This window comes from Dysgonomonas sp. ZJ709 (genome assembly GCF_011039195.1).
GTDB lineage: Bacteria > Bacteroidota > Bacteroidia > Bacteroidales > Dysgonomonadaceae > Dysgonomonas.
Genome location: NZ_JAAKEM010000004.1, coordinates 1 through 115,343 on the forward strand (window position 1 = coordinate 1; position 115,343 = coordinate 115,343).

Here is a 115,343-nt window from a genome sequence, read left to right on the forward strand (position 1 = left end):
AGGAATTTATAATGTTAATATTTGTTAGTAAAATGCAGGGCTTTATTAGAAGCTCTAGCGGATTTTACTTAACCGGTGGTATACTTTTCAATTATTTTAGTGGACTACTTTTCAATTATATTATACATGTAAGTCCAATCATATAACGATTCTGTTACCGATTTTTCTACAATTAGTTTAACTATTTGATCTGATTCATCATTTATTTGATCACCAGAGGAGCTTGATTTTAATGAATATGGAGACATCATCATGGGGAAATGGTCTGAAATAAATTCTCTAATATAATGCTTATCAAAATAAGAAATCTTTAAATCTTGTCTTAGTCTCAATTTAATATACTTTGTATCACAAGGCAAAATATATCTTTCTAATGACGGAGAGAACCAATCACAGAATTTTCCAGTTATATATTTTATTACTGCATCTTGATTAAATAATTGTGATTCTGTTTTTGATCTGATAAATCTTCTTATATAGCTTCTATTATTTTCATCTAATTCTTCCTTAATATACGGATAATTCTTTTTTATAATGTGAAGAATAAAAGCCATTATATCATCGGTACTCTCGAATGTCAATTCTAAGTTAGAACCTTCCATTTCAAAAGTTGGTAATTTGTAAAAAATATCATTTGCTTCATTTGCTTCATCTTCATCTATTAGATTTATAATTATATTTTCAGTTTTATCGAATATTTCCTTAAGAGAGATTTTACCTTTTCCATTTATTAGAATTTGATAATTTTGCCACTCTTGGTATTCTTCTTTTTTAAAATACTTAGCAAAATCTTCTTCCCAGTAAAAATGAATAAACATGCTAACTTTTTGTTTCTGCAAGTCATTCAACTTATTACTTTTTACATATTCTGGTATTATTTTGAATATGCATTCTAACCTTTCTTTATCGAAATCTTTGACATACGAAGGCAATATGTAATTTCTGTTAATGGAAATAATATTCGACGTATCATTCTTCAATATATTTACTTGGCTACCTAAAAATCTAAGATCGTTAGAACTATTGTTAATTAGCTGATTCTTATAATAAACTTCATTGGGGTTGTTTGGTTTTCCACTATTTACAATATTGAAATGAAGATTATGTTCCTTATTGAAATATTCAAAGCCGAAAGAAATATCTTTCTTATTTTCTTCACTGACTGTTTTCCCATCAATAATCAATCTGATATGAAAATAATTTTGTTTTGCAAAATCTTGTATTTCTTTTATTATTACTTTCATCTCTATTGACCCTTTACTTATATTAAATGGATCAACATCTTCAATCATGTATCTGCGTCCTAGCCTGTAGTAATATTTACCTGAAGATTCATTTGTATCCAATTTACTGTATTCTGTATTGAATGATAAAAAGGTTCCAGGCTTAGTTTTGTAAGATGGGGGAAGCTTTTTAATTAATATTTCGCCCTTTCTTTTCGATTCGGGATTTGTCAGTTCGATCATTAATTCCGTTTGTTCTATAAGGCTTTTTGTCTTTATAGAAACGACATCTGCTAGCATAAAAATACTTTGAAAGCCTATGCCAAATGCACCAGAAGGTCTTAACCATTCTGGCATTTCTTCAATTATCTGTTTCTTTTTTTTGTTTTTAGAACTACTCCCTGTTGTTGATATAAATTTTAAATCATCTAAAGAAATACCAATACCCAGATCTTCAATAGTAATTTTCCATTTAGGATTGTCTTCCTCTGTTGTAATATCACTAATTGTATCTAACTTGATTGTAATAGGGTATTCCTTACACCACTCCTGAAATATCGGGTTGTTTGGAGTAAGATCTTTAGCCTGTTCATCTGTATGATGCTCTAACCAAAGTCTTATCAATGAAGCATCCACTGAATTTTGCAATAGTTCACGAATACTTTGTCCAGAATGGCTATATAGTCCTGTTCCTTTTAGTAACTCCAAGGCTTTTTCGGTATCAACATTAAATACAGGTTTTTCTTTATCATTAATATATTCCCATTCTTCAAGTTCTACTTTCAGATTTTTTATTGTAGGCAGATATCCATAATTAAGATTGGGTACAATATTATTCCAGTTGAGCATCTGATTAACAACCTCTTTTCGTATATAAGAAAACCAGTGTTGAGTTATTGTAGCAACATCATAACTTATACATTTAGCTGTTATATCAATTTCTTTTTGATCTACACTAAAGTGAATAATTGAAAAATGTTTATCTCTATGTAATAAAGAATCATACGGTATGGTTTTTACAGTACGCAAAAAAACATCAGAGAATCTATTATTGTCTAAATCAAGCAAATCTCCTAATCTTAAGAGACATGCAATATATCGTGGATGTGCATCATAGGTGTCAATTCCCACTTCCTTGATTGGTAGCTTCATTACCTTTTCAAAGTCTTCTGTATGAACAGAACATATTTCTCCCAATATTTTAATAATTCGTTGAGGAATAATACCTCTCGGAGAATTCAATGAAATCTCTTTCATCGGATCAATAATTATTTCCTCCGAACGCTTTGCGTGATATTTTCTAAAGTAATCAGCTAAAAGGAATTTAACACTGTCATATACCTCTATTGAAAAATCTCTATTTTCTAAAACTAACTGTTTACCTTCTTTATGGAAATGGCTTGCATATATATTTAGGTAGTGAGTATTATCATTTTTTATATCAATAATATGGTTTATGAAAGCTTCACTTTTTAAGGCTTTTTCTAATTTTTCCGCATCAATAGCCATACCAATATCATGATAGTAGGCTGAGGTTAAAAGAAACCAAATGTCAATAGCCGTAAATTGTTCAATTGTATCAACTCCAACTAGCCTTACAATATTGTTAATAATCGTCTCCGAATGAGATTGATCATGCATACTATAATGAGGGAATATGCTTGATATTAAACTTAAAGCTTTAGGTACTAATCTTTTATCATAAATCCATTGAGTATATAATATATCACTTTGAGAACCTTCAGTCTTTTCAAATAATAATCTTTCTAATTTTTTAATCATGATTGATTTTAAGATTTATGTATTTTGTTTTGTGTTTACTATATAATTATTATTTCCTATACTCCATCTCCCCATACTCCCCAATCTTCTCCTCACAAATCCTCTTCGTAATATCCCTCAACAATTCCACTTTCGGCACAAGGGCATCAATATCTTCTTTTGTAACAACAAAATCAGGATCATAGCGTCCATTTACATAAGCAGCTTTAATAAGCTCGAATAATCGTTTTTCTTCTGCTGTATCCTGTGGAAAGACTTTGATAAACTCGTTAGAATATTTCTTTACGGAGTTTAATAATTTTGTGAGATTATGTTGTTTTGGGTTTTCGAGTGTATTCACTAGGCGAATAGCATAAATAAGATTTTCACAAGTTTGATGTAAGTTGAATGATGCTAATTTATATTTCTCTTTTTCATAATAGAATTTAGCTCCTTCTAAGAAATCGTTTGCGTAATTAAACTTATCAATAAAATATTCCTGAGCCTGTTGTTTTATTTCATCAAAGCTGAGTTTGCGTCTTCGTGCTAATTTGTGTTTTCCGCTATCATATAATACAACACCCTCTTGCTTTATCTGTGTATAGAAATATCGCCCATCATTCAGGTACTTGTTCAGTTTCTTCATGTCTTCACTGATAAACTGAACAGGAGGCTGTCTGTCAGGGTCTTTTGCCCTGTCATAATACAAATCTTCTACATTACTGAGTGACCTGATTGCTCCTCCATCCGATACTCCGCTTGTGACAACTAATATATCATAATCGCTTACATAAAACTGTAGTTTGCCAAACTCATATTTTTCATCATATACCACATAGTCATTTCTGGCATAGCTACCGAAGAGGATTATCATTTCGGTTTGTTTCAGCCGTTGTAAAACAGCCTCGACAATAAAATGTAAGTCTCTCTGGTTGGTTGAAGGTAAATATGATATGGATTTCTTCATCGGGTTTTATTTATGATCTTAAAATTAAGAATATAAAGATATTGAAAAAAGGAAAACAAAGATTAACTTTTTGTTTGTTAATTGTATATTTGTATTTACATCCTGCTTCTTGTCAGTTTGACTAAAGATTATGGCTGACGACTCAATACCGCAGAGATATAAATTAATCACTTAATATTTATATCGGCTTGATTAACTAATCAGGCTTAAAAGCGGACATATATATGGCAACACAACAAACAATCTCAAACGAATATTGTGCAATACTAATAAATTGTTCTTCTCTGGTATTAAGGCTATCCCATGACAAAATCAAAGAAAGCTACTCCGACAATCCCATGTATGTGAAGGAATACATTGCAAAAGGAGTAAAGGAAAATATAATCGATATTCTGTTCGATGACCAGAGGGCGACTTTATCCTGTACTTTTGATGAGAATAATATCTGCAACACTTCTTATATATTCCTTGACAATCTGGACGAGTTGGGTTACTATATTATTTATCTCAATGGTAAGTATGATTATGACTATATTCGGAACCGATGGACATTACCCAATTCATTCATATCCATAGAAAAGACGAAAGACGATATCTACTTTAAGTCTTTCTATTGATAATCGGGTTTTCTATGATAATTCAGGCAAGATCTTAAATCTTGCCTGAATATTAACAAAATGGTAGCTTTATACCATATTCTTATTTACCTTCTCTGTCCCTGCTGATTCTTCGGTTGATTCACCTTTATGCCCAAATACTCAAAGAATTTCTGTTTCTGCTCCCTGAACCAACCGCTATACTCTTTTCCCTCAATAGCCAGAAACGGTGTATTGTCTTTTGAGTTTTTGTCAATCGTTATTTTGGCATTATCAGCCTCAAAATGCTGACTGTGTTCGGGAGAGAACAATTTACCTGTATAAAAGGCATCTTTACCAGAGAACGCTTGCTTGGCTATATGATAAGGTAATTTGATGGTCTCGCACAGCCTCAATATAAAATCATATTCTTTTAATGCAGGTATGCAGTCAAACAGCTTATCCAATTTACCCTTTAGGATATTGATGGTACTATCCTTTTCAAGAATAGACCTGTCTTTTTCAGCAATGTCTTTTTTTGCCTGTTTATTGACAGCTTCCTTCTCTTCCTGTAAGGCTTCAATTTCTCGTCTTAGCTCATCGTTTTGAGCTTCGAGCCTTTTGGCTTTGGGGTTTCCCATCAATGATCCTATACCATCCGAAATATTTTTAGCTGTTTTCTTCAAAGATTTTTCCACACCCAACATTTTTACTTCGGTTTTAGCTTCTTGAACTAGTTTTTGGTTTTCCTTCAGTTCACTCTGCTTTTTGTCAGCCTGTTCTTGCAGGGCAGACAAGCGGAGTTGTTCTTGTGCTTCTTTCTGCTGTAAGAGCTTGACGGCTTGTTGTTCCTGTTCTTTCTCCTGCTGCAACGAACCTATTTCCTCTTTGATGGTTTCGGTTTGTAGAAATATATTCCTGTAATACTCATACGTCTCCGTATGCTTCGCTTTCGACCCATCAACACCTCGTTCCAGTCCGTAGGGTTTCATCCATTCCGCATACGAGTTCTGATATTCTTTAAGTTTGTTCCTTGCCATTACATCATCTGCACACAATCGGGAGGTATCTTTGCTTTTCTTCTTATATGCTTTTTTATTAGCCTCTTGTTTCTTGCTGTCCTTTACCTTTCTTCTCTCACCGGTAACAATAGGTACAACAGTTGCATGAATATGAGGTGTCTTCTCATCCATATGTAAGACGGCAGATACAAGGTTCTTTTCTCCATAAGTCTGTTTTAACCAATCGATATTATCGGTACACCAGTTATCGAGGTTTCCTGATTCTTCGATGTCTTTCATATCCTCATGTGTACCTGAGAGCATAATGCGGATAGCATGTACCTGATCTTTGGATATCTTCCTTTTGATATCCGCATTCTCTATTCTATGCTGTATGGCTTCTGTCCGGCTATTGACTCCTTCGGGAAAGTATATTAATTCCTTATTGAGGTGTGTACGGTTTTTATCGACATTATGGGGATCGATTGTCCGTTCGATATGTGCCGACATGGGGGCATCGTTCCCCTTGGCTTTCTGTAAATGAAGTACTACATATCCCATATCTTGAATAATTATCGGTTTATATTTTACTGATTATCCTTATATAAATCGGGAATATTCCCGATCTTTATTTCTACCTTTAGCCCTTCTTCAGGTCGCTAAAGCGACTGCGGTCAACAGACCGCCAAGGGGATTTCAAAGGGGTGAAACCCCTTGACTCAGGAGGGCTTTTTTAGTGAGAGTGCAACGAAGCGTTAAGAAAATGCCCTAATGAGCTATGGCTTTTCTTTAAAAGCCCGTTGGGTAGCTGACGAAGATTACCGCCTGAAACCTCTGGAGGGTTTGCGTATCTGCTCTTGTTTTTGTACTTGCTGTTCTTTCTCGATTAGCTTGGTTTTACAGAGCCACTCGTTTAGGTCTTTGTAGTTGGCATAGTCTGTTGACTTGTCTATGACTGCTTTGCAAGTTTTACTTATCTGCTGGGTTGCGTTTTTTCCTGCTTGGTCATTGTCCAGATAGGTATAGACTTTTTGATGGGATGTTATAAAATCGATGGCTTTGGAGAGATTGGATATGGAGTTTAATATAACTGTATCTGCTTTTGAGTGTTGGATGTTTTTCATGGTCAGGTAAGAGAGGTAGTCCATAAAGCCTTCGAAAACGATACAGGTGTCCTTGCTATTTCGGATCGTTGTTATATGCTTCGGAGATACCGAGGCTTTGAAAGTAGATTCGTTATTGGATTTATGGCTTAATTCATATCCTCCTTTATCATTGGGGAATCCTACGGCGAAATAGTTCTTACCCTGTACTTGGTAATGTATTTCCTTACAATAGAGCTGAGCCACTGTCAAATCTATATGACGGGATTGGATATAATCTATTAATGCCGGGTGTGAAATGGGTATTTCCTTTATTACCTGTATAGCTTTATCTTCCTGATCTCGTTTATCAGAACTACTTAAGATATCTTGCTGTTGAAAGGAAAAAGAATTGCTTTCCTTACTCAAATGGCTTAGTGCTGCTGATATATTAGGTAGGTTATGTATTGCCATAACAAGGTCTAAGATATTACCTCCTTTACCTGATCCGTGATCGTACCAGACATTTAGTAGGCAGTCCACTTTAAAAGAAGGGGTTTCTTCTTTTCGTAAGGGTGAGCTATACCAGTAGTTATTCCCTTGTATCTTCTTTGGTTCAATTCCCTGTGAATAAAGGTAATCTACTATCTTGATTGTTTTTGCTTGTATTGAGTTCATAACTAATTTTGTGTTTGAGTGATTAATAGGATAATTGAATAATCTTTTTTCTTTCACCAGCAAAGAGTTTGCAAATGAAAGAAGTAGGAAGTAGGTTAGTATGGTTTATTATATATATACCCAAACTAACCTAAACCTGTGTTTGAGATCAATAATAGAAGTTTGGATTGTAGCGATACTGTTTATCTTCGCTTTGAATAACCATACGCTTATTGGTCAGAAACTGCTTCAGTTGTTTCGCCTTACTTACCCCGAAGGCATAGCCTGCATCCGTATAGCATAACCGCAACCTTTCTATGAGCGAAGCATAGGAAAGACTTTCTCCGATAGAAAATACCGCTTCCAATGCTTCCTGGTGTTTTGCTTCCGATACTTCCTTATAATCGAATGCTTTCTTTTTCAGGGGTTGCTGCGGTTGGTAGTTTTCTATCAGTTCGGGCAAACTGTCTTCGTTGATGCGAAAAGCGAAAGGCTCAAAATCCCTGTCACGGATATACATAGAGGCAACAGAACTGATATCCTTGTCCATATCGTCTTTCGTGACTTGCAGAACGGTTTCAGCTTTGTTGTTCAACTCCGTACCTAAATGTCCTCGGGTATTATCGTCGCCTTTATTCAGATGCAAAACGGTATGGATATGTATTTGCCGTTCATCCGTCCACTGCATCAGTTTGGTTATAAGGCTTGTCGATTCACTCGGACTGTTAATATCATAGACCAGATCCCGAATACCATCTATAATGACTAACCCCAGATGAGGAATATTATAAATAGCATATTCGATTATAGATAATCGAGTTTTCGGGTCACTGCCTCTTAGGCACAGGAATTCCAGTGCATCAGGTTGTTTCTCGGTCGATAAGTCAGCCAATGATAGAATCCGCTTTAATACCCTTTGACAGTGGAACGGGCTTTGTTCAGTATCCACATACAGGACTTTCCGCTTAGCATGGGGGAAATCGGAACGGTAATTCAATACCGTGCCATTTGTTAAAGCCGAAGCTACAATGGCACAGATATTGAATGTCTTTTTGCTCTTGGCTTTCCCTGTGGACGCACTGAAGTTACCCAGAGTACCGATGATGGAATCATCGATTCGGAGTACAACAGGCGGTTGCAAAAACTGATCTGTAACATACAAACGTGATTTTTGCCACAATTCGCAAACAGGGATTGCCTCATTGGCTTTTGACTGTTGCATTACCTCCGTCCTCCGCTCTTGCGTCCTGCCAGTTCAATAGCCAGTTCCGAATCGACAATAATCTTTCTGCCGATTTGTGTAATGGCTTTATCTATCTTCCCGCTCTTTTTGATACGGCAAGCGGTGGGAATACTGCACCCAAATAGTTTAGAGATACCCGGTATCCCATATACATACTTTTTGGATGTGTCGATTACAGGAGATACAGGAGCATCTTTTACTCCTTCACTTTTTAACAGGCATAACAATTCTTCCCCTGTCATTTGCCAGATTGGTTTTTCTTTTAACTCATTAATATTCATAACACCTGAAATTTAGAAATTCATGCAATAGGATAGCCGGCCGGTCTATCGTCATGCGATGTCACGAAGGTAATATGAGTTTTTAGGGGAGATTGGAAATCGTAGTTAAGTCGATTTTTAAGAAATGATAATGAGTGATTTACGATAATAATCCCTGATACGATTCCGTAATCTGGTCGTAGTGGGCTTGTATAAAATAGGATATCAGGGGAAATAGTATAATTTTAAGATAATATATACAACTTGTTTCTGTAATTTAACCCTTAGTTATCCTTAATCGCTTTTTTATTTGTAGCATGAAATCACTCATTTTTACACCTTTTATTTTAGACCTATTTTGAATTAAAGCTAGAAGGAGTAGAAACGTAAAACTATTAATGTATATGTCCTTCAAATCAAAAATAAATAATGGCTTTAAATAAATATAATCAAGAATTCCTTTTGTCCATATCAGATTTCCAATTAATGCACAAGACCACCCAGCTACATATAACATAAATGCAAAATCTAATAACTTACTGTTGATAATATTTTTATAAAAATCGTATACAAAAGCGATTATACTTATTGCGAATAGAAATAAAATAAGGTGAGGAAATAATCCGAAGTTTATATTAAGTTTTTCATTCAATAAAACATTTAGATAACTATATTTTTGATTAAATACAGGTTTAAATTCTAATATAGAGGGAATTATTTCAAAATTGTAATCTAAGAAAAAAGCGTTTATTATAATTTTAACAACTTGATCTATAATTATCAAAATGAGTATCCATAAAATAATTGTCTGTGTTTTCATCTTATGCTTGGTCTTCTATTTTCTAATTAAAATTTATACTCAAAAAACACTGTTTGATATTCGTTTAAATATTTTATTCTCCTTTGTCTTTCAAAGTTCTGACCGATCGTAACAGTATAGCGTGTTTCAAAGAAGATTTTGATTTTAGGGTCTTTGTTTGGAAGGAAATACCTGTTTTCTACTAAACCGACTAGGAAAGTGACAAGGCTTTTTATATCGACTGTCCTATTATCGTGTCTGGAAATCCAAATCAAATTCTCATCTAAATATTTGTCTGTGATTAACTTTTGTTCTAATTTCTGAAATTTGTTATACATTTCGTCCGATCTGAAAATCATATCGGCTTCTATGGTTGGTTTTACGGTTATCGGTGGCTCATTGCTGTCGTCCAACTGTTCAGTAATCGGGTTTTCCTCTGGTTCTATATCAGGAGTAGGACTCTCAACTGTTTCTTGTTGTACGGGAAAGTAGCTGTTGATTATTGTCTGGAAGGTGGTGCTTAATTGGTGTATCTTCGCGAATAGATTCTCGGCATACTTGGATGCGTTACTATCAGATTTTTTCTTCTTCTGATAAAGGATATTGAGTTTCTTTTGTTCTGCTTTGTATAGTTTATCCAGATCTTCTTCCTCTTTGAATAATCGATCTGTAGCTGTTTTATTTCCCTTCCAGCTTTCTGCTTCTAAATTACCTCTTAGCTCTTTTAATTTTTGCCATATGTTATTTGTTTCTTGTAATTGTATTTCGATTTCACGTGGAAACGGATCGGGTCTTTCTGCACAGATATTGTATGTATCCAACTTATCAAAGAAGGAATTGTTGTTGGTATATGCTTCCATATTCCTCTCTATTTCTATTCTAAAGCTTTCTATTATCTGTAATTGTTTTCCTTTATCAGTTGTAAGTATAAAGTTTAGAATTGTTTTATCAAAAATGAGTGTGTCTTTAAACTCATTATAAAAACCTGTGATAAGGCATTGATTATGAAAACTTAATTTAGACTCATTTATTGTGTTCCAATATAAAGAGTTAACTAACCTGTATTGAGGTAATAATTCTATCAATACGGATAAAGGTCTTTCAAGTTTTTCCATGCCTGATTGTATTATGGGATTTTACTTAAATAGTTCATGTAATTTTCTTTGTAATAACTTCTTGTCGGGTAGTTGTGTTTTGTACTCCGAAACCATTGTCGGGGATAAGTATCGGCTTAAAGAGTATTCAACAACCTCATTATCTTTGCCTTTACATAGCAGTATCCCTATGCTTGGGTTTTCATTCTCCTTCTTCACATCTCGGTCTAATGCTTCTAAATAGAAATTCAGTTGTCCTAAATGTTCCGGTTTAAATTTCTCGGCTTTCAGTTCGAAGGCGACCAGACATTGTAGTCCCCGATGATAAAAAAGCAAATCAATATAAAAATCGCTATTACCAACCTGAACCCTGTATTCATCTCCTATAAACAAAAAATCTTTTCCCAATTCGAGTATGAAATTTTTCATTTTGCTTATTAGCCCTTTTTGCAAATCTCCCTCATCGTGGGAGTCGGGCAAGCCTAAGAACTCAAAAACATAGTCGTCTTTAAGATTATTCCTAATATCAGGATATTCATTCTTTATCTTTTGGGGTATGTTTGTATTACTTATCATTACCCGTTCAAATGTACTGCTGTCTATTTGGCGGTCTAATTCCTTTACCGTATATCTTTCTTTAATACAAAGCTGCAAGTAGAATTCTCTTTCTTCATCTGATTTTGCTCGGGATATTAACGCCAAATGATGTGTCCAACTGACTTTTGTTAAAATAGTTTCTTTTATATTATCGAATTGTGTCATCGCCGATGACACAATTTTTACATCTTGATTTTCAGCGATTTGATTTTGTGTCATTGGCGATGTCACAAATGACATGGAACTGTATGTTTCATAAAACTGTTTCATCCGATAAAGACCTCTCCGATTAAAGCCTTTTATTTCCGGGTGCTCTTTTTGTATAAAGGATGCTAACTCATCTACAGTTTTATCTCCCCAACTAGCATTGGTCAATTGTTTATTAATATACTTACCAACATTCCAATATAGATTAATCAATTCTGTGTTTACAGCCATTAACGCATCGTTCCTAGATTGTTTAATCAACTGGATAATGTCGGAGAATTGTTTTTGCTTATCTAATTGCATATAGTTAAATTGGTTGAATTCAGGCAGCAACCTCCTGCCCAAATTGTTCTTGTTTTACAAAAATAATCACAATTGATCGAATTTACTCATTGCATTGGCTTTTATATCATCTGCGATATCTATATAAGGCTTCATCGCCTTATAATCACTATGCCCTGTCCATTTCATAACAACCTGTGCAGGAATACCCAATGATAAAGCATTACATATAAATGTCCTACGACCAGCATGGGTACTTAATAAAGCATATTTAGGAGTAACTTCATCAATTCGTCTGTTTCCTTTATAATAAGTTTCACGAACGGGTTCGTCTATTCCGGCTAGTTCTCCCAATTCTTTCAAATAATCGTTTACTTTTTGAGTTGTGATTACCGGCAGAACTTTGTTGTGCTCGAAGTGAACATCCTTGTACTTTTCAAGTATACCTTTGCTATGGTTATTTAATTCAATAATCAGACTATCTGCTGTTTTCACTGTTGTAACCTCAATATAATTTTCCTTTACATCCGTCCGTTTTAAGTTAAACACATCAGAATATCGAAGTCCGGTAAAACAGCAAAATAAAAATATATCGCGTACTCGTTCCAGATACTTCTTAGTTTCAGGAATAGTATATTCCCTCAGTTTAGAAAGTTCGTTCCATGTTAGGAAAATAACTTTCTTCTGGGTGGTTTTTAGTTTAGGTTTGAATGCATCAAAAGCATTGTTGTTATTGTATTCTTTCTTTATAGACCATCGAAGAAACCATTTAACAAATTTAAGTTGTTTCTCTATTGAACTGTTTCTAAAGTCTTTTTTATTTCTAAGATAATTGACATAATCTGTTAATCGGGATTCATCCAGAGATTCAAATGTGAGTTCTGCATCAAATTGGGTTAAATGATTTTTTACAGTTTTAAATTTTTTATATGTTGACTCAGTCCAGTTGTTTTGTATCCCACATTCTTTAACAAATTCATCAAAAATTGAGAAGAAAGTAAAAGTTGGTATATCCTCTTTTGATCCTTCTTCATTTTGATTCTTCTTATATTTTTTATTGAAAGCATCTTTGATTTGTGTAGTTTCAGGGGTAATTTCTAAAACTTCAAACTCCTTAAATATATTCTGAATACATGTACTATATTCATTAAGATCAGAGTTAATTTCAGATGCCGTTTGTCTAAGTTTGTTTGTGCAACCATTCTTTACTCGTTGTAATTTCTCATCCCATTTGGAGGCATCAATACGATATCCTGTTGTGAATTCTATTCGATTCCCAGCATATACTACTCTCATTCGTATAGGCACATTTTCTATAAGGGGAAGACCATTCTTTTTTCTACTTTCTAATGAGAAAATGACATTGCGTTTTATATTCATGGTTGAGTTTAATTAAAGAAAAACAACACCCAAATATACACCCATTTTTTGAGATAACAAACGATTATTTAAGACAATTTACTGAAAGATTATATTTTATATTTATCTAATAATAAGACAAATAACTCAATATGATAATTAGATAGGGATCAGGAGATAGAACCTCCAGCTCCACTTTTCAGAATTCAAAAGAATCCAAATCCGTATAAACGTCTGATTTATACGGATTTTTCTTTTTTAAGCAATCCATAATAATCCGTTTAAATACATATTTCAGGTGACCTCAGAGGTGACCTGATAAAAAATTAAAAAAAGTCACCTAGGAGGTATTTAATAGTCTATAAAACAAAAGTTTAACAATGTTTAGCTTTTAGTAAAAAACGGACTGTTTTATATCAGATAGGTGACCTTTTTTGATGTATTTTACCTATCCTATAATAAAGCAGTTCAAAACAACTAAAAATTCATATTGATGAAAAAGCTAAACCCTTGATAAATTGACAGTTCAATTTCTGTTTTTTAGATATAATACTTAAGTTTAATTAGTTGATAATTAAAAAATTATCAAAATATATCAGAATGAATTTATAAGTATTAATTTAAACGGATTTGTATAATGGAAACTTTAAAAACATTTGGAACAAGCTTTATTATCAAAAAACAAAAAGCTGACAAAGAAAGTAGATTACCTATTTACATGAGAATAACAGTAGATGGTAAGCGTATCGAATTCTCTACAAAAGAATGGATTGAAGAAAAGAAATGGTTGAACGGAAGACCAATTGGAAACACCCCTATTTCTAAGAGCGTGAATAACATATTAGATGCTTACAGCAGTAAGGCGAGAGAATGTTATCATTACCTGATTGATAGGTCTGAAAATATCACTCCCCAGAAAATAGCCGATATGATGAGAGGTCGCAAAACTACAGACAAGTCTCTGTTATGGTTATGTGATAAATATATTCAGAACATTTCTAATTTGGTTGACAATGGCTATGCAGATGCAACACTCACACGTTATCAGACAACCAAGAGACATATTGAAGCCTTTCTAAAGAAGAAGTATAAGAAAGATGATATTCTTATCACAGAATTGAGTTATGACTTTATATCGGACTTTGAGATATATTTTAAGCGTACAAGAAAATGTAATCATAATACCAGTATGAAGTATCTAAAGAATCTGAAAGCTATAGTTAATCTAGCCGTTAAGAATGATTGGTTGGATAAAGACCCTTTCAGAAAATTCACTTGTAAGATAGAACCAGTTGAAAGAGGATACCTTACCGAAGAAGAAGTGTTGAAAATTCATGAAAAAGAAATTTCGATAGAGCGATTAGCTATTATTCGGGATGCATTCATTCTGGCTTGTTATTCAGGTTTGGCTTATATAGATATTAAACAACTTCGGAAAGAAAATATAGTAAAGGGAGTTGATGGGCAAAATTGGATATTTATTAACAGAAGAAAAACAAATGTGTTGTCTAAAGTTCCACTAATGCCTATTTCAGAAGAACTTATAGCTAAATACCAGACAAAAGAATATTGTAAGAAAACAGGTTATATAATTCCAGTACCATCCAATCAAAAGGTAAACGCATACCTGAAAGAAATTGCTGATTTAGCAGAGATTACGAAGAATCTTACATTTCACCTTGCACGCCATTCGTTTGCAACCCTCGCCCTAAGCTATGGTATGTCAATAGAGTCTGTGAGTAAAATGCTAGGGCATAATCAGATTAGAACGACCCAGATATATGCTAAAGTCACTGAAGAGAAAATAGCTAAAGAAATGGTTGCTTTTAAAAATAGAAAAAAAAAGCCTAGCATACAATAATACACATATAGCCTTATCTGATTTTGATTTGCAGTTGTCAAGAATTCCTTGACAACTGTTTTTAAATGATAAATAGCAGAAGTAAAACTCAGAAAAAACAACTTGAAATGTAAAAAGTGTATCTTTTATCACAAAGTCATAGGGTAAAAGTGTATATTTGCTCATAAAGTCATAGGGTAAAAATGTAAATAAAAAAGAAGTAATCAAATATATGAGAAGAACAGCATTAAGTTTCTTACAGAAATGGAAACAAAAAAAGACACGAAAACCTCTTATTATCAGAGGGGCTCGCCAAGTTGGTAAAACTTGGTTGATGAAGGAATTTGCCAAAACCGAATATGAGAATTTCGCATATATAAACTTTGAGGACAATCAACAGTTAAAAACGCTATTCTTAAACGATTTCGATATACCTCGTATCCTATTAGCTATTCAGATCGCAACAGGAATAAAACCAGAGCCAAACAAAACGCTGATTATATTTGATGAGATTCAGGAAGCAGAGAGAGCGTTAACTTCATTGAAATATTTTCGGGAAAATGCTCCCGAATACCATATTGTAGCAGCAGGGTCCTTACTGGGAATCGCATTACATGAGAATACATCTTTTCCAGTGGGCAAAGTTGAGTTTCTCGATTTATACCCTCTTAGCTTCACTGAGTTTTTAGAAGCATTGAGAGAACACAATTTGACCGATTTAATTCAGAAACAGCAATGGGAAATGATAAATACCTTTAAAACAAAGTATATAGAACTATTAAAGCAATATTACTATGTTGGAGGTATGCCCGAAGTTGTTGCTAATTTTGCTTCGAATCAGGATTTTAGCGAAGTACGCCAAATTCAGCAACAAATACTCGATTCTAACGAACAGGATTTCTCAAAGCATGCTCCCACAGATGTCGTTCCACGTATCCGTATGGTATGGAATTCTGTTCCTGCTCAGTTATCAAAAGAAAACCGTAAATTCATTTACGGCTTGATAAAGCAAGGAGCAAGAGCCAAAGAATTTGAATTAGCTTTATCTTGGCTAATGGATTGCGGTTTAATACATAAGGTTAATAGAATATCCAAGCCTGCTTTACCATTGAAAGCCTATGAAGATATGGGAGCATTTAAACTGTATCTACTTGATATAGGCTTGTTGGGAGCGATGGCTAATCTTGATGTAAAAACCTTACTTGAAGGTAATCTTATTTTTACCGAATTTAAAGGAGCTTTGACCGAACAGTATGTTTTACAACAATTGGTTACAGACAGAGAAATTTCAATTTTCTATTGGTCGTCGGAAAAATCGGATGGAGAAATAGATTTACTTATACAGTACAAAAATGAGGTTGTTCCGATAGAAGTAAAAGCAGCCGAAAACCTTCAGGCAAAAAGCTTACGGGCTTTTGTCGAAAAGAATAAACCTAAGATGGCAATACGTACATCCATGTCAGATTTCAGAGAAGAAACATGGTTGACAAATCTACCTTTATATGCTATCAATGAATTGACGGGTTATCTCGAATTAAAAAATTAGTCAAAAATGGAAAACTATTTAGAGACAGCAGAAAAAAATCAGGCAAAAGCAGAAACGATAGTAGAGAGCCTGAATATAGTAAATATATGGGAATCAGTCGGAGCTACAATTAACCGTGTCGGTTCTACCAGAATGGGCTTACTTATGAAGCACAAGGATATTGATTTCCATATCTATACCGATTTATTGGATATTGCCAATAGCTTTAAAGCAATCTCCAAACTGGCACTTAATCCCCATATAAAAAAAGTAGAATATACCAACCTGATAGATACAGACGAGAAATGTATAGAATGGCACGCATGGTATCAGGACACTGATGGTGAAACGTGGCAAATAGATATGATACATATCCTAAGAGGATCACACTACGATGGTTATTTTGAAAACGTTGCCGAGCGGATAATAGCTGTACTAACTCCTCAAACAAGGGAAACCATTTTAAAACTAAAATACCTGACACCCGACACTACTAAAATTATGGGTATAGAATACTATCAGGCAGTCATTGGATATGGTATAACAGATTATGACGATTTTATAAAATGGAAACAAGATCAACCCAAAAATGGAATTATTGATTGGATACCATGATTACAACGATAATTATTACAGACAAGCCATAACTATCCGAAATTTGCAAATTGAAAATGACAGTCTGAAAGTAAAAATTTTGTAACCTTCAACAAGTAAAAAAAGAGAAACGGTTATTCGAACTTATCAAGGCTACTTATGTAAATGGCAGATACGATCCTGATTTTTTGTCTAGTAAAGAGGATATTGATGCGTTTTTTTCGAAAGTCGAGTTATTGAGGGATATAACTAAACGTATCTGTGAGGAGAAGATTAAGGAGTATGGAGAGATAGAGTAATTTGAAAAATAATCATATGGATATTATTCAATAAACTCTACAATATTGATATAAGTAAAAATGAAGCCACACTCTGCACCGGAAATATTGCTAATGATTATATTTATGTCGTCATATCATAAAAATGCCACAAGGTTAAGATAATTTTGTGGCATTTGTTAATTAATATTTACTCATTAATTACCCCCAGATACCGATCTTTCAATTCCTTTATCTTTCCTAAGTCATAAAGTTTGATCAACTCTACTGAGTATACGATCCATTAAGTCGCTATGTTTTTTGTTTGCAGCAAAAGCATATTTGTCGGGATGAAAAAGATTCCCTACTACTTTTATGTTTTTCCCGCCATTTGTATGCACCCAGTATTCTAATACAGGGGCGTCGCCTACAACAGCATGCACTTTGTCGTTGACCAAGCCTTCGGACGCATCCATAATATTATCATAGGCAAGGGTCGGAATGCTCATGGTTGCTAGATATTGTTCTTCGACTCCTCCAACTTCAACACCAACTAATTTCCTCGGCAAGTTTCCAAGATCCGTGGTGTGATATTTAAAAACAGGCAGTTGTTAGATTATTCTCAGAGGAAATTAAAGATTATAATATTAAATATTGGGGCTGTATATTGTTATGCTTTTTAAATTTTTTGTAATAATCTATTAATGATTACAAATACTATTGCTTTTTGATATAATTTTATTAGCTATATTGATACAGATATATTTTGTAAAAATCTCATCATTTACGTAGCGCTATTCTTTACAGAACATATTCTTTTATTAGAACCTGGAAGATTAAATTAATTTCAAAAATAATAAAGATATGCCTCAGAATAAATTCGCTTTAGCTCGTTATTGTATGATTGACAGCCTGCTTAATAAACATGAGTATGTAAAGACTATATATATAGTAGAGATTTGTCGGCGAAAATTGAAGTGTGGTGTCACACAACGTACGATCCAGAAGGATATAGATGCGATGAAAAATGATCCTTTTCTTGGATATTTTGCACCAATAGAATATTGCAGTCGGAGGAAGGCTTACTATTACAAGGAAGCCGATTTTCGACTTTCTCCGCACAGCTTTTCTAATAAAGAAATTTATCTGATGCAAAATCTATTGATATTGATGCAAAATTTTATTTTGGACGATGACTATGAATCGCTTAAAAATATTGTTGCTAAAATAAAAATGTTTAATTGCTAGATTTTATCCGATGGCGAAATAAAATTTCGCTATACCTCTCTATATTTGATTTTTAATAGGGGAAGCTTATACTTTCTTCTATTGCCCTTCTATTGTATCAGGATATAAAATGAAAAACAATACCGGCTTATGATAGCTAGAACATTATCAGCTTTATCTTCTTTCTCGTCAGATTACCTAAAGAGAACTTTCGGCATAGATGAAGATATTGTTTGTTTACAACCATTAGTCAATTTATCCCAATCATCACCGGATAATAGAATTCATCTGTCACTAGTCAATGTCGAGAGAGAGACTGCTGCAGGAATTCAATTTAACAAAACTTCGGTTTCCGGTTCATATACTCAGAAGGGAGCCCCGTCGTGGATGTTGAATCTTTATATAATGTTTGCTGCGGTATTTTCTGAAAAACAATATAAAGAATCGTTGCAATTACTATCCGGTTTATTTATTTTTTTGCAGACTAATAGCAAATTCGCTATCCCTCAAACAAATGTTACTTTTAATATAGAACCTGTTAATTTGTCTTTTAACGAATTATCTAATTTATGGAGTATCAATGGCAGCAACTATTTTCCTTCCGTATTGTGTAAAGTGAGAGTATTGGATATCGACTCGGAAGAAATAAAACACTTACAACGCGTTATAAGTCAAAAAGAAGTTAATACATGAATAGCATTGAAAGATATTACATATGGTTCACTATTCATATAACCCATGAATATTATGATAACGAGAATTGTCCGATAGTGTTGGCACCATCTCGGGAAACCATACTTTTTTTCAGACGAAACAGAATAATCTATAAGATGACGGAGCAAAACAAATGGATATTGTTGGCACAATCTGAGGATTTTATTATGGATACTACTGATACATTGTGCTTTGAAATGATCCCTCAGGACAATATATTTTACTATGTAACCGAATTGCCACAGCAAGCAGGAACTGAAAATTATATATTGGAGAAAAATTCGGCGGTGGGGAAATGGATGAATGTACTGATACCATCTGGCAGTATAAACGAAGAAATAGATATAAAACTGGAATCCAAATTGAAATATTGGGAGTTTATAATCATTCCCCGATATACCGCTAATAATGCAAACCTCAGAATAGAAGAAAAACGTGATAGGATTAAATTTGGAGATATAGAGGAAACTCAGTTCCCTCGTGTGGGAAAGGCTTTCAGAGTATCTACTGTTGAGAAAAATAAGGCAAAGGAGACACAGGATTATGTTATCCGGCTCTATGAAATCAGGAACAATAGGGAACGCCTCTTAAGCGGAAATATACCCCAACCTCGCCCTGATGAACCCTCCATAACGCAGCCTGGAGACACCGTGACGACATATTTTTATATATAAACCAATAAACTTCAATTTATGAGTGCAATGAAAACACCGGGGGTATATATCGTTGAAAAAAACGCATTCCCCAATTCTGTCGTGGAAGTGGCAACCGCCGTACCTGCTTTTATCGGCTATACCGAAAAAGCAGCCAATGGCAATAAATCTTTGTTGAATAAGCCTTGGAGAGTAACATCCATGGCCGAGTTCAGATCTTATTTCGGAGAGGCTCCTAAACCTAAATTTGAGCTGGCCGAAGGGGTAGGTTCTTCTGTCATTAATTTTAATAGCAAGAGTTACTTGCTGAAAAGAACAGATAGCTATATACTCTATTACAGTATGTTGCTGTTCTACGCAAATGGAGGAGGCCCTTGTTATATCGTGTCGGTTGGTGATTATTCTACCGACATAGAGAAAGACAAACTTGAACAAGGTATAAATCCGTTGATCAAGGAGCAGGAACCCACCATGGTGGTCATACCTGAAGCCATAGTTTTGCAAGCAGACGATTGCTACGCACTCCAGACTGCAATATTAAGGCATTGCGGATACGAAATGAGAAACCGCTTTGCAGTATTAGATGTACATAATGGATATAAGGACAGGAAAGATCCCGATGGAGATGTAGTTGCAAAATTCAGGGAAAATATAGGAAGTGAGTTTCTTGATTTCGGTGCCGCCTATTACCCGTGGCTGAACACTTCCATAGTGCAGGAAAATGAACTTAACTATGAAAACCTCGATATAGCAAATCTGCAAACTTTACTGACTGAAGAACTTGATAATTCGGCTTTCGATGAAGAAAAGAAGAAGCAGATAAAAGAGTATATCGATGGACTGAAAGACGGCCTTACCGATGTGGAACGCAGTACCTTACATAAGATATTGTCGCAACTAAGTTTCTTATACAGAGATATTATGAAGGAAATGCGAATCTCGTTGAATCTTCTCCCTGTATCAGCAGCCATGGCCGGAACTTATACGATGGTAGACAATACTAAGGGTGTTTGGAAAGCACCTGCCAATGTCGGAATAGCCACAGCAATAAGCCCTACTGTGAATATTTCACACGAAGAACAGGAAGACCTTAATGTTCCTTTGAGCGGTAAGTCTGTAAATGCTATCCGCACCTTCATCGGAGAGGGAATTAAAGTATGGGGCGCAAGGACGCTGGACGGAAATTCTCTCGACTGGAGATATATCAATGTACGCCGTACAATGATAATGTTGCAGGAATCTGTTAAGAATGCCGCGCGTGCGTATGTATTCGACCCCAATGAAGCAAATACATGGATCAATGTGAAAAGCATGATATCAAACTTCCTCAATGGAATATGGAAGCGTGGAGGATTGGCCGGGGCGGTGCCCGATGATGCTTATAGTGTACATATCGGTCTCGGTGATACAATGACTCCGGAAGACATATTGGAAGGCATTATGCGGATTACCGTCCTCGTGGCTATTACACGTCCTGCGGAATTCATAGAAATCACATTCCAACAACAAATGCAAAAAAGTTAATCAATAAAAACAATTAAAATCAGAATATTATGGCAGGAGAAGCACAAGATAATGTATGGCCTTTACCCAAGTTTTACTTTGCAGTGGAAGTGGCCGATCTACCGGAAGCCTCGTTTCAGGAAGTTTCAGGGTTAGATATAGAAGCACAGATAATCGAATACCGTCATGGAAACAGTCCCGAATTTTCTACAATAAAAATGCCCGGCATTAAAAAATATGGAAATGTGACATTGAAGAAAGGAATATTCAAAGGCGATAATAAGTTCTGGGCTTGGTTCAACAAAATTAAGATGAACACGATAGAACGTCAGCCTGTAACAATAAAACTATTGGATGAAGGCGGTAATCCCACAATGGTCTGGACACTGAAAAATGCCTGGCCAACCAAGATCACGGGAACCGATATGAAATCTGACGGTAACGAAGTAGCAGTAGAAACTTTGGAAATCGCCCATGAAGGCTTAGAAATAGCAAATGGCTGATGCAATTGATGTAAACTGGGCCATTCCGACATCTTTTTATTTTCAGATTACTATCGGCGAAGATGAAATAGCATTTAAGGAAGTATCAGGATTGTCGACAGAAATGGAACTGGAAACTATACAGGAAGGCGGCGTGAATGAATATGAGCACCGCCTTCCGAAACAAATCAAGCATGGAAATCTTATTTTGAAAAGAGCCCTTATGCCGATTTCAAATAACACGACAGTAGAATGGATAGGCAAAATTCTGAACGAAGGCTCTTTTTTTGATATTACAGGTAGGACTATTCCTTTGACCAGAACTATTCATGTTAGTTTGTTGTCGGTTGAAAGAGAAGAGGTCAAGAAAGATGGGAAAGTAATTGGGATAAAAGATAAAGCTATCCCTATTTACAAATGGGAATGTGCAAATGCATATCCGATAAAATGGGAAGTGGACGCTCTGGATGCGGAAAAGAATTCTGTCTTGATCGAATCGCTTGAATTTGCATACTCGACTCTTAAACGACTAGATAAATAGATACTATGGCGATTGTAATAAAAGAAATAAATGTGAAAACTACCATAGAACGTAGTCCGAACATAAATAAAGGTGTGGATACGAAGGATATCTACCAGTTGAAACGGGAAATATTGAGGGAAGTAAAAGACATTGTTAAACGGGAAGTAAAACGTAATAATGAACGCTGATGGCTGAACTCGAAAAAATGGTTCTAACAGGCTATGAAAAGTCTGATTATAAGGGAAATTATAAAGAATTTACCGCTCAGATCAACCCCGCCTCTATTTCTTGGTCAAAAGAGATTGCTTACGAAAAGGATGAAGTCATGGGTTCGGGTAGTAGTGAAATTAAGTATAAAGGACATCAGGAAGATAAACTATCATTTAAAATTGTGCTTGATGATACCGGTGCATTGTTCGATCCTAAACAGAAGACAGGGCAAACAACATCGAACTCTGAGAAAACGATACCTTTTATGGTTAATCAACTGGAGAAGACCTTATATACCATCGATTCGGAAAGCCATGAGCCCAGATATGTAATAATAATCTGGGGTGCTTTCTGTTTTGAAGGGCGTGCTACCTCATTGAGTTATGATTATACACTTTTCTCTCCCGAAGGAATGCCTTTAAGAGTAACAGCTTCACTTTCCTTCTCGAGCCACCTGAACAAGTCGATCTCGAATAAGAAAGAGAATAAGAAATCTCCGGATCTGACAAGGGTGATAACGCTCAAAGCCGGAGAAAGTATTGCCGGCTGGTGCAATAAAATATACAACGACCCTTCTTTTTGCAGCGATGTAGCAAGATGTAACGGATTAAGTAGTTTCAGAAATATAGAACCCGGGATATCATTGATATTCCCACCACTTAACAGGAATGGCAGAATCACCGATAAAGGATAGTCAAGGACCGGTTTCATTTACCATATACAGTGAAGGTAATAAGATCAGTGATAATTTCGGACTCATATCTATCTGGGTACGGAAAGAAGTTAATAGGATAGGCAAAGCTACACTAGTTTTTGAAGCCGGAAATGTGGCAGCCCAGACTATGGAAGAAAGCGAGGATGATACATTTGCTCCGGGAAGTGTTATCCGCATCGAAACGGGATATCAGGGAACAGAGAATATTATATTTGAAGGAATAGTGACCTCACATAATGTAGTGGTAGCGAGAAGTGAAAGCGCTGTGTTGGAGATAGAATGCCGTGATTTCGCTTTTCCGGCTACACTTGGCAGAAAGAACAGATTGTTCGAGAAATTGAAAGACAATCAGGTCATTTCTAATGTTTTGGCAGAATATTCCACTTTGTCTGTGAGCGTAGATTCCACAAATACAAAGCATAACGAGCTTGTACAGTATTATTGTACCGATTGGGATTTTATTTTGTCCCGAGCAGATGCCAATGGCCTTGTCGTTATAACAGAGGGTAAAGATATTTCAGTGAAAAAGCCCAATGTAAGTGGTTCTGCTGTCTTGAAAATTACATACGGTACAGACCTGATTGAGTTTAATGGTCGTTTGCAGACTGTATCTCAAATGACTGGGTTAGCTGCTATGGCATGGGATAGTACAACACAGAAAATAATAAAGGTGAGTGGTACAAGTCCTTCTTTGAATCAGCAGGGAGATAGTACACCCAAAAAACTTGCACAAGCGGTAGGCATAGAGGATTGGAATTTGCAGACAGGAGGTTGTACGGATGAAAGTGAACTGCAATCGTGGGCTGATGCCCTTTTGCTCAGAACAGGGCTGGCTCGTATACAAGGAGACTTTAAATTTCAGGGAAGTGCGAAAGCTGTCCCGGGATGTATAATAGATATTGACGGATTAGGCAACCGTTTTAATGGTAGTGTCTATGTTGGTTCTGTCGAACATGAAATAAAAGATGGCAATTGGTTTACAAGTGCAGGTATCGGCATTTCTCCCGTGAATATCACTGAAGAAAGTAATGTGGTATCGCCCCTTGTTTCAGGCTTGATGCCGGGAATTAATGGGCTGCATATAGGAAAGGTAACAAAGCTGGATGAAGATCCGACCACGGAAAATAAAATACAGATAGAATTTCCATTATTGAATGGAGAAAAAAACACTATCTGGGCACGTTTATCGAACGTTTGGGCAAGTAATCAGTATGGAACATTCTTTATTCCTGAAATAGGGGATGAGGTAATTCTGGGATTTCTTAACAATGACCCACGTTATCCTGTCGTATTGGGAAGCCTTTACAGTAGCAAACAGCCTCCTCCATATAAGATAGAAGCAGATAATAAAATAAAGGCAATCGTTACCAAGTCTAAATTGAAAATCACATTCGAAGAAGAAAAGAAAATAATTACGATAGAGACACCCGGACAAAATATTATTGAAATCAATGATGATGCGAAAACGATAAAACTGACCGATCAGAACAAGAACAAGATAGAAATGACATCCGATGGTATTTTAATTGATTCGGCAAAAGAGATACAATTGAAGGCCAAAACGAATATAAATATTGAAGCCGGGGGCAATTTGAGCCTGAAAGCAAAATCAAATGCCACAATGGAAGGTCTCAAAATAGAAGTTAAGGCGCAGACAGAATTTACAGCTAAAGGAAACGCCAAGGCAGAGTTGTCAGCCTCAGGGCAGACTGTGGTAAAAGGAGCTATGGTGATGATTAATTAACTATAAAAACAAAAAAGATATGCCTCTAGCAGCAAGAATAACAGATATGCACACATGTCCGATGCAAACTCCGGCTTTTCCATCTCCTATTCCTCACGTAGGAGGACCTGTTATCGGTCCGGGTGCGCCGACAGTATTGATAGGAAAACTGCCTGCCGCAGTAGTTGGGGATAATTGTGTTTGCGTGGGACCGCCCGATTCTATAGTAAAAGGATCGTCAACAGTGATGATATGCGGAAAACCCGCTGCGCGTATGGGGGATACTACTGCCCATGGTGGCAGTATAGTTTTAGGTTGTCCTACTGTAATGATAGGTGGATAACAATGGAAGATAAACCATATTTAGGTATAGGCTGGTCTTTTCCTGTTTCTTTCAATAAAAGGGAAGGTGTGTCGATGTCATATGGTGACAGTGACATCAGGGAGAGCCTCAAGATATTGCTGTCAACTATACCCGGCGAACGTATTTTCCGACCCGAATATGGATGCAATATCAGGCAATGGACATTTTCGAGAATGAACCTTTCGGAGAAGACCCGTATTATTAATACGATAGAAATGGCTATACTAGAGGGCGAACCGAGAATAATACTAGAGTCAGTAGATGTGAGCATAAAAGACGAACGTGAAGGTATATTGTGGATAAGCATCGATTATCTGGTCAGTCAGACAAACAGCCGAAGCAATATGGTCTACCCCTTCTATATAAAGGAAGGAACCAACTTATAGAATAATATGAGCAGCAGAGACGGTTTGAGTAGAGACGAGAGGATGAGAAGGATAACTTCGGTCAACCCTTTTGCTGTTATTGACAACAGCAAAGATTCTTTGTTGAACCAAACCTTAGAAGTAGCCCGTTTTATCAGATACTACGATCCTCAAAATGTACATGCCGGCTATTTTGATGAATTGCTGAATGAAATAAAGATGCTGGCAGAATCGGATAGCAAGCCATACTTCGATGGTAGCATGGAACCGTCACAAGCTTTGCTTTATACTTTTCTCGAACAGCTTCATGGAACGACTGAGCTATTCAATGAAAGGTGGAGCAATCTTGCCCGATGGTATCTGAATGATTTTTTAGGCGTTTTGCCTTTATCTACAACGCCGGATAATGTATGGCTCTCCTTTCTTAAGGACAGTTCTACATCCGTGATTCTGAAAAAAGGTACGGGGTTTAGTTTCAAAAGCAATGATAAGAACTTGTTTACTTATCGGCTAACAGAAGATTTGGAAGTACACGATATCGAACTTGTTAATGCCTATTCATTATTCTTCGAGAGGAATAAGAATATTTTGCCTGCGGCACATCTCGGCTTCATAACCTCACTAAAGATTAAAGACTTGTTGAATGATAAGTCGTCGCGTGAAATGATGTTCGGAGATGATAAAAATCCCGTGTATGCTAAAGCGTTAGGCTTAATAATATCAAGCCCTTCATTATTGCTAAGAGAAGGTAAAAGGTATGTGACCATAACATTCAGTCCTGAGGATGAGAAATGGTTAGAACAACAGGGAAAGATACTAAAGAATCTACAACCTAATCTAGGAGACTGGACAGAAGAAAAAATATTATTTGAGTTATTCAATAATGTGTTTTATGTAACTATCAGCACCGCTGATCGTTGGTTAGAGATAGCAAATTATACAGTGAAGAAAGATGGCAAAAATATAGTATTTAAATTTATTCTGTCGGAAGATTTTCCTGCAACAAAAGGGTGTGAACAGGACATTCATCACTTTCAATCAAAATATCCCGCGCTAAGGATATATCCGAATTTCGACGCATGGCTTTACCCTTATTCATGGCTCGAGAATTTTTTATTAGACAAAATTATAATAGAAACTTCGGTAGAGGGTGCGAGCAATGTTTTGGTTTATAATGAACTAGGACGTGTGGATAACTCCAAGCCTTTTATACCGTTTGGGGTGAATACCGAGCGGGGGGCATGGTTTGTTATAGGGAATTATGAAATGAGTCTGAAAGATGTACAGGCTGTAGATTTACATATAAACTGGCTTCAACTGCCCGAAGATGAGAGGGGGTTGTATGGTTATTACAGAGCTTATGATGATGAGATTGACAATCGTTCTTTCAGATTGAAGGCCGATTATCTTGCCGATTATAAGTGGTATGAAATTCCGGCAACAAGACCATTTTATCTTTTTTCGAGTGTAAAAAGGGATGTGGTTGGTGATCCTTTACCCGATGTTAAGTTATCGCTGGAGAATGTGTTGTCCGGGATTGACGTTCAACGAATGCCCATGTCTGTTTATGAAGAAGAAACATATGATTATGATATAAAATCACGGTCGGGTTTTATTCGTTTCGTAATGGATGAGCCTTCAATTGGTTTTGGCGAAAAGCGTTACAGGCACTTATTTACTGAGCAGATGATAAAAAACGCTCTTCGTAAAAAAAAGGAAAAAACGATAAATCCGCCACTAAATCCATTGATAGAAAAAATAAAACTGGATTATCGTTCTCGGGATGTTATCGATCTCAAGAAGCATAATGCTACCAATAATACTGATGTTTTTCAGCTCTATCCTCTAGGATATATATCTGCATTATCGGATGGCAAGTATCGTTCTGTCCCTTTTGTTTATAATCTGGATACCGATGCGAGTGTATTACTATCTTTCCGGAATGTAAAGGGAGGAGAGGTGCTCACCGTCTTTTTTGACTTCTTGCCTGTCAGTAAAGAATGCACAAGGGAAAATATTCCTCAGATTGTATGGTATTGGGGTAACGGATATAATTGGTACGAAGTTTCTCCCAATACGATATTATCAGACCAGACACAAAATATGTTTACTACCGGACATATAAAGATACGGATGCCGGTTGATGTGGATGACTTTTTGCTTGATAGTAATGACCTTTTGTGGCTAAGAGCGGGTGTAAGAAAATACGAAGAAAATATACCAGAGCTTAGAACGATTCATATTAATGTAGTCAAACTGGAGTTAGATACCAGTCTTGAGGATAAATCAGAAGTAAATGACTACGAGAATGAGGGATATGAATTGGTTCCCGAGGCAAAACTACCGGGAATAAAATCCTTTCAGCAAATCTCTCCCTTTTATAGTGGCAGAGATAAAGAGAATGAAACGGATATGCAGATCCGTATATCGGAATACGTTACCCATCGGGGAAAGGCCGTTACCGCAAGAGATTATGAGCGAATTGTATTACAGGCCTTTCCTGATATAGTGAAAGTCAAATGTCTACCCAACTTTGACTGCAAACATAACCGTAAAGGGGTGGTTACATTAGTTGTCATCCCAAAACTCGAAAAATCCGACAACAGAATATACAAGCCGTTAACTTCATCATATTTTATGCTCGAAATAGAAGAATATATATTAAATCATGTTTCCTCATATGTAAAAGATATTGATGTTGTAAACCCTGTCTATGAGGAACTGATGGTAAGATGTGACATCTCATTTTATGAAGATTACTCGTTGGCTATTTGTCAGACACGGCTGAATGAGATTTTAAACCTTATGATAGCACCGTGGCAGGTGAATAAGGAATTACCAGTGTTCGGATATTCTATCAATATGAAGAAAATGTATGATGATATCAAAGCACAAGGCTTTGTGAAAGATATAAACAGATTGTCAATTTTAAGGATAGTAAACGAAAATGATTCTTATAGTTTATATGAATATGGTAAAGGTAATGATATGGTTGTACCTCAGTTCCCTCATGTAATATTCATTCCTGCGGAGAATCATATAATAGGATCGGGCATGTTGCCTGAGTTTGGCATAAACGATATGTCCATAGACAAAACATTTATAATCGGAGTATAAAACAATATATGGCCAGAAGAAACAGACAGACTCTCAAGAAGAGTTTCAGTAACGGACAAAAACCTACAGAAAAGGATTTTGAAAATCTGATAGACTCTACCCTAAATATTCTTGATGACGGATTTTCCAAAAGTCCGGAGTCAGGGATCGAGCTGGCTCCTTTAGTCGGGGAGAAGAGGGTTATAATGTCTGTATTCCGCGAGTCAGGCGATCCTAAGCCTGAGTGGGAATTTTCTGTTGGGATATCGGGTGAGTTGAAAATATGTCGTTATGGAGAAGATTCATCTGTACCTCTTATCATACTCAATACAAACGGGAGTGTAGAGATCGGTCATAAGGAAGATATACACCTGAATGGAATGATTAATATTCCCGGACGGAAGGGTACTTTTGCTCAGGGACATGTTCCTGCTGATGGCAAGTGGCACGACATCACGGAATATCTGGAAGGCGTATGTGCTTTGGAAGTCGTTGCTGCCAGTGGGAGGAGGCATACCGGTAAGCATGCCATACTTGTGGCAATGGCGACCCATTGTTTTGGAAGTAAGCCGAAAATTAAAAAGATCAGATCTCATTATGGCATATTCGGTAATAAACTTAATCTGAGATGGGTGAGGAACGAACTGAAAAGTAAATTACAGGTGAAAAGTATATTCTATTATGGGGACGACATTCAGATTCATTATCAGATAAGTAATCTTTGGGATAATCCTTTAATGGAAAACATATAAGTGATGTTTATAGAAAGACGCGATAAGAATACTAATTATTACAAGGTGTTGCAAAGTCGAACATTGGATTTGCTTCAGCACCTGAGTGGTAATGTCTGGACTGATTTCAATGTCCATGATCCCGGTGTTACTATTGCCGACATATTCAATTATGGATTGTATGAGTTGCATTATATATTTCAGTTCCCTTTCGAAACTTATCTGAGTATAGAAGAGAGGAAAGAATTGGCATATCATAGAAAAGGATTTTTTTCCTCCGGATATATTTTTAGCCATAGTATTGTAACAATTTCAGATTATGAAAGGCTCATAACCGATAGTATAACAGAAGTAGAAGCATGTAGAATTTCTCTGAATGATGATATGCTTTACCATATAGAGGTACAATTGACAGTAGATGCCGATAAGGAGCAAGTCAGCAATAGTATAGAGAGATTATACCATAGCAACAGAAATTTATGTGAAAATTTGGGTGAAATATCAATTGTTAGCCATATTGGAAGCCCCGAAGCTGATAAATTTGAGAATCATCCTCAAACGTTAGGACTAAGACGACCAGACTCTCATCATCCGAAAATGCCCCAAAACTATTATTCTATTCAGAATCATTTTCCTGAATGTTATGGTATCAGTGAGAGGGGTTTTCCCAGTGGAGTAACAGAGGAGTATAAGGCAAAGGTGTCACAGCTGAAAGCTTACCTGTTGATATTCGATTATCTGTTAGCCGATACAGAAAATCAGGCGAAGAATATCGGTGTATTACTCGATTTGTCAAAGAAAATTCCCGATAAAGAGACTTTGTCAATCAATATAAGGAATGTAGAAGAGCTTGTGGATAAGAAACGTATGGAAGCGAGTAATATACATTCCGATGTATTCTGGCATATTCAGAAATCACGTTTTCTGGATGCTCTTGATTCGATCTACGGAGAAGATACCAGAAAGATTTACAACGACATGGATTTGCCATGTCAAAATGAGAAACGTGCCGATATTATATCTGCTTTTCCCGAACTGAACAAGAACCGCTTCCGGTCATTCAATATATTTGATGGGTCTGATAAGATTGCTGGTATAAGACAGACCATTGCGGCAATGTTAGGATATGATGCAAAGGAGGAAATCCCCTTATCCAACTTCTTTGCACATTATCGCCTAAGGTTGCTTGAAGACAGCATATTCTTTACAAAGTATAAATACAAACTAAGTGTAGATATTGTTGAAGAAACTTCTGTAGACGAAATAGAAAAGGTTCAGGAACAAGATATACTATACAAAGAAGAGGACTATAAAGAACTGTCTATGCGGATAAGTATCTTGTGGCATAATCTTCTTTATGAATCATTTCTGGTATATGGCTCCAATATAGAGAATTACAGATTGGTACATCAGCGAGAAAAAGGTTATCTGTTGGTTTTTAAGGTTCCTAGAAGGAATGATTGGTTTGTTATCAGCCCTTTTTATGAAAAAGAGGCACTTATAAAAACAGCAAATCTTTTTTGTCAGTTTATAAGACATTTGAATGTAAAAAGCCAAACTTTCTACCTGATTGAACATATTCTGTTAAATGATGACATAAAGGGAACTCCTGATTATAACAAGTTGACTATTGTGATTCCTCGTTGGGCGAAAGCCATTTACAGTAAGGCGAAGTACGAAGAACTGTTGAGAAATCGTCTTCCGGCACATATTCAGGTTGAGTTCGGGTGGTTTGCAGTCGGTAAGATGTACAAGTTTGAAGAAGTGTATTATAAATGGCGAAAAGCTATTGCCGATAGAAACCAATCGGATATAGTGCGGTTTTCAGGAATTATAAAGAGTATTATCGATAAAAAGTAAAATATGAATACCATTGGTACAATAGCATTTGATTTCAGAATGGAGAATGAAGAATTCGCCCGTTCGCTATATGCCAGATGGGATAGTTTTTTTGCTATCAATTTTGAGAAAATTGCCGATAGGTTGTTAATGAAATATGATATGGATGCTACCGTAATTCATATAAATAAACTTGATATAGACTTAGGATGTATAGCGGAGGATAAATTTGAAGAATACTTTCCCCGCATATTGGAAGAAAGGTTAGAGGAAACTTTGATTCAAATGCTACATGATCCACACCATACGAAAATTTCATCTCTGGCGGAAAAGGATTATCTGTTCGAAATATTGTGTAAGTTTCTGCTTCATGGTTCATTACCGTGGAATGTGGAAAATGAATACAGAGATATAAATCATCTGTTTCTGACCGTATTGCAAAATGAGAGTAAGCGACTGAAAGCCTTTTTGCAGACATACGGACATTATACGAGCTTGCAGGAGCGTTTGGTTTACCAATTGAATGATCCCGGGCTGGAACACGGAGTGAGGTTGTTGGCTCCAGGTGATAGTGTATTTATATGTTCCTATATAAATCTGCTCAAAATCAAATATCGGACATTGGATAATTCTGTCTTGCGTGAATCCGACCACAGAAATGCGACATGGTTAGTTGTTTATGCTTATCTACTTACAAACCGCAGCTCCTATTTCAATAAGAAAAGTTTTATAGTTGCCACAATAGAGCAATTAGCTGCTCGCTTTATCCTGTCGTATGATTATCTTCTTACAGTCGTCGTATCTGAATTGGATATGTGGGCGACAAAGCAATCTATGCCTTCGGGATTGTTTCTGATTTTAGATCAGTTGAGAAAAGAACTTTCAGAAAAGAATTTGGAAAAGTCGCTGATGGATGCCGGCAAACTATATCGGTTGTTATCACTGGAGTTAAGCAATAATAAGAATATCTTGACAGAAGATACCCTAAATATGTTGTTGACGACATTAGCCAATCCGGAGATCTGCCGTCGGTTTTTGCAACAGATGAAAGAAGATCAGATTCTCGGTTTAGTTCCGGTAGTCGTACCTGATAACAGCCGATTTGTTATAGAGTATGCGCAATCCTTAGACAGACAACATGAACATGGGGCACTGCAAGGGAGAGCCGGAAGTGAATTTCGTTTGTTGAAATGGCAGATAATCTTCCCTGTATTATTTGAGAACAGGGGAGTTTCGTTTAACCAAAAGTATTTTGTACGGGGGGTATTAACCCGTGTTGCTGCTCATTACAATATTGAAGTATCAGATATATTGAAATATATATGTTCACATCTTAGCGAATTGGTTTTCAGTACTAACCTCAACACGATTTTTCAAAACCTATTGGCTGAACATCTCATTGGAGAAAATAATAATGAAGTATCTTCTTCTATGGATTCGGTTGTTCGGTCGATAAATGATATTATAAGAAACAGGGTATTAGCCAGTGTTATGGATGTGGCAAATCTGATGTCTCAATTATCGGATTCGAGTAACCGTCGGAAAGTTGTAGAAATATTGTCAGAAGAAGAGCACCATTATCTAGTCTCTCTGATCATTCCTTCCGAAAGCCATTTTATTATACCATATACAATTATATTGGACAGACAACGGAATAATAATGTGTTGGAGGGTAGAACAGGCAGCGGGTTCAGTAAAATAAAATGGAAATTTATTTATGATGTGCTGATTGCCTCCTGTAATCAGGTTTTTAACAAAAAGTATTTTGTTGACAGGATATTGAATAAGATTGCGGCACATTATAATGTCACTATACGAGACCTGCTAGATTATTTTTATAAGGAGAAAGTGTTGGAAAATATTTCTTTCCCTTTCGATTTAGTCAGGGTTTTTAAAGAGTTGGCGATTGATTATAAGTTAAATAGTTCAGACGATAGAAAAAAGGAGAAAAAAGAGAAAGAGAAGAGGAATGCTGAATTTCTGGAAAGCAGAAAGATACTAGAATTATATTTTGGTAGCAACATTTCATATAAAGAACAGTTGAATGAATTGGCTAAGCAATATGATTTTGTCTTATTCATTCGCAGAGCTTTGCATAGTATTCAAATCTTGCAGCATTATCTGGAATCGGAATTAAATATTTCTGTTGATAGGAGAGAGATAATCAGGTATCTAACCGATATATCTAAAAATAGGGTTTCATTGAGTTTAAAAGATATTGTTTCTTATGTTATCAATTTTATAATCAGCAAATTGACTAGCAGCCAACAAGTCTTGTTTATACAGAAAATGGAAAGTCTTGCGGGATCAGATGATTTACTAGCCGGGCAATCCGAACTCATTAATTATAAAAACGACATTATGGAAAAGAATGATTTAATCGACGTTAATAATGCGGGTATAGTTATACTGTATCCTTACTTGCCCCGTCTTTTTTCAATGCTGTCACTTACGGAGCATGGTAATTTTAGAGATAAAAATACCCGTATAAAGGCCATATTCCTTTTGCACTATGCTGTTTGGGAAAGAGAAGAAGCCAGCGAACTAGAACTCGCAATGAATAAGCTATTTGTGGGAATGGAAATCACTGACCCAGTGCCGCAGAAGGTAGAACTGAGTGCTCAGGAAAAAGAAACTGTGACATCGATGCTGAACGGAATATTACAAAATTGGCGAAAACTGCAACATTCATCTATCATGGTATTACGTGAAACTTTTTTAAGAAGGAATGGAAGACTTGAAGAAAAAGAAGATACGTTCTATCTTACCGTAGAGGAAAAAGCATACGATATGCTTATGGATAGCATACCGTGGAATTTCAGAATGGTCAAAATGCCTTGGATGAAGAAACCTGTTATAGTAAAATGGAGATAAGTAATGAATGGGAAAAACAATAATATTAAAACCCGATTGATATGAAAACATATTCCAAACAACCTGAAACAAAATCCGATACCGCACAGCCAAAAGCTTCGAAGCAGGCTTCGGCGCATTATGTCTTGCAAGCCTATAAAGATAAGATAGCGCAACGACAGGAGATAGATGAGGATGAACTCTTGCAGGGAAAGTTCGGTGATGCCGTACAACGAGAAGAGTTTGACGAAGACGAACTGCTGCAAGGTAAATTCGATACTGCTCAACGTGAAGGAATAGACGAAGACGAGTTGTTACAGGGAAAGTTTGATGCCTCCTCTACTGCTCGGCGAGAGGAGGCTACTCAACAACCCCCGACTGAAAACGTGACAGGTATGTCCGACAACTTAAAGTCAGGTATCGAATCCCTTTCGGGCTACAGTATGGATGATGTGCGGGTACATTACAATTCTTCAAAGCCTGCGCAATTGCAAGCTCTCGCCTATGCACAGGGTACGGACATTCACGTAGCACCGGGACAGGAGCAGCACTTGCCTCATGAGGCATGGCATGTAGTGCAGCAAAAGCAAGGGCGTGTACAGCCTACAACCCAGTTGCAAGGGGTGAATGTAAATGATAACGAGGTATTGGAGAATGAGGCGGATGCCATGGGGCGGCGGGCAGAATTTATGAAACAAAAAAGCGAATCAGGGCTGATTAAAGGAAATATAAATCAAACAACTCAGTTAACGCCGATGGATGTAGAAATAGTAGGAATTACACATCTTGTAAAAATAAAAGAAGGTTCTATATTTGAAGGAGAGGAGGAGATTGAAGTTGAAGAGGGAGATAAGATAACAATCGAACCCGAGGAATCTATTTGGTCACGAAGAGGACCAAATCAAGAAGATGAAATAAAAAGAAGTGCAGATGAAGCCGGTGCGCAAATTTATGAATGGTACCTAGTACTTGGAATAGAAGGAAGCTATTATCTCCGTGATGAAACATTTATTGTCCCAAATGAGATTAATATTGTAGGAGATACAATTGAAAGTAAAATAACAGAAGCAAAAGAAAGGGCAACTATAGCTCCAATAAAAAAAAATGCTAAAATAAAATGGGAAGGAATGGATTTAAATGCAAGAAAGCTTTTATTTATGCAAAATTTAGGTATCATTTTTGAATTAGCTGCAAGTGATTATATACATAAAAAGCATACTGGTTATACAATTTTTGAAAGTCTAAAGGAGGGAAATTCTGAATTGGATTTTGTTGTACTTCAAGGAACAGATTTGATTATTTATAGTGCAAAATTAAATCCAAAAGAATTTGCCCCTAAAAAAGATTTACAGCATTGGAGTAATATAAAAAATAAAAATAAAGAAGTTCTTGATTATAAGCATAATAATCTTAAAGGTGCAGATTTTAATATGCCTTTAGTTTTGTTGTTAAGTCCAGAAACTTTTGGAATGACATCTTCTTCTTTCCAAAAATTCATATGGTCTAGTATAGATTCTGATATAAGTTCTACAATAAAAAGTAAATAAAATCAACTTTATTCATGAATGTACACCAATTCTTTTTCTCACACCTCCTCCACACCGCCCTATCCAACTTCCTAGGGCAGGAGAGTGACTACGCCCATATCCAAGATATACCATTGCCCGAAAACGATTGGTTATCTTCCCTTATGGATGGGCAGGAGATGTCATTCGATGAGCAAGTTGTGTTATTACTCGCTTTGACGCCTCATGTCAGCCCTCAAACGCTTGACCCGCTTTTCTTACAAAATAAAAAGCTGGATCGTCCATATACCGAATTCGGCGGATGGAGAGGTACATCGCATCAGGGATTTTTACCGACAGGCGAAACGGCCGCTTTTCTTCTTGCTCACGATAATACCGATAGGCGGCAGGATATTATCAAACTGTTCGAAAGAGATCATTGGTTTCATAAAAAGAACATTCTCCATCTTGAAGGACAAGGCAGAGGTGAACCATTCCTAAGCGGGCGTTTGATAGTATCCGATGAGTTTCTGGCAAAGGTATTACATGACAACAAGTATTGTCCTGATTACAGTTCCGATTTTCCTGCAAAACGGGTAACAACAACATTGGAACGGGGCGATTTGGTCTTGCCTTATAATTTGCAGGAGGATTTGAACGATATATCACTTTGGCTACAAAACGAACAGAAAATCCGTTCACTTTGGCAACTCGATAAGATAATTAAGCAAGGTTATCGCTGTCTATTTTATGGCCCTCCGGGTACAGGAAAGACGCTGACAGCTTCGCTCTTAGGTAAACAACATGGTATGGAGGTGTACCGTATCGACTTATCGCAGGTCGTATCTAAATATATAGGCGAAACCGAAAAGAACCTTGCCAATATATTCGACAGGGCGGAACATCAAAACTGGATACTATTCTTCGATGAGGCCGATGCCCTTTTCGGTAAGCGTACCGATACCAATACGTCGAACGATCGCCATGCCAATCAGGAAGTTGCCTATCTGTTGCAGCGGGTAGAGGATTTTCCGGGGATGGTGATACTTGCCACCAATCTGAAAGAAAATATAGATGAGGCCTTCTTCCGACGGTTTCAGTCCGTACTGTATTTTCCTATGCCTGACGAAAGATTGCGCTATCAGCTTTGGAAACAAATGATACCTGCTGAATGGCTTAGTGATGATGAGTTGTTGCACGTAGCTGCCGAATATAAATTGTCGGGAGGAAGTATGGTGAATGTAATACAAAATTGTGCCATAAGATTATATAGCATGTCACCACCACTTTTGACAAAAGAAATTCTGGAACAGGCTATTGCTAAAGAAGAGTCGAAAGACGGTAAAATGATTAACAAATAAGTGAAACTTTCAACTGAAATCAAATGTGTAGGAATATTATACTTTTTTCGATAACATTCTTCTTTGTTGTGCAAATACAGTTATTAGCACAGGATTCCTCATATGTAGCTTATGAAGATGATCTCTATAAATTAGAAGTTATTATTCAACACGATACTGTTATCGTTCAGGATACTTTATTTATTTCACACTTAAATGATATTACGCACATCTTCGGTATGTCGTTCGAAGAATATTCTAAACGTTTACTTGAATCGGTGGAACAAAAGGATTCAACCGACAGATTATCGCTCGAAAGAATTTACCTCAATTATCTTCTCCCGATGTATTACCCAAGCTACATAAAACATAGATATATAGCACGTAATTATTCTGTTGAGATGACAGATAATTATTTGAAAATGGATATAGAGAATTTGTCTAAGCCTTTATTTCCTTTACAAGATTCATTGGAAATGGATGTTATGCTGATGTGCAGAGGGGATGTGAATACCGATAATTTTCTCAAATCACCATATTATAGTTCTTCATGTCTTGAGCAATTGTTTTTGTCCATAAATGAAACAAGATTAACTAACATAAAAGGAGTAAACCTTTATTTTCCCGATTTTTCATTTAAGGAGAAAAGGGCAATGGCTCAATTTATTAAATCGGCAAGCCTCATTATCGATAGTTGTAATGTAAAATCTATTCGCAACCTTAAACTATATGCCACATTTGATAAAGATAACGGTAAAGATAATTATACTTATTTATTGGGACTGACTCAAATGGTAGATACTGTATTACTTGTAAATACCAAGTCCGTAAATTGGACAAGAGATTCTGTGTTGACTATTAGTAAGATAAATGCAGAAAACGCGTCATGGTGGTCTAAAGTTGAAAACCAGTTTTATTTAGCCCGGTTTAAACTAAAATCGTTTCCTCAAATTAATAAAGATGAAGAGTTAACATCAGAAAATCTTCGTAAGCTTATAAATGCGGATTATCCTCATAATGATTGGGAAAACTATTTTTTTGCGCTCATTGCTATTCTCTTAGTCGTCATTATTGTTTTCATCCTATATCGATTTAATATACGTTTCTCTTATTTTCTGAATAATAACATGACATATTTCTTTTCATTGATAATTATGTTGATTTTAGAAATTTATCTGTTATTTGTATGTATGGTCGAGGCTATGTCGAATGAGAATGTATTTACATTTGGAGGGGACGATAAGAATACATTCCTGCTGCTACCCTTTTTATTTATTTTTATAGTCCCTATGCTAAATATTTTAAGCAAGAGACGAGAGAAACCATAGAGTGATCGCATATTTTTTTTATTGCAAATTAAAAAGGAGAATTACTTAGTATAAAAATAACCGAATGCTGCCGAATCAATTGACAAAGCTACTAGGCTCATTTGATATGTAGGAACCTGATTTTAACGATAAACTTGCATTTTGTTCTGTAAGCTAGATATTTATGATTGACTGCTAGGGGATTTGTCCAAATAAAAGAATTTTATCCTTATAAATTATATCGATTTCTTTTGTTTTTTAATAAATGAAAAAGTAGTTCTTCCAGTAACTATTCATATATTTGGAGTTCACCATTTATAAAAAAATCAATATGATTTATGCAATAATTTTAATCGTGTTAGGGCTTATAGCTATTATATTCAACAAAAGGCCAATAACTAAAAAGGCAGCCATTGCTAAAGCGTGGTTAGCCCCATTGTTTATCATCTGGGGAACTGTAGGAATTGTAATTCTGAGTACCATACGATATAGTGTAATTTATGAGAATGCCACCTATTGGTATTTCCTTATTTTAGGTAGTTCAATAGAAATACTTATAGCTATATTCTTTATTTATAGGTATATTAAACTGAAAAAGAATCCTCTACCAGATGATAGATTATTTTTACTTCAAAGTATCTTAGGTATTGCTGCAATCCTAGTTGGAGTCGCAACTATTCTAGTTAAATAATTATATAGCTAAGTGTTGATTAAAACCAATGCAGCAATGAAAAAATGTCATATTTGATAAGAAAAATTGACAGTGTTTTTTTGCTGATTGGTGTGGCACATTCTTTGAAGTAATGACAGTGTAAGTTTAACTGTTTAATCATTTAATTAATGGAGGATTAGATTATGAATATTATTAGAAGAAACCCAAATTGGTTACCTGATGTGTTCAATGACTTATTCAATAACGATTGGATGCCAAGAACAAATGCTACTGCACCTGCTATTAATATTAGTGAATCGAAAGATGATTACAAAATAGAGGTAGCAGCACCCGGAATGACTAAAGATGATTTCTGTATTCGCTTTGATGAAGAAAATAATCTGGTTATTTCAATGGAGAAGAAAGTAGAACACACAGAAGACAACAAAGAATCTCGTTACCTAAGGCGTGAGTTTTCATATAGTAAGTTTGAACAACGAATGGTTCTTCCAAACAATGTAGAGAAAGATAAGATACACGCTAAAATGGAAAATGGTGTACTGGGCATTTCTATTCCTAAGATTAAGGAAGATAAGATTAAAGACAGTATGAAATTGATTGAAATAGAATAACAGTATTGCCACAGACGAATAATATTAAAATAGAAAAAGCTATCCATTGGATAGCTTTTTCTATTTTAATTAAAAATGTGTATTATCTCTCCTATATTGATTCTCGCTTATCAAGAAGGGTGAGGTTCGTTATCGTTTATCTCTGACAAATGTATATTTCTGCCCTGCCTGAGTCGGCACATCATATTCATATACTTTATTCAAATATGGATGTTGAGGCTTTATTTCTTTAGAGATTAAAGGTTCTTTTATATTCGCTATTGCATATAGGGGATTCGGATTCACTCCTTTTGTATCGATAAGTCCTGTACCTGTTAAAGGTACATATGAACGTAATCGCATATTGCCACCTAATTTGGATAATATACTCACTTTGTCTATTTCTCCATCATTCCATTCCATAGATACTTCAAAACCACCGCGTGCCATTATTCCTTTTACGCTACCTTGTTTCCATATTTTGGGTAAAGACGGCAACAAGTGAATAGCTCCATCGTGACTTTGTAACAACATTTCGGCTATTCCTGCTGTGAATCCGAAATTCCCATCAATTTGGAAGGGTGGATGTGCATCGAACAGATTAGGATAGGTGCGTCCATTGTCATTTCCGGGTTCCACAAGCGAAAGCATGTTAGCTATTATTTTGTAAGCATGGTTACCATCTAGTAAACGTGCCCAAAAGTTTATTTTCCAACCTATCGACCACCCTGTTGCCATATCACCGCGGTATAGCAACGAGTTCTTAGCTGCCTGAAAGAGTTCGGGGTGCGAGTATGGCGAGATCTGATTGCTCGGATATAAACCATATAAATGTGATACATGGCGATGATCGTTTTTCGGATCGTCCAGATCAGCAAGCCACTCCTGTAATTGGTTGTGTTCTCCTATTTGCATAGGGGCTAGGCGTGCAATCATATCTTCGAGTCGTTTGTTGTATGCATTATCATTTGTTTGTAATGTTTTGGATGCGTTCAGCGCGTTATTCAATACATCGAATACAATTTGATTATCCATCGTAGAACCTGCCGTTATACTGGTTTCTTTTCCCGGAGGTCCTTGTTCGGGCGATGTAGAAGGAGCTGATACCATCCACCCGTATATAGGGTGTTCTACTAAAAAATCGAGAAAGAAGTCGGCCGAACCTTTCAATACAGGATAGACTTCTTGTAAGAATACTTTATCTCCTGTATATAAATAGTGTTGCCACATATGTTGGCTGAGCCATGCTCCGCCATTAGGCCACATTCCATAGAACGGTCCGTCGACAGGAGCCGTGATACGCCATATATCGGTATTATGATGTGTTACCCATCCATTAGCATTGTACATTGTTTTGGCTGTTTCTTTTCCTGTTTCGGATAATTCTTTCAGCATTTCGAATAAAGGATAATGTGTTTCGCTGAGGTTGGTTACTTCTGCAGGCCAGTAGTTCATTTCAGTGTTGATATTGATCGTGTATTTGCTATCCCATGGTGGAATAAGCTGATCGTTCCAGATACCTTGCAGAGTAGCGGGCTGACCACCGGGTTGTGATGAACTGATGAGCAGATAGCGTCCAAATTGGAATAACAACGTTACAAGGCTCTGATCTTTCCCATCCTTGAAATTCCTGACGCGTACATCAGTTTCTTCGTTCTCTCTTGTAGATGTACCCAGATTAAGTTCTACACGGTTGAATTGCTTTTGATAATAGTTAATGTGTTCAGTCAAGGCCGTTTCGTAACTTTTGGATAATGCTGATTTTAAAATACTTTCGGCTTTCACTGTCTCATTACCACTTACATTGTTATAATTGACAAAGTTAGATGCGATAGATATGTAGATTGTAACAGAATTGGCATTTTCGACTGTAAGTGTATTTTCACTTGCTTTGATAGTTCCTCCATCAGCTTTTATGCTGGTCTGATTCTCGAATTGGACAACTCCTTTTATTCCCTCGTGATCACTTCCCATACCTTTTAATATCAGCATATTTTCTTTTGCCGTGAGTGTGTGGTTGGGCATAATTGATTCGTAGGTAGCCGTGAAATTGATACTGTTAGCCTTGTCTGCTGTGATACGCATAATAATCGCATCGTCGGTAAAAGAAGTAAATGTTTCCCTGACGAAGGTGATACCATCTACTATATATGAAGTATTAGCTACAGCTGTTTTCAGATCGAGGCTACGATTGTAGTTCGAATAATTATCATGTCCTTTGAAATCTAAGAAAAGGTTTCCTACCAGCTGATATGGCATACCATTGTGAGGTGTGCGTATATTTTTTTCGAGTATATCTTCGGCTTCTTTTTCTTTCCCATCGAATATCAGTTTTCGTACCTGAGGAAGGACTTTTAACATGCTGGGACTATCATTGCGATGAGGACCTCCGGCCCATACTGTTTCTTCGTTTAGTTGTATCTGTTCTCTCGACGGATTACCGTAGACCATTGCCCCCAGCCGGGAATTTCCTAGTGGTAATGCTTCTACCCATTCTTTGGCAGGACGCTTGTACCATAATTTCAGATCATCGGCTTTGCATGTGAATATGCTCAGTAAGAGAATAGCAAAGAGTAAAATATATTTTTTCATAGTATATAGTGTATAATGTGTATTTCCTTTTAAGAAAAAGAAATATATGAATGGCAATATTAGTAAAAAAAGTAGTTCAGACGAAGTGAGGCGGATATCTTTATAAAGAATTGTCGGACAATCATTAAAAAGTAGGAAAAATAATCTTTCTTTCGGGTCAAACATTTTAACTTTGTTTTCATCTGAATAATTAACTGTTACCTTTTTATGATTATGAGAAAGAATGTAATCTTATTTCTATTTGCAGCGGTATTTTCTTTGCCGCAGATATTCGCTCAGGAGGCACGGCTACTACGTTTCCCATCTACCAATGGGCAGGAGGTCGTTTTCTCTTATGCAGGCGACTTGTATAAAGTTCCTGTCAGTGGGGGAGAAGCCCAACGTCTGACATCGCATGTCGGTTACGAAATGTTTCCTAAATTCTCGCCCGATGGTAAAACAATTGCTTTCACAGGGCAGTATGATGGTAATACCGAAGTGTTTACAATCCCATCTGTGGGAGGTGAGCCGCTCCGTGTGACGTATACCCCTACAAATAGCAGGGACGATCTTGGCGATAGAATGGGACCTAATAATATTGTAATGACTTGGACTCCCGATGGTAAGAATATAGTTTACCGTAATCGTATAGGTAGTGGTTTTATCGGACGTTTATATACCGTTAGCAACGAAGGTGGATTATCTGATGTGATTCCATTGCCCGAAGGAGGCTTTTGCAGCTATTCGCCCGATGGCAAGAAGCTGGCATACAATCGTGTGATGCGTGAGTTCCGTACATGGAAATACTATAAAGGAGGGATGGCCGATGATATTTGGATATATGATCCCGCAAGCAAATCGGTAGAAAATATAACAAATAACGATGCACAGGATATTATGCCGATGTGGATTGGTGATGATATCTATTTCATTTCTGATCGTGACCGTACGATGAATATATTTGCTTATAATACAAAAACGAAGCAAACAACTAAAGTTACTAATTTCACAGATTACGATGTGAAATTTCCGAGCCATCACGGAAATACTATTGTATTCGAGAATGGAGGATATTTATACAAACTTGATGTGGCAAATAAACAACCTGTGAAAATAAATATCTCTTTGACCTCCGACAATATTTATGCACGAAGCGACATCAAAAACGGCGACAAGTATGTTACAAGTACAAGTGTATCGCCCGATGGAGAACGCCTTGTTATTACAGCTCGTGGTGAAGTGTTCAATCTTCCTGCTGATAAAGGCGTGACTAAAAATATGACACGTTCGCCGGGAGCGCATGACCGTAATGCACAATGGTCGCCCGATGGAAAATCGATTGTTTATATTTCGGATGCCACAGGAGAAACTGAATTGTATATACAAGATGCAACCGGTTCGGAACCTGTACAACTGACAAAGAATAATGATACTTATATTCGTGGCTTCGAATGGAGTCCCGATTCTAAGTCTATTGTCTATACCGATCGTAAAAACAGGATTAATCAGTTGACTTTAGCGACTAAGCAAAAAACTGTGCTACTGACTGATCCTGTAGGTGAAATACAAGGTGTAGCTTTTTCGCCCGATAGCAAGTGGTTGACATATAATCGTATGGAATCGAATAACTTTGACGTAGTGTATGTCTTTAATATTGCAGAGAAAAAAGAGACTGCGATAACTGATAAGTGGTACGAATCGTATAGTCCGGTTTTTAGTAAAGACGGAAAATATTTAATATTTGCTTCTGCCCGCGATTTTAATCCTATATATGGATCGAAGGAATGGAATCATGTTTATCCAAATTCAGGTGGTGTTTATATGGCTCTTTTATCGAAAGCTACACCATCACCATTTTTGGAGAAAGATGCGGAAGTAAAAACGGATAGTAGTGCTAAGAAACCCGAAACAGAGAAGAAAGATTCTACATCTGTTATAAAAATTGATTTTGACGGTATAGGAGATAGAATCATAAAGCTACCGATAGGACAGGCTAATTATTGGAATTTCTATTCGGATGGTGCAAAAATATATTATTCTAAAGGTCAGGATGCTTGTGTGTTTGATTTGAAAACTCAAAAAGAAGAAACTATTGCCGAAGGTGCATCAATGTTTGTAGGTAATAGTGATAAGAAAGCTCTGTTTATAAAGAATAAACAATTTTTTGTAACCAATATTCCGGCAGGAAAAACAGAACTGAAAGATCCTGTTAATCTTTCCAATATGAAAATTACGACTGATTATCCTCAGGAATGGAGTCAGATATTTAATGAGGCATGGCGTGTATATCGTGATGGATTCTATGTTGAAAACATGCACGGTGTAGATTGGAAAGCAATGAAAGAAAAGTATTCGGTACTTCTTCCATACGTGAAAAACCGTCTCGATCTTAATTATGTGATAGGTGAAATGATTGGTGAACTGAACTGCGGTCATGCTTATGTGAATCCGGGGGAATTAGATCGTCCTGAGCGTATCAATATGGGGCTGCTAGGCGCAGAGGTTTCGAGAGATAAAAGTGGCTTTTTCCGCATAGAAAAGATTCTTCAAGGTGCATCATGGAGCAAGAACCTCCGTTCTCCGCTTACAGATGCAGGTATAGAAGCTAAGGCAGGCGATTTCATTGTTGCTATCGATGGAGTTCCTACCAATACAGTGAAAGATATGTATTCATTGCTGGTAGGTAAAGCGGGAGTTCCAACTGAAATATCATTGAATAGTAAAAATCAACTGGCAGGTGCACGCAAAATAGTGATAAGTCCGCTGGATGAAGAAGATTCTTTGTATCAGTACGAATGGGTACAAAATAATTTGAAGAAGGTTGAGAAAGCATCGAATGGCAAAATAGGCTATATCTATATCCCGGATATGGGTGTTGATGGATTAAATGAATTTGCACGCTATTTCTACCCTCAATTAGATAAAGAGGGGCTGATAATAGATGATAGAGCTAATGGTGGTGGCAATGTTTCACCAATGATACTGGAGCGTCTGTCTCGTGAGCCTTATCGATTGACTATGCGTCGTGGTTCGACTCGTGTAGGTACTGTTCCCGATGCTGTACAGGTCGGTCCTAAAGTATGTTTGATTAACAAATATTCTGCATCAGACGGAGACTTGTTCCCTTGGGGATTCCGTGCTTTAGGCTTAGGTAAGCTAATCGGAACACGTACATGGGGTGGAATTGTTGGTATATCGGGTTCCTTGCCATTTATTGATGGAACAGACATACGTGTGCCTTTCTTCACGAGCTATGATGCTAAAACAGGACAATGGATTATCGAGAATCATGGCGTTGATCCTGATATTCAAATCGATAATGATCCTGTTAAAGAATGGAATGGCGAAGATCAGCAATTAGACAGAGCGATCGAAGAAGTGATGAAAGATCTTAAAAATAGAGAGCCCTTTAAACCTGTTCCTGCTCCTAGAGTTTGGAACAAGTAAAATTATATAAGAGTAAATAAAACAGGGCTTGTGGAAATAAATCCACAAGCCCTGTTTCAATAAATGCCTTTGAGAAACGATAGTAAGGCTTTTATTTTTTCTTCTTTAACAGGTTCTTTGCCAAACCTGTTCCTGCATTAACTGCTGCTTGACCTAGAATACCTCCACCAATAAGCTGACCGGGAATAGAGGTTGCAGAATTTACAAGCATCGATTTGGGATCGATCATGAACTTAGGATTATCAGTTGTGCCTTTAACAGTCATAGCTATATTATTTATTAATCCGACTCTCAATGGTCCGGGAAAATATAACGAAACTTTGTAATTGATACTCTTGTCTAAACCTGTACTTCCTCCAAGATTTAATTTGGTTCCAAGTATTTTAACATCAAAAGGTTTTGTCGTCAATTTGCCATCCTGAACAGTGAATTCCACTATCACATTTTTAGCTATAAAAGAACTGAGGGATTCTAGTTTGACTTTAGCGGCTAATTCATCTAGGATTTTAATACCACCTTTTACTTTTATAACGTCAGTTTTCATTGTGCCACTTCCTTTTATATTAGCTAGTGTTTGATCTTGATTCTGATCTATAATTGTCGTGAAACTCATCTTCATGGAATAAGTTCCTATTATTTTTTCAAATACAGGAGCAAACTTACCGATAGCTTTTACCGATTGGAATGTCTCAAAGAATGACATCTTATTCATATCCAAGGCCATATTTAATAATGGCTTGGACGGATTTTGTGCTGTATTATACGATCCGTTTGCTTTGCAATATCCTCCTAAAGTATTTGCTGTGAGATTCTTCATTGTTATTACCCCACTTTTTATTGTAATGTTTCCATCCAGATTGGTGATATCTGTTTTCTCGTATGTGACTTGTTTTAGAGACGCAGTTAAAGCCAAATCTAAATTCTTAGGAACGATAAAGGGTTTTGACGATTTCTTAGACCCATTGCCCGTAAAATCGTTCACATTGAAATGAGCTGATTTGATATCTAACTGACCTTTCAATGTTTTATCTGCAACAATATAGCCTAAGAGATTCTCTAAACGACCTTTTATCGAAAGATCATTATTGCCGATTCTGATATTGAAAGAGGAGAGATTTACAAGTTGATGATTCAGTTTTGCAGCAGCATTCTTGATTTGGATAGTCGGTTGTTTCTCTCTTTTGAATAATATATTACTCAGATTTAATTGACCTGCTATTTTAATTTTATCATATTCATCTTTTTCTATATTCGATAAGTTAGCTGCCATATCTAAATCAGCATCAATCTTTCCGCCGATTTCTAAACCCTTATCAAGAGGATATATCTCTTTAATCAAATCCAGATCAAGTATACCCTTTAAATATACTTTCATGTGAAGATCGCTAACAGGTGTCTGTACACTCAAGTTCGATTTGAAAGCATTACCTCCTATATTGAAGTCAAACCTACTGATGTCTACTTTTGTGCTATCTAATGAACCACCTTCGTTTTCCATTAGAAAATCAATATTAATATTGTCTACCGATTTGGGTAAAGACGAATATTTAAACATACTGTTATGTACGAAAAGCTTAAGGCTGAAAGCCGGATATACTTCATCTTGCATCAATCCTTTTACATAGCCATCTATCGATACTGCACCCGATGCTTCCAAATCTTCGAAATCTTTAGTGTAAATTGAAGGTACGACAGATAGTATATCTTTGAAATCGGTATCTAGAGCTGTTAATTTAAAATCGAAGTTTATTCCCTTTTTTTCAACTAAAGTGAATGACCCATCGATATGAGTTTTTACTTCATTCAATTGTACATCACTTTTGGTAAGGGTAAATTTTTTATTCTTAAGATCGGCAGAAAAAGAAGAATTAGTTGTAAGCTTTAATTTATCCAGATAAGGAATATCTTTTATGAAAAGTGAAAATTCATCGATTATAGAAGTCGTTTTTATACTGCTCTCATCACCTGCGAAATCGGCGGAAATAGTTCCATTCCATCCTGTAATGATAGTCTTTACATGTGATATCTGATCTTCGTAAACAGCATTACATCCTGTTAGCAATATGTTTTGTATTTGAAGTTTGAAAGGTTTACTATCATTAGAAATATTTATTTTACTGGAATCTTTCTTGACTATATCCCAATTGCTTTGTCCGCTAGGTAATATTTTAATATAAACCGAAGAACTATCTAATTTCAGCTGGCTTATATTGTATCTGCTGCGAATCAAATTGATAAGACTCATCGATACTTCGACGGATTTTGCCTGAATGAGCGTATCACCTTCAAAATTGTCAATTCCGCTTAGTATAACATCATAGAGGGAAAGTGTAGCATATGGAAAATTAGAGATGAGGTTCAGGCGTAAGTCCCTTATCTCAAGTTTTGCATTCAATTGCTCATCTGCTTTTTTTATAGCGGCTTTTTTTATTATTCCACTAAATAAAAATGGTAGTGCAATCAATATAACTACAAGAATAAGGATAACAATTCCACTAATTTTTAAGCCCTTTTTCATTGTGATATGAGATTCATTGATGTAATCTTAGATATTGCAACCATCGAAGATTCCATAAAATTATCATTCTATAAATCTATCTAAATTTAAAACGGAATATGGGATGAAATGTTCAGCAGAATTAGGCTATTGCAGGCGATATTCGTATGATAGCTCCAGTATTAAAATGCTTCGTTCAACGATATAAATAATCCTTGCGAGCCATTAGTTGCCCATGCGTAGTCGAGATTGACATTGGAGCGGCTTCTCTTATTGATCATAACACGTAAACCGATGCCATAAGCTAAATTTACATGTTGGAAAAGATCGACATTTTCGGTACGGCTGCTGGCGGTAGCTGTGTTGGCGAAAATGACACCTCCGAGTGTATCACTGTTTTTTTGTAAAGGGAAGCGGTATTCTACTTCAGTATAGACTAAATCCTCTCCTCTGAACCGTCCCGATGTATATCCTCTACCTGAGCGGCTGAATTTATCCCAACCGATAGCCGGTAAGTTCATATAAGGTACATCGCCACTTGTTACAAACCATCCGTAAGTCCAGATACCGATAAGATGTCGTGGACGTTCTTCCGACAGATTGAAATAGTCACGGTATTCTAACCATAATGTACTTGAACTTTTTGTACTTCCTATCATTTTAGGATTTGCTCTCCAACTGGCAAAGGCATATCTGCCGGAATAAGGATTAGCAACATTATCTCGGCTATCAAACATCGCATTGAGGGATACTCCCGATACGGTATTCCCATCGGGGCTAAAGCCTTTTAACGTATTATATCGATAATGATTTGTTATGTCCTGAGGTTCTTTATCTAAATTGAGTAAATGGTCGTTTATATTATAGATCACATCTAGATGATAGCCCAAACCATAAAAGAAGCGGGTGTCCTCATGTTTTTTCAAAAGGGTGAGGTATGCTCTGATAAAGTCGTATTCCATCATTTCTTGTCTTCTGAGATAGTGAGTTTCCGAGAAATCATAATCATCATTATTTACTAGAGGATGAACCGATCTGTTATTTGTACCTAAACCATAAGTCGGTTGCGAAGTAATCTGATATCTCAGATCGGCTAACAGATTCCATTTATCACCTTCGAGAAATGTATTTCCCCGTACGCTGAAGAAGAGCTGTTTATTTGTTGTATACACCAAAGAGGCGACAGCAGACGACATACTCGTATTTTGCCTATCGCCCATGTACCAAGTGAAACCGGGTGAGAATCCGAATGCAAAACCCACAGTAGGATTTGTAGCTACGACGGGAAAAGGGATGATATTTATTTTTTTCTCTTGACCCTTGGCGCAAAGAGCTATTAACGAAAATATAACGAGTAGTAAGAGTGCTATTAATATCTTTTTCATTCTATATTGTGTAATACCCCTTGTGATAATTTAGATGAAGGGTCTACTAGAATGTTAACAAAGCTAGTGTTGAATAGTTCATTATTTAAGGAACATAAGAGTAAACAATACTGAGTACTGAAGCAGCTTATTTTAATATATAGGATGGTGTATTGGTCTCATTCAGATATTTCTCAATTTCTTGTATATTAGCATCTTTCAATATGATCTTTTTGTCTTTATCCAGTAAGTAAAGTGTTGGAATAGCTTTTAAGTCATATTGTTTCTTATTCATTACAATTTGCTCTTTATCATAGCTGTTTACCCAATTTGACGGTATGTCAATCAGGTGCTTTTTCCAGATTTCCAAATCCTTATCGGGATAGAGTGCTAAAATTGCTAGTGATTTATCTTCCAATTTATTATTGAGTGTGGGAGATGCTTTTATGTAAGATGTAATCTCGGCACAAGCATGGCAATCTGGATTATAGAATAAGACAATCGTATAATTGCCTTCGATGTTGTACAATGTACCTTTCTTTCCCGACTGTAGTGTATAGCTTATATCTGTTGCTTTTTCTCCGATTCGGTTTTTATACATCATATCCAAATCGAACTTTATTCGTTCCTTATCAGTATCATTGGTTTTAGAATCTGTAGTTATATATTCGGCAACCGGAATGTATAGTTCCTCATTCCTCAATGGTGAATTAGGATCGTAGAGATATTTTTCAGATAGCTCTTTGAAATAAGAATACATTCTGCCTGTTTCTTCTTTTTCTGCTTCACCTAATAATTTTTGAATGGATGTGGCAGCGATACTTCTTTCCGTCAGAGGTAATACCTCTATATAATTGACAAATGCCTGTTCTGTAATTTGGGGTAAATTAGTATAAACTGTATCCGAGAAATCGAAATTATCCCAGTAATGAGCCACAAGAAAATCGCCTCTGTCCTTTGGCGTTGTAATATTTGCCGGTATAGAGATCATCACGAACTCTCTTTTTTTCTCTCCTTCGGATGATGTCTCTCCTTCTTTAGAGTTTCCACTACTACATTTAAAGAAGCAGAATGTCATAAATAAGAATATTAGTAATGGATAAATTATCCAAACAAGGATGCGGGAAATGCTGATGTTTTTCATAATTTAAAATATTGAAAACTTATATTTTATATTGTTAATGTCATAATCTCAAAAGCAGACTATTTTACTCTTTAATGCAATGCCTTCATATCCATAACAATATCATTTCACTATTTGTTCTCTCCCTAGCATTAGAACATGGATGAAAAGGTAACTATATCTAATGAGAAAATGACCAGAATGGATGATGAAAATTGTCATATTTTATATATCTCGTCAGCATTCAGAATATTCCTAGAAATATAATAGGCAGATACTCTTTCAATTCTACACGAAGTATTTTCAGAGCCTGACCAATACGGTAGGCAACGGTTTTAGTCGACACACCCATTTTTTCTGCAATTTCTTTATATGTTAAATCATGATAGCGATTCATTTCGAAAGCTTCCCTATAATCTTTAGGTAAATTCTTGATTGTTTGATCTAATGTTCTTAATAAATCGGTATGAGTGTAGAAGTCAGGATCTTCGAACTGTTCGATGAATTTGGAGTATAAATCACTGTGTACTTGTTGCTTAATTTGCAAGTGGGAAATTCTGTTCAGACATTTATTCTTTACTATTGTGAATAATAAAGACTTCAGTGATTTGTCCGAATCTAAAGAATATCTATTCTCCCATAACCACATCATTGTCTCCTGTATGACATCCTCACATTCATTTATTGGAATAAAATTGGACGCAAAGGCATATAAAGCAGCATAATGCTGTTTAAATACGATATCAAAAGTGGCCTCGTCTCCCGATTTCAGGAGAAGAGTAGTTTCGTTGTACACATCCTGTTTAAGCGACATGGGTGTTTTTCAATTTAGGGAGTACAATAATACTATTTAGCAATGATATTCACAAAATATAGAAGCATCTTAACTAACCAAACTAAGAAAAATGCAAGAAAATTGAATAAATCTTTAGTACATCTTCTTTCTGAAATGTATTATATATAGAATGTGTATAAATGCACAATAATTAAGATAATAAATAATGACCGAAGATACTATAATCCGCTATCTATTGAAAGAAACAACCAATGAGGAAAATATCAATACTCAACATTGGATGGAAGAGTCGGATAAAAATAGAAAAACTGTAGAGCAACTTTATTTTGTATTAGAAGCAAATAAAAGGTTGAGAATAATGAATTCTGTCGATACCGATCGGGCACTAGATACATTCAAAAAGAATAGGAAGATAAAGGAGCAAAAGAATAAGAACCAACGCATATTACAGACATTTCAGCGTATAGCTGCCGTCTTGCTATTGCCGATGATATGTCTTTCTTCCTATTTATATTTCTCTCATAGTAAAGTCGCACCATATATTGAAATGGTGGAAATGAAAACGAATGCCGGAATGGTATCTTCATTTAGCTTACCCGATGGTTCTAAAGTCTGGCTCAATTCAAACTCCAGTCTTCGCTATCCATCTACTTTCGATGCTCGGAGCAGGGAAGTGGAAATCGATGGACAAGCATATTTCGAAGTTATGAAGAACAGCAAGCAACCATTTATTGTAAAAGCTCTCGATAATAATTTAAAAGTGGAGGTACTGGGTACTACATTCGATGTACAGGCTTATAAGAAAGACGGGATAGTAGAAACAACCCTTGTTACAGGTAGTGTTCAGTTGGATATTGCCGGAAGGCGAACGAAAACAGTGATACTCCCTTCCGAAAAAGCCGTTTATTCCCTTCATACCAATCAATTGCATATAACCACAGTCGATACCGATCGTGAGATAGACTGGATGTATAATCGTCTGGTTTTCAAAGAAACGCCAATGGCGGAAGTGTTGGCGCATTTAGCTCGTTTTTACAATGTTGAATTTGAAGTTAAAAACAGGATTATCAATACCTATACTTTTACGGGAACATTCGAAGATAAACCTTTATATCAAGTACTCGATTACATGAAAATATCATCTAACATCAATTATAAGATAACATATCCGAAAGATGAGAAGGGAACTAAATCTATTATTGTATTAAGTAAATAGAAACCAAATAAATTATCTGACACATCCGACCTTAAATAAAAAACACTATTAACCTAAAATCTAATTACAATGCCTATGAGAAGATAACCGTTCGAAAATCTAATAAAAAACACGGAAGCATGTTACGAGCATGTTTCCGTGCAAAACAAATCGAAAAACAATTTATTTTTTATTTAAAAGCAAAACAAAAATATGAGAAAAATTTATCATCTCCAACAGACTTGGAGGTATTGTCACCTTTCTTGCAAGTTTGATAAAATCCCTCTTACTATGAAATTATTAACTGTTTTACTGATTCTATCGGTGAATGTTGCTTTGGCATCCAGTTCGTATGCGCAGCAAGCAACATTATCTCTTGATATTAAAAACCAAAGAGTAGCCGATATTCTGGATGAAATTGAGAAGCAATCCGATTTTCATTTCTATTATAATAGTCGATTAGTTGATGTAGAGCGAAAAGTCTCTATAAAAGCAAATAAAAAAGCTGTACTTCCTATTTTAAGTGAAATATTCGCTGATTCTGATGTTGATTATAAAGTTTTGGATAAAGATGTAATCCTTACCGAAAAAGATAAATCAACGATCGGAAGTCAAAGCGTTACTCAACAACAAAATACTGTTTCCGGAGTGGTCAGAGATCAGGCGGGAGAAACGATACCGGGAGTAAGTGTCGCTCTGAAGGGCACTTCTGTAGGTACAATAACAGATGTCGACGGAGCATATTCTATTAATGTGCCCAATCAGGATGCGATACTGGTTTTTACTTTTATTGGCTATTTGAGGCAAGAAGAAGTAGTGGGTTCCAGAAAGACTCTGAACATATCCATGAAAGAGGATATAAAGGAAATGGATGAAGTAGTTGTTATCGGTTACGGTACAGTGAAAAGAGCAAATCTGGCAGGAGCCGTTTCAACAACAGATTCCAGAACTTTTCAATCGCGACCTGTTCAAAATGCAGCTAATGCCCTTCAGGGCGAAATGCCGGGACTTACAGTTATTCGTACAAGTGGAGCGCCGGGAAGTAGCCCGACTCTCCGCATACGTGATATGTCGTCTATCAACGGAGGCTCTCCATTAATATTGATTGACGGAGCCGAAGGCGATTTGAATATGATAAACGCAGCTGATATCGAAAATATATCGGTACTTAAAGACGGTACAGCCGCAATATACGGTGCGCGCGCAGCTGACGGTGTGATCTTGGTAACGACTAAAAATGCAAATAAAAATCAAAAACTGAAAGTTACACTCGACGCATTTTATTCTGTGAAGAAACCGGCTTTGTTGAAAAAGGCGGCCAGTCTTTACCAACATGCAGTTATGGGACTGGAAATTACAGATGGTTCTTTCCCTATAGAGTATACTCAGGACGAATTACAGCTGATACTTGATGGTAGCGACAAAGTACTTCCGACATCCAACTGGGGAAGATGGTCCGGATATCCTAAATTTTATAAAGATCAGGACTGGAATGATATTATGATAGGAAACGGCAACCTTCAGAACTACAATGTCAGCCTTTCGGGTGGTGGTGACAAGTACTCATATCTCATCTCTTTAGGACACCAAAACGAAGAAGGTTTACTTAAGTTTGGAACCGACAACGACAAGCGGTACTTTGTAAGAACGAAATCTAATATACAGATAGTTAAAAATTTAGATTATGATCTTAACCTGTCGTACGAAGCTAGCAGTAGAAATTACTCATCAGGTATTAGTGAAGGACAAAATATATGGGAATTAATATATAAAACCCGTAGCTGGGCTCCTTTGTATAATCCGGCAGGAAACTTTTATACATTCGAGGGCTTTGATAATCCCGCACAAGTGTTGGAAGATGGCGGACTATCGAATATAACAACCGGCAATTTTACGATAAACAACCAATTACGCTGGAAGGTTATAGATGGACTTAATCTGATCGGTCGTGCTGTTATTCGTAAGAATGATTCTGACAAATATTCTGCTATGAAAATGCTTTACAGTTATAATTGGGATGACGTAAACCATAGAACAGCAAGAAAACCGAATAGCGCCGAACGCAGTTACTCAAAGACTTTGTATAAAAACTTCACTTTATATGGAGAATACAAAAAAACATTTGGAAAACATGACCTTGGTGTTATGGTAGGAGCTGCAAATGAATCGTCCGACTTTGATAAATTCTGGGCTAAACGTATCAACTTCGATCAGCAGGAATCAATGCCTATAAATTTGGGGAGTCCTGAAGATCAGGATGCTTCGAGTGAAGGAAATGCATGGACTATCAATTCATTCTTTTCGAGGGTAAATTATGGATTTGCCAATAAATATATAATAGAAGGAACCTTGCGTGCCGATGGTTGTTCCCGATTCGATCCGGATTCCCGATGGGGTTATTTCCCCGGAGCAAGTGCAGTTTGGCGTGTTGGAGAAGAATCATTTATGAAAGATCTGAAACTTTTTGATGACTTGAAATTTAGAGCCTCTTATGGCGAAATGGGAAACCAGTCAGGAATAAGTTTTTATGATTATATCGAGCTGATCAATATAAGCAGAAGCTATTACCCGTTCGGTAACGGACAAAGAGGGCAAATGGCTCAACAATCCAATCTGGTTTCAAGTTCACGTACATGGGAGACGATCGCTTCAAAGAATCTGGGTATAGACTTCAGTGTTTTGGATAACAGATTATACGGATCGTTTGATTACTTCTGGAAAAAAAATAAAAACATGCTAATCCCTATAACCTATCCTTCTATGTTAGGAATTTCTGCTCCTGCAACAAATAGCGGAGAACTGAAAATTAACGGTTGGGAAGTTACGTTGGGTTGGAGAGATCAGATAGGCGACTTCAGTTATTCGGTAAGAGCCAATGTGAGTGATGCAAGAAACGAAGTATCTAAAAGAATCGGAAATTCGTTGATCGGACTTGGAATGAATCGTACTCCGGTAGGTTACCCTATGGACTCGTACTTCGGATATGTATTTGACGGGATTATCCAAAATGAACAACAGCTGAATGAATATAAATCTCGTTTTCCGAAAAATGATCTTGTACAAAGTAAAATAGCCGTAGGGGATGCGATGTATAAAGATTTGGATGGCGATGGTAATCTGACAGTTCTAGGTGACGGTACAGAAGGAGCAGGCGATATGGTTTATCTGGGAAATACCAATCCAAGATATAATTTCGGGCTCAATCTGAATGCAGAATATAAAGGATTCGACTTCGGAGCATTTATACAAGGAGTTGGAAAACGGACTATGTTTTTGGAAGGCGAAGCCAGTAAGCCTTTTGCTGCACCTTGGTATCAGTCGGCAGAGTACTGGTATGGAAAGACTTGGACTCCTGAAAGAACAGATGCTAAATATCCGGCGATAACTAATGATGGTAAAAAAGATTACAATTATTATGTATCTACCAATACGAAACACAATGTGGCCTATGTGCGCCTGAAAAACCTACAATTCGGTTATACTATTCCGAAGAAGCACCTTCAGAAGTTTAAACTTGAGAAGATCAGGGTATATTTCAGTGGTGAAGATCTCTTCGAAATTCACAATGCACCCGGCGGATGGGATCCGGAAGAAGGCGGTGGTTATGTGAGTTATCCATTTGCCCGTAACTATTCATTAGGTGTAAATATTGTTTTCTAATTTTTCCTAAAGTATATAAACATGAAAAAATATATATTAACAATTTCTACGATTATTGTCACTCTGTTGGCAATATCAAGTTGTCAGGACATTGATTTGTCTCCGAAAGATGATTTGACGGATACTCAGTTTTGGAAAACGCCCAACGATTATATGAAAGCTGTAAATCTTTTATATGACAGGATGGAAACATTCGGTACAAAAGATACCGACAGCGATATTGCTTACGGGCAGTTGGGAAATACGGTGAGTAATGGTACACTGGTAGCTCCCAACTCTGATGGAGATTGGGACGATCGCTTTGTAGATTTACGCAACTGTAATAAAATTATAGAAAAAAGTGAGTCATACAAAGGTAATTTCTCCGAAATAGAACGCTATGTAGCCGAAGCCCGCTTCTTTAGAGCTTATACTCATTGGCGATTGATGAAGAAATTTAATGATGTTCCTATTGTTACAAAAGTTTTGAGTACCGAATCAGCCGAACTGTATGGCAAAAGAGAATCACAGGCAAAGGTAGAAGATTTCATACTCTCGGAATTGGAGGAGATTTATTCTAAACTGCCATTACAAAGCAAACTTACAGCAGAAGAGAACGGACGTGTTACGCAAGGTGCTGCATTGGCTTTGAAAGCAAGAGTAGCTTTGTTTGCAGGTACGTGGGCTAAATACCATAAGCACAGAACCGATTATGAGCAATTGTTGGATCAGGCAATAACAGCCGCCGAGCTTGTAAGAAAAAGCAATGAGTATTCTCTATTCGAAAAAGCAGGAGATGAAAGCTATCGTCGTTTGTTTATTGAGGAGGGAGATAACGCACCCGAAGCTATATTGTCGAGTCGTTATTATAAAGATATCCGTATGCATTCGACAGCACATGGTGTTTACTGGGGGCAAAGAGGTACTCCTACAAAAAAACTTGCCGATATGTATCTGTGTAAAAGTACCGGCTTACCTATCGACAAGCTAGGTTCGGGATTTCAGGGTTATAAAAAAATGGCTGATGAGTTTGAAAATCGAGATCCACGTATGAGCCAGACATTCTTAATCCCCGGAACAACATATCTAAGCCCTCAGGATGGGCAGTTGGTGAGTGTCCCCCAATTCAATACACGACCTGAAACTCGTACCGGATATAAGCTTTGGAAATTTATGGGAGAAGAGAGAACGGGAGTAAACGATTCATCTTACGACTATCATATCATTCGCTATCCTGAAGTCTTACTTATTTTAGTAGAAGCAACCTACGAAAGAAATGGGTCTGTCAGTGATGATATGCTGAAAAATACGATTAATGTAATCCGTTCACGGTTGAGTGTCGAAATGCCTCCGTTAACCAATAAATTCGTGCAAGATAATGGGCTGAATATGCAAACAGAGATACGTAGAGAGCGTGCCGTAGAACTTGCATTCGAGGGATTCAGACGCGACGATATAAGACGTTGGAAAATTGGAGAAACTGAGTTGCCGGCAGCACTGAAAGGTATAAAATACAAAGGAACTGAATATGAAGATCTAAGTGTTTTGAATAAAGAGAATCCGGGTATAGTAGACGAAAATGGCTTTTTAATAATAGAAGCCGAAGCCAACCGCTTCTTCACTGCTCCGAAGCACTATTATTATTCATTACCATTAAATGAACTATTCCTTAATCCTAATCTGTTGCCGAATAATCCGGGGTGGTAATTTATATTCATTTTAATATAATGTGATGAGAAAAAAGATTATTAATGTTATAGTTGCAATACTTTTTGTATCCGGTGGCTTTACTCCATCTATACATGGGCAAGGCAATATAAAACCGGCACCCAAAGAGTTGATGGGTAATCGATTTCTGACGCTGAATACTGTGATTCGGGTAAATCAGATTGAAGTAACCAGAGATAAGAGCGTTGGAGAAGATGAACGTTCTATGCATACCCCCGAGCGCGTAGTGGCATTCAGAGAAGCTGTTTCGTCAGAATTTCCGGATGCCAGAATTACATGGTCGTTCAGTTGGTTAGCATTGCATGATAATTCTGATAATTATAAGAAGATTCGTGAATTGGTGGTTGGATATCATCATAAATATGGAGATGACATAACCTTTATTCCCGGAGCTTATTTCGCCAATGCTTATAATACCAGAGAACAGGTAAATAAAGATTTGCATGAAGGTTTAGCTAAGGTTAGCGAAATGGTCGGTGGTGGTTTTCGCCCTAAAAGTATAGTCGCCGGATTTTTGGCAGCCGAGAATCAGCAATACTTGGCCGAAAAGGAGGGTATTCATGTGTGTCAGGGAAATATATGGAGTCAGTTTTCTATCGATAATCAGGATGGAGATGGAGCAGTATCTTACCCTTTTTATCCATCGAAGGAGCATTTCTGTAAACCGGCACAAGGTAAGAGCGATTTTATCGATTGTGTAAATCTCGATGGATGGACAATGGACTTCCTATCTGCTCGCAGAGACGGATTTGCCGGAGGTTTTAATAGTCGTATGGGAGTTGGTCCGATCGAAACTATTCATGCCTACGGAAAGTTAGTTGGGCTTACAGAAATGATGTACACAACAGCCATGCACTACGATCGGGGATTTGAACTGAATGGCTTTGCATGGGTTACAAACTGTTGGGAATTGTCTCTTCCGTTTAGCGTAGCAGGACTAAGTGACTGGTTGAGTGAGATAAAAAGAAGTTGGCCCGATGTGAAATTTATCACACAAGGCGAATTCGGCTTGCTGTGGAGAGAACATTACAAGGAGAACTCCTTCAATTATCGTTTCGAACAAAAAGGCTCTGGCATTGGAGGTTCGGATGCCAATCTGAAAATACGTTGGTTTATGAATAAAGATTTCCGTTTGGCACTGACGAAAGACTGGCAAAAAAACAGAGCCGAAAATGTAATCGATTTTACCCGTTACGATTTGAAGGCAGAAGAGCCTGTGGAAATGACACGTAAATGGAGTCTGCTAGGTGAAATTAATCAAAAACAATCCCGTCCGCAAGACAGGCCTAAACCAATTGATAAACTTTCTCCTGAAGGAATTTTCTTAATTAAAAAACATTACCCATATTTGTTTTTCTAATTCAAGAAGCGATTTCTGAGATATAATAAATAATATTGACCGGTTATTTATGTTCCGATGTAAATGACCGGTTATTTTAAATATTAACCGCAATTTTCAACTAATCAATTATTACTATGAATTTATCAAAAATGATGTCTGCCGTACTGCTTTTATGCATAACATGCATAGGCTGTGCAGCTAATTCGAATAAAACGGAAGAGAAAGAGACATCGGACAGCCCGCGAATAATCAATATTATCAACTTTATTCGTCAGACGGATTATCGTGTTGAGAATGCTGACAGCCTTCTTTTCGAGACAGTACAAGAGCAATTGAAACTCCTGAACAAGTACAATTTGCCGGGAACATTCCTGTTGCAATACGACGCCTTAATCAATCCTCTATATCAGGATTTGCTTAAAAAAGAACTAAATGCTGATTCTGAAATTGGCGGTTGGTGGGAGATAACGCAGCCACATGTAGAAGCGGCCGGAATAAAATGGCGGGGCGAACACTCGTGGGTGTCTCATGCAAATATTGCTTTCACTACGGGATATAGTCCTCAGGAAAGAGAGAAACTAGTAGATGTGTATATGGCTAAGTTCAAAGAGATATTCGGAAAATACCCGACAGCCGTTGGCTCTTGGTTTATAGATTCCCATACGTTGGCCTATATGCACGATAAATATAAAATTGTAGCTTCATGTAATTGCAAAGACCAAATAGGAACTGACGGATATACGCTTTGGGGTGGTTATTGGAATCAGGCTTATTATCCGAGCAAATTGAATGCTTATATGCCTGCACAAACAGCCAAAAATCAAATTCCCGTTCCAATATTCCGTATGCTGGGTAGCGATCCTATCTATCAATACGATCAAGGCTTAGGTGGAAACAGACAAGGTGTTATATCGCTGGAACCTGTATATCGCGATTCGGGTATGGATAAAAACTGGGTCGAATATTTCTTAGAATCCATTGTGAATCAACCATCGCTTGCTTTCAATTATGCTCAGGCCGGACAAGAAAATTCTTTCACATGGAAAGGAATGCAAAAAGGTTTGGAAATGCAGATTCCTATATTCGATTCGTTAAGAAAATTGAATAAGATTAAGGTCGAAACTCTAACTCAATCAGGAACTTGGTTCAAAGAGCAATTTGATGTGACGCCGGCAACAGCCGTGACTACACTAACCGATATTCGCAACGAAGGGAATAAGTCGGTGTGGTTCAATAGCCGTTATTATCGTACCAATTTGCTATGGGAGGGTACATCGTTCCGATTCAGAGATATTCACCTCTTTGACGAAAAATTTGAATCTCAATACCTTAACAAAGCAGGAGAAGGCGGACAATTTTTCTATTTTACACTTCCTGTTGTCGATGGATTCATGTGGAGTACCAAAGATCAGAAATCAGGGTTGCGAATTATGCAATTAGAGAAAGATGGCACAAAGAAAGAGGTATTATTCAAAAGTCCTATCGTAACGGAATTGGCTAAGGATGTGCTGCAAGTAGAATGTGACGATGCCGGTGGAAATACCTTCAAAATTATATTTTATGAAAATCGGTTCGAAGTCTCTTGCAAACCATCATCAGCAGATTTCTCATGGGTACTTGAACTTACAGCTGCTCCTAGCGCAGAATTACCGTTTCAATCTATCGAAGGAAAACAGATTAAAGCAGAATTTCGTGGTTTTAAATATGGTATAACCTGTAAAGAAGGTAAGGCTGAAAAATCAGATAAAGTATCTGATTATGTTTTCAGGCTAATTCCTGCAAATAATAAATTAGTACTTGATTGTACGAACAGTTTATAAAAGAAAATGATATGTTAAAGAAAATAATTCTTTCTCTGATAATAGCGTTTATCTCTATGAATTTGCTGAATGCGGCAGAACCTGTTTTGCCGGTTATGGCTGCACCAATCACATTGAATGGCAACAGATTTGTAACTCTATGTATAATGATACGCACCACACCTTGGGAAGTATCGAGAGATGTGAAAATTCATCCACGTGATGAAGGGGACTGGCATACACTTGATGGAGTACGTTCATTAAGAGAGGCTTTTGCTAAAAACAATCCTGATGGGCGTCTGACATGGGGATTCACTATGAATGCCTTGGAAGATCAACGACAAAACTATAAGGAGATTCGCGACTATGTAGTAGAATGTCAGAAGAAATATGGCGATGAAGTGTCTTATTTTCCCGGCTATTTTCCGGCTATGTATTTGCCTCGCGAAAGGGTAAACAAAGAAATGTCGGAAGCAATACATATTATTTCTAAATTAGTTGGGAATGGTTATCGTCCGCAATCTATAATCGGTGGATTCTTATCGGCTGATAATTTGAAATATCTTGCGGAAAAAGAAAATATACATACCGCTCACGCAGTTATCTGGAGTCAGCATAATATCGATGGAGGAGGGGCAGATGGTTCACCGTCATATCCTTTCTATCCATCTACCGAGCATTTTTGTAAGCCTGCTCAAGGAAAGGCAGACTTCATCGATTGTGTGAATCTCGACGGGTGGACAATGGATTTCCTTTGTGCACGCCGCAGTGGGGCAACAGGTCATGGAATCGAAGGCTTTAATAGTCGTCGTGGAGTTGGTCCTATCGAAACATATAAAGGTTGGGGATTAGATTTAGGTCACCGTGAAGTAATGCACACGCAGTCCATTCATTTCGACAGAGGTTTTGAACTGAATGGCTTTGGATGGGTAACCAATATTTGGGAGGCGCAAATGGTACACGAATTCGGAAAAGAATTTATCTGCAAGGCTCTCGAAATGTGGGTAACTGATACGAAGAAACGTTGGCCCGATACTCATTTTCTGACCTTTGGCGAATTTGGAACAATCTGGAGAGAGCAAAACAAATCGAATGATGATTGGAATTACAGGTTCGAAGAGCGTGGATCGGGATTAGGAGACTCATATAATAATCTTGAAATCAAATGGTTTATGAATAAAGAGTTTCGATTGGCTTTATTGCGTGACTGGCACAGAAGAACGCCAATGCAGGTAATCGATTTCACCCGTTATGATCTTCCTGCAAAAGAGCCGGCAGACCCTACACCTCAAAAACCTGCTAAAGATTGGAGTTTGATGAACAGAATAAACCAAAAGGGATTGAGACCACAGGATACTCCGAGAGAACTTAAGGAACTGGATAAAGATGATCAGGATTTGATTCGGAAACATTATCCGGAATTATTTCAAGATTGAAAATAAAATCGACAGTACTTTTTCATATTTAGGTTAAGGTAATTGTATGTATCCGATTACACTGGAATACAATCGTCTTGTTCCGCTTCGAATGGTTAATTGAAGCGGAACTTTTTTGCGTTTGTTGATGACTGATTAAATTGTGCGGATTATTAGATGGCCTCTTTGTCATTTCGAACGTATGTGAGAAATTTGTTAAGTAAGAGGTTTAGTCGCAGGGATATCTCTCACTGCGTCTCGGGATAACAGAGAGTATATATAGGTCTGAGAAATAAAGATGCTTTCAATCTGATAGTTAAAAAAATAGCATTCGTCAGAAAATATTTTAAACAATAGCTATTTTGAATTTGTTGTAATATCAAATTTAACAATTACCGGAAAAAAACTTATGAGGAAAGACTATTTACATACTACAAAAGAATGGTATTCTATCGAAGCCGAAAGAGTTTTACAGAAGCTTGAGTCTGATAACACAAAAGGCCTGTCGCAGGACGAAGCTGTACAGCGTCTTAACCAATTTGGTGAGAATATACTTCCCGAAAAGAAAAAAGTGAGTAAACTTATTCGCTTCTTGAAACACTTTAATGATATACTGATCTATATTCTTTTCATTGCAGCTATTGTAACGGCACTATTGGGTCACTATGTCGATACTGTTGTTATTCTATTGGTTGCCGTGGTAAATGCTTCTATCGGCTATTTTCAGGAGAATAAAGCAGAGAAGGCATTGGAAGATATAAAGAAGATGCTGTCTCTTAAAGCGCAGGTGATTAGAAATGGTACACGTACCGAAATCGATGCTTCTCATTTAACCGTTGGTGATATTGTGTTGCTTGGACCCGGCGATAAAGTTCCGGGTGATTTACGGTTAATTAAAGCCGATAATCTACGAATAGAAGAGTCTCCGCTAACAGGTGAATCTGTTCCATCCGAAAAGAAAACAGAGGCCTTGCCGCTTGATACGATGCTTGGCGACCGTATCAATATGGCTTTCTCGAGTACCACTGTTAGTGCAGGTACAGGTGTCGGCGTGGTCGTAGCTATTGGGCAGGATACCGAGATTGGTAAGATCAATCAGATGATGTCGGATGTTGAAGAAATAACAACTCCGCTGCTTAAACAAACAGCTAAGTTTGGTAAGACTGTATCTATCGTAATTGTAGTGATTGCCGTTCTTATTTATATATTCGGTCACTTCTTCCGTCATTACGATTCTACTGAATTGCTGATGTCTGTTATCGGACTTGCGGTTGCAGCCATCCCCGAAGGTCTGCCGGCTATTCTTTCTATTATACTTGCCATTGGTGTACAGAATATGGCGAAACGAAATGCTATTGTGCGTACGTTACCATCTGTTGAAACGCTGGGTGCGGTATCGGTGATCTGTTCCGATAAAACAGGAACATTGACAAAGAACGAAATGACTGTGAAAACAGTAGAAATACGCGATGGTGATTTTATCGTTACAGGAACAGGATATGCGCCCACAGGCGATGTGTTAAATGGAGATCAGAAAGTAGATTTCAGAATGGAGCCTATTTTGCATGAGCTGATAAATTGTTTCAAAATATGTAATGAAGCATCGTTGGGTCAGGACGAAGAAGATCATTGGTTTGTGAAAGGTGACCCCACAGAAGGCGCTTTAATCACCCTATATGAAAAGGCAGATATAGAGCACATCCCTGTAGAACGTATCTCGACTATCCCGTTCGATTCGGAATATAAATATATGGCTACATTGATAGAGGGAGACAATCATAATATTATTTATATAAAAGGTGCTCCCGATCGTCTGCTCGATATGGCCGAAAAGGAGAAAACGAAAGCAGGAGAAAAAGACTTCGACCGTCACTATTGGGATGGTAAGATAATTGAGCTTGCCCAAAAAGGACAGCGTATAATAGGTGCTGCTTATAAGGTAATAGCCAAAAATATAACTACTATCGAGCACGAAGATATTCAGGATGGTATCGTATTTCTTGGTCTTGCAGGGATAATCGACCCTCCGCGCGAAGAAGCCATCGAAGCTATCAGATTGTGTACGGATGCTGGTATTACTGTCAAAATGATAACCGGTGACCATATAGATACAGCAAAAACTATCGGTCGCGAAATGGGTATCGGTGACGGTACAAAAGCGTTGCAGGGTAAAGACCTCGAAAATATGACCGATGCAGAGCTTGAAGTGGCTTCTCAGGAATACAATATATTTGCCCGTACAAGCCCCGAACATAAATTGAAACTGGTAAAGGCGCTCCAAGCCAGAGGTGTAATCTGTGCCATGACAGGTGATGGTGTAAACGATGCCCCTGCACTTAAGAAAGCCGATGTCGGGATAGCTATGGGTATTAAAGGTACGGAGGTAACTAAAGATGCTGCGGAAATGGTGTTGGCTGACGACAATTTCAGTACAATAGTTGCCGCTGTGGAAGAAGGGCGCAGGGTGTACGACAATCTTAAGAAAACAATTCTGTTTATATTGCCAACCAATGGTGCGGAAAGCTTCCTGATCATTGCCAGTATATTGTTCGGTACACTGATGCCACTGACACCGCTACAAATCTTGTGGGTTAATATGGTGACTTCTGTAACCGTATCGCTGGCTTTGGCATTCGAGAAGCTAGAAGCAGGTGCAATGAAACGTCCTCCACGTTCTCCGCAAACACCATTGCTTAGCGGTTACTTTATCTGGCGGATATTGTTTGTATCTGTTCTGATTGGTGGTGGAACCCTATGGATGAATATAAACCTGTTGGCAAATGGAGTAAGCGAAGAGATGGTGAGAACAATAACATTGCAGACTATTGTTATCTCTCAGATGTTCCACTTATTCAACAGCAGAAGTATTAGAGGTTTTGCATTCAACAAAGATTTCTTTGCAAACAAGGCTGTCTTTGTAGTGTCGGGTCTATTAATTCTTTTGCAATTGGGAATAACTTACCTGCCATTTATGAATAACGTATTTGGAACTACGCCATTAGCATTAGGCGACTGGGTATATCCGTTTATCCTCGGATTCGTTGTATTTGTAGTGGTTGAGATAGAGAAAGGCATAATGAGACAGATAGATAAGGCGAAGATAAAGTGATATTTCACACTCTCTGTCATCCCGAAACGCAGTGAGGGACCTGCTTCCCATCATGCACTACGGTAATAACGACAGATCCCTCACTGCGTCTCGGGATGACAGAACAGAATTGGATATGCTATAACAAGTTATAAAAAAAGGAGAAGCTAATTAATTAGCTTCTCTTTTTTTATGTGTATGATGTATTATTTACTTTTTCTCGTTCAGCATTTTTTCTAACCAAGCTATTTTCTCTTTTTCCAGCTCTAGCATACGTTCGTAAAGAGCGGCTTTTTCGTTAGCCAACTCGATAATTTTCTCTAATGGATTATATGTATTGTTGAAATCTTCAGAAACAGGATTTATATTACCTACAATACTACCGCTTTCGAATGTATTATTCTCAATATAGATGGCAGCAGGGTCTTCTTCCAGTTGTTTGATTATCTCTATAGGCACGGATAGGATAGAAGCCAGCTTTTGTAATGTCTCATCATCTATTGTTTCTTTTTGCTCAAGTCGTGCAACACTCGGCTGTGCCATATTCAGTACATCGGCTATCACTTCTTGTTTTAAGCCACGCGCTTCGCGCAGACGTTTTATATTGTGTCCGTGATGTATTTTCTTCATGTCTATATTGTCTGTTTCCATTCGTGCGAATATTTATAGTTTCAAAAGCAAATATACAAATCAAATTGATAGCGAAAGCATAAAATAATAACAATAATAGCTATTATTATTACTTACCTTGTTTAAATAATTATTCATGTAATTTGTATAATTATACGTGTTGTGCAAAGCCATTGTTCTGTATTATTTATTTTCTTTGTTATATCAAAAAGGAACAATCGCCCTTTTTTACTTACTTTTTTATAATATCGCCAAAGCTTATTATAGAGCTTGGTACCATTACCTGGAAATGGAAAAGCCCGATGATAAGTCGGGCTTTCACTTTATTAATTGTCATTCTTTTTACATCTTACCGAAAGATATACTTTCTTATTTCTATTGATATTATATGCTGCAGAACTTTCACTGTTTGTTACAAAGTCATGAGCACCTGAATTGTCAACCGGGCTGTTAGACCAGAATGAAGCTGTCCTGCCATAGCCCGTTGTTTCACCGTTTGAAGTAATGGTGGGGCTAGTATCCTTACTATAACTACTACCGGCCAATAAAATAGCAAAACCTCCCTGCTTTTTACTTTTAGAATATCCTTGAGTATTTAACTTATATCTGTCGTCTGACTGGATAGACGTATACGCGTTATCTACAAGTGCAAATGGTTCGCAGGGATCTTTTATAACCCTGCCTACAGGTATTAATCGGGAGTTGTTATCTCCCGGTAGCAGAATGGTGCCTCCGATATCAGCCATTTTACTATAGAGGGATGAGTTGGTTTGTAATTCATTGTGTAATAATATCCATTCCTTTTCCGATGGTAGATGCCATCCGTATGGACAAATACCTTGTCTGCGGGGACCTTCTGCATTATTTCCTGTTTCATTCGTAGTAGTATTTGCTTTAGAGTTTGTAGCAGCAGCCCAGTTGTATAACAAACCCAGCGATGGATTTGAAATAAACAGCGAAGAATTCTCTGGGTCGGTATTACCAACTTCAGCAGGGTAACCATATAGTGGTTTCACTAAGTCGGGACTGTAATCGGGTCCGGTAAGAATTGTTACAATGGCTTCGTCGGAACGGAGTGGATCATATCTTTTTGCACGAAGGTTTTCAAGCATCCATGTACCGGCTGTAGTACCGAATGAGCGATATAGGAATCTGTTGCCATCCTGATCGGTTCCAATAGAAACATCGGGAGACATTTCATCTGTTTTTTCACCCAAATATTGCCACAATTTGCCGTCCCATATATAAAGGCCTTCATATAGGCCTTCGGTGGGACATGGGTTTTCTTTGACATTAAAAACCATTAAGCCTGTGTACTCTAGTTCTTCGTTTGCGGCTACGCTGGGTATGTCTGCTTTTAGATCGGTGAGGGTTGTTAATTCTACTCGAGGCATAATTATTCCTTTTGTAGAGTTAGATTTACCGTCCGATCTGGAATCGGTGGTTTCAAATTCTTTTATCTGAAGTAGAGCCCCGGCAATGGGTGCTTCGGTGGAGCCAATAGTGACTTGTGCATTGGCTATAATACTAATGAAAATAAGTAGTAGAAATGCACCGTAAAGTTTTAAATTAATTTTTTGTAGTGTCATAGGTTTTGTTTTGAACTTTAGTTAGTACTTTTTGCATCTTACGGATATAGGGTTATCTTTCAGATTGTTTTGATGTTTAGCTTCGACTTTGTTTTTCCCGAAAAGCTGAAATTGTGGATATTATTCAGGTTTTTTACCCCGGAGAAGAATCTCCGATGCAGAAATGCTGTTTAGGCCTATGGTCGCTAGAACTCAGGGCGGAGGGAAAACGAGTATAGACACCATGAAAATGGAGTAAAGTTTTTTTTGGTCTTCTGATTGCGTCATAATACTTTATTTTAAAATGGTTAATTTCTAAGTCTTATGTTTATGCGCAAAAAGTAATAGTAGCTTTCTTGTGTAAAAAGTATTTATTGTTCAGTAAAGTTTATTATAAGATTCAGTATTCGAAATCGATGCATGTATGTTAATGGTGCATCTCGTAGCTTGTTTTTGGTGTTTAAAAAATTATAGCATCACTGTTTTTTTATTGCTCGGTTTTATCATACACTATTATAGTATTGAATTAATTAATTGTTTTTGGTTGTTGAAGAATATTTGCCTCGGAATACCCCCACTCTGAGTTATTAGTGTAGAGAATCGCTTTAGAGATTCAATCCAGTCTTTGTGGCATTGATGTATGTATCCATTCTGAGAATCGATAGTACCAATCGAATATAGGTTTATGACGGATAGTCCTACATCGCCTTCGAAGTGAGAATAAGATGCGTCAAAGTCAATATCAGATAGATATAATGAGATTCGATTGGTGGAATTGTAAATACCTGTCGCAGCAGTTAATTCGAGAGTAGATAATAATTGTAATAATTCGCTTTTCAGGATATTGATCTCTTCGGTAGTAATGAGATTGAGTTTGGAAAAATATTCTATTTCTCGGGCAAAAGATATAAATACATTTTTGTCGAAAATGAAATACGATTCAGGCATAAAATGTATTTCACTTATAAATCTTTGTTGTGTATCCAGAACTTTCTGTGGAATAATAAATTCAGAGAATGGCATAATATTCTCAATCGGTTGAGTTTGATACAGCCATCGGTATAATTTAAATTTGGATATTCCGGGAAAGGGTATTGAAAACGTATAAGGGATATATCTGCAAGCAGAAATAACTCTTGAGTTTTTGCTGCTTTTCATTTTTTTGAAAAGATTGGCATATGTATCTAATACTTCGCAATATTTTTCTGTCAGATTATTGGACTGTAGTAATCTTAAGCCAAAGACAGCCCTGTCCATATCTTTCATTCCTACAATGAAATCTAAGGATATACCTAAAGTTTTAGATATTACGGCAGCTTCTTCTAATGTAAATTGGACATGTCCTCTAAGTCTACGGTAAATGGCTTCTTTTCCCAAAGGTAGAATGTCAGAAAGTGCATTTGCAATATTTGCTTCCGGTGGTAGAATGTTTGCAAGCGCAGAGATCAGTTCCTTATTTATACTTTTTTTCATTAATTAAAATATCGTACTTAGTTTATCGAAAATTCAATGTTAATTTGATATCGTATTACTGTTTCATATGTTATTTTGAATCTTTTTTGTTAAACAAAGATATATTATGAGACTCTGCTTACGATTACTGTTACGGTGGATTCTGAATTGATATTATTTCTATTTAAACATACACTGTGTATGTGTAGTCTACAATAGAGTAAAATTGGGTGTTTTGTTTTGTTATTGGCTCTATTAGGGTGGTTAAATATTGGTGTGTTTCTTTTTTAGGGTATAGGTGTGCGTCTAACAGACTAAAACGCCTTTATTATAGCTTGATATCTTTTTTAGTGTTGAGGATAAAAGCTTGTATTTTAGAATTATATATTAAGCACATACAAGATGCTAGTTTATTCTTTTGTTCTTCGCCTATGGCGAAGAACAAAAGCCTTTGGAGTAATTGCCTATTTGCGGATATCAGGTTATAATATGTTGTTTATTAGTTCTTTTTGTATTTTGAAAAATGATTTTCTTTCTTTTTCTCCACTTTGAGTTATCAATGTTGAAAATCTTCTTAAAGATTCGATCCATTCTTTATGAGATTGGCATACATATGGGTTTTCAGAATCGATAATCCCGATCGAATAGAGACTCAATAAAGATAATTCAATATCATCTCCTTTAAAGTATGCATACGAAGCATCGAAATCTACATCAGACAGATATAGCGATATACTTTTGCCAGTACTATAGGTTCCGGTGGCGGCCGTTAATTCAATTACGCTTAGTAATTCGAAAATTTCACTTTTCAAATCTTGTACTTCTGTATCGGAAATAAGATTTTGTTTTGCAAAATAGTTTATTTCTCTGGCAAAAGAAGTAAACATATTTCGATCGAAGATGAAATAAGAGTATGTAATGAAGCGAATTTCATCGATGAATCTTTTTTGAGCATCTATCACTTTTTGTGGTACTATCAGTTCCGAAAAGGGGATAGTGTTTGTTATTGCCTGAGTCTGATATATCCATCGGTATAATTTAAACTTAGATAGATTACTGAAAGGTAATACAAATGAGTATGGAATAATTCTGAAAGCTGCTATAACTTTGGAATGGCAATCCTTCAATTTCAGAAATATGCGGGTATACATATTGAGTACTTCACAATATTTATCTATCAGATTTTCTGATTGTAAGAGGCGCAATCCGAAAACGGCACGGTCTTTATCTTTTATCCCGGCAATCTCATCTAAAGAGATGCCTAATTCTTTTGATATTATCACAGCTTCATCCAATGTAAATTGTACATGCCCTCTGAGTCTGCGATAAACAGCCTCTTTTCCCAAGGGGAGGATATCTAATAATGCATTTGCTATATTTTTATTGGGGGGAAGTGTGTTCTCCAGGGCTGAAATTAACCCGTCATGCGTGTTTTTTATCATTGACTTTAATTTTATATTGATTCTATAACTTGTCTCAATATTGTATAACAATCAAAATCGAAAATCAGCGAGGAAAATATCTGTTTTTTTAGAATAATTATATATAAGTCTATTAATTAGATGATTATGTAAAATCGTTTGTTGTGTTCTTTTGTGTTAACTGCTTGGTTTTGTGTCCATTTTGTATTCAGTTGTCAGGGTGATATATACAAAGCACACTCCATACTAAATTGCATGAAGTGTGCTTCTATTTATGCGAAAAGAAATGTATCTGGATTATTTGTTAGAGTCTTTATCGTCTCCGGTTATGTCATCTTCAAGACCTTTTACTCCATCTTTGAAGTTTCTAACACCTTTGCCTAGTCCTTTCATAAGTTCGGGGATTTTCTTTCCTCCAAATAGGAGAAGAACTACAATGGCAATTATTATAATCTCTCCGGTTCCGAGATTTCCTAAAAATAAGATTGTATTGGTCATAGCATTTAAATATTAATTATTCTGTTTATATCTAATTATAAATTAGTTGGATGTCAATAATAGAGAATAGTCTATAAAGTAAAAGAACATATTTAATGTCGAACACTAAAGCTATAAATGTCAATCATTATTGTACTTGTATAGACAATAAAATAGGTTTAAGACTTTAGCTTGATGCTAAGGTAATGAGAATAAAATTATTTTCATTCATATTGCAATATTTTTCAGATCTTCTAACATTTCTTATTAACTAAAATAAAAAATCCTCTCTCATATTTTAATATATGGAGAGGATTTTATGAGAGATATTTCTAACTCGTTATTTGTCTCTTATTCAAGAGATGATAACATCTTTTCTTTAACGATCTGGCACGCACCGATTACACCGGCTTTGTTACCTAATACAGATCTTTTCAGTTTCATGTCTCTGTTCACCAAACCAAGAGAATGCTTGCGTAAAGCTGCTTGGATAGGAAGCAAGACGAAATCGCCAAGTTTGGCAAAGTCTCCGCCTATAATCAATAGATCAGGATTGAAGATATTCAAAAGAACCGATAGGTATCTTCCGATTACTTCACTTTGTTGTGTGATCAGCTCTATACATAGACTATCTTCTTGGACAAGAGCCCCCGATATGATAGAATGATGCTGAACCATTGGCGAAGCTTCTTCAAGCTCCACGAGCGATTTCTTACCATCAGCTAGTGCTTTCTTAAATTGAGATATGAGTGCCCATCCAGAAACTTCTGTCTCCAAGCAACCTATTTTACCACAGTGGCAAAGTATCTCATTGTCGAAGATAGAGCTATGTCCGAATTCTCCGGAGTAACCCGACTTACCATAATAGAGGCGGCCATTGGTTACAATACCAATACCTACACCCCAACTGTAGTTAAGGAAAAGAACATTTTCTTCGTTTTCTACTACGCCTTCCATATATTCACCGAAAGCCATAGCGCGCGTATCGTTCTCTAGAAATACAGGTAGACCGATTTGTTCGGCTACTATTTCTGTTAGCGGGCGATTCTCGTTGAAGAAATAGTTGTAACTGTATCCTTCCATTGAGTTTATACGTCCCGAGAGGTTGATACACGTTCCTACAATTTTCGATTTGTCAGCAGGGCTGTCATCAATAAATTTGTTGATAATAGCACAGAATTTTAATAAAGATTCGTGTGTATTCTCAAGTAGGAAGAGTACTTGCAGATCCAGACTAACAAATTCATTTTTCAGATTTTGAAGTCCGATCGCCATAGATGATCTTCCCATTTCGATACCGAGAAAAAATGCGCTAGAAGGTGCTATGCTGTAGAGCGATGGGCGCCTTCCGCCATTGTTTGCAACTTTCCCCATATCCATAATGAACCCGTCAGCAAGTAGTTCATTTACGGCTTTGGTGATAGTTGGAATACTCGATTGTAATTCGGCACTCAATTCGGCGATTGTTGCATCGCCAATTGACAATAAGCACTTCACAATAGATTGTTTAAGTGTGTGCCATTTGACCCCAGATAAGCTGTTGTCAGAACTGTTTACTAGTAAATCCTTTAGCGTCATGATGTTTTTATTTAATACAAGTGTAAAATTAAAAGAAAAAAATATCTAACTGAAATACTCATAATGTTGATTATCTTCATATTCATTTTTATAATTATTCTCATTTAGATTCTCTTTTTCGTCGTCTAATAAGTTGGTGTCTAAATTGTTTATAATATATTTCTAGGTGTTTTTTTGCATTTCAAGGCGAAGATAAAAAAAAATAATGATATTAGTTATTATTACTATATTCTTTATAAGTTTTATTTTTGTAATATAACAAATATATACATATTAAAATTATTTTTCATGTAATCCGTAGTTATTAAAGTAATCGTTTAGTTTTGTTTTTTATTAAAATTACTCTTCTCTTTTGATCTCTTCTTTTATTATTGTCTCTACCAGTTGCTTTAATTCTTGGCGACTTATTTTCCCTGTTTCTGTCAGTGGGATAGTCTTTATTTTAATTGTTTTTTTCGGTAAATAGTATGGTGGTAGCGCTTTAACTACTAGTTCTTCATCTATTGTACTTTCTATAACTAAAACTATTGCTTCACCAAATTTAGGGTCTGGAATAGAAGTGATAGCAAAAGGGCAATCAATAACAGGTTTGAGTAAATTTTCGACTTCTTCTATCTGAATTTTTATTCCGCCACTATTTATAATATTGTCTCTTCGTCCAAGAATTTGAAAACTTCCATCTTTATGAATTTTTGCAATATCATTTGTGTAAAGTCGTTCATTACTAACTAATGGCGCATCAATGATCAGTGCATTGTCTTCCGAAAGCGATATATTAACCGAACTGAATGGCGAATAATACTCTGAGGCCTCATTACCATTGATACGTCTTAGAGCAATATGAGAGAGTGTTTCTGTCATGCCATAAGTCGAGTATATCTTATTAGGTAGCGGCTTGAGCAATTCTTGCAGTTGATTATCTATCGCTCCTCCTCCGATAATGAGATTATCTATCTGAGATAATCGCTCAGCTTCAGTACTATTTTGCAGGCTATTATATACTTGAAGAGGAATCATTGCTGCAAATTTGAGATGCATGTCAATATCTCTAAGCGGATTGCCTGAAGGAGTAATAGGGAAAAGGTTTAACCCTCCTATAAGTGCCCGAACTACCAACATTTTGCCGGCGATATAATTTAGAGACATGCAAAGTAATACTGTATCGTTTTTTTGCAGTCCGAGAAATGTACAAGTTAGTTTTGCACTTTGCATCATCTTCTCTTTTTCAACCAGCATTTCCTTGGGGGTGCCGGTAGAGCCTGATGTCTGTACTTTCAGATGTGGAGAGTCAGAAAACCAATCTTGCAGAAACAGATATAAGTCATGATGAAATTCGGATTGTTTCGCTAAAGCAGATTCCTTCCCTTTATTGAATTCTTGCGGGTAATATGTTTTACCTTCGATGGTAATCGTTTGTTTTTGTCTTTCTAACTGATACATATTACAGGATGTCATTTAGTGAGAAATGTACTTCATTGGAATTAAACCACAAACAATCTTTCTTAATTTCCAAAGGTAAATCTATATTATTAGTGTAAAGTCCACCGGTTCCCAAACCTTGTGGTAGCGGATTTTTGAATGTCGCACACCATTGAGCTATGGCGTTCAATCCTATATTTGATTCTAAGGCTGATGTTATCCACCAATCGATATTCATCTCTTTTGCCAATTCTATCCATTCGGTTGCTCCACTTATGCCTCCGTGAAGTGTCGGTTTGAGAATAATATATTGAGGATTTATAGCCTGTAATAGTTTTTTCTTCTCTTCGGGTTGATTAACCCCGATCAGTTCTTCGTCCAATGCTATCGGCAATGGAGTTTCTTTCACCAGCTTGGCCATCTCATCCCATTGTCCTGTGCGGATAGGCTGTTCTATGGAGTGTAAATCAAGGTCGGCTAATCGCTTCAGTTTATCAACTGCATCGTTAGGTGAAAAGGCTCCGTTTGCATCGACACGTAATGTAATGTCTTTCGAAGAGAAATGCTTACGGATATATTGAAGTAGTTTTAATTCGTCTTCGAAATTGATAGCACCTATTTTCAGTTTAATACATTGGAATCCTTGCTGCATTTTAGCCTCAATTTGCTCTAGCATAAACTTATATTCACCCATCCAGATTAAACCATTTATAGGAATACCTTCTTCTCCATTCGAATATGGTGTATCCCATAATTTAAAGCTTTTCTTCTGGTAATGGAGCATAGCTGTTTCTAACCCGAATAGGATAGATGGGTAGGGGCGTAGTACTTCTTTATCCAACTGCCCTGTTTCTTTCAGTTGCTTACAAAACGATTCCAGCCGTTGCGCATACTGTTCATCGTAATCACAACTTAGATCATGTAAAGGGGCGCATTCACCTATTCCCCAATGCTCGGGATCAGACATAGAAGAGATAACCACATACCATATTTTATGATCGTGATATACTCCACGCGACGTACCTGTCGGACGCTTAAAGTGTAGGGTATAAGGTATAAGCTTTACTTTCAATTCCACAATTTAGCTGATCAAGGGAATTTAGGGAATTTTTTAAAGTCAGGTTTACGTTTTTCCAAAAATGCATGTTTACCTTCCTGAGCTTCATCTGTCAGATAATAAAGGAGAGTAGCATTTCCTGCAAGTTCCTGTATTCCTGCTTGCCCATCCAGTTCGGCATTCAATCCCATTTTTATCATGCGCAATGCCATTGGGCTATGTTGCATCATTTCGTGTGCCCATTTCACTGTTTCGTCTTCCAGTTGATCGAATGGAACTACAGTATTTACAAGTCCCATTTCAAGAGCTTCTTGTGCCGAATATTGGCGGCAAAGGAACCATATTTCTCGGGCTTTCTTTTGTCCTACGATGCGTGCCAAATAAGATGAGCCAAATCCTGCATCGAAACTGCCTACCTTTGGCCCTGTTTGTCCGAAAATAGCATTGTCTGAAGCGATCGACAAATCGCATACTACTTGTAGAACGTGTCCGCCACCGATAGCAAAACCGTTTACCATGGCAATCACCGGCTTAGGCATCGAGCGTATTTGTTTTTGTACCTCAAGAACCTGTAAACGGGGTACACCGTCTTTGCCGATATATCCACCCTTACCTTTTACATTCTGGTCGCCACCAGCACAGAACGCTTTATCTCCTGCACCTGTGAGTACTATGACATAGATATCTTGATTTTCGTGGCAGATGCGTAATGCATCGCTTATCTCCATTGTAGTTGTCGGAGTAAAAGCATTGCGATAGCGAGGGCGATTGATAGTTATACGTCCGATGCCTTCGAAATAATCAAATAGAATTTCTTCGTATTCTTTAATGGTTTGCCATTCTCTTATTGTTGCCATATTATTTTATGTTTTTATTTGTTTCTTGTCTAACTGTTTCAAGATGTTAAAAGGTAACAAAAGTAACACTTTTTACCTTGTTTTTGATTGTAACCCTTTTTCTCTTTCGATTCATATAACTCATTGATAGTATATAGATAAACTTAGAATTACTTCAGATGCTTTTTATATATTCTTTAATTGATGATAATACTCCTGAAACGTTTTCTTACTAATCTCCATTTCTGTCGTAACTTCAAGTAATATTGATTGCTCTGTTTTTTCGTTTGTAAATATATCGAGAGATTTATTTAAATCTTCTTGATTTTTAGCCGACAAATAATGTAATCCTGCTGCTTCGCCCCATGTCTTTGCATTCGTGGTATGTTCAGCAGCCACATATTCTTTCAATGAAGCTGATTTATTTAATCCCGGTAATAAATGGAAAATACCTCCACCACCATTATTAATAAGCAGGATGCGTAGGTTTTTTATATGTTGAATATTCCATAAAGCACTTAGACTGTAAAAGAAACTCAGATCACCAATAATAAGATATACCAAGCCGTCATATACAGATGCAAAGCCTATAGTTGTAGGCAATGTGCTTTCTATACCGTTTGTACCACGATTGCAGAATACACTTGTCGATTTGTTTAATGTATATAATTGCACATTGCGGACTGTGGAACTATTGGCAAGATGCAATACTGCATTCTTGGGTAATGTTTTCAAAAACTCACCAGTGGCTGATATATCCGAAAAAGGCGTATCAGCTTTTGGTTCTTTTATTTTAGAAGATGTGCTTTTCCATAATTCTGAAAATGAGTTCTTACTGCTCGCATTTATCTGTTCGGATAGTTCGGCGAAGAAACTCACCGCATCGGATTCTATAAGATCGGTCAATGATTGGTACAAATCTACCACTTCGCCTGAAGACGATAAATGCCAATGGTTTTTTGGCTTATGCTCTCTTAAGAAATGCTTTATGCGCTTAGATGTGATATGTCCGCCTAAAGTAATTAATAAGTCGGGTGCAAAATCTACCTTCTGATCATCGGATAACGTATATAATAATGCATCGAAATTTGTTATAAACGAAGACGATGCACAATTTGACAAATGCTCTGTAAGTATGATGCAATCATTTGCTAAAGCTAATTTTTCTAGTGTAGTAATGGTCTCCGGCGATTTAAACATTTGCCCTACTATAATCATCCGTTTAGTAAGCGAGTCCCATTTCTTGGCAAAAGGCTTTACATCCACTGTTTTTGTCGGTTGTGGATAGTCGATTTTCCTTACACTCGGTAATTCCTTTTCCGAATAATCGAATAAGGGTTCCGATATAGGTATATTTATATGAACGGGTCTCGCTGCGTTGGTCGTACAGGCTATAAGCGATTCATTGATAAGCCGATTACAGAACCATTCGTCTTTCTCATTATTTATTTCTGGTAAATGAACCGATTTTTTTACCAATGAGCCAAAAGTTCCCGCTTGCGGCAAAGTTTGTCCATCCATTTGTCCGATCCATTCGGGCGATCTGTCAGCCGAAATAACAACCAAAGGCAATTGCTGATAATATGCTTCTGCCACCGCCGGAGCATAATTAAGTACAGCTGTTCCCGATGTACAACAGATTGCAACAGGTGTTTGTGTTGCCTGTATTATTCCCAGTGCATAAAAAGCTGCATTACGTTCGTCTACAATTATATGACATTCGAAAAATGGATTCTGTGAAAAAGTCTGCATCAATGGAGCATTCCGCGATCCGGGAGAAACAACAATATGTTTTATCCCATACGCTTTAAGTAGTGCAACCGTTTGTAATACATTTTTTTTGACTGAATACATAATCTTACCTTTTTTATAGATCCAATGGAGTTTCTTCAATAATTGAGAGTATAGTCTGCATTTTATTCTCTGTCTCTTCCCATTCCGATTCTAAATCAGACGATGGCAGTATACCACCTCCGGCAAATAGAAGTGACGATTTTTTATTAACTTTTGTGCAACGGAGATTCACATACATATCTGTTTTATTGTCTACATCCAGACAGCCTAGAAATCCTGAGTAGTATTGTCTATCGTATCCTTCATTTTCAAGAATAAACCTGAAAGCTTCTTCTTTCGGAAAACCACATACAGCAGGACTGGGATGTAATAGTTCTAATAAATTACCTATTTTCATAAGATCCGGTATCTTAAATGAAAATTCAGTTTTGAGATGTACGATATTGCCTGCCTGCAAATTTGTTGGCTCGCTTTGAATGAAAGGCAATTTTGCCTTTTGTAATTGTAGTTGCATATAATTAACCACAATTTCTTGCTCCATGCGATTTTTTTCGTCCCATTCGGAAGTGGTAGAAGATGCGTTTTTTGTTCCCGCCAGAGCCACAGTTTTCCAGTTATCGCCTTGTCCTGATATTAGTAATTCGGGCGAACTGCCAAGCCAAGTTCCTGTTTCGGGTGTATGGCATAAATAGACAAAACTTTCGGGATACTTATCACATGCCCGATCGAACGATACCCCTGCCGAAAATGATTCGTCATTTTCATGGTTGCATGTCCGCGAAAGTACTAACTTTTCGAAAGAATTACTGTTGACAGCCGAATGAAATTTCGTATATATATCTTTATAAGTATCAAAAGAATTTATAGGCGAATAATCATTGGATTCATTATGCAGAGAGCCTTCTATGTTATTCGTATCCAAGAACTGGAAAATAATCTCTTCCCCTTTAAGCGTAATGTCGGGTTCAATAAGTATAATTGGCGATTGTTCTGAAATGTGGAAAGGGGCAATAACAAATCCCTTTTTGGTATTTAAGTCTGATAGCCTTCGAAGCAGATGTCTGCGTGGCGAGTTCTGTATTATAAAATTTACTGTATAGTCACCCGGTAAGCGATATAAAGCAAAACTAACATTCTTATCAATCAGAGAATCAAAAATCCGATATTCGAAATGTTGATTATGACTAAATTTCATTTTTATAGTAGGATCAATTAATTTATTTTCTTTTGCATAACAAAAATAGGCTAAATAAAAGGTTATTGCCCTATTTTGCCCTGCCTTTTTTGTCTTGAATAACTTATTTTAAAGAAGAAAGCCGTACGAAGAAAAATATCTATACGCAGTATGTAATTTTGTATACTATATATCCGTTAATGTATACTATTTTATTGCTCTGATTATAAAAAGACTACTTTCGTAAATATTCGTAAGAAAAAGGTGAAATCTGCTACTTTTTTGTTTCATAATGTGTGATAAAATGTTAAAAAACGAAATAGTTGTAACTTTTTTAAACTTAAGACGACATATATGTATACAAGTTTGATTTGTGAATAAAATATAAGATTAAATTTGTGCGTTAATACTATTGTGATTTAAATTAATTATGAGAAGCTTGTGATAAAGATTAGAGACTTAAACAAAACCTATTATAGCGGAGCTCCATTACATGTACTGAAAGGTATCAACATGGATATTGATAAAGGCGAATTTCTCTCAATCATGGGAGCATCGGGTTCCGGAAAATCAACTTTGCTTAATATACTCGGTATATTAGATAATTACGATACAGGAGAATATTATCTGGATGATGTGCTTATTAAGAATCTTAGTGAAAATAAAGCCGCCGATCTGCGTAACCGCAAGATAGGATTTATCTTCCAGTCCTTTAACCTTATTTCGTTCAAGAATGCGATGGAAAATGTTGCATTGCCTCTCTATTATCAGGGAGTAAGTAGGAAAAAACGTAATATTCTGGCACTCGAATATCTGGATAAAATGGGAATAAAAAGTCATGCCGAGCATATGCCAAATGAACTGTCGGGAGGACAAAAGCAGCGTGTGGCTATTGCCCGTGCACTGATTGCCCAGCCTCAAATAATATTGGCAGATGAGCCTACCGGTGCATTAGACAGTAAAACTTCGTATGAAGTAATGAATCTTCTTCGCGAAATAAATACAACCGATAATATTACAATGATAATCGTTACTCACGAACAAGCTGTTGCCGATGCTACAGATCGTGTTATACATATCAAAGATGGTATAATAGGGTCGATAGAAATCAATAAGGAACCAGTAATAGAAATGTAATTCATATGTTTGATTTCGATTCGTTAAGAGAGATTATATCTACTATAAGCAAGAATAAAATGCGGACCGTCCTTACAGGATTTGCTGTAGCATGGGGTATTTTTATGCTTATTATTTTGCTGGCCTCCGGTAATGGTCTGAGGAATGGTGTGACATCCAATTTTTCGAACAGAGCAAAAAATACGGTGTCTCTATGGCCCGGCTGGACATCGATGCCATATAATGGACTACCATCTAACAGGCAAATCAAGTTCGATCATAGAGATTACGATCTGATAAGAAATAAAATACCTAATGTAGAATATGTATCGGCGAGAGTGTCTCAAAATGTAACTTTATCGTACGAAAAAGAATATGGGAACTGGAATCTCGATGGAGTATCTCCGGATGCAGCCTATATTAGTAACATTGATGTAACAAGTGGTAACGGGCGATTTATAAACCAACTCGACGTTGATAATAAACGCAAAGTGGTTGTTATCAATTCCGAAATAAAGAATATCCTGTTCAAAGATGAAGATCCTTTAGGTAAGTATGTAATTGCAAACAATGTAGCATTTCAGGTAGTGGGTATATATGAAGATCAGGTCGGGCGAAACAGCCCACCGGCATACATTCCATTTACAACAGCGCAAGCGCTCTATAGTAAGGGTTATGGTTTCCGTCAGATGGAGTTTACGGTGACTGGTCTGAAAACATTAGAAGCCAATGAGGCATTCAATGAGTACATACGTCAACGGATGGGTAAACTGCATGGCTTTAATCCACAAGACAGATCGGCTATTTATCTATGGAATACGGCAGAAGATGCTATCGAATCTGATCAGATATTTTCGGCAATCACCTTTTTCATTATCATAATTGGTGTAGCCTCATTGATGGCAGGTATAGTAGGCGTGGGAAATATTATGTTGATTACAGTCAAAGAACGTACCCGTGAAATCGGAATACGGAAAGCTATTGGTGCAACTCCGACTTCTATCTTGCGATTAATTATTTTCGAGTCGATACTGATCACCACAGTTGCCGGTTATATCGGTATCGTATTGGGTGTCGGGCTTACCGAGGCTATCAGTAATTCGCTGGCTAATGCTCCGAGCGATGGACCGACAATATTCCTTAATCCGACGGTAGATTTGGGTACTGTGATATATGCCACCTTGTTTCTTGTCGTTTGCGGTGTTGTTGCTGGCTTAATACCGGCAATCAAAGCAACGCGTGTCAGTCCGATAGAAGCTATGAGAGCGGAATAAACCGAATAAAAATAAGATATAATATAGAATATGTTTGATTTAGACAATTGGCAGGAAATATGGTCTACAATAACCCGAAATAAACTTCGTAGCTTTCTTACAGGCTTCGGTGTATTTTGGGGGATATTTATGCTCATTATACTTATTGGGGTAGGTAATGGTTTTAAAGACGGCATGTTACAGAATGTGAATGGATTTGCATCTAACTCCTGCTTCTTTTTTACTAATCTTACTAGCGAAGCATATAAAGGTTTTCGTAAAGGGCGTCATTGGGATATGACAAACAGAGACCTTGTCATTATTCGCCAGAAAGCGAAATCGGTAGACCTGATTTCACCCATGTTGTTTGGTGGAGGTACAGATAAGAATGCAGTGAGAGGTACAAAATCGGGAACATACGGTACGCGAGGAGTGTATCCGGCTCATTTTCAGATAGAGCAACAGCACATATTACATGGTCGTCTGTTTAATACGCTCGATGTCGATAATTATCGCAAGGTATGTGTAATCGGTAAAGTAGTATATGAAACATTGTTTCAACCCGGTGAAGATCCGATAGGGCAATATATAAGAGTAAATGGTATTTATTTTCAAGTAATTGGAGTAATTCGCCCTAAATCAAGAGCTTCGGTCGGTGGAAATGTCGAAGAATCTATTTTTATGCCGTTTACTACTATGCAGCGTGCTTTTAATCAGGGAGATGTGATACATTTTCTCGGATGTACGGCGAAACCCGGATATCCTGCATCTGTAACCGAAGAAGAAGTGAAAAGTATAATTAAGGCCACTCATGATATATCGCCTACCGACGAAAAGGCAATGAGAAGTTTTAATATAGAAAAAGAGTTTCAGATATTCCAGAATTTATTTTTGGGTGTCGATTTCCTTATCTGGATTGTCGGACTCGGTGCTCTTTTTTCGGGTATAATAGGTATCAGTAATATTATGCTGGTAACGGTTCGGGAGCGAACAAGGGAAATCGGTGTCCGTCGTGCGTTAGGTGCGCGACCGTTTACCATAGTAAAACAAATATTGAGTGAAAGCTTTCTATTGACAGCAATTGCCGGCTTTGGAGGTTTCTTTGTCGGAGTGGTAATATTGGAAATAGTAAGAGCGGCAATGCTTGCTAATACACAAGTGCCGGAGGGAGAAGGGTCGTTTTTTGTGCCACCTTTCGTTTCATTCGAGACAGGATTGTTGGCAATGGGAGTACTTATTGTGTCGGGTGTTGTAGCAGGACTAATGCCTGCGATGAGAGCTTTGAAAATAAAGGCTATTGATGCTATCAGAGAAGAGTAAGACAAATTAAATATATAGGAAATTATAAACAGAACAAATAATATGAAGAAGATTCTTAAAATTGCATTGCTTGTGATAATAGTGCTTATTGTTTTAGGTACGTTCTACATGCTCTGGCAGAAGTCGCAGCCCAAAAAGGTTGTTTATGAAATTATTACAGTAGATACAGGTAATGTGGAAAATACTTCTGTGGCAACAGGGAAAGTTTCTCCGCGCGATGAGGTGTTGATTAAACCTCAGATATCCGGTATTATATCAGAATTGCTGAAAGAAGCTGGAGACTATGTAAAAGCAGGCGAGGTTATTGCAACTGTAAAGGTTATACCTGAAATGGCATCTTTAAACTCGGCCGAATCGCGTGTGACTATTGCTGAGATCAATCTGACACAAGTAAAGGCAGAATTTGAGCGTCAAACACAATTGTTCACAAAAGGTGTGATTGCGAAAGAAGAAATGGATAAGGCCGAAGCCGATTATAAAAAGGCTAAGGAAGAACTTGAAAACTCGAAAGATAACTTAGACATTGTAAAGAGTGGTATCTCGAAAAAGACAGCCCAATATAGTAATACACAGATCAGGTCTACTATTACCGGGATGATTCTTGATGTTCCTGTCAAAGTTGGTAACTCTGTTATCCAGTCGAATACATTTAACGATGGAACTACAATTGCAACTGTTGCCGATATGAACGATATGATATTTATCGGTAAAATAGATGAAACAGAGGTTGGACGTGTTCATGCCGGAATGCCAATGAAATTATCGATAGGAGCAATTGAAAACCAAAAATTCGATGCTACACTCGAATATATAGCACCGAAAGGAACCGAAGAAAATGGAGCTATCCTTTTTGAAATAAAAGCAGCAGCAAGACTTTCCGATTCGGTTGTAGTTCGTGCCGGATATAGTGCCAATGCCGAGATTGTATTAGCTAAGGCCGAAAGTGTTTTATCCATTCCAGAAAGTACAATCGAATTTAGCAACGATTCCTCATTTGTGTATATACTGAAAGATACTCTCGATCAGAAGCAAAACTTCGAGAAGAAACATATCACAATCGGATTATCGGATGGTATAAAAGTTGAAGTAAAATCGGGTCTGAATAAAGGAGACAAGATCAGAGGTAATGAAGTTTCTGACAAGCCGAATAAAGAAGGTAAAGAACAATGATAAATAATAAAGCTATGAAAAAATATATAGTATCATGTTGTTTTTTATTGCTTACACTGGGTCTTCAGGCTCAGAATAAGTGGACTCTGCGAGAGTGTATCGATTATGCTATCGAAAACAACATTGAAATAAAGCAACAATATTTGAGTGTCAAGAATTCGGAGGTCGATTTAAGTACCAGTAAAAATAGTCGTTTGCCAGATTTGTCGGGAAGTGCCGGACAAAATTTCAACTTTGGTCGGACAGCATCAGCCGCAACGGGTGTTTATGAAGCGAATTCGGCTTCTACTACTAATTTTGGTCTGTCATCCAGTACTCCGATATTCACGGGATTTCGTATTCCGAATGAAATAAAGATGTATGAGCTTAATTTGCTGGCTGCTACCGAAGGCTTAAAGAAAGCAAAAGAGAATCTTGAATTACAGGTTACTTCATTGTTTTTGGATGTACTGTTCAAAAAAGAAATTCTCAAAGTTTACCAAGAGCAAATTAAACTTAGTAAGGTACAAGTAGAACGTACACAAGCTTTGGTTGATGCAGGTAAAGTCCCTGCGTCGCAGCTATATGATATAAAAGCTCAGTTAGCTAAAGATGAATTGAATGCTACAGTTGCAGAAAATGATTTGGATCTTTCGTCATTGAATCTGGCACAGGCATTAAATCTTCTTGATGCTAAGGGTTTTGATGTGGCAGAACCGATTCTCGGAGATGTGATAGGTGATAATATATCAAGTATTCTCCCTGCCGATCAGATTTATCAGGTGGCAGTGGTTAGCAGACCTCATGTGAAAGAAGCTGAATACAAAGTAGAAAGTAGCAAAAGAAACCTCAAAGTAGCTCAATCGGGATACTGGCCGACTATCGATTTAGGCCTTTCATACAATAATGGTTTCGATCATATATATAAGAGTGAATATGATAATAAGAGTATTTCTGAACAGTTGAAAAATAACTCACGCGAGGTAATTGGTCTAACATTGAGAGTTCCTATTTTCAATCGTTTCCAAACTCGCAATCAGGTGAGAGGGGCGCGTATTAATATCGAGAATAGAGAATTAGAACTTGATAATGTGAAACTGGCTTTGTTTAAAGAAATACAACAAGCGTATCAGAGTGCTGTAGCTGCTCAATCTAAATTCTCGTCGACAGAGATTGCTTTGGAGGCTTCGCAAGAGTCGTTTAATTATGCTCAGGAACGCTACGATATAGGAAAATCTACGGTGTTCGAGTTTGCCGATGCACAGACTAAATTGTTGACTAGCCGATCGGAGCAAATTCAAGCAAAATATGATTTTCTTTTCCGTGCCAAGATATTAGATTTTTATAGAGGTACAAAGATTGATATAAAATAACCACAGATATCTAAATGATATACGGAGTCCTGAAGAATATAATTTTTCAGGACTTTTTTATCGATAAAATTTACTAAAAACTCTCTTTTTTTACTGTTTATTCGTTTTCATGTATGAATAACATATGCTTTTTTTGTTATATCATCAGAACATTTTACTATTTTTGGAAAGATACCATTTTTTTACGCACGAGAAATCGATGGGTCAGGTGATTCTGATCTTTACAAGATAAGTATGGTAAACTATTAAATATGCTGTATTTTCAGTTATAGTACACATCAATAGTTATACTTACTAAAGAAATAAAATAGGTCGGCGACCTAAAGTATTAATCTTTATAAATTTTTGTGCCATGAAAACTTACCAGACAAGTGAAATCAAGAACATTGCTATTCTTGGTAGTTCGGGAGCGGGCAAAACCACTCTCACCGAAGCCATGCTTTTCGAAGCGGGGGTAATAAAACGTAGAGGTCGTGTCGAAGACGGCAATACAGTTTCTGATTATTTCCCGGTGGAGAAGGAGTATGGTTATTCTGTTTTTTCTAGCATAATATCCGTTGAGTGGATGAATCGCAAGCTCAATTTTATTGACTGTCCCGGTTCCGACGATTTTGCGGGTAATGTTGTTACCTCACTCAATGTGACAGATACCGCTTTGGTGGTTCTCAATGCACAATATGGATTAGAGGTTGGTACAATCAATCAGTTGCGTTACACCAGTCAATTACAAAAACCTGTCATATTCGTTGTTAATCAACTGGATCACGCCAAAGCCGATTTCGATAATGTGGTGTCTCAATTGAAAGCCGATTATGGAGAGAAGGCAGTATTAGTTCAATATCCGGTTAATTGCGGCGAAGGATTTAATGCTGTTGTAGATGTGTTAAAGAATAAAATGTACCGATGGAAACCTGAAGGCGGTGTTCCTGAAGTACTCGAAATACCTGAAGAGGAAAAAGAAAAAGCAAGCGAATTGCATCAAAAGTTAGTTGAGGCAGCTGCCGAAAATGAAGAATCGCTGATGGAGAAGTTTTTCGATCAGGGAACACTTACCGAAGAAGAAATGCGGATGGGTATTCGCTGGGGATTGGTGCATAGAGATTTATTTCCGGTATTCTGTGTGTCAGCGGCGAATGATATGTGCGTGAGACGTACATTAGAATTCTTAGGGAATGTCGTTCCCTATGTAAGAGACTTACCTTGCCCGGTAAATACAGATGGTGAAGAAATCAAACCGGAGGTGGACAAGCCGACAAGTCTGTTTTTCTTTAAAACAACAGTCGAGCCTCATGTTGGAGAGGTTTCTTACTTCAAAGTAATGAGTGGCAAAGTACACGAAGGCGATGATTTTGTTAATGCCGACAGAGGTTCGAAAGAACGTATCGGTCAATTGTTTTGTGCTGCCGGACAACAACGTGCCAAAGTAGAGGAACTGGTTGCAGGAGATATCGGCGCAACAGTTAAATTAAAAGATGTAAGGACAGGAAATACTTTAAATGTAAAAGGAGTAGATAATAAATTTAATTTTATAAAATACCCTGAACCAAAATATCGTCGTGCTATAAAAGCCGAGAACGAAAAAGATACGGAGAAACTCAGTGAAGCATTGCAGCGCATGCATGAGGAAGACCCTACATGGTTGATCGAAAATTCGAAAGAATTGAAGCAATTAATTGTTTCGGGACAAGGGGAATTTCATCTTAAAACACTGAAGTGGAGACTTGAAAATAACGATAAAATAGCTATAATATATTCCGAGCCGAAGATTCCATATAGAGAAACGATAACCAAAGCTGCCAGAGCCGACTATCGTCACAAAAAACAATCGGGTGGTGCCGGACAATTTGGCGAGGTTCACATGATAGTAGAACCATATGTGGAAGGTGTGCCTGTTCCTGAGATTTACAGGTTCAACGGACAAGAATTTAAAGTACAGACTCGTGATGTCCAAACTTACGATCTGGACTGGGGCGGTAAGCTTGTTTTTGTAAATAGTATCGTCGGTGGATCTATCGATACCCGCTTCTTGCCGGCCATTGTAAAAGGTATTATGGCACGTTTGGAGCAAGGGCCCTTAACTGGCTCTTATGCCCGCGATGTACGTGTTGTTGTTTATGACGGAAAGATGCACCCTGTAGATTCCAATGAAATTTCGTTTATGCTGGCAGGGCGAAATGCGTTCAGCGAAGCTTTCAAAAATGCAGGTCCTAAGATTCTCGAACCTATCTATGATGTAACCGTATCTGTCCCTTCCGATAGAATGGGCGACGTAATGGGCGACCTCCAAAACCGCCGTGCTATGATTATGGGCATGGAAAGCGATAGAGGCATCGAAATATTGAAGGCTAAAGTACCATTGAAAGAAATGGGAAGTTATTCAATTTCGCTCAGTTCGTTGACAGGTGGTCGGGCTTCTTTCACAATGAAGTTTGCGAGTTATGAACTTGTGCCTACCGATGTACAAGAAAAATTACTGAAAGACTATGCATCAACACAAAAAGATGAAGATTAATTGCGAATTATAACCTCAAAAGGAGCTATTCGAAAGAGTAGTTTCTTTTTTTTTAGTGACATAAATCTTATTTATATGCGAAATAGTACCTTACCTCTATATAAAGATAAAATATGTGATATTATAATATGAAACTCTTTTGTTTCGTTAAAACATTTAGTACATTCGATAATAAATACTAACTATTTTCTAAATATTTACTTTCATATTGTTAACATGGATAGAATTGAAACTGATTTAATAGGAGACCTGCCTATTCCTAGCGATGCTTACTATGGCATTCACACACAAAGGGCTGTTCACAACTTTCAGATTACAGGAATAAAACTTACCAGTTTTCCCGAGTTTATTAAAGCATTAGCTTACGTAAAGTGGGCTGCCGCAGAAACAAATTGCCGCTTAGGCGTACTGGACAAAAGAATAGCAGAGGCTATAATAGAAGCATGTAAAAAACTTATAGGAGGAGAATATCAGGATCAATTTTTAAGTGATATGTTACAAGGAGGTGCAGGTACCTCTACCAACATGAATATAAATGAGGTAGTAGCTAATATTGCACTCGAAATGATGGGGCATAATAAAGGGGAATATCAATATTGTTCTCCTTACGATCATGTAAATCTCTCTCAATCTACTAATGATGCCTATCCTACAGGCGTTAAATTAGGAATCCTTTTCTATAATCAGAATATAGTGCAATCGTTGAGTGAACTTGTTGGTTCATTAAAGAAGAAAGGACAAGAATTAGCACATGTGATAACAATGGGGCGAACCCATCTCCAAGATGCCATTCCTTTAACGCTAGGGCAGGTATTCGATGCCTATGCAGCTACGTTAGATAAAGAGATCGATTCTTTAAATCAAAGTGCAAATCAGAGTTTGGAAATAAATATGGGGGCTACTGCTGTTGGTACAGGACTTAATGCTGTTCCGGGCTATGCTAAACTTTGTGCCGAGAATCTGTCGAAAATAACTAAGTTCGATTTTACGCCTGCTACAAATTTGGTGGAGGCAACATCCAGCACTTCGAGCTTTGTTGCTTATTCTTCGGCCTTGAAAAAATTATCGACAAAGTTATCGAAAATGGCAAACGACTTAAGATTGCTGACTTCGGGCCCTCGTTGTGGATTTTATGAAATCAATTTACCTCCAATGCAAGCCGGATCATCTATTATGCCCGGTAAAGTGAATCCAGTTATACCCGAAGTTGTATCGCAGACGTGCTTTAAGGTGATAGCGAACGATTTTGCTGTTACAATGGCCGCTGAAGCAGGGCAATTACAATTGAATGTGATGGAACCTGTGATCACATATACTCTTTTTGAATCGGTAAAACTTCTGTCGAATGCAATGGTATGTTTCAGAAAGAACTGTATAGACGGTATCACAGCAAATGAGGAACATTGCAAAAATTTAGTGATGAACAGCATCGGTATCGTAACAGCACTGAATCCATATATTGGTTACGAAAACAGTACTGCGATAGCCAAAGAAGCACTTGAAACAGGGCAGAGCGTTTATAGTTTGATATTAAAGAAAAATGTATTGTCTAAAGAAGAACTGGATAGAATATTAAACCCCGAAAATATGATCGGAGCTTGATAGTAAATCATTCATAAATAATTAAATAAAAGCGTTAGGATAATTATTATTTTAACGCTTTTATTTTCTTGTGTGTGCAAAGTTTGAAGTTTTAAATTAAAAATTCCTATATTTGCCGGATGAAGGTTAAGAAGCATATATCTCTGATTCTCCTGCTATTTGCTAATATATTGTTATTGGCACATGGAGTCTTGCCTCATTACCATCATGACGGAATTGTATGTATGGTCCGTAGCGAAGCCTGTCAAACAATTCATAATAACGAGAAACATAGTGATCATAGTGAATGTGATCATAGCAATTGCGAATGCTGTGGTGGTGTGCATGATAAACACCATTCGCACGACAATTCAGAAGATTGTGATTTGAAGACTGTCGTTTTACGTCAGGCGAATAACCACGAAAATGATACTGTCCAACCGATTAGTATTTCGTCTTTATTTTATATTGCTTATACGCTAAATATATTTTATCTTGATGCTCCAACCGTTGGACTTCATCTACAGGAAAAACCATATTTAGAAACCTACACCTCTCCCTTTGTCGGCACTATACGTAGCCTAAGGGCTCCTCCCTTTATTTCTACTTTAAGCTGATAAATACTCCGTTTGTTCGAGTATTTATTATCATGTAATGACTGTCATTTAGTTATAGCAGACGTTTGTTGTCTTTCTTAGACGGTAAATATGAAAGTTTGCGATATTAAAGTATTGAAATATAATGGATAACTACATAGAACGGCTTCAAGAAAGAGGCATTAATATTACAGCTGTAAGACTGCTCATTTTTAAAGAAATGATGAATTTTTCGCATGCATTTTGTCTTGCGGATTTAGAAACTACACTCGATACTGTCGATAAGTCTACCTTATTCAGAACCATCACTTTGTTTCATGAGAAACGATTGATACACAGTATAGACGATGGTTCCGGCTCTATCAAATATTCGGTTTGCAGCCGCTATTGCGATTGCTCGGTAGAGCAGCAGCATACACATTTCTACTGCGAAAAGTGTAAAACGACATTCTGTCTCGACAATGCTTCTATACCCGAAGTAAATATCCCTCAAAACTTTATTCTTCACAGTGCAAATTTTGTACTGAAAGGCTTATGCAGTCATTGTTCTAAGATTGCAACCTAGTTGCGTTCGTTAACCAATAACTTTGTATTAAAATTAAAACACGTACATAGAATGAAAAAACATCTTATTTATTTAGTTTGTTTGCTAGTCTTTGCTTGGGGGTGCAATTCCAACAAAGCAGACGAGCATGCAGGACACAATCATGACAAAGAATCGCATGCAGGGCATAATCACGAAGCAGAAGGTCATACTCACGGCGAAGAGGGACATGATTGTGATCATGATCATGGCGCTAAAGACAAAACTGCAGAAAATCATAGCGATGAGATTATCTTTACCCCCGAACAGGCTAAAGCCGTAGGCTTGGAAGTAATAACAGTGAAGCCCGATCGTTTTCATCAGGTGATAAAAACCAGTGGGCAAATACTTTCGGCTCAGGGAGATGAGGTAACAGTATCTGCCACAACAAATGGTATCGTATCGTTCAATAAAGCATCTTTAAATGAAGGTCTATCTGTAAAGGCTGGCGAATCGTTGCTTAGTATCTCATCCAGAAATATTGTAGACGGTGATCCTGTCCTTAAAGCTAAATCGGCTTACGAGATTGCTCAACTTGAGTATCAACGGGCAGAAGCATTGATCGCTGATAAATTGATATCGCAGAAAGAATTTAACGAGTTGAAGCTTAATTACGAGAATACCAAAACAGCTTACGGTAATTTTGCTACTCGTCAGGGTGCAAAAGGAGTTGGGATATCCTCGCCTATCGGTGGTTTTGTTAAATTAAAATTAGTGAGCGAAGGTCAGTATGTAGAAGTAGGTCAGCCATTAGTGACTGTCACACAAAACCGTAAGCTACAGTTGCGAGCCGATGTTTCGGAGCGCTACTATAAAGATTTAGGAAATATAACCACAGCTAATTTCAAAACACCTTACGATAAAGCGATTCATCGCCTTTCCGATCTGAATGGAAGACTGGTTTCTTATGGCCGCTCTGCAAATACACAAGAATATTATGTACCCGTCAATTTTGAATTTGACAATATCGGTCAGATAATATCGGGATCGTATGTTGAGGTATTTCTCATATCCGGAGTAAAGCAACAAGTAATTTCCATACCTGTTTCTTCTCTTACCGAAGATCAAGGTATCTACTTTGTATATATCCAACTGGACGAAGAAGGATATAAAAAGCAAGAAGTGAAACTCGGTGCCAGCGATGGTGACCGTGTAGAAATTCTTTCGGGTTTGAAAGAAGGAGATATTGTTGTCAGTAAAGGAGCTTATCATGTTAAACTGGCATCGGCATCGGCTGCTATACCACACGGTCATGAGCATTAACAAGGAGGATATAATATGTTAAATAGAATAATACATTTTTCGTTAAACAACCGTTTGGTCGTCCTTATTGGTGCGGTACTTCTTTTGGTTGGAGGACTGTATACTGCCAAGAATATGGAAGTAGATGTGTTTCCCGATCTGAATGCACCGACAGTTGTTATTATGACCGAAGCCAACGGCATGGCAGCGGAGGAGGTGGAACGGATTGTTTCTTTTCCTATCGAAACTGCGGTAAACGGGGCAACTGATGTACGTCGTGTCCGTTCGTCTTCCATCACAGGATTTTCTGTCGTGTGGGTCGAGTTTGACTGGGGAACAGATATATATAAAGCACGCCAGATAGTAACCGAAAAACTGGCGACAATAAGCGGTACTTTGCCCGACAATGTGGGGCAACCGACATTAGGGCCACAATCGTCTATAATGGGTGAGATTATGATTATCGGGCTTACTGCCGATTCTACGTCCTTACTCGATTTACGTACATTGGCCGACTGGACTATTCGCCCACGTTTATTGTCGACCGGAGGTGTGGCGCAAGTAACCGTAATTGGTGGAGACATCAAAGAGTATCAGATATTACTTGATCCCGGTCGTATGAAACATTATGGTGTGAGTCTCGATGAGGTCTTGCAATCGGTTCGGAATATGAATCAGAACGCTGCGGGAGGAGTCTTGTATGAATATGGTAACGAATATATCGTTCGTGGCATCATGCAAAGTACAGATGTAGACCAATTGGGAACAGGAGTCATAAAGAAGGCGGGAGAAAATCCGATTCTAATTCGCGATATAGCCGAAATCAAAATTGGAGCGAAAGCACCTAAATTGGGCGTGGCATCAGAACGAGGCAAAGAAGCCGTATTGATGACTGTAACAAAGCAGCCTAATACTAATACAATAGAACTTAGTGAGAAACTGGATGCATCTCTTGTCGATCTTCAAAAAAGTTTACCGGCAGACGTGCAAATATCGTCTGACATTTTCCGTCAGGAACGGTTTATAGAAAACTCAATAGGCAATGTTCAAAAATCGCTGTACGAAGGATCGATATTTGTTGTAATTGTCTTGTTCCTTTTCTTAATGAACGGGCGCACAACATTTATATCTCTATTGGCACTTCCTCTATCTTTACTTACTTCTATTCTTGCTCTTAAGGCTATGGGCTTAACCATTAATACCATGAGTCTCGGGGGGATGGCTATCGCTATTGGTTCACTGGTGGACGATGCTATAATAGATGTCGAAAATGTGTTTAAACATCTGCGAGAGAACAGGCAGAAGCCGATAGCTGAACAAAAGAAAGTTTTGGATGTCGTTTTCGAAGCATCGAAAGAGGTGCGTATGCCGATTCTTAATTCAACATTAATTATTGTTACTTGTTTCATTCCATTATTCTTTTTGAGTGGGATGGAAGGGCGAATGCTTGCTCCGCTTGGTATTGCCTTTATAGTTGCATTGTTTGCTTCTACTATTATTGCACTTACGGTTACCCCTGTACTATGTAGCTATTTGCTTGGTAAGAACAAAGGGAATAAAGAAGATAAAGAGCCGGTCTTTGTTGTCAAATTGAAAGTGATATATGAAAAAAGTTTGCATTGGGCTTTGATTCATCAAAAGAAAGTACTAGCTGTAACAGGTCTGTTATTAGCTTCGGCGATTATTATATTCTTTACATTGGGGCGTAACTTCTTACCTCCATTCAACGAAGGATCATTTACTATCACAGTCAATACATTGCCCGGAATATCGATTGAGGAATCTGATAAAATAGGCAGACAAGCCGAACTGATGTTGCTGACTGTACCCGAGATTCAGACGGTAGGACGTAAAACAGGTCGTGCGGAATTGGACGAACATTCATTTGGCGTAAACTCTTCCGAGATAGAAGCACCTTTCATATTGAAAGATCGCTCCAAAGATGAAATGCTTGTCGAAATACGTGAAAAGCTAAATGCAATTCCGGGAGTAAGTATTGAGATTGGACAACCCATATCACATCGCATCGACCATATGCTGTCGGGAACGAAAGCCAATATCGCTATTAAGTTATTTGGTACGGACTTGAATCAACTCTTTGCATTGGGTAATCAAATAAAATCATCGATAGAAGGTATCGAAGGCCTTGCCGACTTGAATGTAGAGCAACAAGTAGAACGTCCGCAATTAAAGATTATACCTAAACGCGAAATGCTTGCCAAATATGGTATTACATTACCCGAGTTTTCGGAGTTTGTAACAGCCATGCTTGCCGGAGAAGTTGTTTCGCAGGTCTATGACAATGGTAAAACATTCGATCTGACACTCAAAGTAGATGATAATTTTAAAGATGAGGCAGATAAAATACGTAATCTGATGATTGACGCAAATGGCAAAAAAGTTCCATTTGAATATGTCGCTGAAATAACTTCGTCCACAGGGCCTAATGCTATCAACCGAGAGAATGCTCAGCGTAAAATAGTTGTATCGGCGAATGTTGCTGGACGTGATTTGCGTGGAGTTGTCGATGATATTCAAAATAATATAGATGCTAATATCATCTTGCCTGAGGGATATCACATTGAATATGGCGGTCAGTTCGAAAGCGAGAAATCTGCTTCTCAAACCTTGTTAATTACGTCTGTGTTTGCTATATTGATAATTTTCCTGCTGTTATTCAATCAGTTCCGCAATGTGGCGCAGTCGGCAGTAGTGTTAATTAACTTACCATTGGCTCTCATTGGTGGGGTATATGTAATCTTCTTGACTACGGGCGAGATAAGCATACCGGCTATCATTGGTTTTATATCGTTATTTGGTATTGCAACGCGTAATGGAATCCTGCTAATGTCTCACTATAACGACTTAAGTGCTAAAGGGTTTTCGATAGAAAAAAGTATTCTGCAAGGTTCGCTCGATCGGCTGAATCCTATTTTGATGACTGCATTATCATCCGGATTAGCTCTGGTTCCATTGGCTATACAAGGTGATTTGCCAGGTAATGAGATACAAAGCCCTATGGCAAAGGTTATTCTGGGAGGATTATTAACATCTACTTTATTGAATATGTACATTGTTCCGATAATTTATAGGATGTTGAAAAACCGCAAACCGCAAGTAGAAGAAACTTTAGTTCAACAAGAAATTAAATGAAAGTTATGAAACGAATAATATTTAGTATTATCCTGTCTTTTGCTGTATTGACAATCAATGCCCAATCAGGTTTTGAGCAGGCATTAAACAGCATAGAAGCCAATAATACAACCTTGAAAGCTCTTAGGGAACAGGCTAATGCCGATAAAATAGGAAATAAGACTGGTCTTACTATTGCCAACCCCGAAGTTGAATTTGGATATCTTTGGGGCAGCCCGGGAGATACCGGTAATAGAACGGATCTGAATGTAACCCAGTCTTTCGATTTTCCGACAGCCTATCGTCATAAATCACAATTAGCACAAGGGAAGAATCGGCAAGTGGATTTGAACTATGATCAACAGCGCAGAGAAGTGTTACAAGAGGCACGCCTGCTCTGCGTCAAGTTGACTTATCAGATTAAAATAAATAAATTACTGACCGAACGTCTGAAGTATGCGAAAGAATTATCAGCCGGTTATCAGACTATGTTTGATGAAGGAGATATCAATGTTCTGGAGCGTAATAAAACGAAGCTTAATTTATTGAGTGCAGAGAAGGCTTTACAAATAAATGAAGTTGAGATCAATACTATTAAATCCGAATTACGGCGGATGAATGGAGGAATATCTATTGAAAATAGTCTGGATGCTTATCCTCAGTTTGCTTTCCCTTTGAATTTCGATGAGTGGTTTGTTAATGTAAAAGAGAATAATTCCTTACTCCAGTTAGCGGAGCAAGAGGTCGTCTTAAGTCGTAAGCAAGAACAATTGACACGTGCACTCAATATGCCCAAATTTACAGCTGGTTATGCCAGTGAACGTGTTTTAGGGACTGTTCAGCAAGGTTTTACTATCGGTGTTTCTATTCCTTTGTGGGAAGGAAAAAATACAGTTAAGCATCAAAAGGCTCAAACTATCGCCTTGCAAATGCAGCAAGAAGACTACAAATTGCAGTTTCGTAATAAATTGAAAAATGAATATGAAAAAGCATATAAACTATCCCTCTTTCTGAAAGAGTATGAGAATGCTTTGTCAATAACCAATAATCACGAATTACTTGCACGGGCATTCGATAGGGGGCAGCTTTCCCTTATCAATTATTTACTGGAAGTATCTGTGTATTACGAAACAGTGGATAAGTACCTCGAAACTGAGCGGGATTACCACCTAGCGGTGATCGAACTCTTGCAGTGGGAGAGATAAGTTGTTAATTTTTAAGGGAAAAGGCTGATGATTTTATCATCGGCCTTTTTTATATAGTATGGTATATTATGTAATATTTATAGTATTATTTGGATAGAACGATTATTTAGTTAATTTTGCAAATATTAACGAACACCGAATCTATGAAAAAAACACTTACCATCGTAGCCGTTTTCTTATTGTTAGCGACTTTATATTCGAATGCACAATCGAAATATGGGGATGTAACCATTGATGAGCTGGATATGGCTGTATATCCTCAGGATACAACTGCTGCCGCTCTTATTCTATTGAAAGAGGGTAATTTAGATTTTATTTATGATGATGAAGCAGGTTTTCAATATCAGTATACACTAAAGATGAAGATAAAGATATTGAAGAATGAGGGGTTAGGGTGGTGCGATCAGGAAATCCCATATTATGAAGCAGACAGATTAAATAAGGAACGAATAACTCACTTATCTGGTACTACATACAATGCTGATAATAGAAAGATTATTAAGACAAAATTGTCAAAGGAGTTTATTTTTGATGAAAGCATAAATGAGAAGAATAAACTGAAGAAGTTTACCTTGTCGGGTGCAAAAGTAGGTTCTGTGATTGAATTTAAATATACAATTGTTTCGGACTATTATTATGATTTGCGGGAATTTTATTTTCAAAGTTCTATTCCAACACAGCAAGTTAGCTTTGAGGTTATAACTCCTGAGTATCTCTATTATAACTTAAATATGCAAGGTTACGAAAAAATAGATGCTACAACTACAATGGTTAATGCAAACTACAATATTCGTTACAAGGACGATAATGGTCGTATGCAGAGCACTATGCACACTTGTAATGCAAAAAAAACTGTTTTCAGAGGCAATAATATAAAGGCATTGAAAAATGAAAGTTATGTTTGGACATTAGGGGATTATATATCAAAAGTAACATTTGAACTAAGTAATACGAAATTTCCGAATAGCATGACAAAATCGTATACAACAACGTGGGCTAATGTAGATAAAGACATCCTTGATGCAGGTGTTTTCGGTGGTAATCTTAAGAAAACAGGCCTTTTTAAAAATGATATTTCAACAAAAGAAATAAATATTGAGAATGCAAAAGAAATACTCAATATGATTAAATATAAAGTGAAATGGAATGAGAAAAATGCATTTTATCCTTCCGATTTGGGTGATGTGTTAAAGAAAGGTTTAGGAAATAGTGCTGATATGAACTTCTTGCTTATCAATGCCTTGAAGTCTGGTGGCTTTGATGCCTATCCTGTTGTGCTTAGTACGAGGAGCAACGGACGATTGCCTGTAACTCATCCTAGTATTTCAGCATTGAATTATACAATCGTAGGTGTTAAGATAGATACCATGATGTATTATACTGATGCATCTGCTAAATTTGGAGATTGGAACCTTTTACCTCAAAAATGTATGGTTCCTCAGGCTCGTGCATTGCTTCAACAAGGGGGTGATTGGGTCGATTTGTCTACGGTTTCAATAGGAATGATGGCAATAACTAACGATTATAAATTTGAGGGAGGTGAGTATAAAGGGCGAATATCTATAACCCGAAGAGGAAATGATGCGCTGTCTTTCAGAGACCATTATGCGGACTATAAAGATAATAATGAATATTTGGAAAAGTTAGCCGGACAATTGGCTTGTGAGGTTGTCGATTTCGAGATATCAGGAGCTGATAATGCTGCGGGTGACGTCAAGGAGATTTTTATTGTAAAACCGGATGTCACTTTAGGAGACGAATTTCTTTATATAAACCCATTTTTAATAAAGCATTTTTCGGAGAATCCATTTAAAGATGAAAATCGGACTGTTCCTGTTAATTTTAATTATTTGCAAAATTATAGGCAGATAGTTAATATTATGATTCCTGAAGGTTATGCTGTAGAGGAGACTATCCAATCGGAGAAAATTCTATTAGATGAGAATGAGTCTATGGTTCTGACTTGTCGCGTGGGACAAACTCAAAATAGCATCCAGATGAACTATCAGTTTCAATTAAAATCGTTACAGTTTTTACAAACTGACTATGAATTGTTACGCAATTTCTTTGCCAAAATAGTGCTTAAAAATTCGGAGCAAATTGTATTAAAAAAGATAAGCTGACAATTTATTTATGAATTATTGAATGAGAAATATAAAAATATATTTGGTGTTTGTTACTGTTTGCTTAATGAATAGCTTCATCTATGCGAATGATTATCCGGTATCTGCAATTGCCGATAGTCTGAAAATTGATGCTGTTGCAGTTGTCCGGGATTATTCGATTGTTTTTACCCAGTCTAATCTGAATAATGCTACTTATACTGTTACTGAAGTGACAACGATTTTGAATAAACAAGGAGATTATTATGCACATTTTAGGACCTATGGAGATAAATCAAGAGAGTTGAGCAGTTTTTCCGGAATTGTGAGGGATGCATCAGGTAAGATTATTCGGAAAATCAAGAAAGGAGATCTAATCGTATCCTCTATATCGGAGGGCTCTACAATGGCTTCAGATAGTTATAGTATTTCATATGAATGCCAACACCTTTCTTACCCGTTTACAGTAGAGTATTCGTATCAGGTAAAGATAAAGAATGGGGTCATTTCTTATCCGTCTTTTAGTCCTGTCGGCTTTCAGGAATCGCTTGAGAGGGCTGAGTTTAAATTGGAATTACCATTGGATATTAATTTGCGAAAAAAATCGAATTATGCATGTAATATTCAGAATGAAAAGATAGTAGATAAGAATATATATTCACTTTCGTTAATTGGATTGAAAGCGAGAAAATATGAAGTATTGGCACCTTCGTTCCGTGAAATCTTGCCACGAGTGTTATTTGCTCCGTCTGATTTTTGTTATGATTCTCATTGTGGTAATATGTCGACATGGGGTAGTTATGCCGAATGGGTGTCTAAGCTATTGAAAGATAGAGATATCTTGTCAGCCGATTTGGTAGCTAAGCTACAAGCAATGACAAAAGACGCTAAAGATGACAGGGAGAAAGTGAGAATTATTTACGAATATATGCAAAACCATTCCCGCTATGTGAGTATTCAGATGGGTATAGGAGGATTACAGCCGGCTGCTGCCATGCATGTGGCTAAAAATGGGTTTGGAGACTGTAAGGGCTTGTCAAATTTGATGAAAGCAATGCTAAAAGCAGTTGATATACCATCAAATTATTGTGAGATAAGTATGACGGAAAGAGAACTTTATCCTGACTTTGCAAATGTGAGTCAGACAGATCATGCAATCTTGCTTGTTCCATTGAAGGGAGATAGCATATGGCTTGAGTGTACTTCACAAACCTTGCCTTTTGGATTTGTTCATGATGATATTGCAGGACATACAGCTCTTGTTATTTCCGAAGATGGTACGGAAAGTAAGTTGTGTAGGCTTCCTGTCTATACTGATAAACAAAATAATAAGGAAACTATTCTAGTTGTTGATATTCACGAAGATGGTCAGGCTTCAGGGCATATATCTTTTGTAGAGCATTTGCATGGATACGTGTCTGCAATACCTGTCTTCAATTCTAAAGATCGGGATAAGATGATTAAATATATTAATACCTATTTAAAACTACCCCATATTGAGTTTAGTGGAATTAACGCAACAGAAAATAAGGCATCATTACCTTCATGCCGGCTAGATGCTGCTTTTCAAGCTCCCGATTATGGCAATAAAACAGGAAACCGTTTATTCCTGCCTTTATGTCCTTTGCATAAAGGAACCCTGAATATGTTTTCGGCAGAGAGCCGGACTTGGGATATAGTCATGCAGAATGGTTTTAGCGAGACTGATTCTATTGTATTTAACTTGCCTGAATCGTATACGCTGGAAACCTTACCTAAAGATGTTGACATAAATACGCCTTTTGGTTCGCTCAAAACTAAAACCGAACAAAAAGATAATCAAATTATTTATACACAATACCTGGATATTTACTCGACAAGACATTCTAAAGAATCTTATAAGGAAGTAAAAGATTTTTTTGCTCAAATATCAACTACGATAAAAAGAAAACTAGTACTCCGAAAAATATAGTTTTTGTTCTTTTGCATAAAGTTCAATGTATTATTGTTTTATATTCAGAGCAGTAGTGTATTTCATTTCACTTGGTGCAGAGAAACTTTGCATTTTGATATTTCGTTTTACTTTGATGATTTTCTCGAAAATAAAATGGTTGCAGCCGTCCAAATATTCTGCTACCACTAGAAGTGGATTTTCGTTTGTATATCTTTGTCAGACTATTTATAAATAAATTCTGCAATAATTATAAGTAATGGCAATAGATCGTGTCTTTTGGTATCATTTCATGGCTGTAATAACAGTTTGTATATGGGGCGTAACATTCGTTTCAACCAAAGTCTTAATTGGCTATGGCTTGTCTCCCATCGAGATATTCTTTTTTCGCTTTGTTTTGGCATATATATGCATTTGTTTTGTCTCTCCACGTAAATTGTTTGCAAATAGCTTTAAAGACGAGTTGTGGATGGTGGGTGCAGGGCTTAGCGGAGGGTCGTTGTACTTTATCACCGAAAATACAGCATTGGGTTTGACATTAGCTTCGAATGTTTCTTTAATTATTTGTACAACGCCCATTTTGACCGCCTTTCTTTTTTATTTTGTAAATAAAGAAGAAAAACTAAAGAGAAATCTGTTAATTGGGTCATTTATTGCTTTGGCAGGAGTGGCTCTGGTTGTATTCAATGGCCGCTTTAACTTCGAAGTTAATCCATTGGGAGATATTCTTACATTTGTTGCAGCCCTCATGTGGGCATTTTATTGTCTCATACTAAGGCGTATGAATACAAAATACTCTATTTTATTCTTTACCCGTAAAGTGTTTTTCTATGGCATAATTACCTCATTGCCTATGTTCATTATTAGTCCTCTTAATTTCAATTTAGATATCTTGCTGAAACCGGTTGTGTTTTCAAATTTGCTTTTTCTCGGTGTAGTAGCTTCTATGCTATGTTTTATTATGTGGAACAATATTGTCAAAAGAATAGGCGCTTTACGTGCTACAAATTATCTTTATATTGTCCCCCTTGTTACAATGATTACCTCAGCATTGGTTATTGACGAACAAATCACAATTATTACACTTGTCGGCTCTTGCCTTATTTTATTTGGAGTCTACTTAGCGGAAAGAAGTAGATAGGCGGAGCTTACGTTTCTGTAAACTGATGAAAAAATGCCTTTATTTATTAAATGAGTGATAGTTAATATTATCTTTTTTATTACCTTAGTCAAGTTAAATCTTAAATTTCTCAATTAGTATGAAGACTATCACTTACTATTCTAAATTAATTCTTATAGCTTGTGTCTTTTTGTCCACAGCATTATTAGTAAAGGGGCAAGAAGGAGTAGAACCATATAAAAATGTATCTCTTAACTTCGATGAAAGGGCGGATGACTTGTTATCCCGATTGACGCTCGAAGAAAAAGCATTGATGCTTCGTTACGATTCGCCCGAAATTAAGCGTTTAGGTATCCCTGCCCATAACTTTTGGAATGAGTGTTTGCACGGTGTTGCGCGTTCGGGAGTCGCTACTGTTTTTCCTCAGGCCATAGGCATGGCTGCCATGTGGGATAAAGAAGAAATGTTTAGTATTGCAGATGCGATCTCAGACGAAGCTAGAGCAAAGCATCACGCGTATGCATTGCAAGGTAAGAGAGGCATATATCAAGGTCTGACATTTTGGACACCCAATATAAATATATTTCGCGATCCGCGCTGGGGCAGAGGTATGGAAACTTATGGTGAAGATCCCTATCTGACAGGCGAATTAGCAGTTCCTTTTATCAAAGGATTGCAAGGTGACGATTCGAGATATTTAAAACTCGTAGCTACAGCCAAGCACTTTGCTGTGCATAGTGGTCCCGAATCGACTCGTCATTCTTTCGATGTGTGGCCTAGCGATTATGACTTGGCAGAAACATATCTTCCTCATTTCAGAAAAACAGTAGAACATGCTAATGTTTATTCTGTGATGTGTGCTTATCAGCGCTTGAAGGGTGCTCCTTGTTGTGGAAGTAAATTTCTGGAGGGTTTGTTGCGTGAGCAATGGGGTTTTGAAGGTTATATCGTTTCCGATTGTGGAGCGATAGCTGACTTCTATAAAAAGGAAGCACACAATCTTGTTGCTACACCCGAGGAGGCTGCTGCGATGGCAATACAAGCAGGTACTGATTTGAATTGCGGCGATGTATATAGAAATTTAGTTAGTTCAGTAAAGCAAGGTTTCCTCACAGAAGCAGAATTAGATGTATCGGTGAAAAGAATTATTCTTGCCCGGATGAAATTAGGACAGTTTGATCCACAGGAAATGGTTGAGTATTCAAAAATCCCGTATAGTGTAGTCGATAGCAAAGAGCATAAACAACTAGCTTTAGATGCTGCCCATAAATCAATCGTTTTATTGAAGAACGAAAAAAATACACTTCCTTTTAATAAAGGTGTCAAAAAGGTTGCTGTAATAGGCCCTAATGCCGATGCAAAGGATGTATTGTTGGCAAACTACTATGGTTATCCGACTGATCCTAAAACAGTATTAGCAGGACTAAAAGATAAGTTACCCAATTCGCAAATCAATTTTGCACAAGGATGTCCTTTAGCACTCAAATTACCTTATTTCGATATTGTTCCATCCGATTATTTATATACTGATGGTACTAAAAAACAAAATGGCTTAAAGGCTGAATATTTTCCTAATTTAAATTGGGAAGGGACTCCGGCTCATACACAGATAGATAAGACTGTGAATTTTGCATGGTGGACTACTCCTCCATTCGCAGATATGAAATACGATCATTTTTCTGTTAGATGGAGTGGAATCATTATTCCACCCGTTACCGGAGAGTATGCCATTGCAGGAGAAGGGCTTTTGGGTTTCGACCTTTATTTAGATGGTGCTAAACTTTTATCGTGCAGAGGAGATCATGAATTGCAAAAAGCTTATGAGTATGTTCATTTAGAGGCTGGCAAATCTTATGATGTCAAGATCGATTATGTACAAAACAATACAGAATATCCGGCTATGAGTTTCTTATGGGAAAAACCTAATGACAATCTGAAACAAGAAGCGTTAAATCTGGCTAAGTCCTCCGATATAGTTGTTCTATGTATGGGATTAGGACCAACACTAGAGGGAGAAGAAATGCGGGTTAAAGTTGATGGCTTTGATAGAGGAGACCGTTTAGATATTAAATTACCTGCTATTCAAACCGAATTGATAAAAGAAATATATGCGCTGGGTAAACCTACTGTTTTAGTCTTATTAAATGGAAGTGCATTAGCATTTAATTGGGAGGCTGAAAATCTGCCTGCAATAGTAGAAGCTTGGTATCCGGGCCAGAGTGGGGGAGCAGCTATCGCTGATGTGTTGTTTGGTGATTATAATCCTGCAGGGCGTTTGCCAGTAACATTTTATAGGAGTATAGATCAGATACCGGCATTCGATGATTACAATATGGCTGGAAAAACATATCGTTATTTTGAAGGAGAGCCACTTTATGAATTCGGATATGGGTTGAGTTATACTAAATTTGAATATAAAATGTTAGCATCTTCGCAATCTGTAACGGCAGGCGATGATGTCTTGTTTTCAGTAGAGGTAAAGAATACCGGAAAAGTAGATGGTGATGAGGTGGTTCAGCTTTATGTTTCGCTATCCGATAATAATCTTAAGAATTCTATTCGTTCACTACAGGGATTTAAGCGTATTCATCTTAAAGCAGGAGAATCGGAGGTCGTTGATTTCGTTTTGACGCCGGATCAGATGGCTGGTCGAGACAGTCACGGCATACCGATAGTTGCTGCCGGTAATGCGTTGGTTTCTATTGGTGGTAAGCAACCGGATGCAAAAGCAATTGCTTCGAAGCAAGTAATCCAAAAAGAGATTAAAATTGTAGGTCCTTCTTTTTATATCCAAGAATAAGAAGCGATTACAAGCGAAAAGAGCTCCTGTTTTAACTTAAAACAGGAGCTCTTTTTGTATATGATTTATCTGGTTGCTATCCCAAATCTTAATGAAAAACTTAGAGCAAATACCGCACCTCGACCTCTGTCTTCAAATGCACTATTTTTAAATCTGAAATTGTTGGTAGCCTCAGTTTGACCAAAAGGCGTTTGCCATGATAAAGAAGCATACACAGCTGCATCTAGCGGATATTTGTCGGCTAACAACCATACCCATCCTTTTCCAACACCATATTCGGCAATCGAGAGTTCGTCGTATCTTCTATACCTTACCATTAAGGCCATATAATTTTTAGAACTGTGAGCAAAATATATTCTGGGTGCAGCTAAGAGACTGTATCCAAATTTTGTGTTTTTGAAATTCCTATTATTTTCTGCACTTATAGGAAAGGTGCTGATTTCATTTTCATAAGGTAGTATTAGACCTACACCAGCCTCTACTGCAAATAAACCCGAAAACCGATGCTCATATATTATAGGTAAATCACCATCTATTATAGATAAAATATCTGTTTTAATAATACTTGTCGGATATCCTTTTATGCCATCAACATTACTTTTGCTGAAAGACTCATAAGAGTATGTAGGATAAGAACTGAGTGTGAAATCGTAGTCTTCTTGCGCTTTTGCTTCTTCATTAGCAACTAATAATAGAGTTACTCCTAATAGTATAGTTCTGAAGTGTCTTCTATTTATAGAAGGAGGGATAAGTATCTTTTTATGAAAGATTTCCCGAATATTTATTTTTTTTATGATTGACTTCATTGTGGTATCATTTTTGAACGTTGCAATTATTGCCTATTTTCATGTTATAACGTGTTATAAATATGCCTTGTTTATATTAATTAGCTTAATTTGTATTAATTATACATTGCTAAGACTTGTGTTAATTAATGCTAATTAATGTGTATTATAGAAAAAATTGATGGCATATAAGTGAACTTTTTTCAATATTGTCTTCGAATTTTAAGTGAAGTAATCCAGACTTTTTGTTATTGTTTTATTTTTTAATAAAGATTACTGTAAAAGCGATTTAATTGAACGATTTACAACTCGATATAGTTAGATCAAACTTGTTCAATAAGGCGTTGGTTAAAAGTCAATATAGACTATATATGTTTTTAGTGATTACAAAGTTAACGTTTTCCTGTTTTTTTATCTTAAAAAAATCCAGAGGATTCAAATGTCTATTTTTAAATCATTGTCATATTTTTACGACATGAATGAAATTAAAATCACGAAAATCTTATAGTCTTAAAAGTATAAATAAACGCAATTGTATGCAACTGAAAATGCAGCAAGACCGTAAATGCATTTTCAAGATCGTAAAAAAAACTACTGCAATTTCGTCAATAGAGATACATTATCATAAAAACCCAACCATTGATTAAAGTTATCTCAATTTTTGCTGTTTTTTGAAAGAAAGATTATTGTGAAAGCAATATAATTGAAAGCTATCCAACTTGAAATAGTTGTTTCAAATTTATTAATGGTTTTACTCATTTTGTGAGCTTAAAAAGATACCTCTGTGTTAAATAACACAGAGTGTAACCTACACTTTACAAAATGATATAATAATGTTTTATAATAGTTTTTTTTATTTTTTATTCTATAATTATATGCATTTTTGGCTGGTTTTTGATAAATAAATGACGTATATTTGTGTTCTTAAACATGTATTTACTGTCAACTAAGAAAAGTCAAAACTAAATTATGGATTCAAACCTATATGATTTTATACCTATCTTAATGCAAATAGCCTTTTCGGCTATATTTGTTGTTGCAACAATTTTTGCTTCGAACTTTCTTGGGCCGAAACGAAGATCATCTATAAAAAATTCGAATTTTGAGTGCGGTCTCGATCCTATCGGAAACGCACGTTCACCTTTTGCTGTAAAGTATTTTCTAGTCGCAATCCTTTTTGTGCTTTTCGATATCGAAATTATATTTATGTACCCTTGGGCTGTCAATTTCAAAGCAATCGGGATAGATGGTCTTATTAAAATGGGAACTTTCATCGGATTGTTATTGGTGGGCTATCTCTATATAGTGAAGAGAAAAGCTTTAGAGTGGGAAAAATAAAAAGAAAAGAACCATGAGTGAATCATCATCAAATATAAATATTGTTCCTGCCCCAGAAGGGTATACAGGACATGGCTTTTTCGCTACAAAGTTCGATTATGCAATCGGTTTAGCCCGTGCTAATTCTTTGTGGCCTTTGCCTTTTGCCACATCATGTTGTGGTATAGAGTTTATGGCAACGATGGCTTCCACGTATGATATGGGGCGTTTCGGTGCCGAGCGTAATAGCTTTTCGCCACGTCAGGCTGATATGCTATTGGTAATGGGGACTATTTCTAAAAAAATGGGTCCTATTTTGCGTCATGTCTACGAGCAGATGGCAGAACCTAAATGGGTTATTGCTGTCGGTGCATGTGCTTCGTCCGGTGGTATATTCGATACATATTCGGTATTGCAGGGTATCGATAAGATTATTCCTGTAGATGTATATGTTCCCGGATGCCCTCCTCGTCCCGAGCAAATTCTAGACGGTTTGATGCAATTGCAGGAGATCGTTAAGCACGAATCTATTCACAGAAGAGGTTCGGAAAGATATGAGAAACTTCTACAATCTTATAAATTTGAATAATTAGTCAGATGGCATTAGAAACGATAGATATTCAAAATAAAATAGAAGAGAAATTTGGTCCCGATGTTTCAAAATTTCGTATGGAACAAGATATCTTAACCTTCGAAGCAGCTCCGGCGGTGATAAAGGAAGTTATCCGTTTTATGCATAAGGACGAAGTATTGCGATTTAACTTCTTGACCGATCTTTGCGGAGTACATTATCCCGACAATGAAAAACAATCTCAATTTGTGGTTGTTTATTTATTACACAACTGGCTAGATAATGTACGGGTGAGGGTGAAAACTTTCCTTGCAGCCGATAAGGTAGAGGTGGACTCAATTACTGATGTTTTTGAAGCAGCCAACTGGATGGAAAGAGAAACATACGATTTCTATGGGGTGAATTTTATTGGCCATCCTAACCTAAAACGTATATTGAACGATGATGGAATGACATCATTCCCAATGCGCAAAGAATATCCGTTGGAAGATTCGGGCAGAACAGATAAAGATGACCGCTTCTTTGGACGAACTCCTAATAATTATCAACCCGAAAGTAATAAATAAAAGAGGACAGATAATGTCAGATCAACTAATAAATCCGGAACATCGCTTTGCGAAAATTGTAAAAGAGCAGGTCTTTGAAGACGGACAGGAATTGTCGGTACTCAACTTTGGACCTACGCATCCGTCTACACATGGTGTGTTTCAGAATATTTTACTGATGAATGGCGAACGCATTGTGGATGCAGATACTACCATTGGTTATATTCACAGGGCTTTCGAGAAAATTGCAGAAAACAGGACTTTTTACCAGATCACAACTTTGACCGATCGTATGAACTACTGTTCGTCGCCGATCAATAATATGGCATGGTGGATGACTGTCGAAAAAGCTCTTGGAGTTGAAGTGCCTAAGCGTGCACAATATATGCGCGTTATAGTAATGGAGCTGGCTCGTATTACCGATCACCTTATTTGTAATTCAATCTTAGGTGTCGATCTAGGAGCATATACTCCATTTTTGTACGTAATGAAATACCGCGAACTTGCCTACGAAATATACGAAGAGATTTGCGGAGCACGTCTGACTACCAATATGGGACGTATCGGTGGATTCGAAAGAGATTGGAGCGAGGCTGCATGGCGTAAGCTCGACGAATTTTTGGAAGGTTTCCCTAAAGCTTGGGATCAACTCGAACGCTTGTTTATGCGTAACCGTATATTTATGGATCGTATTATTGGTGTTGGTACTATCTCAGCCGAGAAAGCGATGAACTATGGCTTTACCGGTCCTAACTTACGTGCAACGGGTATCGATTACGATGTGCGTGTAGCACAACCATACAGTTCTTACGAAGATTTTGATTTCATAGTGCCCGTAGGACAATCGGGTGATACATATGATCGTTTCTGTGTTCGTGCAGCAGAGGTCAAAGAAAGTTTGAAGATTATCCGTCAGGCTCGCGATAATATGCCGTCCGGCTCTTATCATGCCGATGTTCCTGACTATTACCTTCCTCCTAAAAATGAAGTATATACCGAAATGGAGGCTCTTATCAGTCATTTCAAGATTGTGATGGGCGAGATTCCGGTTCCTATTGCTGAAACTTATCATGCAGTAGAAGGTGCAAATGGCGAATTGGGTATGTATCTGATTACAGATGGCTCTCGTACACCATTCCGTGTGCATTTTCGCCGTCCTTGTTTTATTTACTATCAGGCATTCTCCGAAATGATTAAAGGTGGAATGTTTTCGGATGCTGTTGCAACCTTATCCAGTATAAATGTTATTGCAGGAGAATTAGACGCTTAATATCAAATGGAAAAAAGAGTATATTATCAAGAAATCAATATAACAGAGGAACTGTCGGCTCGTATCAACGAATTGGTTAGTCATTATCCTGCTGATAAAAAGAAATCGGCATTGATTCCTGTTTTGCATGTGGTGCAAGATGCTCACGAAAATTGGCTGAGTATACCATTAATGGATAAAGTAGCCGAAATCTTAGGAATTACACCTATCGAGGTATACGAAGTTGTTACTTTTTATACCATGTTCAATCAAAAACCGGTAGGTAAATATATGTTTGAGTTCTGTCGTACATCATGCTGTGCGATACTCGGTGGTGACGATATGATGGAATATGCCTGTCAGAAACTAGGTGTAAAAGAGGGTGAAACGACTCCCGATGGACTATTTAGTGTTGCAGGTGTAGAATGTCTGGGTGCATGCGGTTACGGACCTATGCTTCAGCTGGGTGACTACTATCACGAAAAACTGACAAAAGAAAAAATTGATGCTTTAATCGAAGATTGTAAGCAAGGTAAAATAAACCTTTATTGATTTGCGATGGCTAGAAAGATATTATTAGAAAAGATCGACATACCCGGAATAAAGGACTATGAAGTCTATCGCAAAAACGGAGGTTATGCAGCGGTAGAAAAGGCCTTGAAATCGATGACACCCGATGAGGTGACCGAGCATGTGAAAACATCAGGTCTGCGAGGTCGTGGAGGTGCAGGATTCCCTATGGGATTGAAATGGAGTTTTATCGATAAAAAATCGGGTAAGCCTCGTCATTTGGTTGTAAATGCAGACGAATCGGAACCGGGTACGTTCAAAGACCGTTTTCTGATGGAATATATTCCTCATTTACTGATCGAGGGAGCTATTGTATCGAGTTATGCATTAGAAGCTAATTTGTCATATATATATATTCGTGGTGAATATATGTGGGTGTACAAGATTTTAGAAAAAGCTATAAAAGAAGCCTATGCCAACGGATGGCTGGGTAAAAATATATTAGGAACAGGTTATTCTCTCGACTTACATGTTCACTGCGGTGCAGGAGCATACATTTGTGGCGAAGAAACTGCACTTATCGAATCATTGGAAGGTAAACGGGGCAACCCTCGTATCAAACCGCCGTTCCCTGCAGTAAGTGGTCTTTGGAATGAACCTACAGTGGTAAACAATGTGGAGTCTATTTCGGCTGTGCCATGGGTTGTGAATAATGGTGGAGAAGAATATGCTAAAATAGGTTTGGGCAAGTCGACAGGAACTAAATTAATTTCAGCATCGGGACATATTAAAAATCCGGGTGTATATGAGATAGAATTAGGCTTATCTGTCGAAGAATTTATGACTTCAGACGAATATCTTGGTGGAATGATAGATGATCGTCCTCTGAAAGCATTTATACCGGGAGGCTCATCTGTACCTATCTTACCGGCTCAGTATATCTTCAAAACCGCTAACAATGAAGATCGTTTAATGACATACGAGTCGTTGGCAGATGGTGGATTTACGACTGGATCGTCTTTAGGTTCGGGTGGATTCATTGTTTACAATGATACTGCGTGTATTGTGCGTAATACATGGAACTTCTCCAGATTTTATCATCATGAGAGTTGCGGACAATGTTCGCCTTGCCGTGAGGGTACAGGCTGGATGGAAAAAATACTTCACCGTATCGAAACTGGTACAGGGCGTGAAGAAGACATTGAATTATTGTGGAGTATTCAAGCAAAAATAGAAGGTAATACAATCTGTCCGTTGGGTGATGCTGCTGCTTGGCCTGTTGCCGCTGCTATCCGTCATTTCCGCGAAGAGTTTGAATACCATGTGCGTTTCCCTGAAAAAATAAAAAACAGGGATCACTTTGTAAATGAACCAATGGAAAAGGTTCGTCATTTGATTTCAAAATAAATAGTAAAAAGTTTCTTCTATGAAAATTACAATAGATGGACACGATATAGATGTAGAAGCCGGAACAACCATCCTGCAAGCTGCTCGCATGATTGGAGGCGAATGTGTTCCTCCGACTATGTGCTACTATTCCAAACTTAAAGATTGTGGAGGAAAGTGTCGTTGTTGTCTGGTGGAGGTTACCAAAGGTAGTGAAAGAGACCCGCGTCCTATGCCAAAACTTCAGCCGTCATGCGTTACACTTGTACAAGAGGGAATGGAAGTGCTAAGTGCCAAATCGCCTAAAGCGCTCGAAGCACGTAAGGCTGTTACCGAATTCTTGCTAATTAACCACCCGCTCGATTGCCCTGTTTGCGATCAGGCTGGCGAATGTGATTTGCAGAATCTGGCATTTAATAACGGTGCATATAAATCACGTTATATCGAAGAGAAAAGAACATTCGAACCCGAAGATATAGGTCCTCACATTCAATTGCACATGAATCGCTGCGTTCTTTGCTATCGCTGTGTGAAACTGGCGGAACAATTGACTGATGGTCGTGTACACGGTGTTCTTAATAGGGGCGATCATGCACAAATATCGACTTATGTTTCTCAGGTTATCGATAACGATTTCTCAGGAAACATGGTAGATGTATGTCCGGTAGGAGCATTAACTGATAAAACATATCGTTTCGAATCGCGTGTATGGTTCAATAAACCGTTCAATGCGCATCGTGATTGTCCGAAATGTTCGGGCAAAGTAGTCCTTTGGATGTTTGGAGATACTATTCAACGAGTGAATGCACCAAAAGACGAGTTTCACGAAGTTGAAGACTTCATCTGCAACGAATGTCGATTCGATCACAAAAATGTGAATGACTGGATTATAGACGGACCTCGTAAGTTTGAGAAATTCTCAGTTATCAATATAAATAACTACACCAAGAAATTGGATAAGGTTGAAATAATAGCAGACGATCTTATACTTGAGGGTAGAAAGCAAGATCAGGAGAAAATCAGTATGTCTGAATTTCCTTATGATGAAGCAGAATTGGAAGCAATTAAGAAAACAAAAGAAGAATAAACCCAACTATGGAGATTGCACTTATATTAGAGAAATTAATCTTTATCGTTATTGTCTTTGCTGTTACGATGTTTTTCGCATTGTATTCTACATACGCAGAGCGTAAAGTAGCAGGCTTTTTACAAGACCGCTATGGACCCAATCGCGCAGGTATATTTGGCCTTTTGCAACCTATATGTGATGGTGCGAAACTTTTCTCGAAAGAGGAATTTATGCCTGATACGCCAAATAAAATACTGTTTGTTGTAGGGCCGGCAGTTGCGATGACAGTTTCATTGCTAGGTACTGCCGTTATACCTTGGGCAGAACAGTTTGTTATTGGCGATATTACAATTCAGGGACAAATTGCAGATGTTAATGTTGCCATTCTTTACATTGTGGCGGTATTGTCAACCGCTGTATATGGTATTATAATAGGAGCATGGGCTTCTAATAATAAATATTCGTTGATGGGTGCTATTCGTGCCGGAGCACAAATGATCTCGTACGAAATAGCAATGGGGCTATCTATCATCGCTCTGATTATGATGACAGGTACTTTAAGTCTTAGAGAGATCACAATGCAACAGCATGAAATGGATTGGAATGTAATTTATCAGCCATTGACATTTCTTATCTTTTTGATTTGTGCCTTTGCCGAATGTAATCGTACACCTTTCGACTTGGCGGAATGCGAATCGGAATTGGTAAACGGTCACCATGTCGAATATTCATCTATGAAGATGGGATTCTATATGTTCTCTGAATATGTGAGCATGTTCTTCTCATCCGCACTTATATCTGTACTGTTCTTTGGCGGATATAACTATTGGGGAATGGATTGGGTTGCCGAAAACTGGGGTGCAAATCTTGCTAATATATTTGCCATCATTACTCTTTTGGGCAAGACCACATTCTTTATATTCTTCTTTATGTGGGTGCGCTGGACAATACCACGTTTCAGATATGACCAGTTGATGAACCTTGGATGGAGAATATTGTTCCCATTAGCATTGGCTAACATCTTGCTGAATGGTATTTTAATCCTGATTTTCAAATAAAAAAATCGAATTGCAATGTCAATAGAAAATATGTCATTATCGGGAAGAAAAGAAGTTGTTTCGAATAAAGAAATGACCTTCATGGAGCGTATTTATCTGCCTGCTATCATAAAAGGTATGTGGATAACTATTAAGCACTTCTTTACGAAAAAAGATACAATACAGTATCCCGAAGAACAGCGCGAATTCAGTCCTGTATATCGTGGACAGCATGTCTTGATGAGAGACGAAGAGGGACGCGAACGTTGTACAGCCTGCGGTTTGTGCGCGCTAGCCTGCCCTGCGGAAGCCATAACAATGAAAGCGGCTGAACGTAAAAAAGGAGAAGAAAACCTGTATCGCGAAGAAAAATATGCAGCGGTATACGAAATTAATATGTTACGTTGTATTTTCTGCGGTTTATGTGAAGATGCTTGCCCCAAAGAGGCAATCTATCTGACCAAATCGAAAAAGCTTGTGAAACCGAAATTGGAGCGAATAGATTTGATTTACGGAAAAGACAAACTTGTTATATCGGTTGAAGATGCCCGCGCAAGAAAATACGATAACTAAAAAGATATTTTAGAATAAGATGATTACAGTAATTTTTTATATTCTTGCAGCAATAACACTTGGCACGGCAGCTCTGACTGTTTTGTCAAAGAATCCTGTGCATAGTGCTGTGTATATGATTATCTGCTTTTTCTCCGTATCGGGTCATTTACTGATGCTTAATGCTCAGTTTCTGGCGGTGGTAAATATTGTGGTGTATGCAGGTGCTATCATTGTATTGTTATTGTTTACACTGATGTTGATGAATCTGAGTGAACAACATGAACCGAAAAAGAAAATAGCGAGTCGCGTGGCGGCTACCGTTTCGTCATGTTTAGCTGCTCTTGTATTGTTAGCCGTTTTTGTAAAAGCAAATCCGGTGATAGAAACGTACAAGGCAGAAGGGGTAGACTATCAGTCTATACAAGTTATAGGTCAGGTATTACTTGATGAATATATGGTGCCGTTCGAGTTTGTTTCTATCTTGCTTATCACAGCAATGATAGGTGCGGTACTGATATCTAAAAAAGAGAAAAAAGCTTAAGCTATGCTGAATAATATATTAGAACAAGTAGGGATCAACAATTATATATACCTCGCCATCTTATTGTTTTGCGTGGGGATGCTTGGTCTTCTTTATCGTCGCAGTACGATTGTGATGCTAATGTCGGTAGAATTGATGCTTGCAGCAGGTAATTTGTTGCTGGCCGCATTTTCGGTTTACCATCAAGATACCAGTGGACAGGTGTTCGTGCTTTTCTCGCTGGCGGTGGCAGCAGCCGAAGTTGCAGTAGGTTTGGCCATTTTAGTCTCAATCTATAGAAATATCGGATCTATTGATATCGATAAATTAAAAAACCTGAAAGGATAATTTTTGGATGGAAACAGTATTGGTATTATTACTTTTGATTAGTCCGCTTATTGGTTTCACAATCAATTTGTGTGTAGGTAAAAAGATTGGGCGATCGTTACCCGGGTTTATAGCCACAGGTGCGGTATTAGTAAGTTTCGTTATTTCGCTGATTTACTTCCTTCAAATTCTTTCTACGGGAGAAGCAGTTCATGTACATCTTTTCGAATGGATGGCATTTGGCGATTTCGCTATAAATTTCGATCTGGTACTCGATCAGTTATCATTGCTTTGGTTGTTGTTTCTGACAGGCATCGGAGCGTTGATTCATACATATTCGATAGGTTATATGCACGACGACGAGAATATCGATCGTTTCTTTGCATATCTTAATCTCTTTATATTCTTTATGATCCTGTTGGTTATAGGCGGTAATCTGCTTGTGATGTTTATAGGCTGGGAGGGTGTAGGATTATGTTCATACCTGTTGATCGGATTCTGGTATAAGAACCAGAAATTCAATGATGCTGCTAAGAAAGCATTCATCATGAACAGAATAGGAGATTTAGGTTTCTTGATTGGTATCTTTACTTTAGCCTACCTATTCAAAACAGTAGATTTCGAGGCTTTGAAACAAGCGGTTTCTACAACCACTAATCCGGAAGTTTCAACCTTGTTGGGTGTTGCAACATTTTGTTTATTCGTAGGAGCAATGGGTAAGAGTGCTCAGATTCCTTTATATACTTGGTTGCCCGATGCGATGGCTGGTCCGACTCCGGTTTCGGCATTGATTCATGCGGCAACGATGGTTACTGGTGGTATTTTTATGGTGACACGTTTAAATTTCATATTCGATTTAACTCCAAATATTCAATACTTTATTGCAATTATAGGTGCTATAACAGCATTGTTTGCCGCCACAATCGGTATCATGCAAAATGATATAAAGAAAGTATTGGCTTATTCTACCGTATCGCAACTCGGTCTTATGTTTATTGCCATAGGTTGTGGAGCATACCATGTCGCTGTATTCCATGTAATAACTCATGCTTTCTTTAAAGCCTGTTTATTTCTTGGTTCGGGTTCGGTTATCCATGCTATGGGTGGCGAACAGGATATACGCAAGATGGGAGGACTGAAAGGTGTTATGGGAATAACTTATATTACTTTTCTTGTCTCTACTTTCTCAATATCGGGTATACCTCCATTGGCAGGTTTTGTATCGAAAGACGAGATAATGATGGTTGCATTCGAACATAGTCCTTTCTTGTGGGCAATAGCAGCATTAGCTTCATTGCTTACGGCTTTTTAT

The 115,343-nt window shown here is 37.2% G+C and carries 87 protein-coding genes and 1 pseudogene (1 of these 88 running past the window's edge); 60 read left to right on the plus strand and 28 right to left on the minus strand.

Translation table 11 applies throughout. The annotated features are described in order from the left end of the window. Positions 1–104: 104 nt before the first annotated feature. Together G7Y56_RS04395 and G7Y56_RS04400 are read right to left on the minus strand one after the other, a co-directional pair. Positions 105–3,005: an ATP-binding protein gene (locus G7Y56_RS04395; protein WP_165041433.1), complete on the minus strand. Its 2,901-nt coding sequence runs from the start codon at positions 3,003–3,005 to the stop codon at positions 105–107. A 49-nt stretch (positions 3,006–3,054) separates the two neighbouring features. Continuing rightward, positions 3,055–3,951, minus strand: coding sequence for a HEPN domain-containing protein (locus tag G7Y56_RS04400; protein ID WP_165025907.1), 897 nt, complete (start codon positions 3,949–3,951; stop codon positions 3,055–3,057). Between the two features lie 224 nt (positions 3,952–4,175). Here G7Y56_RS04400 and G7Y56_RS04405 point away from each other — a divergent pair, with 224 nt between their 5' ends. After that, positions 4,176–4,568 (plus strand): hypothetical protein, encoded by a 393-nt coding sequence (locus G7Y56_RS04405; protein WP_165025910.1) that lies wholly within the window; start codon positions 4,176–4,178, stop codon positions 4,566–4,568. Between the two features lie 86 nt (positions 4,569–4,654). Here G7Y56_RS04405 and mobV read toward each other — a convergent pair whose 3' ends face one another. The 8 genes from mobV to G7Y56_RS04445 all read right to left on the minus strand — a co-directional run bounded on the left by mobV (position 4,655) and on the right by G7Y56_RS04445 (position 13,128). Continuing rightward, positions 4,655–6,088: a MobV family relaxase gene (mobV, locus tag G7Y56_RS04410; protein WP_165025914.1), complete on the minus strand. Its 1,434-nt coding sequence runs from the start codon at positions 6,086–6,088 to the stop codon at positions 4,655–4,657. Positions 6,089–6,345: 257 nt separating this feature from the next. Next, positions 6,346–7,287, minus strand: a complete 942-nt coding sequence (locus G7Y56_RS04415; RefSeq protein WP_165025918.1) for a toprim domain-containing protein — start codon at positions 7,285–7,287, stop codon at positions 6,346–6,348. A 148-nt stretch (positions 7,288–7,435) separates the two neighbouring features. After that, positions 7,436–8,488, minus strand: coding sequence for an AAA family ATPase (locus G7Y56_RS04420; RefSeq protein ID WP_165041435.1), 1,053 nt, complete (start codon positions 8,486–8,488; stop codon positions 7,436–7,438). Next, entirely contained in the window at positions 8,488–8,790 is a 303-nt protein-coding gene (locus G7Y56_RS04425; protein ID WP_165025922.1) for a DUF3853 family protein, read from the minus strand. The genes G7Y56_RS04420 and G7Y56_RS04425 overlap by 1 nt, the downstream gene beginning before the upstream one ends. Positions 8,791–9,046: 256 nt before the next feature. After that, positions 9,047–9,589 (minus strand): signal peptidase II, encoded by a 543-nt coding sequence (locus G7Y56_RS04430; RefSeq protein WP_165025924.1) that lies wholly within the window; start codon positions 9,587–9,589, stop codon positions 9,047–9,049. A 26-nt stretch (positions 9,590–9,615) separates the two neighbouring features. Continuing rightward, positions 9,616–10,683 carry a hypothetical protein gene (locus G7Y56_RS04435; protein WP_165041437.1) on the minus strand — a complete coding sequence of 356 codons (1,068 nt, stop codon included), beginning with the start codon at positions 10,681–10,683 and terminating at the stop codon, positions 9,616–9,618. Between the two features lie 21 nt (positions 10,684–10,704). Further along, positions 10,705–11,769, minus strand: coding sequence for a YhcG family protein (locus tag G7Y56_RS04440; RefSeq protein WP_165025928.1), 1,065 nt, complete (start codon positions 11,767–11,769; stop codon positions 10,705–10,707). A gap of 66 nt (positions 11,770–11,835) precedes the next feature. Next, positions 11,836–13,128 (minus strand): site-specific integrase, encoded by a 1,293-nt coding sequence (locus tag G7Y56_RS04445; RefSeq protein ID WP_165025930.1) that lies wholly within the window; start codon positions 13,126–13,128, stop codon positions 11,836–11,838. A 616-nt stretch (positions 13,129–13,744) separates the two neighbouring features. Between G7Y56_RS04445 and G7Y56_RS04450 the strand changes: the two genes are divergently transcribed. The 3 genes from G7Y56_RS04450 (at position 13,745) to G7Y56_RS04460 (ending at position 17,087) form a co-directional block, all read left to right on the plus strand. Beyond that, positions 13,745–14,968, plus strand: a complete 1,224-nt coding sequence (locus G7Y56_RS04450; RefSeq protein ID WP_165041439.1) for a site-specific integrase — start codon at positions 13,745–13,747, stop codon at positions 14,966–14,968. Positions 14,969–15,179: 211 nt separating this feature from the next. Next, positions 15,180–16,493, plus strand: coding sequence for an ATP-binding protein (locus tag G7Y56_RS04455; protein WP_165041441.1), 1,314 nt, complete (start codon positions 15,180–15,182; stop codon positions 16,491–16,493). Positions 16,494–16,499: 6 nt separating this feature from the next. Next, entirely contained in the window at positions 16,500–17,087 is a 588-nt protein-coding gene (locus tag G7Y56_RS04460; protein ID WP_165041443.1) for a phosphoglycerate mutase family protein, read from the plus strand. A 502-nt stretch (positions 17,088–17,589) separates the two neighbouring features. Here the strand turns inward: G7Y56_RS04460 and G7Y56_RS04465 are convergent. Next, positions 17,590–17,892 carry a transporter substrate-binding domain-containing protein gene (locus G7Y56_RS04465; protein WP_165041445.1) on the minus strand — a complete coding sequence of 101 codons (303 nt, stop codon included), beginning with the start codon at positions 17,890–17,892 and terminating at the stop codon, positions 17,590–17,592. 295 nt (positions 17,893–18,187) lie between these two features. On the opposite strand from G7Y56_RS04465, the gene G7Y56_RS04470 reads away from it, so the two are divergent. The 20 genes and pseudogenes from G7Y56_RS04470 to G7Y56_RS04565 all read left to right on the plus strand — a co-directional run bounded on the left by G7Y56_RS04470 (position 18,188) and on the right by G7Y56_RS04565 (position 39,757). After that, entirely contained in the window at positions 18,188–18,571 is a 384-nt protein-coding gene (locus tag G7Y56_RS04470; RefSeq protein ID WP_165021216.1) for a hypothetical protein, read from the plus strand. Positions 18,572–18,700: 129 nt separating this feature from the next. Further along, positions 18,701–19,243: a DUF4255 domain-containing protein gene (locus G7Y56_RS04475; RefSeq protein WP_165041447.1), complete on the plus strand. Its 543-nt coding sequence runs from the start codon at positions 18,701–18,703 to the stop codon at positions 19,241–19,243. After that, a complete protein-coding gene (locus G7Y56_RS04480) occupies positions 19,240–19,938 on the plus strand; it encodes a hypothetical protein (RefSeq protein WP_165041449.1) in 699 nt (232 codons plus the stop codon). Before G7Y56_RS04475 ends, G7Y56_RS04480 begins: the two co-directional genes overlap by 4 nt. A gap of 18 nt (positions 19,939–19,956) precedes the next feature. Continuing rightward, positions 19,957–21,441, plus strand: coding sequence for a phage tail sheath family protein (locus G7Y56_RS04485; protein ID WP_165041451.1), 1,485 nt, complete (start codon positions 19,957–19,959; stop codon positions 21,439–21,441). 29 nt (positions 21,442–21,470) lie between these two features. Next, positions 21,471–21,923: a phage tail protein gene (locus tag G7Y56_RS04490; protein ID WP_165021220.1), complete on the plus strand. Its 453-nt coding sequence runs from the start codon at positions 21,471–21,473 to the stop codon at positions 21,921–21,923. After that, the gene (locus G7Y56_RS04495) at positions 21,916–22,443 is read left to right on the plus strand and encodes a phage tail protein (protein WP_165021221.1); all 528 of its coding nucleotides are present in this window, start codon (positions 21,916–21,918) and stop codon (positions 22,441–22,443) included. Before G7Y56_RS04490 ends, G7Y56_RS04495 begins: the two co-directional genes overlap by 8 nt. Before the next feature lie 5 nt (positions 22,444–22,448). Next, a complete protein-coding gene (locus G7Y56_RS04500; RefSeq protein WP_165021222.1) occupies positions 22,449–22,613 on the plus strand; it encodes a DUF5908 family protein in 165 nt (54 codons plus the stop codon). After that, complete coding sequence (locus G7Y56_RS04505; protein WP_165041453.1) at positions 22,613–23,329, plus strand: hypothetical protein; 717 nt, start codon at positions 22,613–22,615, stop codon at positions 23,327–23,329. Before G7Y56_RS04500 ends, G7Y56_RS04505 begins: the two co-directional genes overlap by 1 nt. After that, positions 23,304–25,094, plus strand: a complete 1,791-nt coding sequence (gene vgrG / locus G7Y56_RS04510; RefSeq protein WP_165041455.1) for a type VI secretion system tip protein VgrG — start codon at positions 23,304–23,306, stop codon at positions 25,092–25,094. Before G7Y56_RS04505 ends, vgrG begins: the two co-directional genes overlap by 26 nt. 19 nt (positions 25,095–25,113) lie before the next feature. Further along, positions 25,114–25,416 (plus strand): PAAR domain-containing protein, encoded by a 303-nt coding sequence (locus G7Y56_RS04515; protein ID WP_165041457.1) that lies wholly within the window; start codon positions 25,114–25,116, stop codon positions 25,414–25,416. 2 nt (positions 25,417–25,418) lie between these two features. Continuing rightward, positions 25,419–25,823, plus strand: coding sequence for a GPW/gp25 family protein (locus tag G7Y56_RS04520; protein WP_165041459.1), 405 nt, complete (start codon positions 25,419–25,421; stop codon positions 25,821–25,823). A 6-nt stretch (positions 25,824–25,829) separates the two neighbouring features. Next, the gene (locus G7Y56_RS04525; RefSeq protein ID WP_165041461.1) at positions 25,830–28,919 is read left to right on the plus strand and encodes a baseplate J/gp47 family protein; all 3,090 of its coding nucleotides are present in this window, start codon (positions 25,830–25,832) and stop codon (positions 28,917–28,919) included. A gap of 8 nt (positions 28,920–28,927) precedes the next feature. Beyond that, the gene (locus G7Y56_RS04530; protein WP_165041463.1) at positions 28,928–29,650 is read left to right on the plus strand and encodes a hypothetical protein; all 723 of its coding nucleotides are present in this window, start codon (positions 28,928–28,930) and stop codon (positions 29,648–29,650) included. Between the two features lie 3 nt (positions 29,651–29,653). After that, a complete protein-coding gene (locus G7Y56_RS04535; RefSeq protein ID WP_165041465.1) occupies positions 29,654–31,489 on the plus strand; it encodes a hypothetical protein in 1,836 nt (611 codons plus the stop codon). A gap of 3 nt (positions 31,490–31,492) precedes the next feature. Continuing rightward, positions 31,493–34,342, plus strand: coding sequence for a contractile injection system tape measure protein (locus tag G7Y56_RS04540; protein WP_165041467.1), 2,850 nt, complete (start codon positions 31,493–31,495; stop codon positions 34,340–34,342). Positions 34,343–34,383: 41 nt separating this feature from the next. Beyond that, positions 34,384–35,004: pseudogene (locus G7Y56_RS18525) on the plus strand (DUF4157 domain-containing protein); the annotation flags it as partial. Between the two features lie 878 nt (positions 35,005–35,882). After that, on the plus strand, positions 35,883–37,187 hold the full coding sequence (locus G7Y56_RS04550; protein ID WP_165041471.1) for an ATP-binding protein: 1,305 nt from the start codon (positions 35,883–35,885) through the stop codon (positions 37,185–37,187). A 23-nt stretch (positions 37,188–37,210) separates the two neighbouring features. Then, positions 37,211–38,494, plus strand: coding sequence for a hypothetical protein (locus G7Y56_RS04555; RefSeq protein WP_165041473.1), 1,284 nt, complete (start codon positions 37,211–37,213; stop codon positions 38,492–38,494). Between the two features lie 310 nt (positions 38,495–38,804). Next, positions 38,805–39,164 (plus strand): hypothetical protein, encoded by a 360-nt coding sequence (locus G7Y56_RS04560; RefSeq protein ID WP_165041475.1) that lies wholly within the window; start codon positions 38,805–38,807, stop codon positions 39,162–39,164. A gap of 164 nt (positions 39,165–39,328) precedes the next feature. Next, a complete protein-coding gene (locus G7Y56_RS04565) occupies positions 39,329–39,757 on the plus strand; it encodes an Hsp20/alpha crystallin family protein (protein WP_165021235.1) in 429 nt (142 codons plus the stop codon). Positions 39,758–39,886: 129 nt separating this feature from the next. Here the strand turns inward: G7Y56_RS04565 and G7Y56_RS04570 are convergent, their stop codons facing one another. Next, positions 39,887–42,328 (minus strand): glycoside hydrolase N-terminal domain-containing protein, encoded by a 2,442-nt coding sequence (locus tag G7Y56_RS04570; protein WP_165041477.1) that lies wholly within the window; start codon positions 42,326–42,328, stop codon positions 39,887–39,889. A 213-nt stretch (positions 42,329–42,541) separates the two neighbouring features. Here G7Y56_RS04570 and G7Y56_RS04575 point away from each other — a divergent pair, with 213 nt between their 5' ends. Continuing rightward, positions 42,542–45,754, plus strand: coding sequence for a S41 family peptidase (locus tag G7Y56_RS04575; protein WP_165041479.1), 3,213 nt, complete (start codon positions 42,542–42,544; stop codon positions 45,752–45,754). 91 nt (positions 45,755–45,845) lie between these two features. Here the strand turns inward: G7Y56_RS04575 and G7Y56_RS04580 are convergent, their stop codons facing one another. The 4 genes from G7Y56_RS04580 to G7Y56_RS04595 form a co-directional block, all read right to left on the minus strand. Next, complete coding sequence (locus G7Y56_RS04580) at positions 45,846–48,272, minus strand: AsmA family protein (protein WP_165041481.1); 2,427 nt, start codon at positions 48,270–48,272, stop codon at positions 45,846–45,848. Positions 48,273–48,433: 161 nt separating this feature from the next. Next, positions 48,434–49,636, minus strand: a complete 1,203-nt coding sequence (locus tag G7Y56_RS04585) for a BamA/TamA family outer membrane protein (protein WP_165041484.1) — start codon at positions 49,634–49,636, stop codon at positions 48,434–48,436. A gap of 127 nt (positions 49,637–49,763) precedes the next feature. Further along, on the minus strand, positions 49,764–50,759 hold the full coding sequence (locus tag G7Y56_RS04590) for a DUF5106 domain-containing protein (RefSeq protein ID WP_255498634.1): 996 nt from the start codon (positions 50,757–50,759) through the stop codon (positions 49,764–49,766). A gap of 223 nt (positions 50,760–50,982) precedes the next feature. Continuing rightward, positions 50,983–51,552 (minus strand): RNA polymerase sigma-70 factor, encoded by a 570-nt coding sequence (locus tag G7Y56_RS04595; protein WP_165041486.1) that lies wholly within the window; start codon positions 51,550–51,552, stop codon positions 50,983–50,985. Positions 51,553–51,739: 187 nt separating this feature from the next. Here G7Y56_RS04595 and G7Y56_RS04600 point away from each other — a divergent pair, with 187 nt between their 5' ends. From G7Y56_RS04600 to G7Y56_RS04630, 7 genes are all read left to right on the plus strand, one after another. Continuing rightward, positions 51,740–52,750, plus strand: coding sequence for a FecR family protein (locus G7Y56_RS04600; RefSeq protein WP_165041488.1), 1,011 nt, complete (start codon positions 51,740–51,742; stop codon positions 52,748–52,750). Positions 52,751–53,020: 270 nt separating this feature from the next. Continuing rightward, positions 53,021–56,389: a TonB-dependent receptor gene (locus tag G7Y56_RS04605; protein WP_255498635.1), complete on the plus strand. Its 3,369-nt coding sequence runs from the start codon at positions 53,021–53,023 to the stop codon at positions 56,387–56,389. Positions 56,390–56,410: 21 nt separating this feature from the next. Further along, entirely contained in the window at positions 56,411–58,075 is a 1,665-nt protein-coding gene (locus G7Y56_RS04610; protein WP_165041493.1) for a RagB/SusD family nutrient uptake outer membrane protein, read from the plus strand. A gap of 25 nt (positions 58,076–58,100) precedes the next feature. Then, entirely contained in the window at positions 58,101–59,456 is a 1,356-nt protein-coding gene (locus tag G7Y56_RS04615; protein ID WP_165041495.1) for a DUF3863 domain-containing protein, read from the plus strand. A 116-nt stretch (positions 59,457–59,572) separates the two neighbouring features. Next, entirely contained in the window at positions 59,573–61,258 is a 1,686-nt protein-coding gene (locus G7Y56_RS04620; protein ID WP_165041497.1) for a hypothetical protein, read from the plus strand. Positions 61,259–61,269: 11 nt separating this feature from the next. After that, positions 61,270–62,673 (plus strand): DUF3863 domain-containing protein, encoded by a 1,404-nt coding sequence (locus G7Y56_RS04625; RefSeq protein ID WP_255498636.1) that lies wholly within the window; start codon positions 61,270–61,272, stop codon positions 62,671–62,673. 388 nt (positions 62,674–63,061) lie between these two features. After that, positions 63,062–65,761: a cation-transporting P-type ATPase gene (locus G7Y56_RS04630; protein WP_165041499.1), complete on the plus strand. Its 2,700-nt coding sequence runs from the start codon at positions 63,062–63,064 to the stop codon at positions 65,759–65,761. A gap of 189 nt (positions 65,762–65,950) precedes the next feature. Here G7Y56_RS04630 and G7Y56_RS04635 read toward each other — a convergent pair whose 3' ends face one another. The 11 genes from G7Y56_RS04635 to G7Y56_RS04685 all read right to left on the minus strand — a co-directional run bounded on the left by G7Y56_RS04635 (position 65,951) and on the right by G7Y56_RS04685 (position 79,167). Continuing rightward, the gene (locus tag G7Y56_RS04635; protein ID WP_165041501.1) at positions 65,951–66,391 is read right to left on the minus strand and encodes a helix-turn-helix domain-containing protein; all 441 of its coding nucleotides are present in this window, start codon (positions 66,389–66,391) and stop codon (positions 65,951–65,953) included. Positions 66,392–66,696: 305 nt separating this feature from the next. Continuing rightward, positions 66,697–67,959, minus strand: coding sequence for an FISUMP domain-containing protein (locus G7Y56_RS04640; protein WP_165041503.1), 1,263 nt, complete (start codon positions 67,957–67,959; stop codon positions 66,697–66,699). A gap of 492 nt (positions 67,960–68,451) precedes the next feature. Then, positions 68,452–69,411 carry a hypothetical protein gene (locus tag G7Y56_RS04645; protein ID WP_165021248.1) on the minus strand — a complete coding sequence of 320 codons (960 nt, stop codon included), beginning with the start codon at positions 69,409–69,411 and terminating at the stop codon, positions 68,452–68,454. Between the two features lie 461 nt (positions 69,412–69,872). Continuing rightward, positions 69,873–70,832, minus strand: coding sequence for a hypothetical protein (locus G7Y56_RS04650; RefSeq protein WP_165041505.1), 960 nt, complete (start codon positions 70,830–70,832; stop codon positions 69,873–69,875). A gap of 276 nt (positions 70,833–71,108) precedes the next feature. Next, positions 71,109–71,309, minus strand: a complete 201-nt coding sequence (tatA, locus tag G7Y56_RS04655; protein WP_165021250.1) for a twin-arginine translocase TatA/TatE family subunit — start codon at positions 71,307–71,309, stop codon at positions 71,109–71,111. A gap of 330 nt (positions 71,310–71,639) precedes the next feature. Continuing rightward, positions 71,640–72,866, minus strand: coding sequence for an ROK family transcriptional regulator (locus G7Y56_RS04660; protein WP_165041507.1), 1,227 nt, complete (start codon positions 72,864–72,866; stop codon positions 71,640–71,642). A gap of 339 nt (positions 72,867–73,205) precedes the next feature. After that, the gene (locus G7Y56_RS04665) at positions 73,206–74,321 is read right to left on the minus strand and encodes an AMP-binding protein (RefSeq protein ID WP_255498637.1); all 1,116 of its coding nucleotides are present in this window, start codon (positions 74,319–74,321) and stop codon (positions 73,206–73,208) included. Continuing rightward, on the minus strand, positions 74,308–75,363 hold the full coding sequence (locus tag G7Y56_RS04670) for an o-succinylbenzoate synthase (protein WP_165041509.1): 1,056 nt from the start codon (positions 75,361–75,363) through the stop codon (positions 74,308–74,310). The genes G7Y56_RS04665 and G7Y56_RS04670 overlap by 14 nt, the downstream gene beginning before the upstream one ends. 11 nt (positions 75,364–75,374) lie before the next feature. After that, positions 75,375–76,199 (minus strand): 1,4-dihydroxy-2-naphthoyl-CoA synthase, encoded by an 825-nt coding sequence (gene menB, locus G7Y56_RS04675; RefSeq protein ID WP_165041511.1) that lies wholly within the window; start codon positions 76,197–76,199, stop codon positions 75,375–75,377. Between the two features lie 165 nt (positions 76,200–76,364). Continuing rightward, the gene (menD, locus tag G7Y56_RS04680; protein WP_165041513.1) at positions 76,365–78,032 is read right to left on the minus strand and encodes a 2-succinyl-5-enolpyruvyl-6-hydroxy-3-cyclohexene-1-carboxylic-acid synthase; all 1,668 of its coding nucleotides are present in this window, start codon (positions 78,030–78,032) and stop codon (positions 76,365–76,367) included. 13 nt (positions 78,033–78,045) lie between these two features. Next, on the minus strand, positions 78,046–79,167 hold the full coding sequence (locus G7Y56_RS04685; RefSeq protein WP_165041515.1) for an isochorismate synthase: 1,122 nt from the start codon (positions 79,165–79,167) through the stop codon (positions 78,046–78,048). A gap of 420 nt (positions 79,168–79,587) precedes the next feature. Here G7Y56_RS04685 and G7Y56_RS04690 point away from each other — a divergent pair, with 420 nt between their 5' ends. From G7Y56_RS04690 to G7Y56_RS04760, 16 genes are all read left to right on the plus strand, one after another. Then, the gene (locus G7Y56_RS04690) at positions 79,588–80,283 is read left to right on the plus strand and encodes an ABC transporter ATP-binding protein (RefSeq protein WP_165021256.1); all 696 of its coding nucleotides are present in this window, start codon (positions 79,588–79,590) and stop codon (positions 80,281–80,283) included. A 5-nt stretch (positions 80,284–80,288) separates the two neighbouring features. Beyond that, complete coding sequence (locus tag G7Y56_RS04695; protein ID WP_165041517.1) at positions 80,289–81,536, plus strand: ABC transporter permease; 1,248 nt, start codon at positions 80,289–80,291, stop codon at positions 81,534–81,536. 30 nt (positions 81,537–81,566) lie between these two features. Next, a complete protein-coding gene (locus G7Y56_RS04700) occupies positions 81,567–82,835 on the plus strand; it encodes an ABC transporter permease (RefSeq protein ID WP_165021258.1) in 1,269 nt (422 codons plus the stop codon). A 42-nt stretch (positions 82,836–82,877) separates the two neighbouring features. Then, a complete protein-coding gene (locus G7Y56_RS04705; protein WP_165041519.1) occupies positions 82,878–84,005 on the plus strand; it encodes an efflux RND transporter periplasmic adaptor subunit in 1,128 nt (375 codons plus the stop codon). A 14-nt stretch (positions 84,006–84,019) separates the two neighbouring features. Next, a complete protein-coding gene (locus tag G7Y56_RS04710; protein ID WP_165041521.1) occupies positions 84,020–85,357 on the plus strand; it encodes a TolC family protein in 1,338 nt (445 codons plus the stop codon). 352 nt (positions 85,358–85,709) lie between these two features. Next, a complete protein-coding gene (locus G7Y56_RS04715; protein WP_165021261.1) occupies positions 85,710–87,869 on the plus strand; it encodes a translation factor GTPase family protein in 2,160 nt (719 codons plus the stop codon). Positions 87,870–88,085: 216 nt separating this feature from the next. After that, on the plus strand, positions 88,086–89,471 hold the full coding sequence (locus tag G7Y56_RS04720) for an aspartate ammonia-lyase (RefSeq protein ID WP_165041523.1): 1,386 nt from the start codon (positions 88,086–88,088) through the stop codon (positions 89,469–89,471). A gap of 119 nt (positions 89,472–89,590) precedes the next feature. Then, on the plus strand, positions 89,591–90,067 hold the full coding sequence (locus G7Y56_RS18835) for a DUF6769 family protein (RefSeq protein WP_370457671.1): 477 nt from the start codon (positions 89,591–89,593) through the stop codon (positions 90,065–90,067). A gap of 124 nt (positions 90,068–90,191) precedes the next feature. Then, a complete protein-coding gene (locus tag G7Y56_RS04725) occupies positions 90,192–90,611 on the plus strand; it encodes a Fur family transcriptional regulator (protein WP_165021264.1) in 420 nt (139 codons plus the stop codon). A 51-nt stretch (positions 90,612–90,662) separates the two neighbouring features. Beyond that, complete coding sequence (locus G7Y56_RS04730; RefSeq protein ID WP_165041525.1) at positions 90,663–91,892, plus strand: efflux RND transporter periplasmic adaptor subunit; 1,230 nt, start codon at positions 90,663–90,665, stop codon at positions 91,890–91,892. A gap of 15 nt (positions 91,893–91,907) precedes the next feature. Further along, positions 91,908–95,024, plus strand: coding sequence for an efflux RND transporter permease subunit (locus G7Y56_RS04735; protein WP_165041527.1), 3,117 nt, complete (start codon positions 91,908–91,910; stop codon positions 95,022–95,024). 5 nt (positions 95,025–95,029) lie between these two features. Next, a complete protein-coding gene (locus G7Y56_RS04740; protein WP_165041529.1) occupies positions 95,030–96,208 on the plus strand; it encodes a TolC family protein in 1,179 nt (392 codons plus the stop codon). 143 nt (positions 96,209–96,351) lie between these two features. Beyond that, complete coding sequence (locus G7Y56_RS04745; RefSeq protein WP_165041531.1) at positions 96,352–98,331, plus strand: DUF3857 domain-containing protein; 1,980 nt, start codon at positions 96,352–96,354, stop codon at positions 98,329–98,331. Positions 98,332–98,353: 22 nt separating this feature from the next. Further along, positions 98,354–100,261: a DUF3857 and transglutaminase domain-containing protein gene (locus G7Y56_RS04750; protein WP_255498638.1), complete on the plus strand. Its 1,908-nt coding sequence runs from the start codon at positions 98,354–98,356 to the stop codon at positions 100,259–100,261. Between the two features lie 238 nt (positions 100,262–100,499). Continuing rightward, on the plus strand, positions 100,500–101,381 hold the full coding sequence (locus G7Y56_RS04755) for a DMT family transporter (RefSeq protein WP_165041533.1): 882 nt from the start codon (positions 100,500–100,502) through the stop codon (positions 101,379–101,381). Positions 101,382–101,499: 118 nt separating this feature from the next. After that, complete coding sequence (locus tag G7Y56_RS04760; RefSeq protein WP_165041535.1) at positions 101,500–104,160, plus strand: glycoside hydrolase family 3 C-terminal domain-containing protein; 2,661 nt, start codon at positions 101,500–101,502, stop codon at positions 104,158–104,160. A 65-nt stretch (positions 104,161–104,225) separates the two neighbouring features. Here the strand turns inward: G7Y56_RS04760 and G7Y56_RS04765 are convergent, their stop codons facing one another. After that, complete coding sequence (locus G7Y56_RS04765) at positions 104,226–104,966, minus strand: hypothetical protein (protein WP_165041537.1); 741 nt, start codon at positions 104,964–104,966, stop codon at positions 104,226–104,228. A 948-nt stretch (positions 104,967–105,914) separates the two neighbouring features. Here G7Y56_RS04765 and G7Y56_RS04770 point away from each other — a divergent pair. The 12 genes in view from G7Y56_RS04770 to nuoL are tightly spaced (at most 19 nt apart) and all read left to right on the plus strand, a layout consistent with a single transcriptional unit that may run on beyond the window. After that, the gene (locus tag G7Y56_RS04770; RefSeq protein ID WP_165041539.1) at positions 105,915–106,283 is read left to right on the plus strand and encodes an NADH-quinone oxidoreductase subunit A; all 369 of its coding nucleotides are present in this window, start codon (positions 105,915–105,917) and stop codon (positions 106,281–106,283) included. A 13-nt stretch (positions 106,284–106,296) separates the two neighbouring features. Then, complete coding sequence (locus tag G7Y56_RS04775; protein WP_165021273.1) at positions 106,297–106,851, plus strand: NADH-quinone oxidoreductase subunit B; 555 nt, start codon at positions 106,297–106,299, stop codon at positions 106,849–106,851. An 8-nt stretch (positions 106,852–106,859) separates the two neighbouring features. Beyond that, positions 106,860–107,399, plus strand: a complete 540-nt coding sequence (locus tag G7Y56_RS04780; protein ID WP_165021274.1) for an NADH-quinone oxidoreductase subunit C — start codon at positions 106,860–106,862, stop codon at positions 107,397–107,399. A gap of 13 nt (positions 107,400–107,412) precedes the next feature. Continuing rightward, the gene (gene nuoD, locus G7Y56_RS04785; RefSeq protein ID WP_165041541.1) at positions 107,413–108,648 is read left to right on the plus strand and encodes an NADH dehydrogenase (quinone) subunit D; all 1,236 of its coding nucleotides are present in this window, start codon (positions 107,413–107,415) and stop codon (positions 108,646–108,648) included. A 6-nt stretch (positions 108,649–108,654) separates the two neighbouring features. Continuing rightward, positions 108,655–109,179, plus strand: coding sequence for an NAD(P)H-dependent oxidoreductase subunit E (gene nuoE / locus G7Y56_RS04790; RefSeq protein WP_165041543.1), 525 nt, complete (start codon positions 108,655–108,657; stop codon positions 109,177–109,179). Between the two features lie 6 nt (positions 109,180–109,185). Then, complete coding sequence (gene nuoF, locus G7Y56_RS04795) at positions 109,186–110,544, plus strand: NADH-quinone oxidoreductase subunit NuoF (protein WP_165041545.1); 1,359 nt, start codon at positions 109,186–109,188, stop codon at positions 110,542–110,544. Between the two features lie 19 nt (positions 110,545–110,563). Continuing rightward, entirely contained in the window at positions 110,564–111,610 is a 1,047-nt protein-coding gene (locus G7Y56_RS04800; protein WP_165041547.1) for a 2Fe-2S iron-sulfur cluster-binding protein, read from the plus strand. Positions 111,611–111,618: 8 nt separating this feature from the next. Continuing rightward, positions 111,619–112,650, plus strand: coding sequence for an NADH-quinone oxidoreductase subunit NuoH (gene nuoH, locus G7Y56_RS04805; RefSeq protein ID WP_165041549.1), 1,032 nt, complete (start codon positions 111,619–111,621; stop codon positions 112,648–112,650). Positions 112,651–112,665: 15 nt separating this feature from the next. Further along, positions 112,666–113,202 carry an NADH-quinone oxidoreductase subunit I gene (locus G7Y56_RS04810; protein WP_165041551.1) on the plus strand — a complete coding sequence of 179 codons (537 nt, stop codon included), beginning with the start codon at positions 112,666–112,668 and terminating at the stop codon, positions 113,200–113,202. Between the two features lie 19 nt (positions 113,203–113,221). Beyond that, entirely contained in the window at positions 113,222–113,725 is a 504-nt protein-coding gene (locus tag G7Y56_RS04815; protein ID WP_165021281.1) for an NADH-quinone oxidoreductase subunit J, read from the plus strand. 3 nt (positions 113,726–113,728) lie between these two features. Next, complete coding sequence (gene nuoK, locus G7Y56_RS04820; RefSeq protein WP_165021282.1) at positions 113,729–114,052, plus strand: NADH-quinone oxidoreductase subunit NuoK; 324 nt, start codon at positions 113,729–113,731, stop codon at positions 114,050–114,052. A 7-nt stretch (positions 114,053–114,059) separates the two neighbouring features. After that, a protein-coding gene (gene nuoL / locus G7Y56_RS04825) for an NADH-quinone oxidoreductase subunit L (RefSeq protein ID WP_165041553.1) crosses the window boundary here: on the plus strand, positions 114,060–115,343 show its 5' portion. 603 nt of this gene lie beyond the right edge of the window; only the first 1,284 of its 1,887 coding nucleotides appear in the window; its start codon is at positions 114,060–114,062; the stop codon falls past the right edge of the window.

Excerpts from the sequence above, each read along its gene's own strand:
- G7Y56_RS04535 (WP_165041465.1), top strand. The coding sequence starts at position 29,654 with ATGTTTATAGAAAGACGCGATAAGAATACTAATTATTACAAGGTGTTG.
- menB (WP_165041511.1), bottom strand. The coding sequence starts at position 76,199 with ATGGCAACAATAAGAGAATGGCAAACCATTAAAGAATACGAAGAAATT.
- G7Y56_RS04500 (WP_165021222.1), top strand. The coding sequence starts at position 22,449 with ATGGCGATTGTAATAAAAGAAATAAATGTGAAAACTACCATAGAACGT.
- nuoH (WP_165041549.1), top strand. The coding sequence starts at position 111,619 with ATGGAGATTGCACTTATATTAGAGAAATTAATCTTTATCGTTATTGTC.
- G7Y56_RS04590 (WP_255498634.1), bottom strand. The coding sequence starts at position 50,759 with ATGAAAAACATCAGCATTTCCCGCATCCTTGTTTGGATAATTTATCCA.
- G7Y56_RS04600 (WP_165041488.1), top strand. The coding sequence starts at position 51,740 with ATGACCGAAGATACTATAATCCGCTATCTATTGAAAGAAACAACCAAT.
- G7Y56_RS04475 (WP_165041447.1), top strand. The coding sequence starts at position 18,701 with ATGATAGCTAGAACATTATCAGCTTTATCTTCTTTCTCGTCAGATTAC.
- G7Y56_RS04635 (WP_165041501.1), bottom strand. The coding sequence starts at position 66,391 with ATGGAAACAGACAATATAGACATGAAGAAAATACATCACGGACACAAT.
- G7Y56_RS04775 (WP_165021273.1), top strand. The coding sequence starts at position 106,297 with ATGAGTGAATCATCATCAAATATAAATATTGTTCCTGCCCCAGAAGGG.
- G7Y56_RS04615 (WP_165041495.1), top strand. The coding sequence starts at position 58,101 with ATGAGAAAAAAGATTATTAATGTTATAGTTGCAATACTTTTTGTATCC.
- G7Y56_RS04610 (WP_165041493.1), top strand. The coding sequence starts at position 56,411 with ATGAAAAAATATATATTAACAATTTCTACGATTATTGTCACTCTGTTG.
- mobV (WP_165025914.1), bottom strand. The coding sequence starts at position 6,088 with ATGGGATATGTAGTACTTCATTTACAGAAAGCCAAGGGGAACGATGCC.
- G7Y56_RS04815 (WP_165021281.1), top strand. The coding sequence starts at position 113,222 with ATGATTACAGTAATTTTTTATATTCTTGCAGCAATAACACTTGGCACG.
- G7Y56_RS04445 (WP_165025930.1), bottom strand. The coding sequence starts at position 13,128 with ATGAATATAAAACGCAATGTCATTTTCTCATTAGAAAGTAGAAAAAAG.
- nuoE (WP_165041543.1), top strand. The coding sequence starts at position 108,655 with ATGGAAAAAAGAGTATATTATCAAGAAATCAATATAACAGAGGAACTG.
- G7Y56_RS04570 (WP_165041477.1), bottom strand. The coding sequence starts at position 42,328 with ATGAAAAAATATATTTTACTCTTTGCTATTCTCTTACTGAGCATATTC.
- G7Y56_RS04455 (WP_165041441.1), top strand. The coding sequence starts at position 15,180 with ATGAGAAGAACAGCATTAAGTTTCTTACAGAAATGGAAACAAAAAAAG.
- G7Y56_RS18835 (WP_370457671.1), top strand. The coding sequence starts at position 89,591 with ATGAAGGTTAAGAAGCATATATCTCTGATTCTCCTGCTATTTGCTAAT.
- G7Y56_RS04640 (WP_165041503.1), bottom strand. The coding sequence starts at position 67,959 with ATGACACTACAAAAAATTAATTTAAAACTTTACGGTGCATTTCTACTA.
- G7Y56_RS04660 (WP_165041507.1), bottom strand. The coding sequence starts at position 72,866 with ATGACGCTAAAGGATTTACTAGTAAACAGTTCTGACAACAGCTTATCT.
- G7Y56_RS04440 (WP_165025928.1), bottom strand. The coding sequence starts at position 11,769 with ATGCAATTAGATAAGCAAAAACAATTCTCCGACATTATCCAGTTGATT.
- G7Y56_RS04770 (WP_165041539.1), top strand. The coding sequence starts at position 105,915 with ATGGATTCAAACCTATATGATTTTATACCTATCTTAATGCAAATAGCC.
- G7Y56_RS04565 (WP_165021235.1), top strand. The coding sequence starts at position 39,329 with ATGAATATTATTAGAAGAAACCCAAATTGGTTACCTGATGTGTTCAAT.
- G7Y56_RS04725 (WP_165021264.1), top strand. The coding sequence starts at position 90,192 with ATGGATAACTACATAGAACGGCTTCAAGAAAGAGGCATTAATATTACA.
- G7Y56_RS04580 (WP_165041481.1), bottom strand. The coding sequence starts at position 48,272 with ATGAAAAAGGGCTTAAAAATTAGTGGAATTGTTATCCTTATTCTTGTA.
- nuoD (WP_165041541.1), top strand. The coding sequence starts at position 107,413 with ATGTCAGATCAACTAATAAATCCGGAACATCGCTTTGCGAAAATTGTA.
- G7Y56_RS04430 (WP_165025924.1), bottom strand. The coding sequence starts at position 9,589 with ATGAAAACACAGACAATTATTTTATGGATACTCATTTTGATAATTATA.
- G7Y56_RS04555 (WP_165041473.1), top strand. The coding sequence starts at position 37,211 with ATGTGTAGGAATATTATACTTTTTTCGATAACATTCTTCTTTGTTGTG.
- G7Y56_RS04520 (WP_165041459.1), top strand. The coding sequence starts at position 25,419 with ATGGAAGATAAACCATATTTAGGTATAGGCTGGTCTTTTCCTGTTTCT.
- G7Y56_RS04720 (WP_165041523.1), top strand. The coding sequence starts at position 88,086 with ATGGATAGAATTGAAACTGATTTAATAGGAGACCTGCCTATTCCTAGC.
- G7Y56_RS04735 (WP_165041527.1), top strand. The coding sequence starts at position 91,908 with ATGTTAAATAGAATAATACATTTTTCGTTAAACAACCGTTTGGTCGTC.
- G7Y56_RS04450 (WP_165041439.1), top strand. The coding sequence starts at position 13,745 with ATGGAAACTTTAAAAACATTTGGAACAAGCTTTATTATCAAAAAACAA.
- G7Y56_RS04490 (WP_165021220.1), top strand. The coding sequence starts at position 21,471 with ATGGCAGGAGAAGCACAAGATAATGTATGGCCTTTACCCAAGTTTTAC.
- G7Y56_RS04425 (WP_165025922.1), bottom strand. The coding sequence starts at position 8,790 with ATGAATATTAATGAGTTAAAAGAAAAACCAATCTGGCAAATGACAGGG.
- G7Y56_RS04730 (WP_165041525.1), top strand. The coding sequence starts at position 90,663 with ATGAAAAAACATCTTATTTATTTAGTTTGTTTGCTAGTCTTTGCTTGG.
- G7Y56_RS04700 (WP_165021258.1), top strand. The coding sequence starts at position 81,567 with ATGTTTGATTTAGACAATTGGCAGGAAATATGGTCTACAATAACCCGA.
- G7Y56_RS04605 (WP_255498635.1), top strand. The coding sequence starts at position 53,021 with ATGAAATTATTAACTGTTTTACTGATTCTATCGGTGAATGTTGCTTTG.
- G7Y56_RS04595 (WP_165041486.1), bottom strand. The coding sequence starts at position 51,552 with ATGTCGCTTAAACAGGATGTGTACAACGAAACTACTCTTCTCCTGAAA.
- G7Y56_RS04395 (WP_165041433.1), bottom strand. The coding sequence starts at position 3,005 with ATGATTAAAAAATTAGAAAGATTATTATTTGAAAAGACTGAAGGTTCT.
- G7Y56_RS04740 (WP_165041529.1), top strand. The coding sequence starts at position 95,030 with ATGAAACGAATAATATTTAGTATTATCCTGTCTTTTGCTGTATTGACA.
- G7Y56_RS04420 (WP_165041435.1), bottom strand. The coding sequence starts at position 8,488 with ATGCAACAGTCAAAAGCCAATGAGGCAATCCCTGTTTGCGAATTGTGG.
- G7Y56_RS04645 (WP_165021248.1), bottom strand. The coding sequence starts at position 69,411 with ATGAAAAAAAGTATAAATAAGGAACTGATCTCTGCGCTTGCAAACATT.
- G7Y56_RS04560 (WP_165041475.1), top strand. The coding sequence starts at position 38,805 with ATGATTTATGCAATAATTTTAATCGTGTTAGGGCTTATAGCTATTATA.
- G7Y56_RS04665 (WP_255498637.1), bottom strand. The coding sequence starts at position 74,321 with ATGACATCCTGTAATATGTATCAGTTAGAAAGACAAAAACAAACGATT.
- G7Y56_RS04695 (WP_165041517.1), top strand. The coding sequence starts at position 80,289 with ATGTTTGATTTCGATTCGTTAAGAGAGATTATATCTACTATAAGCAAG.
- G7Y56_RS04715 (WP_165021261.1), top strand. The coding sequence starts at position 85,710 with ATGAAAACTTACCAGACAAGTGAAATCAAGAACATTGCTATTCTTGGT.
- G7Y56_RS04495 (WP_165021221.1), top strand. The coding sequence starts at position 21,916 with ATGGCTGATGCAATTGATGTAAACTGGGCCATTCCGACATCTTTTTAT.
- G7Y56_RS04650 (WP_165041505.1), bottom strand. The coding sequence starts at position 70,832 with ATGATAAAAAACACGCATGACGGGTTAATTTCAGCCCTGGAGAACACA.
- G7Y56_RS04540 (WP_165041467.1), top strand. The coding sequence starts at position 31,493 with ATGAATACCATTGGTACAATAGCATTTGATTTCAGAATGGAGAATGAA.
- G7Y56_RS04755 (WP_165041533.1), top strand. The coding sequence starts at position 100,500 with ATGGCAATAGATCGTGTCTTTTGGTATCATTTCATGGCTGTAATAACA.
- nuoF (WP_165041545.1), top strand. The coding sequence starts at position 109,186 with ATGGCTAGAAAGATATTATTAGAAAAGATCGACATACCCGGAATAAAG.
- G7Y56_RS04620 (WP_165041497.1), top strand. The coding sequence starts at position 59,573 with ATGAATTTATCAAAAATGATGTCTGCCGTACTGCTTTTATGCATAACA.
- G7Y56_RS04405 (WP_165025910.1), top strand. The coding sequence starts at position 4,176 with ATGGCAACACAACAAACAATCTCAAACGAATATTGTGCAATACTAATA.
- tatA (WP_165021250.1), bottom strand. The coding sequence starts at position 71,309 with ATGACCAATACAATCTTATTTTTAGGAAATCTCGGAACCGGAGAGATT.
- G7Y56_RS04400 (WP_165025907.1), bottom strand. The coding sequence starts at position 3,951 with ATGAAGAAATCCATATCATATTTACCTTCAACCAACCAGAGAGACTTA.
- G7Y56_RS04485 (WP_165041451.1), top strand. The coding sequence starts at position 19,957 with ATGAGTGCAATGAAAACACCGGGGGTATATATCGTTGAAAAAAACGCA.
- G7Y56_RS04585 (WP_165041484.1), bottom strand. The coding sequence starts at position 49,636 with ATGAAAAAGATATTAATAGCACTCTTACTACTCGTTATATTTTCGTTA.
- G7Y56_RS04415 (WP_165025918.1), bottom strand. The coding sequence starts at position 7,287 with ATGAACTCAATACAAGCAAAAACAATCAAGATAGTAGATTACCTTTAT.
- G7Y56_RS04685 (WP_165041515.1), bottom strand. The coding sequence starts at position 79,167 with ATGAAATTTAGTCATAATCAACATTTCGAATATCGGATTTTTGATTCT.
- G7Y56_RS04575 (WP_165041479.1), top strand. The coding sequence starts at position 42,542 with ATGAGAAAGAATGTAATCTTATTTCTATTTGCAGCGGTATTTTCTTTG.
- G7Y56_RS04480 (WP_165041449.1), top strand. The coding sequence starts at position 19,240 with ATGAATAGCATTGAAAGATATTACATATGGTTCACTATTCATATAACC.
- G7Y56_RS04625 (WP_255498636.1), top strand. The coding sequence starts at position 61,270 with ATGTTAAAGAAAATAATTCTTTCTCTGATAATAGCGTTTATCTCTATG.
- G7Y56_RS04505 (WP_165041453.1), top strand. The coding sequence starts at position 22,613 with ATGGCTGAACTCGAAAAAATGGTTCTAACAGGCTATGAAAAGTCTGAT.
- G7Y56_RS04810 (WP_165041551.1), top strand. The coding sequence starts at position 112,666 with ATGTCAATAGAAAATATGTCATTATCGGGAAGAAAAGAAGTTGTTTCG.
- G7Y56_RS04745 (WP_165041531.1), top strand. The coding sequence starts at position 96,352 with ATGAAAAAAACACTTACCATCGTAGCCGTTTTCTTATTGTTAGCGACT.
- G7Y56_RS04800 (WP_165041547.1), top strand. The coding sequence starts at position 110,564 with ATGAAAATTACAATAGATGGACACGATATAGATGTAGAAGCCGGAACA.
- G7Y56_RS04525 (WP_165041461.1), top strand. The coding sequence starts at position 25,830 with ATGAGCAGCAGAGACGGTTTGAGTAGAGACGAGAGGATGAGAAGGATA.
- G7Y56_RS04750 (WP_255498638.1), top strand. The coding sequence starts at position 98,354 with ATGAGAAATATAAAAATATATTTGGTGTTTGTTACTGTTTGCTTAATG.
- G7Y56_RS04710 (WP_165041521.1), top strand. The coding sequence starts at position 84,020 with ATGAAAAAATATATAGTATCATGTTGTTTTTTATTGCTTACACTGGGT.
- G7Y56_RS04460 (WP_165041443.1), top strand. The coding sequence starts at position 16,500 with ATGGAAAACTATTTAGAGACAGCAGAAAAAAATCAGGCAAAAGCAGAA.
- G7Y56_RS04515 (WP_165041457.1), top strand. The coding sequence starts at position 25,114 with ATGCCTCTAGCAGCAAGAATAACAGATATGCACACATGTCCGATGCAA.
- G7Y56_RS04630 (WP_165041499.1), top strand. The coding sequence starts at position 63,062 with ATGAGGAAAGACTATTTACATACTACAAAAGAATGGTATTCTATCGAA.
- G7Y56_RS04530 (WP_165041463.1), top strand. The coding sequence starts at position 28,928 with ATGGCCAGAAGAAACAGACAGACTCTCAAGAAGAGTTTCAGTAACGGA.
- G7Y56_RS04550 (WP_165041471.1), top strand. The coding sequence starts at position 35,883 with ATGAATGTACACCAATTCTTTTTCTCACACCTCCTCCACACCGCCCTA.
- G7Y56_RS04435 (WP_165041437.1), bottom strand. The coding sequence starts at position 10,683 with ATGGAAAAACTTGAAAGACCTTTATCCGTATTGATAGAATTATTACCT.
- G7Y56_RS04765 (WP_165041537.1), bottom strand. The coding sequence starts at position 104,966 with ATGAAGTCAATCATAAAAAAAATAAATATTCGGGAAATCTTTCATAAA.
- G7Y56_RS04780 (WP_165021274.1), top strand. The coding sequence starts at position 106,860 with ATGGCATTAGAAACGATAGATATTCAAAATAAAATAGAAGAGAAATTT.
- vgrG (WP_165041455.1), top strand. The coding sequence starts at position 23,304 with ATGGCAGAATCACCGATAAAGGATAGTCAAGGACCGGTTTCATTTACC.
- G7Y56_RS04760 (WP_165041535.1), top strand. The coding sequence starts at position 101,500 with ATGAAGACTATCACTTACTATTCTAAATTAATTCTTATAGCTTGTGTC.
- G7Y56_RS04705 (WP_165041519.1), top strand. The coding sequence starts at position 82,878 with ATGAAGAAGATTCTTAAAATTGCATTGCTTGTGATAATAGTGCTTATT.
- nuoK (WP_165021282.1), top strand. The coding sequence starts at position 113,729 with ATGCTGAATAATATATTAGAACAAGTAGGGATCAACAATTATATATAC.
- menD (WP_165041513.1), bottom strand. The coding sequence starts at position 78,032 with ATGTATTCAGTCAAAAAAAATGTATTACAAACGGTTGCACTACTTAAA.
- G7Y56_RS04470 (WP_165021216.1), top strand. The coding sequence starts at position 18,188 with ATGCCTCAGAATAAATTCGCTTTAGCTCGTTATTGTATGATTGACAGC.